Raw genomic sequence first — 115343 nt, forward strand, 5'->3', positions numbered from 1 at the left:
GAGTATTGGAGTCTGACGTACCGCTGGCCGAATACCAAGAGCGCCGCATTCTGTTTAACATGAGCTACACGCCTGGTAGGCAGCGCGCAAGGCAGTTACGACAAAACTCACGAGCCAGCACCACCAATAACGACAACGGCAACAACATAAATAATTTCAATAACTTTTAAGCGTTCATAGAAGCGGCGTATGACGTTAAAAAGCAAAGAACACCGCCACACCAAACAAGCCGCTTGAAACCACTCATATACCAACGCATTTTTAAAAGTGAGCTATTTGGGCTGTTGATCGTCGCTTTTAAGCCTAACGTAGGTTTTAAACTTTTTCTTCATGAGTTTATCGACATATTGAGTCATCTTAACTTTTTGAGATATAGCATCATCTAGCGCGTCGACTAAATCAGCAAGCATATCTAAATAGTATTTGGTGTCTCGAACGACATTACCTTGAGGCGTCATAATGGTTTTGCTTTGAGGACTGTCAGCAAAACCCATGTTCTCTGTTACTTCAGCGTTGTTTTTTTCTGGCTCGAACATTTCCGCTTTAACTTCTTCAATCACCTCGTTCACTGCGTCGGCATTAAAGCTTTCGAGCTCCTCTAAAAAACCGTACAGCATTATACGATCCATAAGGGTATTTATTTTACGAGGGATCCCGCGAGAGAACATGTGGATCCGCTCATATGCTGCCTCTTCAAACAACGCAGCACCACTCCACCCCGCATGCTGTAGTCGATACTCAATATATTCTTTACACTCATCTAGCGTTAACGGCGCTAAGTGGCAAGACGCCACAATTCGCTGACGGAACTGCTCCATATTGGGCGCCCGTAAAATGGGCTGCAGTTCATCTTGGCCAAGAAGAAAACTTTGGATTAGGGGTTTGCCGTTATATTGAAAATTACTTAACATGCGCAGCTCTTCAATCGTCTCAAGAGGCAGATTTTGTGCCTCATCAACAAGCAGTAATGCGCGTCGGCCCGCTTTGTTTAAGTCAAACAGAAAAATTTCTAACGCTTTTAAAATATCGGCCTTGGAACGTCCCTCGGTGGGTATATCAAACTTAGCAGCCACCATTTTAACAAGTTCATCGGGTGAGAGTTTTGGCGTTACTATTTGGGCAGCAGCGATATCGTCTTCAATCTCTTGCAGCAGGCTGTTGGCAACGGTAGTTTTGCCCGTACCTATCCCTCCGGTAATCACAATAAAGCCTTCCGCTTGAGAGAGACCATACTGTAAGTACGACATTGCCCGCTTATGCCATTTACTAGCGAAAAAAAAGTCTGGGTCTGGTGTTAATTGAAACGGCTTCGAGTTAAGTCCGTAATAACTTTCATACATGCAGTTTACCGTTAAAGTTAAACATTAAAAAATAGGTTGCGTGAGTGACTCAAAGCCAAAACCGTACACCTTTGAGTTAGACATCAATGAATAAACGCCATAAAACAGCCCTGCTCACCTTAGCTTATTTTGGGTTATACGCTCTATTATTCCCGTGGTCGACACGCCGTCTTCGAAGGTAAGTACTTTTACATCACCTCCATTTTCCAACACTTCTTTCCCCCCTGCGATTTCATCAACTGTGTAATCGCCACCTTTCACAAGCACGTCAGGCAGAAGCCTGGCAATGATGCGTTGAGGAGTGTCTTCTTCAAATGGCACAACCCAATCCACAGCGCTCAAGCCTGCCAATACAGCCATTCTTCTATCAACGTTATTCACTGGGCGCCCTGGACCTTTAAGTGCGGTAACAGACGCGTCGGTATTAACCGCCACAATAAGTCTATCGCCTAACTGAGCGGCTTCTTCTAGGTAGGCAACATGACCAGAGTGCAGAATGTCAAAACAACCATTTGTCATAACAATTCGTTCACCGCGCGCTTTCGAGGCCTTTAACGCCAACGCTAGCTGATCTTCCGTCATCACACCGCCGTCCAAATGCACTGACTGCTCTCCAATAGCTAAAGCTAGCTCAGTATTCGTAACGGTTGACGTACCTAACTTGCCGACAACTACACTTGCCGCGAGGTTAGCTAATACACATGCAGCTTGTAACGGCAGATTGCACGCTATCGCAACAGCAAGTGTAGACACCACCGTATCGCCTGCACCCGTTACATCGTACACCTCTTTCGCTTTAGCGGGTAAGTGAAACTCACCGCTACCTTGTTCAAACAGAGTCATCCCCTTTTCAGAGCGCGTAACTAAAAGCGCGTCTAATTGCAGCGTGCTTTTTAACTCACGTGCTTTTTGTACCAACTCATCTTCTGAGCCGACAGCGCCAACTATCGCGCACAGTTCATCCATATTTGGAGTGATAAGCGTTGCACCGGCGTACTTTGCAAAATCGCTGCCCTTCGGATCGACAACTACCCGCTTACCCTTGGCGCGAGCTTGTTGAATTAACTTCTCGGGATGACTCAAACATCCTTTTGCATAATCGCTCAAGATAACAACATCCGCATCATCCAGCGCGTCATCAAACCTCGCTTCTAGGCTTGTTTTATCTGCATTTGCGAAGCTTTTTTCAAAATCTAAGCGCAATAACTGTTGATTTCTACTCATTACTCTGAGTTTCGTAATGGTGTCAAAGCCGTCTACTGTGAAGAAATCACATTTTACATTGTAGGACTCTAGTTTTTCGCGAAGGATGGTGGCATTTTCATCATTGCCACACATACCTAACAAGGTCACGTCTGCGCCAAGTGTAGCTACGTTTACAGCAACATTGGCAGCGCCACCCGCTCTATCTTCTGCGCTATTGACATTAACAACGGGAACAGGCGCCTCTGGCGAAATACGCCCCGTACCGCCACTCCAGTAGCGGTCTAACATAAGGTCGCCAACAATAAGCACTTTGGCTTTGCTAAAATCTGGTAATATCATGCTGTTATTAAATTAGAAGAACTGAGAACATTGGCAAAGAGTATAACAGCCAAGGGCGGCAATACCCACCAGCGAAATACAAATAACCACTGGTATCTCTATCTTGTAGAAAACAAGTTAGGCCAGATTTACACCGGAATTACAACTGACCCACTCAGGCGTATTGCTCAACACCGCGGTGAACTTGCAGGTGGCGCCAAGGCCTTAAAAGGTAAAGCGCCGCTGTCGTATCGGGCCATATTTGAGGTAGAAAACAAGTCTCAAGCGGCAAAACTTGAATGCGCCGTGAAACGGCTAAGTCGGCAACAAAAAAACGCCATTATAAGCAAAGGAAAACTGGGCGAACGGCATTGCATTAAAACGCAGTTCCAAAGTAAAACCGCATAAGTAATGCGCGAAAACCAATCGCCTTTAGCCACCGAGTATGGCATTTATTATCATTGCATTGCCGATACTTAATGTGAAACCCAGTGCAGCCACTCCCACGTTGTGTTGTTGGTCAACCTCTTGTCGGAAGTTCATGCCAAAAAGAATAATCTTTTTACTGATTAGCACCAAAATATGCAATGCCACTGCCATACATACGCTTACAATCAGCCACCCAGTAACATTACTCACATAACCAGACGGGTTATAAATGATAATGTTTTTTGCAGCAGACACGATCATTGACGTACCCAACAGGTTACCTGAGTGCTCGATTGCAAGTGCAAGCTGACCTTTTTCCAGTGCCCCTTGAAAAGAATCGTTTTGATTGTCTTTTGCATATCTGAATTCAAGAATGCGGGTCATTACCAATAGCATTGTGAGCACGACCAAAAAGCCTGTAACAATGGCAATTAGGGCGTTCATATCGCTTCCGTCAACCCACAACATGATGTTGTGCAAAACAATTGCACTTGCAACAAGGCTTGCCGCATCAACCAGTGCAACACTTACACTGCGCTCTGCAATCATTTCATGTGTATCAATCTTGTTGAGCACAAGTTTGTCGTGCGCAAAACGGCCGAGTTTTACCAGAAAGATCCCCACTATGCCAAACGACACCATACCAATAGCTGCCTGCTCGTAGCCCTGCCCGACGTGACGACCTACCACTGAACTGAGAACGATGCAAAGCGCTAACATTCCCCCGGCAATACTGATCCCAAACGCAAAATTGTCTTTTACGCCTAACTCTTCTGTTACCGAGTACTTTCGAAAAGCACCGGTGAGCCACTTCATTACCATAAGCAGCACAAGCGCTATACCGATATCCATCGCGAGATAAATTAACAAATCTTGCGTTAACGGTACTAGTTTTACTAAGGCTTCCACGTTATCTTTCCCTTAAAGAGTTTAGCGATATTTCACCGATTATTTATTTCTAGTAACAACACCACCACGTTCTTTTTATTGCCGCTGCCATAAAAAAATGTGGAACGATATACGTTTATTTTGCGTGTAACATGAAGACCGGTTGAATGATGAAATACATGTATTAACAGAGACTAAGCGAATATTATGCCAGTAGACAGCGAAAATATCATGACAAACGAAGAGCAGGCCGAGAAGGTTTGGAACAAAGTGCGCTCTACGTGGGTTAACGACGGCGAAGATGATGTTTTCATAACATCACATCAAAGCGCTTTTTTACTTGCTTTTCGCCGTTCTGCTTTTGTTGCAAAAATTGTTGAGAACAAGCCTTCAATCGCGAAAGTAATCGTAACAGCGCCGCCAATACAAGAGCATTTACCTACTTATCAATCACTGCTTGAGAACGCGCTTTTAAATGTGAAGACGGAAGACGACTTGATGCGTGTGCTTCGGCAACTGCGAAATCAGGAAATGGCTCGAATTGCTTTTCACGATGTATTGAACAACCAAAGTATTAAAACGTCACTTCTACAGGTATCTACTCTCGCTGACGCACTTATTACGCACGCATATCATTGGCTTTATTCACACCTCTGTGAGCGCTACGGGCACCCGCGTAACGATAGTGGTGATATGCATATGTATATTTTAGGAATGGGAAAGCTAGGCGGACGCGAGCTTAATTTCTCATCAGATATCGACCTGATTTTCGCCTATCCTGAAAAAGGCGAAACGCAAGGAGGCCGTAAACGAATTGAAAACCAACAGTTTTTTACAAAACTTGCTCAGAAGCTGATACAAGCACTCAATAAAATCACCAATGACGGACAGGTATATCGGGTTGATATGCGGCTGCGTCCTTTTGGAGAGTCAGGCCCACTGGTTTTACATTTTGCCGCGCTAGAAGACTATTATCAGGAACAGGGACGCCATTGGGAACGTTTCGCCATGATTAAAGCGAGGGTTATCAACGACGATAATTCTTCAAATGTGCAATGGTTGAAGGGTATTCTTCATCCTTTTACATTCAGGCGTTATTTAGATTTCACTACGTTGGACGCCTTGCGCAATATGAAAAAGCTTATTGCCACGGAGATCCGTAGACGGCAACTAAAAAATAACATCAAGCTTGGTGCTGGGGGTATACGTGAGGTCGAGTTTTTTGCTCAAAGCTTTCAGCTTATACACGGAGGACGCGAACCTAAATTACAAAGCAAGTCATTGCTTAACACGCTGGACAGCCTTGCTAATCTCGGCATTGTTGAATTATCAGTAACGGACGAGCTCACCAACGACTATCTCTTCCTTCGTAAGGTTGAACATTCTCTTCAACAGTACGATGATGAGCAGACACAAACACTGCCAGAAAAAACCTCTCAGCAACAAGCGCTTGTTGATATTTTAGGGTTGCCAGACTATGCCACTTTTCTTGCCGAATTGAGTAACGCAATGGAGAGAATTCACGGTTATTTTAATGAACTTGTTGAAGAATCTCACGAAACACATACAGAAGAAGACGCACTATTCACGGCTTGTTCAGACGCATGGAGACTTCAGCTTGAGCACGCTGAATTCGCTCAACTTTTTACTGACTTTTTGTCAAAAAGAGAAATTGAGGGAGCATTTTCAAAGCTAGAAGACTTCAAAAGTAAACAGCGGCATTATCGTATCGGCCAAAAAGGTGAAGACACGTTAAACAAGCTTTTGCCAGAAATTTTGTATGTATTAATTATTCAGCACCCAAATAACACAGTACAGGTACTTTCACGGTTATTAGGGGTAATTGAAGCAATCACAGGTCGCACTACCTATTTAGATTTACTGCTCGAAAATCCTGAAGTACTTAAGCAGCTTGTTCGATTGTGCGAGCGCAGCGATTGGATAGCACAGGAAATTAGACGTTTTCCTCTGTTACTAGACGAACTTCTTACTCCACTATACCTCGGCCAGCAGAACACTGATATTGCAACGTCGAAGCGTGAGTACGAAGAAGAATTAAGGGAAAACATGCTGCGCATAGAGCACGACGACGTTGAGATGCTCATGGATGCGTGGCGTCAGTTCAAACTTTGTCAACAGCTTCGAATAGCAGCCAGCGATATCAGTAATTCTCTACCTATCAATAATGTAAGTGACAAACTAACCGTTTTAGCAGAAGTGCTCTTAGAAGCCGTCATCAACGCTGCTTGGGGACAAATGCAAATGCGCTTTGGCGTTCCCTCACATCTAGAAGGTAACGACAAGGGTTTTGCCGTAATTGGGTATGGCAAGCTTGGGGGGTTCGAACTGGGTTACGGCTCCGATCTAGACCTGGTATTTATTCACAACGCCCCTCGCGGTATTAGTACAGATGGAAAGAAGTCGATTGAAGCACAGCAGTTCTACATTAAATTAGCGCAACGCGTTATGCACCTGCTCAATACAAAAACAATTTTTGGCCAGCTGTATGAAACTGATTTGCGCCTTCGTCCATCAGGCAACGCTGGTTTACTTTGTTGCCATATTGATGGTTTTGAAAAGTATCAACGCGAAGAAGCATGGACATGGGAACATCAAGCGTTAGTCCGGGCGCGCGGTATTTGTGGCGATAGCGCTCTGCTCGATAGTTTTAAACGTGTTCGACACGATATACTTTGCCTGCCTAGGGATAAGTCACAGCTTGCTACCGAAGTGTGCAAGATGCGAGCAAAAATGCGTGAACATTTATTATCCAATTCAACAGAAAAAATTGACTTGAAACAGTGTGCTGGCGGAATTACAGATATCGAGTTTATGGCACAGTACTGGGTGCTAGCGTTTGCACACGATAATGAAAAGATGACGCAATTCCCCGACAATCTGCGCATTTTCGATATCGCCGCCCAAGAAAACATTATCGATAAGACAACGGCTTCTAAACTTCAAGCCGCCTATCTAGCCCTTAGAGAACAATATCACCACCTCACGCTTGCCGACACAAAATACGCTGACGCAAGTGAAGCGCTAGAGGCTATACGTGAAAAAGTTAAAGCGCATTGGAACGCACTTTTTAACTAAACATTTATTGCGTTAGCCCCCGAGCCGTTTGCAGTTGCTGGCAAGAAAATCAGTTTCTCGCTCTGTCACTACTAGCGAGCGTTGCTCGGCACAAAGGTACGTTTTTATGGGCCTTTCGAAGTTACTATCGATGGCACGAGCAATTTGGGTTAACGAACCGGCAACCGTATTTTCAAGTTGAAATTGGTACTTGATAACAAAGTCTTGTTCAAGATTCCAAATAACCTGCATTCCTTCAGCTTGTGCATATTGCGAAATTGCACCGCGCAATGTATTTCCTTCAGAAAAGGTTCTGTATTTATGCTCTCCCGACCAGTTTTTATCTACCGGCCTAGTTCGACTCGACATTTGAGAAAGTGTTTGGTCGAGATTGGGGTCGACACCAGCTACGTCTAGAACAAAGTCACTTTGTTCATCTTCAAGAGGATCGGTAGAAGACTGTCTAAAGTCACGATAAAACTCACTTAATCCACGCGATACTGACTTTTCAGTCTTCTGAGACTCGGCTACTGGACTATCTTCTCGTATTTGCAGTATATAGATTAATACGCCTGCCGCAATAATGATGACAACCGCAATAGCAATTTGCTTTGCCCAAAAAGAAGTACTTGAATAACTCGTTTGACCCATACTTATAAAAACCTAATGCTGATTTATCTACTTCAATATGTCCATTGCCCTACCCCTATTGTAGACGAAACCACCAACTGCGCGCATAAGCAAAGGTTGGCGCTAAACCTACAAGTTTAGACGTGCTAATTATATAGCGAGGCTGGGTTTTCTTTAGGCCTTGTTTTAAAACGTTTGTGCATCCAAAGATAACTTTCAGGCTGCTCTTTTACTGCCGCATCAATATGCTGATTTAGCGTAGTTAACGCAGCTGCATCTTCCATTTCTCCTAACCCTATTAAAGGTGGGAAGATCTTAATTTTATAGCCGCTTTTTGTATACTGCGACGTAATAAGCATCGGTCTAGCTTGGCTTCGTCTTATAAACATAAGTGTCGCCGTAGTGGTAGCCGTGTCTTTAACCCCCCCAAATGGCACAAAAATACTCTGTTTGGGCCCATAATCTTGGTCGGGGAGATATAAACAGAGCTCGTTATCATCTAAAGCGGCCAATAGCGCTTTGGCATTTCGTTTATCAATCATGTACTTGTTCGAACGATTTCGACCATGGTACTGCAGATAATCAACAAGCGGGTTGTTGTGCTTTCTATAAAATGCAATGCTCGGGTGGAAAAAGCCGATACCGCGGCACGCAAACTCAAGGTTCATATTGTGCAGTGCCATACCAAATACACCAGTACCTCGCGCTAGTGCTTCTTCAACGTGTTCTGTACCTTCTATCACAATAGCGCGCTTCACACGCCAGCTAGGCCACCACCAGCCCATAGCCGTTTCAAATAAAGCCATGCCCGTACGGCGAATGTTTTCTCGATAAAGCGTTTCTACTTCTTCATCAGAAAGTGTGGGGTTCCACAGCTGCAGGTTTTTTTTGGCCACTTTTGCGCGCTTAGGAACAATAAGCGCAATCAGCTTACCTGCACCCGCACCAAGCAAGCGGATCACGGGTAGTGGTAACCATGTTATAAGATAAAGAATGAAGACACCCAGCCATACAGGCCAATACTTGGGGCCTAAGAAGGCAAGTTTGAATGCTGGAGCTTTTATTACCGCTGCCAATGTATTTTCCTCTATTTACAATGCCATATAGTGTACCAGAAGAGGAATAGAGTGGCTACGAAGACGCGCTAAGCATGCATGTGCAGCATGCTTATGGTGGGCGCCGATTAATGGGATTTGTCGATTGACTTAAGCTTTTTCTCAAACGCTTGGTATTGCTCGTTGTTGTCATAATCAAAATGGTATTGATTATGAAAACCGAACTGCAATTTTACGTTCGCATCTTCGATATAAAGTGTATAACCGTCATGGTCCGTAAAAGCAGTAATACCATTAAGTTTATACTGCTCGTTTTCTTTCGCACCAAACTGCCTAATTTTATCGAAAACCCGTAATAGAAACTTGCTGTCTAACTCGTTTTTCATAGTTAAAACCTCTTTTCAGTCTTTACACTACATACTGTTAAACAGCCGCTTTGGATTTTATCTGTACTCGCCTTATTTGAAGTTATACCTAAAGCCTATGCTAAAAGTATGTGCAGAAAAGTTGTCTTCACCACCAAAAAACACGTATTCCATACGTACCATTGACGAATGTGTTACGTAGTAGTCAAAACCCAGTCCAGCAAGCCCTGCAGCAATGCTATCATCGTAAGCACAGGTCAATGGCGTTTCAGCGCTTCCACATTGAACATCAGATGATATATCAACTTTCGCCACGCCAAGTTTGTAAAACAACTCGCCAGAGGCATTTGACGCTTTGCCAAGTAGTGCTGCATAGAGTGCGTCTCCAGATGCATCGGCAACATCGTTGGAATAGTCAAACAAACGGTAGTAGCCACCTTCAGCATACCATTGTTCATGTATTTGTCTGCCGTACGCTAAGCTGAAGGATATTTCACCTTCACTGTCATTAGCAAAGTCAGCATCACTGTAACCTATCGTTGCGAGACCATAATTAGCTTGCGCAGCGCAGCTGCCTGACACGCCCATTACCCAAATTACCGCTATCCATAAAAGCTGCTTCATTCTACCCTCAAAAAAAGTATTCCAATGTAAATTGTAAGTGATCATCTCGACGTAAAAAGAAATAAGTATCTTGTTCGTCATCAGATGAAAAAAAATAGCTGTCTAGTTTCCATCTCCATTGCGAGGAAATTCGACTAGAGGCCTCGATAAACCCAGAATAAGTACTCGCTTCGTCCAAGTCTTGAACCATGCCGACAAGTATCTGCGTGCCATCTAAATCATTTAGATTTAATCTAACACCAAACATAACGTCATTTTGACCCACCGCGAAAAAGTTGTTTTTTCGCTCATCGAACTGGTATTCGAGTAAAAGCCCAAGTTCATAACCCGTTCCTAATACGTCGGGCTGAGTGTACTCAAAACCGGCGACCAGAGCACTAAAATCATCAGATTGTCCCTGCCTATATATCGCTTCAAGTTTCAAAAGCCACGCACCGTAAACGCTTAGCGCGTCTATGCCTACCTGCTCAATTTGAGCATAATAAGATACTATTTCAATATTCCCAATGGAATTCAACTTATTAAGTAATTCTGGTTCTCTCGAAGTACCGTCGAAGTAAGATACCCCCAGTTCCCAATTCCCAAGAGAAGACTGCCATCGTATGGCATAATCGACATGCTGATTTTCCTCTGACGATTCATACTCTGCATTACTTATAGGGATAGGAGGTCTAAAACGTCCTTCTGCCCCTTGAAAAGTGCGTTCGCGAAAGTAAGGCAAAACATAAAATGACAGCGCTCCAGCGTTAGAAAAGTATGCATAATTTAGCATAGCTTGACCAAGTTTAATCTCACCATCAATAGACTCTACGGCATCGGTCTGATTGATGATATCAACTAAATGCAGCGATTCTGTTTGCCCCCAAAATACTTTACCAATACCGGCTTTAACTTCCCAAGAGTCACCGTATCGTGTCCACATTAGTTCTCGAATATCGGCATGCGTGCGCTCGCTGTCGTGTTCATCGATACGTAGGAAAGGCTTAAAAACAAGCGTGTCGTTTCCACTTATTTCGCTGAAAAATTCTGGAGAAAGAAACAACGACGTGTAGGCTCGCTCTTGTTGCATATACAATGCATCTTGTAGAAAATATCGTTGTTCTATACCGGCAGAGCCCGAATACTCGATTTCCGCTTGTAAGGAGCAACAGTAGATCCATAAACCCAGCGTTAACAGTCGCGGCTTCATCGCGCTCTCTTCAAACTATTTTTATTAAAATCTTTGCTAGTAAGGTCAGTATCAAACGTGATGCTCTGTGTAATTAAATAGGTCGCTTTTCCCGTTTGTGCGTTTTTCACTTCAGTTCTAAGTGGTCGCCAAAACTTACCTTCATAAAGCGTGTACTCTTTCGCAACAAGGGTTTTCAGCAGCGCTTCTTTTTTGTCGTAAAACTCAATTTTTTGAACCCGAAAATGCGCTTTATCAATCCATACTTTTTGGAAGGAGTAGCCGGAGAATTCGTAAACTGGTGTTTGTTTTAAAACGTAACAGTCCTCTCCATTCACATTGTCTTCACCTAAAAGCGTGTAAGAAAATTTCTCTACTTCATAAGAGGTCATATCTTCGAAAGCGAATTCACTTCCAACGAAAGGACCGCTCTTGTTTTTCGATGAAATCCTTTTAACCCGTTTCAATGCTGGTAGATAAATCCATTGTTCATCGGCAGTAGCTATGTGAGAAAAGCTTAAAAAAGCGGTGCCAGCAACGTCTCTTGGCGAGTTAAATACGGTTAATGCCTTGTCGCCATCATTCGTTACCTCTAATGATTTTATACTCAGCTCTCGTGTTGCTTCCTGACCTTGTGCATTTTTCAAAAGCATAGAAACTTCAGCCTCTGACGCATGCCACCCTGTATCTCTGACTTTGCGCTCTTTAGCGATTGCTAACGCCTCGTCGTCAGCAGCTACCGAAACATGAGCGTTAAGTAACGTACAAAATACAAAACTCAAAATAAACGTCGTTTGGATTATGGCTTTCATATTAAGATTCCTTTTGCAGTTTCGCTTTGGTTCCCATCCACAGCAGAAGCGAAGGTAAAAAGACAAAGTCTACAAGTAGTGCTGCAATAATTATTATAATCGTCATTAAGCCCATGTGCGCATTAAGCATGAAACTAGAAGATGCTAACGCGCTAAAACCAATCACTAACACCGCTGTCGTTGTCGTTAAAGCCATTCCCACAGACTCAAACGCAAACAAAATACTCTGTTCAACGCCTTTCCCCACTTTTTCTGCCATTTGATATTTAGACAAAAAATGCACGGTATCATCAACAATGATCCCCATGGTCATACTGATAACCACAGAAAGTGCCATGTTTATCTCGCCCGATACCAATCCCCATATTCCAAAGCCCACTGCCGCAGGAAGCAGATTTGTCACTAAGCTTATTACGCCTAAACGAAACGACTTTAAGGCGAAAAGAATTAAAACCGATATCAGCACAAGGGCAATTACACTTCCCCACACCATGCTCTTCATATTCCTCTCGCCGATGTGCGCAAACATCAGTGGGGGGCTTGCTGCTTCTATACGATAATCATTTCCTAAGCTTTGAAAATAGTGTTTTGCCTGTTGCTCTAAGCGAGTGAAGTCGTTGCTACCTAGATTTTTTGTTACCGCAATAACGCGCAAAGCAGATTTATCGATATCTATTTGATTGCCAAGGTCAAGCCCAAATGGCAACGACATTTCGTATAGCAATAAGTATTGAGAGGCTAACTCTGCTGTCTCAGGAATGGTAAAGTATTCATCGGCATCATTATTCAAATTTTTATTAAGTCGCTTAAGCGTATCGGTAAACGTAAGAACGTGATTAACCGACTCTTGTTGATTTAACCAGGCAGCGAAATTTTCGATATCTCTCAAAAAGGCGGGCGACGTTATACCATACGGTTCATCGGTATAGATAACGAAGTCGATGTTAGACATTCCCCCTAGTTTTTTTTCATTCACATCAACGGCTTGTCTAAATTCGCTTCTGTCATCAAAATATTCAACGGCAACATCATTTAAATGGTTTTTAAAGGAAAATGCGCTAATCACAATGACGGCGAAAAAACTGATAGGAAGTATTAACCGATAATGTGCTGAAACGGCATTACCCCATCGAGCAAAAATCAGGCTCTGACGAGCGTTCTTTATAGAAAGTGGCGTAAATGTTAAAAAAGAAGGAAGAACCGTCAAAGACAGAAGGCACGCAAGCATCACGCCGAAGGCGGTCATGTTACCAAGATGAGCCAAGACCGGAACCGCTGAAAAGTTTAGCATCATAAAACCAATTGCAGTGGTAACACTGGTAATAAAGATAGGCTTCTTGTTCGTACTTATACTTTTTACAATCGCCTCTTTCCTTGCAAACCCTTTGCTCAGAAAATATTTTACCCCCACGATGATATGGATGCAGTCAGCGACAGCAAGTGTCGTAATCATAGTGGGTGCGTTAACCGTGGCGGTACTTAAATAAATACCATACCACCCAGAAAGGCCTACTGTTATGCCTACAGACGTAAACACAACCACCATTGTCCATACCGCGGCCCAAAAAGAAAAAAGAATAATTGCAACCGACACAAAAATAAGAAGGAACATAAGTGGGACAAGCGTTTCTGCATCTTGTTGCGCCGATTCAGCAAAGGCATTGTTCATAATGACCATGCCGGTTAAATAAATCTGATGGTCTTGGTATTTATTCTCTAACTCGTGTTTCAGTGCTTTGGCAGCATTGGCAATAGCGATCACTTGCTGGGTCTGATCACCATCTGAAAGCTGGATCGTGGTATCAATTACGGCAACATCATGCTTAGACGAGACCAACCGGCCGATGATTTCCGGTGTATTTTTAACTACTCGCTTAATACGTTCAGCATCCGACTGCGACGCAGGGAGTACACCAAGCAAATCCTCCACTACCAAATCGTTATCCTCATCAAACGTATGCTGGAAATTTGCAATCGACTCAACTCTGGTTGACAAAGGAAGCTGCCAAGCGGCATCGGTTAATTCAGTAATGAGGGTTAGCGTTTTGGGTTTATAGACGTTACCGTCTTTAGGTATCACCATAAAGGCAACGTTTTCACTTTTATTGAAAACGTTTTGCATCTCTTCAAACGCAAGACGCTGCGGGTTAGTCGGTTCGAAAAAAACCTTGTAGTCACCTCTGAAGTATAAGTTTTTTGCTCCGATGAGTGATAAAGCGGTAACAATTACAAGCAATATGATCGTGCTCGCGGGATACCTAACTGCTGTCGGCGTTTCTTCAAGTATTCTGCTCATCACAACATCCCATGTCTAAAGTCACTTAACTATTACATGTAATTTAAAAATTAACACGTTGTAAATCAAATAACGTACTTACACCGTAGCAATTATATATAAATTCGGTGGATCGCAATATTCACCACAACACCTAAGGCACTGATAAACAAAAACATTAACACGATTTAATTCTATAGAACGCAATTTTTTTTGATCTTTTGCAAATTTGTTGTAGTATTAATATCACAACTGGTCAGATGAGCGGATGAGTTACTATGAGTATCAGAACTAGCTTAAAAAAAGTGTTACCCCCTATTTCAGTCACAGAACAGGAAGCCCTAGATGCGGGTGATGTTTGGATTGAATCTTCAATTTATCAGGGCAAGCCTGACATGCAGGCGCTTCGAGATATCCCTCAGGCAAAACTGAGCGCTGAAGAGCAAGCATTCATGGACGGTCCAGTAACTGAGTTACTGAACATGGTCGATGATTTTGAATTAGGTAACGGCAAGCATATTCCACAAGAAATTTTAGATTTCTTGGGCAAAAACCGTTTCTTCTCGATGATCATTCCAAAGAAATTTGGCGGTCTTGAGTTTAGCCCTTACGCAAACTCTACAATTGTTGCAACCATTGCAGCGAAAAGTGGTGCAATCGCGGTTACCGTTATGGTACCTAACTCGTTAGGTCCAGGCGAACTTCTTATGCACTACGGTACTACGGACCAACAAGACTATTGGCTACCTCGCCTTGCAGATGGTCGCGATATCCCTTGTTTCGCGTTAACCAGCCCAGAAGCGGGTTCAGACGCAGGCGCTATTCCAGACGCGGCTATTGTAACTAAAGGCGAATACAACGGCGAAGAAGTACTTGGCCTTCGCGTTAGCTGGGACAAGCGATACATTACGCTTGCACCCATTGCGACAGTACTAGGTCTTGCGTTTAAAGTATTCGACCCAGACCAACTTCTTGGTGACAAGCTAGAGCTAGGTATCACCTGTGCTCTTTTACCTAAGTCACACCCAGGAGTTGAGCTTGGTAACCGTCACGACCCAATGGGCGTACGTTTCTACAACGGTACTACTCGTGGCCAAGATGTGTTCATCCCAATGGACTTCATCATTGGTGGTCAGAAGAATATCGGTCGCGGCTGGCAGATGTTGGTTAGCTGTCTGGGTGCAGGTCGTGGTATTTCACTTCCAGCAATGGGCGTAGCTACCGCACAATCTGCTTTCAAAGGCACGGTTGAATATTCATTTGTGCGTGAACAGTTTGGTCTTCCAATTGGTCGCTTTGAAGGTATTCAAGAGAAAATGGCAGACATCGCAGGTAAGACTTTCTTACTTGAAGCGATGCGTGTACTTACCACTGAAGGCCTAGGCCTAGGTGTTAAGCCATCAGTAGTAACCGCTATTGCTAAGTATCACATGACTGAATTAGGTCGTGATGTAATGAATTCTGCTATGGATATTCAAGCGGGTAAAGCGATTCAACGCGGCCCACAGAATACGTTAGCGGGCGGCTATGCAGCGCTTCCAATCGCGATTACGGTTGAAGGTGCAAACATTCTTACACGAAACCTAATGATTTTCGGTCAAGGTGCAATGCGTTGTCACCCTTACCTTAAAGACATGGTTGACCTTATTCACAGCAACGAAAGTTCAGCGGATGCAGAGTTCAATAAAGTTCTTCGTAAGACGGTCGGTTTCAGCGTTAAGAATGCGTTCCGCAGCTTAGGTAAAGGCTATCTTCCTTTCCTACGTGAAAGCGAGTCGGCATTGCCAGAAGTTCGCAAGTACGAGAAGCGTGTAAACAGCATCTCGGCAAAACTAGCGCCACTTGCTGATTTATCGCTTGCGGTACTAGGCGGCGACCTTAAGAAAGCGGAGCTTTTATCTGCACGTCTTGGTGACGTAATGAGCTACCTATATGGTGCAATGGCAGCGATTCGTTTCTACGAGCAGCGCATTGAAGACAGAAAGCTAGCTCTACCGTATTTCGAATACGCAATGCAGTGGTCTTTACAGCAAGCTGATCAGGCAATTGTTAACTTTATCAACAATTTCCCGAACACGGCGACACGTGGTCTAATGCGTCTTCTTACCAACACTTATACCAATAGTGTTGCGGGTATTAGCGACGACCTAGTGCGTGAACTGTCAATTGCATCTATGCAAGACAACAGCGTTAAAGACCAGCTTACACACCTAGTACGTGTTAGCCCTGGTGATGGCAACGACATCAATGAACAAGCGTTTAAAGCGAAGCACGCGGTAGCGCATCTTCTTGGTAAAGTGCAAAAAGCGCTTCGCAAAGAGCCTGTAGTGCCGTTCATTTCTTTTGAGCACGCACTTAACAAGCTTCAAGAAAAAGGCGTAATTACGGCGGATGAAGCAGCTAAACTTCACGACTACAACGAGAAGCGTAAGCTTGCTGTTCGTGTCGACGAATACACGTTTGACCTAGAGCTCCTTCCTGCATCTCAAACGCTTAAGGCGGTTGATGGCGGTCAAAACGCAGCATAAATAAAATGTCACAGCCAAAAAGCCTCGGTTTCCGAGGCTTTTTTTTTGGGGGGGAGTGAAAAACGCACTAAATAACAGAGTCTGGAAGGTTTAATACCCATAAGTAATTATCTGTGTGAACTGGTTATTATTTGGCTATGCTTTAGCTAATGAATAGTTAAGCTAAAACATAACGCGTTTCACTCAATATTATGGCCAAGATATCAATTTTAGAACGGCGTTTTCTGGCTTTCTGCCATGTGTTTATCTTATTAAGTTTTGCTGTATTCATCGGACATGCCTACGCGGATCACGACGACGAGCATTTTATAATTGGTTATGTCAATCATCCTCGCGTTGTAAATCATTACAAGCCGCTGATAGAAAAGGCATATCAAGAAATTGGTATAAACGCGACATTTGAAGTCGTGGGGGGCGAAAGAGGGCTGAGACTGTTAAATCAAGAGATGACAGATGCTGATGTTATTCGTTATGAAATAGTGGCAACCTTGGATAACAACCTTATTGTCGTTGAACCTGCCCTCGCTTATGGCGCTTCACTTCTACTTTGCGCGCGCGGTATGTTGTGCAGCAAAAGTGTATTACACGACCCTGATACCGCAATCGCTGTAACTACACGGTTCTTTTATAACATAGACTCTGATCCTTCCAGTCTGCAAGCCAACATTTCCGAATTTGAAGATTTTAACCAAGTTATTACGTTGTTACGCAGCGGGCGATTTAACTACGCTATCTTGCCTAGCGATTTTTCTGAAAATGAAATATTTGAAAAGGCTGGTATAGAATACCTCCCTTTGGTTACACATAAACTTGTTCATGTTATTAATAAGAAACATGTTGCACTAAAGACCCCCCTGTCGCGAGCTATTGCAAATCAGCTAAAAAACCAATAGCTATATTGTCGTTTTAGCACAAACAAAAACACCCGCCGAAGCGGGTGTTAAATTTAATGGTAAGGCTACCTTGTTATTCAAACATATACTTAAGTGAAAGCACTGTAGTTCTGCCGTTTAAAGGTCGTGCTCGCACATAGCTACCTACTGCCGCACTTCCCTCTTCTGACTCAGTAATAACAAATTCGTCAGTAGCGTTGTTCATGTTAAGTGATACAGAGAACTGGTCATTCACCCAATAAGTAGCGAACAAGTTAACAAGCGTATAGCCCTCTTGCTTGAGATCGTTGTTATCTTGTACGTAGTATTCGGTTGACCCCTGTAGCGATGCCCCTACTGACCATGAATCGGTAACGTATTCTGGCGTAATTGTCCAAATCCAATCGGCCTGGCGACGTGGTGTGTTACCTTCAAGGGCAGCGTTATTCACATCTTTGCTGATTTCGGCATCTGTCCAGGTTAAGTTACCCGACATGACAAAATTATCAGTAGCATTCCAACGACCTTCAAGTTCTAGACCTGTTGCTTCGTACTCACGCATAAAGGTTAAACCGCTGGTAACTTCAGCTTGCGTGTCTTCTGTGACAGTGTCAAACAACGTCGCGTTAACCATCAGGTCTTTAGTACCGTACTTATAACCAATTTCGAACTGTTTAGTCGTGTCATACCCAGACGTTGTGCTCGTCAAGCTGCCGTCGGCATTCAGCGTACCGCCTATTTGCAATAAACGGTCTGCAATAGCTCGGCCACCTTTTGAGTAGCGAGCAAAGAACGTTTGGCTATCACTAAGCAAGTATGAACCACCTAACGAGTACGAAGTATTATTTGCTGAATAATCAACAATTTGTGACGACGCTCCTGCGCGGTTTAAATTAATTACACCACCGCGAATAAAACCACTGTTTGTAGCCGATGCATCCTCGATTTGTTCAATAACGCCGTTACCATTCAAATCAAAGTCAGCGTTGCCACCACAGCATGAACTAATTAGCTCACCAGACGCCTCAGTTGTATCGTGGCGAACAGACGCGTCAATCAAGATATTGTCCGACAGTTCGAAACCAATGTTCATATACGGCGCTTTGGTTACGTAATTTAAGTCCCATTCCCATGATAGGAAGCTTGCCGAAAGCAAACCATTCGATACTAGCTCCACACCATCACCATTGGTAATAGTAAGAAGCTGCGAGTTATCACCGTCAAGTGTCTGAATAAATGTCTGCCAGCTAGACCAGCTTGTCGCAATATCTTGGTTTGAGTAATAGTAACCAACCGTAAGGTCTACGCCATTATCAAATTCTTTTCGCAGACTAAAATCGTTGATCATGTTGCCAAGATCATTGATACGTGTATCAAATTGCAAGTTTGTGAATGCTTGACCAGTGTAAGTGTCACCAGCGTTTGGACCATTCGCTAAAACAACGCTAGTAGTATCGCAATTGAGCGCATTACCGTCGCCATCAGTCGCCCCTGAGCATAGCGCATCAGCAAAATTAGATACGTCGCCAGGTCCTGCTGGGAATCCATCAGTAAATGGCGCTATAAATCCACCAGAGATATCGGCAATTCGGAATTTATTCAATAAGAATAGATTTTCTGCAACTTCTAAATCAACCTCAACACCAAATGCACTTACCTTTGATTCAATGCCATCTCGAACATCTCTGTTCTCTGGGTTGCCAAAGCTGTCAAACGTAGAAATATTTGTGTTATAAGCAGAGTTTAGCGCTTGCGAGCTGGCATCGTACCCTGGAACCGGGCCGTATTCACCATCGCCTTTAACAAGTACTGGAGAAGGAAGATAAGTCGAAACTTTGTCATTCAGGTTTTTGTAATGAAAGCGAATGTGGCCGTTATCCAGCATCTTAGTAATGTTGAATTTGACCTGGCCACCTTGGTCTCCATTATAACCCGTCTCACGCGGCCCTTCACCACCACGTGCAAAGCCTGCAATGTGATAGTACATATCATCGGTCAATTCGCCACCGTAGCGGAAGTCTAGCCTAAACTCTTCATAGTCAACACCAAACGATGTACCAATAGCACCACCACCAACTTCCCCGGTGTTGCTTATTAAGTTGATAACGCCACCAGGTGAGTTGCTCGCAAACGTTGATGCAGAACCACCGCGTATCGCTTCTACGTTTGCTACCGACCAATCGTAACGCAAGAAGTTGTCGGCATTACCAAAGTTTATATCACCGTATTCTAATACCGGTAGGCCGTCTTCATGAAGTTGTAGAAATTTTGAACCACCCGTGGCCAATGGAATACCACGGATTGTTATGTTTGCGTTACCACCACCACCAGACGACTCGGCTCTTATACCTGGCAAGGCTCTGAACACTTCCGCCGTTGAACGCGGCGCCAATTTAATGATGTCTTGTTCGTCAAATGCGCTTACAGAAACGCTCGCTTCCTGCATCGTTGCGCCGCCGGGCGTTGCTGTAACAACAATTTGCTCGAATTTTTCTTTGTTTTGCGACTCTTTTTCAGTTGTCGCTTCTTGTGCTATTGCGCTTGCAGACAAAGCGGTACAAACAGCAATCGCTAAGGTGTTCAGTGTGTGTTGTGTTTTCATTGTTTCTCCGATGATGTGTAGGAGCATTCAAATCCAAGGCAGTATCGAGACGACCAAAAGCAACATCCGATAAGATTACCCCTTAAACTTAATCGATTAAGAATTTATAACATCAAATTAACTTTGTAAACATGCTGTGAATAAAATTATTCGTAAATTTTAGACAAAAACATGCATATTATTGAATTAATGAGTATTTTTAAAATTAATTAATCAATTTTTAATAATACCAAAAATAAAAATCGATTAAGTTAACTGGAAAAAACATAGAACTACGCTACATTTCTGGTTCAGCTTCGTTTACGCATATTTGCTCTCATTAAAAAGAAAATAAGCGATGAACGCGCAAATTCGTCGTTTAACTTAGCATCATCATCATGTTGTGTAGCAAAAACCATTCTGTGCCATTTATGTATAGTTCAAAAAAAAGAAAATGTTGAACTTAAGTTCGATATACAAAGCGGCCAGCACATGAGTAAGATAAAGTTTATATATTTCACTTGCTCTGCTACTGTTCATAAGTCAACAGCGGACGCTGTATGGAAATTACCAAGCGTGCCTATGGAAAAGTCCTTGATACGCACATTAGCTGTAGGTGTTAGATATAATGGAAAATTTAATATCAAAAGCTGAAATTGAGAGAGATACAGCGGAAATGCTCATTGGCAACACTTTCGTTGGCCTGCTCATGACGGTATTCGCATTCTCTGGTTTGGTGTTCTTTTTTGAAAGTACAACTCCCGCTATTCAAACCCAAAAAACCTACGTTTGGGGTTTTGTTCTTGTCGTAGTACTTGCCCGTTTGACAGACGCGCTCTATTGGCGTTTCAAATTACACGGTACACAGTACAACCCTACTTTTCCATTATTTAGGTTTTCAATTGGACTCTATGTTACTGGCAGCTTATGGGCGCTTTACAGCGTTTTATTTTATGCCCATATGACAACCATAGAGCTTGCTGCAACAATGGTTGTGTTATCAGCTATGGCAGGAGGAGCCGGCACCGTTTTATCGCCCAAAAAACCCCTCGTCACGTTTTATTCCACGGCACTTCTGATGCCAATGTCATTATGCGCTATATTTCATCAACAAGGCGACTTTTACATTCTTGGCGTATTGGGAATAATCTTTTGGTTTGGTATTTTCTCAAGTGCATTTCGCTATCATCGTTTTTTTATAAACACACTTCATTTAAAAGCGAGCAACAACCGACTAATGGAACAAATGGAAGTTGAGCGTACGGAAACACAAAAAATTAACCGGTTGCTTGTTAGTACCAACGAAAAATTAGACTCCGCAAACGCAAACTTAGAATCCGAAGTAGAAAGGCGCACTGCAGAACTCTTTCGTTTGTCAAACAAAGATCCTCTCACAAACTTGCTTAATCGTAACGGCTTCTTAAAGCTACTCAACCAACAAATTCAACGCACTTCGACCTCAGACAATTCACTCGCGCTGTTGTTCATAGATTTGGATGGCTTCAAACAGGTCAATGATAGCCTTGGACATAAAGTGGGAGATATTGTTTTAAAAGAAGTTGCTCGTCGACTATGTGCTTACTGCGAAGAGGACCATTTAGGACGTTGGGGAGGAGACGAGTTTGTTGCCACTATTCCTTACGCAACAGTAGAGACGGCGAAAACAATCGCATGTGCCATCAGAAACGGCATAACGGTTCCCATTACGGCGGAAGATAATCATCTTTCGCTTGACGCTACCATTGGCATCGCAATATGCCCAGAACACGCCAATAATGCTTTAGACTTAATACAGCAAGCTGACCTAACCATGTACGACCGAAAGAGAAAGCAACACGGTACAGTCGGCGTTTTCAACGAAGCCCTTCATGACGAAATTAAGCGACAGCAATGGTTAAGTGAAAGCTTAAAAACCGCAGTCACAAACGGCGAGCTTTGTGTTTTTTATCAACCAATCATCAACGTATCAACCAATCAGATATCGAGTGTTGAAGCACTTCTGCGCTGGAAGTGTGGTGATCAATTTATCTCTCCGGCCACGTTTATTCCACTAGCCGAGCGCGGAGGCCTGATGCCTGAGTTAGGCAGCTGGGTACTGAACCGTGCACTGATTGACCTCTCCCATTGGCAGTTTGACAGTAAATTATGCATTTCAGTTAATGTTTCGGTTGCACAGTTACTGGACGATAGTTTTTTCAAGATATTAGATACCGCTTTAGAGACAACCAAAATTGCCCCTGAACGCCTGTTTCTGGAGATTACAGAGAGTGTTTTCGCAAGCGATACTCAATTAGTCGTAAAACAAGTGCAGGCATTGGTAGCGCGTGGCGTTAAAATTTCAATTGACGATTTTGGCACAGGCTATTCGTCACTACACAGACTGCAGTCAATGCCATTTAACTTTATCAAAATAGATCGTTCTTTTGTGCAGAATACGTCGGAAGAGAGTGATACCATAATAAGAGCAACAATATTGATGGCAAAAGAATTTGGCTGTCAGACCGTTGCAGAAGGCATTGAAACTGAGCAGCAAAGGCAACACCTATCTGCTTTAGGCACTGATTTTCTTCAAGGCTTCTACTTCGCTAAGCCTATGCCGGCGTCACACTTATCAACTTGGTATAACGAAAACAAATAAACCCATGGCTCAACTATATTTTTATTATTCTGCGATGAACGCGGGAAAGTCCACCTCTCTGTTGCAATCGGCGTATAACTACCGTGAACGTGGCATGCACTCAATTATCTATACCGCAGCGTTAGACGATAGATATGGTGTGGGGAAAGTTACCTCCCGCATTGGTCTTCAGGCCGATGCAAAACTGTATGCAAACGGCGATAACTTATTTGAATCAATAAAAGAAGATCACTCATCTCGGAAGCTCGACTGTGTTTTTATCGACGAAGCACAGTTTCTAACTAAAGCACAAGTTAGACAGCTTGTTGACGTTGTAGATGAACTAAAGATCCCCGTTTTAGCTTATGGCCTTCGCACTGACTTTTTGGGTGAAACGTTTGAAGGTAGTCATTATTTGCTAGCGTGGGCAGATAAATTGTCGGAACTAAAAACGGTATGTCATTGTGGTAGAAAAGCAAGTTTCGTCGTGCGTCTAGACGAAAGCGGAAACGCCGTTACCAACGGTGACCAAGTGCAGATTGGTGGAAACGACACATATGAGTCTATGTGTAGAAAGCACTTCAAAGCATTAGTGTGGAATTAAACTTTTTTCGCGCTTTGAATGAGAGGAAGGCGCCACTTCGTCTACCTTCCTCTCCACATTATTTGGGGTCTATACAGTTTCTCTGATATTCAATTCGAAGGGTAAAATACGCTTATCTTCAACACCATTGAGCAATGCCTTAGCAGCTTCAGCCCCTTTTGTATCACTGGCTTGACACACGGTGGTGAGTCTAGGTCTTGATCTGTCGGCTTCGTCTATACCATCAAACCCTGTAATACGCAGCTCTTCAGGTACTTTAATACCTAAATCGGTCGCTTGTTGAAGTAACTCCAACGCAATGACATCACTCATGCAAAGCACCACATCTGGTCTCGGTACACTACCGAGTACTTCTTTTGCCGCTTGGCGTGCGAAATGTCGGTCACTTTCGGGCAAGTGCCAAATTTTTTCGTTGCTAATATCAATACCTTTTTCTTGTGCCGCTCGAATATAACCGTCTAGACGTCGATGTGAAATTGAACTCTCGACATCTAATAGTGGATTATCATAAATGCGGCATGTCGAAGGGGAGTCGATTAGACGAAGACCGAATATAGCCACATTATCACCAGTTTTCAGTGCATGAGAGGCCACCTCATACGCGCCCTTTTCATTATCAATGTTGATAGCAGGTTTGCCTTCAATATCGAAATCAACTGTCACCACCGGCTTTGAAGAAGTAGAAAGTTCGCTAATTAAATGCGTATTGCGCGGAGCACCATAGCAAATAAAACCATCTACAAAATCTACAACATCTAAGATTGTTTCGGAGTCTCCTGCGTACAAAAGCAAGTGTTTGCCATGTTTTTGCAGTTTTTCGGAAACACCTTGAATAAACTTACTTGCTACAGGGTCGCGAACCATATAAGAAATGCTATCTGCTAGCACTAATGCCACAATGTTTGATGTGCCTTTGCGTAGAATTTGAGCTGCTTTGTTAGGCCCGGTGTACCCTATTTTCTGACACTGTGAGAGTATTTCTTCTCGTTTTGCTTTCGAGAGCTGGTCGGGACGATTAAACGCGTTTGAAATCGTCGCTGTAGACACACCTAGCTGTAAGGCTACGTCTTTTAATGTTAGCTTTGTTTTTTTCATCAATAATCGCTTTCTAGGCAATGCGCTTGCAACGTTAGCTTAGTGAGTACGGTAAACGCATGAGTAGTTTTACGCCATAATAGCACTATTTCTTAAACGTTTAACCCAATATTGATAATACGTTAACATTCAACGCTTAAAAAATAAGAAAAACAACTTAATTATTAAGCTAAATAACTAGCGCGTGCCGAAAATTTTGTCTCCTGCGTCACCTAACCCCGGAAGAATGTACCCCTTGTCGTCGAGCTTATCATCAATGGCCGCTGTAAGTATTTCTACATCAGGGTGAGCATCTACAACCGCACGGATCCCTTCTGGTGCAGCTACAAGAAAAAGCCCCATAATTTTTCTGCACCCTTTTTTCTTTAAGAGGTCGATTGTGGCTATCAGTGTGCCGCCTGTCGCAAGCATGGGATCGACAATTAGCGCAGTACGCTCATCTATGTTTTTTACTACTTTGTCAAAATAAGCAACCGGCTCGAGTGTTTCTTCATCTCTGTAAAGCCCAACAACGCTGATTTTCGCATTGGGAATAAGTTCAAGCACTCCTTCTAGCATCCCCAACCCTGCGCGTAAGATTGGAACAACGGTTATCTTTTTCCCTTTAATTTGACGAACTTCTACTTCATCACCAGACCAGCTTTTAATTTTTGCTTTTTCAGTAGGTAAAGTTCGCGTTGCCTCGTAGGTAAGCAGATTCCCGACTTCAGAGGCGAGTTCTCTGAAATCTTTACTGCTAATTTTTGAATAGCGCATTAAACCTATCTTATGTGCTATTAGTGGATGAGTGATTTCGTGAACTGCCATAATGAATTTTCCATATTTAAACGAGCATAGGATTGCTACGCTGATGATGCGCAACAACATTTCTATGTTAGTTTACCTTACTGACGTAAATCTGAAAGTCGTAGGCCTCGAAATTCAACACGCTCATCGTTAGCACATCTCGGGCATGTTTGAATGGTTTATCCTACCTGCAAGGTTGCCCCATCAGGCATGGTCACCTCTATTTTAACATTGCCTCCCACCGCAGCTAAATATGCAGCGGCGCGATGTAGTGAGACATCTTGAATACGCTTCGACTCTAATTTACTAACGCCTGAAGCAGTTACTGAAAGCGCCATGGCAACGACTTCTTGTTTAACTCTGTGCTGCTTTCGAATATCACCTAATGTAAGTTCTTTCACTGTTTTTTACCGAAAATAACGGGCAATAAAAAAGCCCAGATGGTGGAAACCTTCTGGGCTTTTGCAAAACGTTCTACTTGCGATGCCCAGAAGCCAATATTTGCCCCTGAACACCGATGGTCAGGTGCAATCAGTAATTAAAATTGTAAAAATAACCAGTTGAAACGTTTTGCATAATAATTCTCTTCTAGCGGATTAGCGCGTTATTTGTGTATTGACTCTTGCACTAACCATAGGGGCTTTGGTGCATGAATCTCTTTCATTAGGGTTAACCATAACATGAGGATTAGCAATAGCAACCACTTTCCAAACTGGAAAGCATAAAACATGGCCGGGACATGGTTAATATAAATTATTTATGTCTTTGCATGGTTGTGACACATCGTGCTCACTAGCGAAAGATTTACCCACCGGCGCATTTTTTAGCGAAGACAAGAAATCTGGCACACATGACGCTCCCTCTTCAGGCGCCCAGCTGGCAAACCCCTTATCTTCTGACTCGTCATAAGGGCCCTGTTTGACCTCCATAAAAACGACGGGGTTTCTGCAAATCGTGGCATGCCAGACATTCGTTGGAATTTCCACACCGCTGTTTTCACCACCGGCTTCAAGATTTAGTCGCTCGGTCAGCACACCATGTTCATCGAAAAATAGTAGCTCTAACTCGCCTTCAAGCACCATGAAGAATTCCCACTTATGTGATTGTTGGTGGCGGTGAGGTCGAACGTAAGAATCAGGCATCATTGCAATAAATAGTCTTTGAACCTGATCTCGATAGCTGCTGTGAATGTTGTGATTTGCTCTACTACGAGGGTTTTGTTCAGCCCGCTTCTTTAAAGCATCAAAAAGCGGTCTATCAAAACGTTTGAGTGTATTCAAAGGAACCTGCCTACCTTACTGTCGACGAAATCAATAAACATGAGCGGTGTAGCATCACGTCAACACCGCTCAACCTCTAGATTACGTTTTTACCAATAAGGGTTCAACTTTAAAGGCGTGCAACCTCTTTCCAGCCTCCCTGTATGTGCTGTACCTCATTTTTTTTATGACAAAAAACAGGAATTTTCCAGCTGTCTGCTCCAGCAGATTCAAGCCTTCTGCCAGGCCATGTATACGCCGCCTGAGGTGACAACTTCACCCACTTTTCAGTTGATTGAACTGGCTCTCTTCCTAATTGTTTCCAGCCAACAGACCGCGTATTCGCTTCTACTCCATGTGGACTAAACCGCAGCATCGGAGTATCTGAAGCGTCTAACACAACCATATGGTGATCGTCGGAGTAGCTTACCCGTATCGCGCTTTGTGCGCCTGGTATCACCATTGCTTTGAGATCTTTTATTGCTGCTTGGTTTTGGTCAAGCGTGACAAGAGTTCGCTTGGTAGGCGGCGCGAGCGATTTAAAGTAACCCGATAGTGCACTGCGCGTTCCATCAACTATTATAGCAATGTCCCAGCGGCTGCTGTGGTCGTCTTCTTTTTCAAGTCGGTGATCATACCAACCATAGAAATTGTTTTTACTCACTTGCGTCCACTTATCTTCAAGAACCCCCTCCTGAACCCAATCGGGTAAAGGACGAGGCCCGGCATTTTGAACCTCAAACCACATTGGGTGATCCCAGTTTGCGAAAACACCAGTGTTGGTAATTTTTAGAAACGCCTCATTGTCATCACCAATGAGTGTTTCTGAATCGTTGCCATCTGGATTAGCACCAGCATCGACTGGAGACGGTGCAATCCAACTCGCGTTGTTGTTTTTCATTGTTAATACGCGAGTTTGGTCGTTAATTATTGCAGAGCCAATTTCCAATAGCGCGTTGTATTCAACATTTTGTGTGCCTTCCAGCGCATTGAAATAGAGAATTCGTCCGTCATTCAGTAATGCTAAGCTTCTTGCAGCCGGTTTGTATTTTAATACGCCATCCTCGTTTTCTTCACATTTGCCGTTATCTGGATAATTATTGAGGGGGTTAGTAATGTTGGTATTGTTTTGGTCGGGAAATTCTCCAGAAACCAATGGCTCCTCAAAAGGATTGGTGAATATGCCTTTTGTTTTACACGATTCGATATCGGCGCGTTGAGGCGTCACTATAGGTACTTTTCCTTTATTGCGTTCGGCTAACGCAAAATGGGATGTGATGCTTTAGGTAAGTAACGTGAGTGCAGGTAGAATAAATGGACGTTTGTGCATTGTGGCATCCTATTTTTGTTGTGAGAACATGCCGTCTCATCTCTGATGTTTACATCAAAAATGTAAACATCATGTTAACTGAAACGAATAAAATGGATACTTGGATGCAGTTTTTTACATTTTATTTTTTATGTTTGTTACTACGCATTCTGCGGCTTTGTTCTTGACGCTTCTCTTCACGTTTTTCTTTGCGATCTTTCTTATCTGGCGTTAAGGAACCCGTTTTGAATTTTGCTTTACGTTTGGCTTTAGCTTCAGCCTTTTTGACCGCTGCTAGCGCCATCTCAGCTTTTTCTATTTCCAGCATTTCAGGTGTTTCTAGCGTAATACGGCCTAACTTGCCAGACTGAAGTTCTTTAAGCAGAATTTCACATATTTTGTGCAGATTTACGCGCCCGCCCGCCTGAATAGCGCCGCGCGTTTTGGCTGCTGCTTCCAAAAATTCTATTTCAGTACTTGGTAGCTCGTCTAACTTATAGCGCTCTTTCATCACCTCTGGGTACGCTTTTATGAGATAGTCTGCGGCAAAAAAGCCAACATCGTCATATTCCATAGCAGTATTTTTCACGGCGCCAGATGAAGCCAGTCGATAGATTGAATGCGGGTTTTCAAGCTTTGGCCACAGTACCCCAGGTGTATCAAACAAGATAATTCCGCTGCCTAAGTTAATGCGCTGCTGACTTTTCGTCACGGCGGGCTCGTTACCTGTTTTAGCAATGATTCGTTCAGCCAATATATTTATCAGCGTTGATTTGCCAACGTTAGGTATACCCGTGATCATCGCTTTAACTGCTTTAGGCTGGCCTTCCTTATAGGAACAAATACTTTTAACAAGCTGCATAATTTGCTTGCTGTTACCGGGGTTATCGCTAGATGTTGTGATTGTTTTTACACCGCGTTCTTTTTCTAAGCTTTCCTGCCAGCGAGCGGTAATCTCTGGATCAGCCAAATCATACTTATTTAGAATTTTGATACAGGGCTTATCGCCGCGTATCTTTGCTATTTCAGGGTTTTCACTGGAATACGGAATACGTGCGTCTAGCACCTCAATAAGAATGTCTACTTGATTAAGTGACTCTTTTATTTCTTTTAGGGCTTTGTGCATGTGCCCTGGGAACCATTGTAATGCCATGGCTATTTCCTATCGTAATCGAGTTGAAGCGCTGTATTTAACGCGTTAATTCATAAGCGCAAATATTTACGGCGCTGGCTAAATTCAACGAGTCAATCTTACCGCTTCCGGCAATGGTGTAAGCCGTTGCGTTTAACTGCGACAGCGCTTGTGCTGGCACTCCACGCGCTTCGTTGCCAAATAAATAACAATGGTAATCGCTGAAAGTGTCCGAGGTAATCCTCTCTCCATCCATATCCAAGAAAGCAAATCGTTCAAACCGTTCGCTCAAGCTTTCGAGCGCGACATTCAATTCCATGTTTACATGGAAAATAGCGCCCATGCTAGCGCGCACTACCTTTGAATTATATGGGTCTACGCTGTTTGGGCTTAACAAAAGCGTGAAATTACCAAACCATGCAAGCGTTCTAAGTATCGTGCCCAAATTCCCTGGATCTTGTACTTCATGTAAATAAATGTACTTCTGCGTAGCAGGTTCATTCGCGAATGTTTGTGGCAGTGCATGATGTGAAGCAGCATCAAGAAGCGGGACACGCGCTATAATCCCCTGTGGAGATTTTGTATCGCTTAGCTGCTGCATTTGCTGAGAAGACACGGTCTCAACGTTCATCTGAACGTTAGCTGTTAAAACATGTTTGTTTACCCATGACTCATAATCTGCCGTGATATAAAGCGTGGGGACGTCACCACTTTTATAGGCGTTGTGCGCAACTTTTAGCAGCTCTAAAACTAAGTGCTCTCCTTCCACCAAATAGAAACCGAATTGGGATCTGTACTTCTTTTGATGAAGCTTTTTCACATCACTTAATTTCATTCTCACGGCCCTTTCGTTATTTTCGGCGCAAGTGTAAGGTAAGTTCAGGAAAAGGCAAGGTCACAATTTACCTTGCCTGAAACGCAATTTTATTATTCTTCAGCAACAACATAAATTTCACCGTCGTAAATACCTTGTACGGTAAGTTTCTGACTTGCCAGCGCCTGAAGGTAATCAGTATGTGCCTGCTCCACTTTCTGTCCAGGAACAATAAGCGGAATACCAGGCGGATACGGTGTAATTAAGCCAGCTGCAGTGCGTCCAACGCTGTTTTGCCACGGAATAGCTTCTCTAGGGCTGAAAAACGCTTTTGACGGCAGTTCGTCCAGCTGAATTGGCGGAATGTCTGCCGGTAAAGCGCTTTTGCTTTTGCGCTTGCTTAAATTAACGGCGCCATCATCCAGACGTTTCAATGCGTTATATAGCCTTACAATTTTAGAGCGCATTCCGCCTAGCGTAAGCAATACTAAAATAGTGCTATGGGTAAACTTCTCGATTTCTAAGCCAACTTCGTCCATCAAGAAACGATGTATTTCTTGATTTGAATAATCTAGCGCCGAAACGTCAATTAAGATTTTTAGCGGGTCGTGCCCAATATTGTCACTTTCAAAATGCGAGAACATTTTTGCAAAGTCGCTGGGCGAGAGTATTTTCAGCCGTTTGAACTTTGCCATTTGCGATTTGAGCTCACCTACGTTACTGAGTAGCTCATTTAAGATTTTATAGCCTTCCATTTCAAGCTGTTGACGGCAAACGTCGAGCGATGCAATTAATTGATACTTAGGTGACGTACTGGTGTGTATTGCGAATACTTCTTTAAAAAAGTCTTTATCGAAGTCTGGATCGTTTACGTGGATGAACGAGGCTTGCGAGAACGCCGACACCACCTTGTGTGCAGAGTGAGTGATATAGTCTGCCCCTGCTGCAATAGCCGAGTAGTCGCGTAATGCCGGGTGAAATAGCGAGTACGCAAACCAGGCTTCGTCGATAAACACTTTTATACCGTGTTCATGAGCTAGCTTTACAACCTGCTTAAGGTCGGTCAGTAACCCGTCATAAGTACACCCTGTCAGCACAATAAGCTTGGCATCAGTGTTTTCTTCAATAAGTTGCGTAATCTGAGTCATTCTGGGCGGCGAAAAAATACCGTACTCTGGATTAAATACGCTGTCTAAATACACTGGCATGGCTCGCGCCTGGATAATGCCGTAGTGCACTGACTTGTGGCAGTTTCTGTCGGCAATAACTTTGTCGCCCTCACGCAACAGCGTCTGCAAAATAATTTTGTTTGATGTAGATGACCCGTTTGTAACGAAATAGGAATGGCGCACCTCGAAGGTATTTGCAACGGCTGCTTGCGCTTTTCCAATTGCGTGCGTGCCATCTGATAATGAGCCAAGCGAGTCTACACTTACAGACAAATCGCTAACGAACACATTGCGGCCAAAGAAGCGGTAAAAGTCGCTGATGTATGGGGAATTTCTGAAACTTGCGCCACCACTATGGCCCGGTGTGTGCCAAGAGTCATTAGATTCGACGACGTAGTCTTTGTATTCAGTCCAAAACGGTGTTTCATTTCTATCATCGAAGTCATTGATGATATAGCCGAGGATCGATTCTGGGTCTGAAATGATATCGTTGCGATAGAAAAACGACTCTATGCCGTTCGCCTGATTTACAATGTCTAACCCTTTTACGGCATCGCCTAGAACATAAACAGGAAGCTCCGGACGAATACGCTTAATCGCGTCGATAACGCTGGCATTATTCTCGATAACGTCGTTATGCGCCGAGGGCACATTGATTATTGCTTTATCATTGCCTGCCGCACTGCTATGTAAAGGTAAGATCTCTGTAAGTTCTTTTACCTTAGCTACCACGTCCCAGCTGAATACGACAGCCTGAATGTCACCGTCTTCGCGCACAAATTGCAGTGCCTTAGCAACAGAATTCGCTTCAAGCAGGCTAATTTCAACATCACTTCGATCAAAATAACTGATGGTGTTACCAATACTAGAAGTAATTTGTTCAAGTAAATCAACAGCATCTTCTATAACGAGAATTTTTAAATGTGGGCGCATTAACCAACCATGTAATTAATAATGAGCACGTAGCTCGAGCTATAAAGTCAAAAAACTAAAAATAGTGTAACGCTGAATTTCACTGGTGTCGTGTACACTTTATTTCAAAGGTAACTGTTGCAATAACAGCACCTGTAATAAAAGTGTCGAAACGTTATAAGACGGTGGGAAAATCGAAACGTGAATGCCTCTTCCCTTCATAATCAATCACCAAATTCTTCGAATTCAACATCAGTGGAACATTCGAAGGACGTTCAACAATTCTTACACTACGCTAAATCCGTGCTCCCTTCTATTGCTGCAGCGAAGAAAAACACTTGGCCAATTAGCCATGACCACTGCTTTATGCGGGTGATTTTAGACAATATATGTGAACGGGCATGGTATGAAATCATCCCGTCTCCGGCCTATAAAAACCTCACCAAAGAGCAGGCCAGTGCTGCCCTGAACCTTGCCAAACAGATTGCGAATGAACATGTTTCACTTAAAACACTAAACGAACGTTCTAAGCAATGGCGACGTAAACAGTTAAAGCTGGAGTGGTAAAATGACAAAACGTACATCGCTTAACGATGCGATATTGATTGAAGAGGGCCAAGATTTAGAACGGCTAGTAAAAGACAAGCGGGAGCAGTGGCGATCAAATAATGCAAAAGCTCGTCGTCGACAGCGACGATATAAGAAAAAGCTCATTTCAGAGCTTCCCAAAATTATCACTGATATTCATGGTGCATATCCTGAAGATGATGCATAAAGCACTATCATAAAAAATATCAATTACCTACAATCACTGCTAAAGAGTTGCACATGACGTAGTGCGACGTATATTTATTGCTACCCAGAAAGTTACAGGACATACCATGGCGTTCAATTTAGCTATTAACAACGATATTGCGGTAATCACTTTTGACGACGGAAAAGTTAACGCCGTGGGCTTTGAACTTATACAACAATTCAACGACGCCCTAGATGAAGCAGAAAAAAACGCAAAAGCAGTTGTATTGCACGGCGGTGATGGAAAATTTTGCGGAGGCTTTGATCTATCCGTAATGAAAGCCGACGACAAAGCTAAACAGCACGAGTTGGTGTCGAAAGGCGCTGACTTGATCGTTCGTCTTTATAGCTACCCGCTACCGGTTGTGGTTGCTGCAGAAGGGCATAGTATTGCAATGGGTGCTATCATGTTGATGGCGGGTGACTTGCGTATTGGTAAAGACGCAGACACAAAATATGGCCTTAACGAAACGGCTATCGGTATGGTTTTACCGCCCTTCGGCATGGAATTAGCCAAAGCCAGGCTTTCCAACACAAGCCAAACCGAAGCCCTGCTTTTCTCTCGTATCTATCAAGGTCAAGAAGCCGTAAAAGCAGGCTTCTTAGATGCCGCTGTGCCTCAAGAGCAGGTATTAGCTACAGCCATGGGCTATGCCGAAAAGCTCAAAATGCTGCCTAAACAGTCTTTTGCTGAATCTAAAATCCAGTTACGTAAAGAAACGCTTGCCAAAATGAAGGCGTAACGTCTATCGGTTTATGAGTAAAAGCGCGCGTTAACGTATGCCTACAGTTCAACGCGCGTTTTAAAGGCAGAACTATTTAATGGGGCCAGCGCGACGTTCAATGTCTTCTTTTAGCGCTTTCCTCAAACCTAACTCAAAACTCAATTCAGCTAACACAAATAACGGCCCTATGGCTAATCCCATTATATCGTCGACGAAGGCGGGCTTTTTGCCCTCAAAATGATGACCGATAAATTGCAACACCCATCCACCAATGAAAATACCTAGCGAAACTGCTAACCATTCGCCCGTGCTAAGTTGTGCAATAGGATGTGCAAGATACACCATTGCTCCTGTAACAAGCGTCATCACAACGCCTAATTTCACGTCTAATTTGATATAAAATGCATTACCTACAATCCAAACGAACATTGCAGCGCTTACAGGCAAAGACCCAAATACAGGTGTGCTAATATAGAACGCAGGCTTGCTGGTTAAACAAAACACCGAAAAAACGATAAGTGGAATACCGATATAATGGGTGTAAATATTCTTCTGATCTCGATGATATTTTGCGTACTCACTTAAGTGTTGTTCTAAATTTTTCATACTACATTTACCGCAAGACTTGACTAATAGTCAGTGTACTCTCTTCACCGTCTTATAAACTGTCGTTTGGACGACAAAGTCTTTGGTATGGGTTTTCAATTCGGTTCGCTTGGATAATTGCCCACTCAGTAGGGTTGAACTTAGCTGCGAAAAGCGACTCCTAGGATTATTGATAAATAATAAGCGCTTTTTCATGACTGATAAAAAATACTCTTGGGCTATGGCAGGCTTGGTACTGCTTTCTTTGACAGCTTGCAGTTCTGGCTCTTCACTGCCCTCTAGTAATAATCAACATGTTTTAACAAGAGAAGTTCAAACACTGTCGAATAGTCGATGGCAGGTCGAAAGCCTCAATCAGGCGGGCATTATTGATTTTAGTCACGTCACATTTGACTTCAATTCAGATGATAATACCACCACAGTTAGCGGCAGTACTGGCTGTAATCATTATACAGGCGCACTCAAAATAAAAGAGGCGAATAAAACACTTAGTGAATATCGCGATGTACAATCTGTGTCAGTCGAAAAAGTTTCACTCACTAAAAAAATGTGCGCACCTGCGCTTATGAAGCAAGAACAGAGCTTCGTTGACGCATTAAATGCGACCCTTTCTTTTGCGGTAATAGACGACACATGGTTGGTACTGTATGACAGCGAAGAAAACGAAGTATTGAGAGCCGTTCTAACAATCCCATCAAGCTCACGCGCGGGTCTAAGCACACCCGAAAGCGGTGAAAAGGCAAACAAAGTGGAGACTCGAATCTTTGAAAAACAGGAAGTGGGCTACGCGAATGAGCAGAAGAACACAACCACGTACAGTTGCGAAACACCTAGCGCCAACACAACTGATTTACAGGTAATCAATGTAAGCTCGAATTTACTGACCTTGTCACTTAATAACACGCATCACATAGTGCGGTTAACGCATTCAGCCTCAGGTGCAAAATTCACTAATAACAAAGGTGTGGTGTTCTGGGATAAGGGAGACGTGGCTACCCTTTCCATAAATTCAGGTTTTTATCATTGTAATATAAGCACTGCAAAATAAACGCTGTAACTTTACGTTTTTGTTCTCAAATAACGAGAATGCTCTCTTCACAAAGCGCTTAGCTGCGTCGTTAGTTTTTTCACTCCAACGTATTTTTAAGTGCTCTTCATGAGATTTAATTTCAATTAAACATTTTTCATATGAAATTGACGCTAAACTCGAAAAATTAAGTAGATGAAACACCTTCACTAAACACCTAAACAGGATTCAAAATTCCTAAAACAAAGCAAACACTTACGTCAAAAAGTGGTGTTATTTTTACATTATGCGCCGCTCTTAAACGCCAAGCCGCCGTTGAAAAAATAGTTAGAACACTATACAATTTATTTTTATTGAACGGTCAATCAATATAAATACACCTTAACGTTACGGCGGTGATTAGCAAAAACCAAACGCACGCTCAATACACAACCGAACGAAATAAGCTGTATTTCATTCATGCGAATACGTTTTTAAAAGTTCGCGCCACGCGCGAAAACCGAATTAGTTTCAATACAATTCATCGTTTTGAAACTCAGGTCGCGTATTAGGCTATATAGTTATTATTAATTCGAAATTTTCGCTTATAAGCGAGCGTTTTTTTAGAGCAGGAGTTTATGCATGTCATTACCGACTTATCAGAATTTTATTCACGGCAAGCCGATGGCAAACAAAAGCAAAGAAACCTTTGCTGTAACCAACCCCGCGACCGGTGAGGTAATTTACCACGTAGAAGTGGCTGATGAGTTTATTCAACAAGAAGCAATCAAAAGCGCTAAAGAAGGGTTTTCAGTGTGGTCAGCAATGATGCCCATTGAAAGAACCCGCATTCTTAATAAGGCGGTTGCATTGCTTCGTGAGCGTAATGACGAACTCGCTAAGCTTGAAGTACTCGATACCGGTAAGCCTATTCAAGAAGCCGACTGTGTTGATATTGAAACTGGCGCTGATGTCATTGAGTACTATGCCGGCCTAGCTCCTACTCAACTAGGTACCCAGCAACCTGTGGGTGGCGATTTCTTCTACACGCGCAAAGAAGCGCTAGGTATCTGTGCCGGTATTGGCGCATGGAACTACCCTATTCAAATTGCGTGCTGGAAATCAGGCCCAGCCCTTGCTGCAGGTAATGCGTTTATATTTAAACCGTCAGAAGAAACCCCAATGGGCGCGCTTAAACTGGCTGAAATTTTCACCGAAGCTGGCGTACCTGATGGCGTATTTAATGTGGTTCAAGGCGCAGCACAAGTTGGTCAATGGCTTACTAACAGCCCTGACATTGAAAAAGTATCGTTTACTGGTGAAGTGGGTACCGGTAAAAAAGTAATGCAAAGCGCGGCTGCGTCGAACTTAAAAGACGTTACGATGGAGCTTGGCGGTAAGTCACCGCTTGTGGTATTCGAAGATGCCGATATTAGCCAAGCTATTAGCGCCGCTATGCTGGGCAATTTCTATACCCAAGGTGAAATCTGTACTAACTGCACCCGTGTTTACGTTCAACGTTCTGTGTATCAAGCCTTCATTGACGAGCTTAAAACCCGTACCGAAAACAATATTGTTATGGGCGACCCGCTCGACCCTGACGTAAACCTAGGCGCACTTATTTCTAAAAAGCACCAAGAGCTGGTACTTGGCTATATTGCCAAAGGAAAAGAAGAAGGCGCTACGCTGTTAACCGGTGGTCACGCTGCCTCTCCAGCTTCTGCTCCTAACGGTTATTTTGTTGAACCGACAATTTTCACAGACTGCACTGACGACATGACTATCGTTAAAGAAGAAATCTTCGGGCCAGTAATGAGCGTGTTGGTTTTCGACGATGAAGACGAAGTGATCGCACGGGCGAATAACACTGAGCTAGGCTTAGCAGCGGGTGTATTTAGTAAGGATATCCAGCGCGCGCACCGCGTTATCCACCAGCTTCAAGCCGGTATTTGCTGGATAAATGCATATGGTAACTCTCCGGCTGAAATGCCTGTAGGCGGCTACAAACAATCTGGCATTGGACGTGAAAACGGCGTTGAAACGCTTAATAGCTACACACAGACCAAATCGGTTTATGTAGGTATGAGCCAAATTGAGAGCCCGTTTTAAGCCGCAGTAGGAGTACATATGCAGACATTTGATTACATTATCGTTGGAGCAGGTTCTGCTGGTTGTGTGCTAGCAAACCGCTTATCAGAAAACCCAAAGCACAACGTGTTGCTACTGGAAACCGGTGGCTCAGATAAAAGCATTTTTATTAAGATGCCAACGGCGCTGTCTATTCCTATGAATACCGACAAATATGCGTGGCAATTCAACACAGAAAAAGAGCCCTATTTAAACAACCGTGAAATGCACTGCCCCCGCGGCAAAGTGTTGGGCGGCTCGTCATCCATTAATGGAATGGTGTATGTACGCGGTCACGCCAAAGACTTCGACGAATGGGAAGCACACGGCGCAAAAGGTTGGAACTACCAAGCCTGCCTACCCTATTTCCAAAAAGCAGAAACCTGGTACAAAGGCAATGACGCTTACCGGGGTGGCAATGGTGAACTCGGCGTTAACAACGGTAACGAAATGAAGAACCCCCTTTATACGGCCTTCATTAAAGCCGGTGAACAAGCGGGTTACGACATCACTAGCGATTATAACGGCAAGCAACAAGAAGGCTTCGGCCCTATGCATATGACCGTGAAAGACGGTGTACGCAGTTCAACAAGCCGTGAATATCTTGACCCGGTAAAGTCGCGTAAGAATTTAAGTATAGTGACGGGCGCGCTGGTTACTAAAGTCGTGCTGGAAGATAAAGTCGCAAAAGGCGTTGAATATGTAGTTAACGGTAAAACTGAAACCGCCAGTACGTCTAATGAAGTGATTTTAAGTGCCGGCTCTATTGGCTCGCCACATATCCTGCAGCTTTCTGGTATTGGCGATAAAGACGTGCTTGAAAGAGCGGGTATTGAAGTTAAACACCATCTGCCGGGTGTAGGCCAAAACCTGCAAGACCACTTAGAGTTTTATTTCCAGTACAAGTGCAAGCAGCCCATTACGCTTAACCGTAAGCTCGGCCTAGTTTCAAAAGGCTTGATAGGCGCTCGCTGGTTGCTTAGCCGTTCTGGCTTAGGCGCTACGAATCACTTCGAATCTTGTGCATTTATTCGTTCGAAAGCAGATGTAGAGTGGCCTGATATACAGTATCACTTCTTACCTGCAGCAATTCGCTATGACGGTAAGTCAGCATTTGATGGCGATGGTTTTCAAGTGCACGTCGGCCACAACAAACCTAAAAGCAGAGGTAGCGTAACCGTTCAGTCGGCTAACCCGACGGTTCCGCCTAAAATTTTGTTTAACTACTTGCAACATCCAGATGATATCGAAGGGTTTAGAGCTTGCGTAAGACTTACACGAGAAATCATCGCACAGTCAGCATTCGACGATTTCAGAGACGGCGAAATTCAGCCCGGCGAGCACATTCAGACGGATGAAGAAATAGACGCTTTTGTACGTGAAGCCGTTGAGAGCGCTTACCATCCGTCGTGTTCATGCAAAATGGGTGAAGACGACATGGCAGTCGTCGATTCGAACACCAGTGTGCATGGTATTGAGGGACTGCGTGTGGTGGACTCGTCTATCTTCCCCACCATTCCGAACGGTAACCTAAATGCGCCAACTATTATGGTGGCTGAAAAGGCAGCAGACATCATTCTGGGTAACCCCGCTTTGCCGATACTCAATGTGCCGGTAGATATTCATCCTCACTGGCAAACAGCGCAACGCTAGACATTTGGATTAATTTGAAATGGTGCGCTTGTTTTAATAAACACGTGCGCCTGCAACGGCGACTGTTTGCCATCGTTTTACCTCGCTTTAGCGTTTGGCGTAGTGGGCGCTGCGGCCGCGGAAAAGGAAGAAACATGTTTATTTTATTATCAATATTGGGAGGGTAATAATGACAGTATGGCTCAGTGCAGGCATTATTTTCACTCTACTTTCAGTAGCCTACATTCTATTTAAATGGGGTAATATGAAAGTGGTAGGCGTCACGCCAGTGAGAACCTTTACCTTTATTGCTATTCTTTTTACCTCAGGTTTGGATGTGGGCCTCATCATGTTTCCACTTACTGAGTTTGCTGGTTATGCTGATATAAGCGCAAGTCCTGAATATGATTTCACCAATCCACTCGCCATTGAGTTTGGATTTTGGGGTTTCTTAATTTGGGGGTTCTACTTTCTTACTTGTTTTTATTTCTGCGTAATTGAGCCGAAAGTAAAGTTCTTCGAAGTTCCTGTTGTTAAATTCGTAAATAATGTAATCATCATCGGAACCTGTGCTTTCACAGCGTTCTTACTTCTGTCTAACCTTCCATGGTATTTACCGTCAATAGGCGACGGTGAATCAGTCGTTCCTGCGTTTTATCTAATTGTATTTGCAGCTATAGCCTTCGCGGTATATTCAAGCACTAGTATTAAATACGTGCGTATTTTAAGCCTTACAACCACATGGGTTTTTATTGCCTTAATTGTTGGCATGTGGGCCGCGGCATTTGTTTTTGGTGAAAGTGAGATAACGGCTTATTTTGCTAACCTCGGCCTTATTGGCGGTTACTTTTCAAACCTCGATAATTTCGTACTTCCCCTTAATGAATATCACGAATTCTATCTGTTCTGGTGGTTTAGCTGGAGTATCATGATAGGCCAGTTTACGTCTCGCTTCGTGGGTGGCCTAAAGACTTACCAAGTTATGCTAGCTATGATGGTTATTCCATCTATTCCTATCGCGGCATGGTTTTCAGTACTGTATCATTATCACAGCGCAGGGATCCCTACAGAAGGAATTACAAATATGGCGATGGTATTTGTAGGAATTGTCTTTGTCATCAATTCCCTTGATTCACTTATAAGGCTTTATACCGACAACCTGAATATGACCGTTGAGCGCATTGGCAAGGGTAATTATGTTGCGTTCAATTTTGTCGCCCTTTCGCTGCTTACGCTTTTATTCAAACTAGATTTCCTGCAGATCCAGTGGGTAGGCGCTCTCGTCATTGGTGTATTTTTTAGCTGCTTTGCGTTCATATTAAGCAACAAATTTAAATCCGTTACCGAAATTCGAACGTCTCCGAAAGAGAACACCATAGACTTCACAAAAATTGAAAACCTAAACTAAACATCGCTGGCTCTAGGTATCTAGAGCCATATTTCTATAATAAGCTGCGATGAGTGACCCAATCACATCAACCCAAAGAAATAAATAGTATGTTTAGAACGCCCATGCAATAAAACGACTTATTTTACTGCCCTGCCCCATATCAACTACCTTGCACTGCGCGGCTTCATAATAGTTAATACTGGTTTTAATGGCTTTTAAATGGGCGCTTTTTGATACCAAACAGGTAAACCACTGAATATTGTCTTTTACCAAAACACTCTCTTTTACCATGCGTTGAATAAACGCGAGTTCTCCGCCTTCACACCACAATTCATTGGCTTTTCCTGCAAAGTTTAAGCGAGCATTGTGCATTTCATTTACAGGCCCCTTATGCGTCGGCTTATTTGGGTGGCGCATTGTGCTTTGCTTCTCTCTATCGGCAACTGTTTTACCGCTTCGTTTTTGTTTATTACGAAGTAGATTTGACGTTTTTCGGCGCGTACCCGACAACGCTTCCTGCGCAGACTTATGAAATGGCGGATTGCACATAGAGAAGGTAAAACGTTCGTTTTCATGAACAACCCCCTTAAAAATATGTGAAGTATTGGCTTGTTTTCGAACGCTGAACTTGTTGGCCAATACACTATTTTTATTGGCTATAGCGCTAGCACTTTTCACTGAAGCATCGTCGATATCACTGCCTACAAACGACCAATCATATGACGTAACCCCAATAATAGGATAAATAGCATTGGCGCCCACGCCGATGTCTAACCCACGTATGCTTTGGTCCTGCGTATTTTTTCCATTGGCGCCCGTTGTCCTAATTAAGTCAGCAATGCCATGAATATAATCTGCTCTACCGGGCACTGGAGGGCACAGGTATCCATCAGGAATATTCCAATAGTCCAGGCGATAATAGTGATGGAGCAAAGCTGCATTAAGCATCTTTACGGCCTGTGGATCAGCAAAATTGATACTTACCGAGCCATTTTTAGTACTGACCAAAAACGGCTCAAGTGCGGGATATGACTGGCACAGGGCATCCATTGGATAGCCGTTCTTGTGGAGATTTTTTGGATGCATGAAGCGCTACTTTTTGTGTGAACTTAAAAACTGAGATTGTACGTTTTCATCGAGCAATTGGGCGCCATTGCCTTGGGCCGCCACTTTGTCGTCGGTATTGTAAAGCTTACAGCGCTCTAATGACAAACATCCGCAACCAATACAGCCTTCTAATGACGTTTTTAGACTGCTCAATGCGGCAATTTTAGCTTCGATATGTTGGTTAAACACTGTGCTTAGCTTTGCCCAATCGGTCTGCGTCGGCGTTCTGTTTTCAGGCAGCGTAGACAGAAGATGCTTTATTTGCGCTAGGGAATACCCCATGTTTTGCGCAATCAAAATAAAAGAAACTCTGCGAATAACAGAACGAGGGAATGCTCTGTTTCCGCCACTCGTTCGCACAGAAGGAATAAGTCCTTCGTTCGCGTAATAACGAATTAATGAGACAGCGTTACCAGTGCGTTTCGCTATAAAACCAATAGTTACCAAGGGTTCTGGTGCCATGTCGACTCTCGTTTTTACTCTCTGACTTACGGTGAAAAAAGCTCTTGATCTAAAGTTAACTTTAGATATTAAGCTGTTTTTCGTTGATTATCTACTTAAGGAAAAATTCATGACAGAGGCTTACTTAGAGCACACAAATATCACCGTTGAAAACCCTGATGCGTTGGCAAGCTTGCTTTGCACATTATTTGGTTGGACCGTTAGGTGGCGCGGTGGCGCGAAAAATGACGGCTATACCGTGCATGTAGGAAACAACAAAGACTACTTAGCACTTTACAGGCCCAAGGTGATTAAAGACATAGAAAGCAACTATGAAACGTTGGCAAACATTAATCATATAGGCATTGTAGTGCCCGACTTAGCTGAGGTGGAAAAACGCGTTCTATCACTTAATTTTGACACCTACAGTCACGGCGATTATGAACCCGGCAGACGTTTTTATTTTATGGCCCAGCGAAACATAGAAATTGAGGTAGTTTCTTACCTTTAGCGGTAATCACCACTTACCTCACTACAATGCCTTTAAACTTAAAATGGCATGGTTAGATCGTACTTATAATACAGTTGCGCGAGAACACCTTGCTCGCGCAATACATCTAGCTGTTGGTCGAACCTATTTTTTAGCGCTAAGCCTTTCGGGTTCTTTGCAAATGACCAATACAGCTCAAACTGACCAATTTCGGAGATTTCGAACTCAGCCTTGTCGTCTCGCGCTTCTAAAGCTTGTTGAACCATACTATCCGCACCAACATAAAAATCGACTTTTTCTTTAGATAACAGAGCGATACCTTTGTGCGAGTCTTGAACTTCAACGCCCATGATGGCACTAGACAAATAGGGGTAAAACACCATGTCTTCATACCCAGACCTGTACGCCCCCAGTTTTTTATTCAGCAACTGAATGTTAAGCGCGTCTTGCTTTCTACTGACCATCACAACTCTGTCAATAATAATAGGCCGGCGAGAATGATAAAGTGTTGAGGTGATGTGTACAGCGCCCGTCATATCGATTGAGGCTTGTGAGATATATTTCAGCGAGCGCTTCCACGGATAATACTGTACGTCCAATATAAAGTCAGGCTCAGGGTAAATGCTTCGCATAAGCTCATTGTAAAAGCCACTTCCATCATAATCGGTGTAACCTGTCCAATGATCTGTTCCCCACTTAATTGTTGTGTGCGCGAGTGAATTCATGCTTAGCATCGCCAAAAGCAACAGAGCAAAATAAACACAACGTTTCATCAAGGTATCCATTCGTTTGATTTATATATACAAAGACTTCATAGCATGTTAACGGTATACAGAATAGTTAAAAATTACACAGATGACGACCTAACCAACGGATTGCAAATGAAAAAAATTATTCTTTTTGTGCTTATGCTTTATTCACTCTCGACACTCGCTACTCCCGTGCTTTCGATGAAAGAAAGAAGCAAGTTAATCGACAACATTCTAGAACAACGTTTTAGTGACGTGTTACCGCGGATAATGGCGCGAGAAGGCATCGACATGTGGGTGCTAATGTCCAGAGAATATAATGAAGATCCTGTTTTAAAAACCATGCTGCCGTCTACATGGGTATCTGCAAGACGTCATACCATGCTCGTTATTTATGATCCTGGAAACGGTCAACCTCTTGAACGCCTTGCGGTAGCAAGGTATGCGGTAGGTGCACTGTTTGAAAAAGCGTGGGATAAGGAAGCACAACCTAATCAATGGAAAGCGTTAAAACAGATTATCGAAACGCGTAACCCCTCAAAAATTGCAATTAATGTATCTGAGGCATTTGCACTTGCTGACGGTATGTCCTCTACCGAATATAAAAAGTTTATGGCCGTACTTTCAGACGACCTAAAAAGTCGTGTTGTGAGTGGCGAAAAACTTGCCGTAGGGTGGCTTGAAACCCGCAGTGAACTTGAAATGAAGCATTATCCAGTGCTTACCCAAATTGGACACTCACTGATTTCCACAGCGTTTTCAAACGAAGTAATTACCCCCAACGTGACCACTACTGACGACGTAGTGTGGTGGCTGCGCGATCAAACTCGCGCACTAGGACTCACCAACTGGTTCCACCCCACTGTTTCAATTCAACGTCAAGACAGTGAAGTATTTAATCAGGTTGCAGCATTTAGCAAACGGCCAGGAGAAAATGTTATTCAGCCAGGCGATTTAATTCACGTTGACTTCGGTATTACCTACCTTCGACTTAACACTGACCAACAGCAACATGCGTATGTATTAAAACCAGGTGAAAATGATGCGCCTTTGTCTCTGAAAAAGGCTTTAAAAAACGGTAACCATTTACAAGACATTTTAACGAGTAACTTTAAAGTAGGAAGAACAGGCAACGCCATTTTAAGCATGTCACGACAGCAGGCTATTGACCAAGGCATTACGCCGGCTATTTATACCCATCCGCTTGGTTTTCACGGGCACGCTGCAGGCCCAACTATCGGAATGTGGGACGCACAAGAAGGCGTGCCAGTTAAAGGTGACTACCCGATGTTCGAAAAAACAGCCTATTCCATAGAACTCAACGCAGCCAGCTATATTGAAGAATGGAATAAAGAGGTACGAATTATGCTGGAAGAAGATGCGTTTTTTGATGGAGAGAAAGTAATTTATCTAGATGGAAGGCAGACCAAATTTCACCTAATTCACCCTGCTGAAAAACAATAAATACATGTAGAGCTTTGTACTTATTTACAGCGGTGAGGGGTATCAATTGGCAAGAATAGCCAGTATTGAAAAAGAGAGTAAATGATAAAGCTCGTAAAGTGTCAGGCCTTTCGCCTTTTCAAGCGAAAGGCCATGAAACTGTACTAAATATTAGCAGTAGGTTGCTATCCTAAATCGTAGCCTTATTCAGCTGACGTGCGAACTACTACGTTTTCTACACTGTATTGACGAACGAAGTCAGACATTTCTTTGTGATTGCAGATGATATTTTCACCTTCCAAACCAAATTTTGCTAGTGCAGCATCTTTACCTACAGAAAGCGCTTCTAAACACGCTTGTGATGCTACGTCTTGGTTCTTAGCAACAAGAGCAACCGTTTTTGCATTTTCAGTGGCCTTGTTGTTTTTATACATATAAGCAAACGTGCGAAGTGATTCGCCGTTACAACGCACAGATGCACTGAACTCTTCAGCATTAAAACCATTTGCACGAATAAGGCGTAACGCAGGGCCGAAACCTTCTTTGGCCGCAGTTAAACACGCTTGTGTTTCGATGTTGTCGTTAATTGGCTTTAGTACTACATCTTTTGCGAAAGTTTGAGTAGCAGCAACAGATAACGTTAAAGCGACAGCGAAAGTAGACAGTTTCATTTTTGAATTCCTATTTTGTAACTAAATTAGATATCACCTAAGTGATGTGTACATTATGAACAACACTTTCAAAAAATAAAGCATTTTTCGTAATTAAATTACAAAAATAGCAAATTAAACAGACAGATTACGACAAAACTGAAAGTTATTTACAAAATTAAACATTTTTTGTATAAAAATTTACATATAAGTCGGTTTAGTTACAGGCTTACAGCACGGTGAAGCTAAAAAGCGCGCATGAATTTACGTTCAGCGCGCTTTGATTTACTCATGGTTTTGATTAACGATGCTTTTCAGCGTAGACATTTCAGCTTATAAAATCAGATCGTGCATCCAATTAAGCGAAGGCAACGGCTGCTCTGGTTGGTAAAAAAGCCGGTTTAATCTACCGAGCAAGTTTACTGAGCGACTCGGATCATGTGCTTTTACCCTGTGCTCACTCTCAGTAAGCATGAATTCCCATGGCTGAAGATTTAACTCATCTATTTCTTTTTGCGTAACGCCAAGCGATTGCAACGTCGACAAAATTCGTTCCGTCTTGCTTTCGGCTATAGGAATTACTGCATTGCCGTATAAATTATTAAGCGGCGCATTAATGGCTTCTAACGTATGATTAATTGCTGCCCACACCTCATCGTGATCAAACAGCCATCCACGAGGCGCATAATAGCCTTCTATTTCCCACTCGAACTCAGCGTTACTTGTGGCAATTGAGCTTTCCGCCTCTGGCGAATAAGATAAATCAGGTTTAGCACCGATGTTGTAAGCGTCTACGCTCATGGCAACACAAATAACCAAGTCGCCACAGTGTTGTTTATTTGTGTAGAGCGCTTCAAAAGCCGCCCGCTTCACGCCCATCCACCCGTGAACTTTAGAGGGCTGTTCAGCAAAGTGTCTTACATCATCGGGTAAATCTTCACCATAGTCATTAATAAGTAGAGGAAGCGGATTTTGATCTGGCGCTTCATCGGGCATCCACACTTCGTATTCTTGGCGGTTGTCTGCTTTTCCGCGACTTTTTATTCCATATGACAAATTAACAGGGCGGCAAATACTTCTATCTTCATCCACTTTGTGAAAATACTCAGAGCGCATGCGTTTGATAAATGGTGCGTCTAGCCCTGCTAGCGCTGCCGTTGGATAGCGATAACCTATTTCGCTATGCTTAACCATGTGCAACATGGGAATAGCCTGCGTTAACTTGCTCTTCAAACCCGATAACGCATTAACTTTGGGCAGTACAATGCTCCTCTCAGGCTCTATGGTAAGCCGACTTCCATCTTCGGTGACGAACTTTGGCGTTTTATAAAACTCATAGCCCGAAAACCCTAGGGTATCCACTGCGACATTTCTATAGTGAGAAAGCTCATTGAATAGCGCAGTATGATTGCGAATGTGTTTAAACAACGGTCTTGATGCGGTCATTTTTGCTTCCATTTCGGTTACTTCCTTTTAAATGCTGAGACTACTAACCTAACTTTGGTCCAAATAGCGATGCCATATTTGTGCGCCAACGTCATCGTACCGTTTCACAAGGTTGCGATAACGTTCACGCATCGTCACATCAACAAGTGGCGCTGGCAACAAAGGGTCAAAAACCAAGTGGTACAATGCCCTATCTCCTATGACATAAGACTCTTTTGTTGCATCTTCAAGAGATAACGACGGTAATCGGGCAAGAGACACCTCTATTTCGTTGCATCCCTCTTCGTAAAGCGTCTCTAAATTCAGGTGACGCCACAGCCCCATCGCCTTACTTTGTGTTTTATTGTCAAAATCGCTAGCACTAAATACTAGCGCTTTGTTCGATAAGCCGAGTGTATGAAGTTTATTCCTGATCTCGACCGTGCCGCCCACAAAATTGTTAGGCCTTATATAGGTATCGTTTACAAGCTTTCTCATACCCACCAGCTTAAGTGCACGTTCATTAGTTCTCAGCTGCTTTTTATCGCTTTTAGGAAACGTGCTGGTTTGGGCCACTACCCAATCGTTTTGCCAAGACACAAGTCCGTTTTCATCTTCTCGCCACTGATGTATTTCCCTGGCAAAACGCATGCCTTTATCGCCCAGCTTGTAATAACCCCGTTCAACCAAAGTGATAAGTTGTGCAGACTGCAAACGGGTGAGCGTTACGCGAATGTTGTTTTCAGAAATACCAAACAGTGCCCCTACTCTAACGGCTGCACCCGCGTTCATTTGAATGTTATCTCGTGAGCCTAGCAGCTTTAACAATAGCTTTCGTGCTGTAGGCTTTGTTTCTTTTTTAAGTTGCAAATTCTGTTTACTTCTTTGTTTAAACACACTCTATTTGGCTAGCAAGGCCGTGACAAAAACCTCACAAACCTTCTTTGAACTGTAATTAAATTCTGACGTGATAAAAGCCAAATATTTTATGTCCATCATTATATAAACACGCGCAAGGCACAAACATTACAAAAATAGGCCATTTGCAACAATCAATGTAATGTTTTATCGTAAAGGTCAGGCAAAACTATGCGCCTATTAATTGACTTAATGGAATTGCGATGACTTCATCAAACCGATTTGTTACTCACGTTGTAGAAAACCAGCCGACTCCCCTTTCCGACTATAACCTGTGGCAAGATGACGCATTACTTCGCGCGTTAGTAAACCAACAATTACCGTTAAATCACCAGCATGATATAGGCCTTTTACACCGTTACGGCCAACTTGCAGGTAAAGCACTTATGGAACACGGAGAGCTCGCTAATAAGAATAAGCCAACTCTCCACACATTCGATCGCTACGGCCGCCGCATTGACGATGTTGAATTTCACCCCAGCTATCACGCGCTTATGGAAAGTGCGATGCAGCACAATGTACATAACTATTCATGGAAACATGAAGGTATCGAAGGCGCACATACCATCCGAGCAGCCCTAATGTATATGCATTACCAGGCTGAGTCTGGCACGTCTTGCCCACTAACTATGACCCACGCAGCAATACCGGCCATGCGGTACGCAAATCACTTACCGCCCTACTACTTAGATAAAGTCATTCACGGTGTTTACGACCCTCGCACATTACCCGCTATTGAGAAACAAGGGATTACAATTGGTATGGGTATGACTGAGAAGCAAGGTGGATCGGATGTAAGGCGTAATACCACTACAGCGGCGAAACAGGCTGATGGAAGTTACCATATTGTCGGGCACAAGTTCTTTTTCTCAGCCCCTATGTGCGACGCGCATCTTATACTTGCGCAAGCCAAAGGCGGGCTAAGCTGCTTTTTGCTACCAAGAGTGTTAGAAAACGGTGAACTGAATAACGTTCGAATTCAGCGTTTGAAGGACAAGTTAGGCGACTGGAGCAACGCGTCCTCTGAGGTTGAATTTCAAGAAGCTACAGCATATCTAATTGGCGAAGAGGGCCGCGGTGTGCCGGTGATCATAGATATGGTGTCGCTTACCCGGTTAGACTGCATGATAGGCTCGTCAGCACTTATGAGGCAGTCGCTGGTACATGCTTTACACCACGTTAGCCATCGCGATGCATTCGGCAAAACCTTGGTCAATCAGCCCCTAATGCAAAATGTGCTGGCTGACCTCACCATTGAGTGCGCAGCAGCTACCGCGCTTACTATGCGTGTAGCCAAAGCGGTTGACAATGCATCGAGCAATAGCCATGAAGCGGCACTTGCTAGGCTGGCTACGGCAATAGGAAAATACTGGATTTGTAAGCGTACACCGATGTTTGTTAACGAAGCACAAGAATGTTTAGGGGGTATTGGTTACGTTGAAGAAAACCCTATGCCCCGCTACTACCGCCAAGCCCCGCTTAATTCCATATGGGAAGGCAGCGGAAACGTGCAATGCTTGGATGTTCTTCGGGCACTGGCCAAAGAGCCTAACATTAAAGCCGCTTTGTTCAACGAACTAAATACACAAACAGGCAAAAATAAGCACTACGATATTCATCTTGGTCAGCTATTTGACACACTTAACGACACGCAGAATATGGAAGTGCGTAGTCGTTATTTGACAGAACAAATGGCGCTAGCGCTGCAAGCATGCTCTCTGCTTGCCAACGACAATGTCTGTATCGACATTGCCCATACGTTCTGTGAATCAAGGCTTGGCAACGTGTGTGGGTTTGCTTTGGGTACATTACCCGACACTGCAGCGTTTGAAAAAATCATCTCGTTGGGGCAGGTTTCGTATGGCTAAATAGTTTACATGCGCTTTTTGTCACTAAGGTTGTGACTTTTGAACTGCTAAGAAATTATGTAGCGATGTGCCACCCAAAACTGAAGCCAAAGCCGAGTGCAAAATAGGGTTGAAATCACAGTTTCAGCGGATTGGTTGGTATCTTTGGAAGTGGTGTTATGATAGGACTTCCAATTGAAATAACTTCTCAAGCCCAATGCTTTGATGAGGTAAATTCAACAACAAACGTACTGCTAGGTAGCTGCATGTTAGATAGTGCGATACGCGACGTTGAGCTTTGCAATGGATTGCCATAATGTCTACTAAATTTTTTTCAATTTTAACTATTTGCTCAGTCTGTACCGCCGGTCTAATCTGGCTCATTGTTTCGAGTGAAAGCATAACTCTGAATACGCCTTTACAAAACAACGCCCGTCAACAAGAAACTCAAGATACAAGCAACGTCTCCATTCAGGCTGAACAAAACACAAAAGAAGAACAAGCAGAAACCTACAGTGAGCTAAAACAGTTTAAGTCAAAGCAAACTAACATCTATGCTTACGAAGATGACTGGTGCTCCATTTATTCTGATTTACACGGACAGGATAAAAAGTTAGCTCAGTTAGAGATGAGAGAGGCGTCTATATTAACTGGCGACATTGCTATGTATGAAGCTTATGACGGTTATATTGAGGTAGGAGACGTTGAATTAATAAAACCCTACAAAGAAATTGCACTGGACCAACTTATGGACCATGTTCAGAATAATGACGTGAATGCGATAATCGCGACATTGAGTCGCAGAGACGTTAGCTTTTCAAGACGAACTGAAGTGGCAAACAAAGCGCTTATGCATGGAATGACGGGTGAGGCGCTTACACTGCTTGTCATGCAAAGCATGATAGAAGCGAAGCGCCAATACAGTACAAATGGAAATGCTTTCAATGACAAAGTAAAACTGCAGGTTCAGCGCGCGCTTGCTTATGCTTTGTATGGAGTTGAAAGATATTCAACTAGAGGGATTGAACAACTCTCAACTATGCTTGAATGGGACAATGGCCGGTATAGTGATATTCGCTTTCACCCAGCTTTATCGTTTACCAGTGACGATTTTGACGAAGTAGATGATATGATTCTCCAAATAAAGCAACAAATCAATGAGCAACGCCTTGAAAGCGCTATGGCGCCTTTAGACGAAGACATTCCGAAGATTATCAAGCATAAGTTTGAACGTGATTTGGCCAGGTTGTATGCATTTTCACCCACGTTTACAAACAGGTATGCTGAAACGCTAGCTGACCGGTACCCACAAATAGCAAAAAACGACTGTGTTGCACAGTATGTCAAATTATTTTCAGGTAAGTGAAAACAGGGAAAATCATGCACAAAATTACTCAGGCACTCGTATGTGGCTTGTTATTAAGTTCTGGTCAAAGTGCTGCAAACGAAACGCAGTTCATGCTTCTTGAAAAACGAATGGATGCAATTGCAGAAAAGACAATTAGCGCAAATGGTCCCGGCTGCTCTATAGGTATAATTCAGAACCAACAGTTTATTTTTAAAAAGAGCTATGGATTAGCGAATGTAGAGTATCACATTCCACTTAATGCTAAATCGGTATTCAGAATGGCGTCTGTATCAAAGCAGTTTACGGCATTTGCCGTTTTACTTTTAGTCGATGATGGCAGCATCAAACTTGACGACGATATACGCCAGTATTTGCCCGAGCTAAAAGATTACAGACAAAAAATCACAATAAATGCGTTGCTTGGTCATTTTTCAGGTTTAGGCGATTTTGAAGATCATTTAGATACGCTACGCAACTCTTCTTTGAGCGGTTTCATGATTGGTAGTGAGCAGTTTGTTTCAAATGCAGAGTATTACGCGGTAATTAAAGACTTTCCCCTTGTACATCAGCCTAACACTTCCATGGAATACAGTAATCACGGTTACATTATTCTGGCGCAGCTGGTTGAGCGAGTAAGCGGAATGACGATACGAGAATTTACTGACAAGCGCATATTTTCGCCACTTGGAATGAATGATACATTTTTCTCAGACAGTGTAGAGGAGATTATCCCTAACAGAGCAACAGGGTATCGTTCATCAGAAACAGGTGAGCCTCTTAATCATTTAGCTGCTTTACACACTATTGGAGATGGCGGCCTATTCACTACTGTTGACGACATGCTTATTTGGGATAATCACTTCTATAACCCAAAACTGGGCAAAGAACCGCAAGCACTCATGGCGCTAATGAACAAGCCAAATATCAACATTCCCGATAGCGACGAACAAAAATGGTATTACGCCAATGGGCAAAATACTGATGGCCGTTACTTTTTTCATAACGGTGGCTGGGTGGGTACAGACACAAGTTATATAAGACGGCCTGATACCAACACCTCGGTTGTTGGAATGTGCAATTCGGTATCATTAAATGTCAATGACTTTACCTATGCAACCTTTGAAATACTGGCTGATCTAAACCTATGGGACGGTGAAGATCCATCGGTTTATTGAAGCAAAACGCACACGTGTCACGCCTTTTTCCTTGCCACCGCTAATACTGAGGACGTTTTCATGAAGGGCGCGCGCAGCTTGTCCAAGCCCGTAAATAAAACCAAGAACAGTAAGCTACCTATCGGATCAAACCATTTGGCCACTCTCGGCATGTTTAGCTTGTATTTAAATAAATGATGAAATGAATACAACCAGAACGAATGGCCAGGCTGGTACTTGATGGCAACTATATCAAAGCCATTGTCTTCAAGCAGCTTTACCAGTGTATCAACCGAAAACACATGCCAGTGACGAGGTATGTGATAGCCACCCCAAAACTGATTTTTAAATAGCTTTGCATCAACACTGTCAAAGTTAGGCGTTTCTAGCACAAGACAACCGTCTTTACTAAGCCATTGGTTAATCTTGGCGACAACTGCCCGGGGGTCTTCTACGTGCTCAATCACATGAAACATAGTAACCAAATCAAGCGACTCGGGCTCAATTTCTTTTACTTCTTCAACACGTGAATTAATACCGTTAAAGCCCAAGTTGTTTAGTTCGTCTACAACGCTTTGAGTCAGCTCTAAACCATAAATATCTTGCTTTTTGAGGCCCATATGATGCATTAGCTTTAGAAAGCGGCCCGAGCCACAACCAACATCTGCATAGGTTTTTGGCGTTTGCTTGAGATGTTTAAAGAAGCTTTTGAATTTTAGCTTATCTAATATTGCTTTGGCTTTCAGAGCAATGGGATGCACTTTAGTTTCAAAGTCGTACGAATAATAGTGCGGTGGATAGATAGTGTTGAGTGTTGCTACCGATGGCCGCGGGTTTAGCCAGACATGAGTGCACTGTGCGCACTGAACAAACTCCCAAATATTGGCACAGGTTTCAAGTTCATAGTCTTGACCTTTTGCAAATGAATGAAAAGATTCACAGTCACAAACTGGACATTGCTTTACTTTGGTAGTTTCGATTACAGGTAAATCGTCAGGATAATGGGTTGTCATTGCTTATTTGAGTATTCTTTGAGTGGTAGTTTTTTAAGGTAACTCACTAAGTAGTGAAAATAAGAATGCCTCCAAACAAGGCTGTCAGACAAGGGGTTATTCTTTATCAACTGGGTTGCTGGCAACAGGTTGTAATAAGGAATAGTGGGCCATAAATGATGAACTGCATGGTAGTTCATATTCATAGGCGCAAATATCATTTGCTCGATTTTATTACATTCAAAAGTGATTAAGCGGTGCTCATCGGCCACAGAGTCATGTTCGGGATGGGAATGTTCAGCAAACGAACGAATAAAATCCGGTACAAAAGTAAACAGGTACACTGGTAACGCCCACATTAAAAAATATCCCCACCAGCCAAAAAATACGGTTGTGGTGGCAAACAAAAACGTCTGAACAGCGATTAACACTAACACATCACGCGTAGTATAGCCTTTAGCCTTATTCGCCGACGCCCTGTCACTCATTTCACCTGGTGCAGGTTTGAAAAAGACATTAACGGCAGATCTGAATAGCGTTGAAATTCCCGTCAAATAAAGTACATAGCTCGTCGCTTCAGCCTTATTCGCACTCTCATACTTGTAACGGTCTGGATCTTGGCTGGTCCCAAAATACTTGTGATGATTAAGGTGATTTCTGTTGTTAAGACGGGTGATAGCAAAAATTGGTGCCAGCACAAAAATATCGGAAATGAGATCATTTTTGTCCTTATTGTTGTGCAGACGTCTGTGCAAGCCATCATGCCCGATGATGAAAAGTGCATAAAAACGATTGCCTACAATAGCGGCGCATATGAAGTATAACCAAATCTGTTGCCCCCATGCCGCCACGGCCCAGGAACCAATTATGACCAGCCAACAAACCGTAATGTCAAACAAGACTTTCGACGAATTGATGGTGTTCAAAGATTTCAACTGTTCGGTTGAGAGAAGCTCGCGCCGAGAGAGGTGATGTAAAGCACTCATTGTATTAGGGCGTTTTTTGTATCCGTACAACGTTTGTTTTGCAAATTAACATATTAGCTTAGATTTAGATAGTAGCAGCCAAAAGGACGCACGAACCTTTTACACCTTTTGACAATCCATTAAAGACCTTCAAATTACATATAAGCAGTTACACCACATTTTCCGCTTATATTAATTAGTTTCATGACACGTAGCGTACCCTGTAGCTCGCTAGTTCTTAAGATGTACACGTAGACAAACGGGTATATCTCACTTTATTCGTTGTAGTTTAAAGAAAGCATTTCCAAGGATAAATCAATCCGACACACATGCTTCGCTCGTTGTGCGGCTAGAACTGGAAATAGCGAAGTTCTCTTAGTAGGAATATTTTAGGCTATAAAGTTGCTTTTATTATTGTTCTTTTAAATAATCAATATTGCACGCTTACCGTTGAGGTCAAATCGGTCGACACATTTTATTACATCTGGAATAACTTACCCTGTAGAATGCACGTTTAACTATTAAGTAATATGGACATTAACAACAATGTTGGATTAAAAAGGAAACCATCATGTTAAGCAATAAATTCAAAAGCGTTCTTTGCATTTCATTTTTATTCTTTAGCTTTTCTGCGGCGGCCACGAATCAAGCCCAAGAAACAGCAGCAAAAAAATCAGAATCGTCTGTGGAAGTCATTGAAGTTAGGGGCGACAACTCGTTGTTAATGTTACGAGCACAAACGCGCGCTAGACAACGCGCATTTTATAACGAGTTGAACTCAATGCTAGAAGACGAACTGTTTCACGTGACATGTGAAAACAAAAGAATTGAGGCCAGAACGGGGTCTCACGTGGTACGTAAACAATGGCAATGCGTACCTAATTTTGCTCAAGCTATCGAAGATGAAATTAATTTTGGTACTGACGAAGGCCTGCTTGGACAAATCAATAACACGCTACGAGCGCAAGAGTTTAAAAAACGATACGCCGAAAAAGAGAAAGAGATGATGCTTTTAGTTAAACAAGCCATCGAAGACTCACCGGAGTTAAGTGAAAAATACGAAAGCTTTATGCAGGCGAAAGAAAACTATAAAACTAAACACTATGAAGCCTATGGTGCTTTAAGCAAACATGCGAAAGATGTTGCTCAACAGCCCGCATCGAATTAGTTTGAAAGGGTGCCGCGTGTGTGCCCCTCTTGCATAGGGGCACATCTTGTACGCGTTTTACGTAACCTAAAAAGGGTTAGTCGAATAGCCTTTTTGTGCCAAGCGAGCGTGCGCTGTCATAGCAGATAAGTCCATTTTTATTCCGTCAATCAACGCGGTATTCTCAACGCCATGCGCGGCGGCAGACTGGCCGCACACAATAACTTCAACGCCTTGTGCAATAAGTGCATTAAGCAGTGTCTCACTGCCATTTGTTTGGCCTGTACGCTGTTTGAAATGAGCGGACTTGAGCATTTCTTCTGTGGCAGAACCATGCACGACAAGCGCAAGCGAGAGGTTGTCATGTTTTACGCCGTTGGCAACATGCATATTAATAAAACGTGCAAGCGACTCGAACTTTCGGTTCACTTCTCCCGGTTCTGCTGCATTTGCAACGTCAAATGCAACTTTGAACGTTTGATTTTCAGGGAAACTGACGCCTTGCACATGCGCATGCTTACCAAACGAATTAAAAACCGGGCCATATTCAAAATCTGATTTGCCTAGGGCCTGTCCAGTCATGCCAAGCAACAGCATTGCGGCGATTGCAGCACAGCTTTTTCTTCTGTCCATACTCATGTTTGTAAATTCCTTATACCTATTCAGTGGGTAGCGCTATTTTGTAAACTTCAAACGTCATGCCACTCACATCGCTGCCCGCATCTTGTATCTTGCTATTGGTATAGTAAAGCGAACCGTCATATATACTAAACGTATCAGCCCAATTAACTACATCGCCTTTTACAAGCGTGCGAAGGTCAAGACTTGGCGTGAGGTACTGCACTTCTTGCTTTTCTAAATCAGCTAAATAAACATTGCCCTTATGATAAATCATCCCATCTGGTGCACCCGTTGTGGCAACTTTACGCACTTTGTTAGCTAACACGTCGTTGGTCGCTTCCTCAATGTCAGACGTGTTAATGGCGTACAGTGAATAGCCAGATAATGCGTGAAAGTACAATGTGTTGTTTATCGTATCTAGCGCTATCCCGTCAGATTGAACGGGCATAGTGAAGGGCTTGCCTTGAATACTTAATGCATCGACTTCCGCTTTGGTGGTTTCGTGGTTATCTAAAATGCGATAACTGGTATCATCATCAAGGTTATACACAACTAATCCCGCGTGCGCAGAGTCAGTCATATACAAGCGATTCGTTTTTTCGTCTACGCGAACATCATTAATATAAGAATCTGAGTGATAGGCTTCTGCACTCAGTATTAAGGTCTTTTCAACGTTGTTTGTCGATAAATTTACAACAAATAAACGAGGTGAATCGACTACGCCTTCAAACTTGGGGTTACGAGTATCCAATACATACAGTTTGTTTTTGTGCGCCACCACAGACTGAACGGCTAAAAAGCAGTCTGCTTTAACTTGGCTTTGCGCGACACAGGCATTTGCTTCACTGTTGGGGTAGGCAACAAAGTCTCCGGCATCGGTTACTTCAGCCACGGAGAAACGCACGCCGTCACGCCAGTTCGGTGCATTTACGAACACGCGCCCCTCATTACTTACCGTTACACCTGTAATTTGTGTACCTTGTATCTTACCAACTTGGTCGACGTGTCTTTCTGGCGCAGACTGCACTGTTACACTGACCGAAAAAAGTGCTGCTATTGCTGTAGCCGTTAACGTGCGTGATACTCGCGTACTGATCATTTCCTTTACCCTTACATGTTTGAATTAAACCTTGCCAAACGTTTTCTTTTTGTTTTAAAAGCCCTTCACTTTAATTTCTGAGAACGACTTTTAAGCATTAACGTAGAGCATACGTTTTAATTCCTTAACAGGAACACCTTTGGGCGACGGTAATGGGCGGATTAACGATTATATCAATCTGCATAGATCATTACCCACTCAGCGAGAGTTAAAATGAGCGTAATCGCGGCGTGTTAGCTAAGTAAAGTGTTCAACGGTAATAACAGCAGATCTAAAGTAGCCCGTTTATCCGTTAAAACTATAATTCAATGAACAATGTTGCTAAGAAAGGTTACTGTCATTAGCCATGATTTACTGTGAGTTTAGTATGCTAGGTTGCTCTTTAAAGAAACGTTATAGCCATTTTTTGAAAAACGTTCGACATATCAAATGTGGTTTATTTTTATCGCTGTGTTTTACAATTGCAGCGGGTTGCAGTAGTCACCCCAAAGTGAACGTAGACGACGGTCAAAATTTTTCAGACATTAAAACTTTCTATATAGAAGCGCCATTAAATTCTACCAATGCTGTGCTAGCACAACATGTGTCATCTACCATAACCAAAAATTTAATTGCTAAAGGATTAACACCGTCAACAGATAACAACGCAGATGTTTCGGTAGGTTACCTTCCATCAACCTCAACAAAAGAAGACGGCACCACCTTGAATTTAGGTTTGGGTACCGGGAGCTTTGGTCGCTCTGGGGGCATTTCGATTGGGAGTATTTTTAGCATTCCAGTTGGAGAGCAAACCACCCTTCAACAATCTCTGCAAATTGATATAGTGAAAGATGGCAACTTTATTTATAGCGCGTCGGGGTCAATAGATTTAAAAGCGAAGGACAGTATTAGCGTCCAAAATGCTTTGGATGAACTTATCGGCACTCTGCTTGAGCAGTATCCACAGCGCAATTCGTTGAATAAATGAGTAAGTCGCTGCGCCGCTCTGCTTCGTTGATAAACATCGCTTTTTGATCTTCTCTGTCGTTAAATACGTTTGGCACATTGATTTACATGATAAACACTTAACGCAAATAATGTGTCTTGAGGTACAATATTGATCAGTGGGTGTTAAATAACGGTATGCTAGGCGCAATGAAGAAGCACAGAATACAGTGATGACTGAGAATCAGCCCCTTTCAGTACAGCAAAACCTTACAATACGACTTTTACGCGTATTGAGGTATAACAAAGCTCGAATAGAGCGGGCGATTACATTGCTGCCCGACAGGAATAAACCGCTGTTTCATCTGCTTCCTTTTTTGGTGCATGTTAATCACGAGCTGCTGCCAGGCTATATTGCGCCCTCTTCAACGAATGATACTGTCCCTTTCGGTATAAACAATTATTCGTTTAGACCTGATATTCAAAAATCTTTTCTAGACTGTTTTCCACAGCACCGCGACCTTATCAGTGATATTAAAAAGATTTGGCCTCGCCAGCGGGCTATTGAGTCTCTGGTATTGATGGGCAGCGTTGGCACTATTGCGCAAACTGAGCATTCTGATTTTGATTACTGGCTGTGCATCGACACAAAGCAATTCTCTGAACAAGCAATTAACTTGCTTCAAGAAAAACTCAACGCAATTGAAGCCTGGGCCGACGAACACTTTGGCGTTGAAGTCCACTTTTTCTTATCTGATATCGAAAAGGTAAAGCAGAATGATTTCGGTGTAGCAGAGGGAGAGAGTGCTGGCTCGGCTCAATCGTTGTTTCTCAAAGCTGAATTTTATACCACGAATATCGTCGTTGCAGGGAAAGCCCCTTTTTGGTGGTTAACACCTGAAAAAACTGCTGAAAAACAATACAACGCAATACTTAATAGTCTTGAGCGAGGTGGTTCGCCAGACGCAGACTGGTTTATGGATTTGGGCAACCTGGAAAAACTGGATGCGAGTGAATTATTTGGCGCTGCCATTTGGCAGCTTGGCAAAGCAATGGATTCTCCCTTTAAATCCGTGCTAAAAATGGCCAAACTTGAGGTGTACCTAGCAAATATTGAAAACGGCACGCCACTTTGTAACTTATTAAAAAAACACGTGCATCAAGGCTCTGAGGCGCCTGGTTTCATTTCAGATATTGACCCCTACGCATTAATGTTTGATGAACTGATAGAACATTATAAAGAATATGGCCAACCGGAAGATATTCTCGTTCTGCAGCAGTGTTTATATTTAAAGTGTCAATGTCCACTAAGCCAACCGCTGTTTGAAGGCGAGCGACCTAATTTCAAACGCAAAATCATTGCCTCTTATGCCAGAAAATGGGGATGGAACAAGAAAACGCTGCATCACTTGGATAACATCCAAGATTGGAATTTTCATGAAAGGGTTCAACTAAGCAGAAGGATCCATCGCTTTTTATTGAAATGCTATCGCAGGATTTCAGGCGAACTCAATCACCACAAACAAGTAATGGATGAAAAAGACATGACCGTGCTTGGCCGCAGATTGAGTACGTTTTATGGCAAAAAAGCCGACAAGGTTGAGTTTTTACGACGCGCCTTTGACGAAAGTTTGTATTGTGAGACCGTCACTATATCAATGAAACTTCTAAAAAATGGCGATGAGATATGGACAGCTTATGCTGGCGACCTTCTCAGTAAATCTGGAATTATAGAGAAATCGCAGAAGATCACCCAAGCATCTGATGCCATCTCACTGATGGTCTGGTGTGTGTCGAGCAGGATCATAGATACAAAAAGCAAGGTACATCTCGACTACAATTACACCGAAGTAAGCGAATTAGATTTGAACGACTTACTTAAACATTTATGCAAATACTTTCCGCCTGTGAAAGTTTCTGCGTTACCTCGCAACGACCTACTCTCTGCAGAGCGCATAACAACATGTATGGCGATAGTGAACTTTTCTACGCTACGGCAAAAACCCACAGTAGAAGAAACAACATTGCTTTATCGTACCTCTTGGGGAGAGACCTTCATCAAAAAAGAGCGAGACGCGCTTGATGAGCTTTGGTACGACTTGCAGGAAGTAACCCCGCCCCCCTCCTGCTTTGTGATGGTGCCAAGAGGTAACCAACAATCTCGTATATTAGGAGAGTTTATTGAAAGTAGTGACGTTAAATTCACCGTATTGTATTAATTATAATCTCCTATTTTTACAAGTTAAATTTAGCCTACGGCATTGAAATTTGTAATAGCTTGTCGAACATTCAGCACCGCCTGTCCAAACACTTTTTTTATGACACTTTCAGCAGCCTTTTCTGCGCACACTATAAAACGTAGCGGCAATAAACCGTCATCTACATCGATGTAATAAAAAACTTGCAGTTTTGAATTACAAGTGTAATCTTAAACAAATAGACTACAACTGTAATCCAAATTTAAGGCGTCATCACTATGAGCAATCACGTCGACAAACCCGACATTTCAAACGCAGAATTTGACGTACTAGACGTACTGTGGGACGACCACCCGGCCACGTCAAGTGAGGTTATTGCACGCCTCAATGACAAAAAAGATTGGCACGAAAAAACCGTGAAAACCTTGTTAGGCCGTTTGGTAAAAAAAGAGGTTTTAGGCTTCGAAAAACAGCAGCGTCAGTACTTGTACTACCCACTTATCGCTCGCGAAGATTACACCAAAAAAGAAACAACAAGTTTTGTTAGTCGATTGTTCAAAGGAAAAATCGCCCCGATGGTTGCCGGTTTTGCCAATCAAAACTCGCTCTCTAAACAGGATGTAAACGAGCTTAAAGCACTTATTCAGGAATGGGAGAAAAACAATGATTGAATGGATCATTGCCCAACAAGGTATCTTATCGTTAACACTGGTTTTGTTAGTTGCTTCAGAGCATTTTTTTACGTCTAAGTTAGGCGTTTCACTGATGTATAAACTGTGGGCTTTGGTGCCTTGTTGTTTGCTAGTTAATAACCTTCCAATGTCACTTGTTAGCATTCCAGCAAACCATATCACTCATTACATTGTGGGCGTGAAACCCATGGTAAACAACGTTGAAATAGAAGCTTGGCTTACCCTCTGGCTAATAGGTGCATGTATGATTGCCAGCTATATTTTGGTGCACCATATTACAACTTGGGCTTCAATTGGAAAACGTCGCGCCCTACACATCAATGCTTACTATTCGAGTAAAGCCACCACGCCAATGCTTTTTGGGTTTATTGCGCCTAAAGTACTTATTCCTTTTTCATTTAAAAGTACGTTTTCAAAGCAGCAACAGGCCATGGTGTTAGAACACGAAAACGTTCACCGCAAGCACTACGATCACGTATGGAATGCGCTCGCGCTAGCTATCGCCATTGTATTTTGGTTTAACCCGTTCGTTTGGCTAGCGCTGAAATCTTTCAGGATAAATCAAGAACTGGCTTGCGACCGCGCAGTACTGAAAAACAAAACTGAAAACGAAAAGCTAATTTATGCAAAAGCACTTGTGCAGTGTGCCGAGCATTGTTCAAACGCCCTGCATTACAAACCAGGGCTTTACCTTTCCTTTGGAGAAAAAAACACTATGATCAAACGGTTAAACGCGATAAAGCAACCTGTACATACCAATAGAATACTGGCCATTACTGCGGTTTCTATTGCCGCACTACTTACCATTAACACCGCACTTGCCAACGTGCCTCCTCCTCCCCCGAAGCCTGAAGCCAAAACGGGCAAAGCAAACATAAATGAAGCTACCCCCATTGTGCACATTTCGCCTATTTATCCTACACAGGCGGCAAAAGAAGATATTGAAGGGTTTGTCGTACTGTCTTTCGACATTACAGAAACAGGCACCACCGATAACCTTTCGATAGTAAAATCAGAGCCGACTGGCGTATTCGATGAAAGTGCTAAAATTGCCTTAGAACAGTGGAAATACAAACCACGTATTCAGGGCGGCAAAGGCGTAAGACAAACCGGACTTTTAGTACAAATGGACTTTAAACTAGACAGTTCAGATAACACTAATGACTAAACGTAAGCAAATAATGTTGCGGTAAATCCCTTTCAATAGTGAGTTTACCCTTCACAGAATACTAAGGGGAGCATAATGCTCCTTTTAGTGTTTTGTCTAATTGACTTAATTGCTGGGTACTTCAAACTATCTATCGTCTACCCAAAGGGGGCGATAATGCGTCTTACGCGTCTTTACATTTCTACTAAAGAAATCAGCGCTTCACTGCGGTAGAATGTGAGTATTCACATACCTTAAAACTTCTAATATATGGAAAGTTTAGATAGTCGATAACACAGTGTTGTCGATTATTTGCATTCGCTTTACACCACGTAAGCGATTTACTTTAGGTGTACTACAAGGAAATTTATTATGTATCGTTTCGCTTTAGCTCCAGCAGTGCTTGCACTTACATTTTTTACGGCAAACGCACAGGCGAATATCGACCAGCTAAAAGGCCTTTTAGGCGATAAAAAAACACCGTCGACGGTAACGTCAACAAGTTTAACTGATATGGCAAGCAATGCCGTGTCTGGCGTCGATTTAGCAAGCTTGGTTGGTGTAGTTTCTGACAATCTCAACATTACTGAAACACAGTCAGAAGGCGGCATTGCATCTATTATGAACTATGTTCAAGGCAATCTCTCCGGTGCTGACTATAAGCAACTGGCAAGTAGTATCCCTGGTATAAATAGCTTGCTTGAGAATGTGCCTGCACTTAGTAGCGATCCTGCCGCAAGCAAGAGCTCGTCACTATCAGGTTTACTGAATAAAGCGTCTGAATATAGTACCACGCTAAAATCTGTGAACGATTTAAAACAACAGTTTGAAGCACTCGGATTATCCACAGATATGATTGCCAGCGTTGCTACTCAAATCAGTAAATACTTGAATGTAAATGCTGATGAAAAAACGCAAGCATTATTTAAGTCTGGCCTAGATAATTTACTAACCGCACTGTAATGTATTGAACGGCGTGTTGATGTTTGTAATATAGTCATCATCGACACGCCGACGTGCTTTTGCTCGGCGCTACATTTTCTAGTAGCAGTCTTGTTCATCTTTTCATACTTTTATACGCATCCTAAACGCCTATGCAAAATGTAATGTCTTGGTTTTCAGCCAAGCCCAAATGGTTTCGGCTTTCTACTTATCTAGTTCTCATCTACCTTATTTACTCACTGCTTATTGGCGTAGTTACCCCTGCGGTGTTAAAGGCGAAGTTACCCAACATAGTAAAAGAAAGCACGGGAAGAGATGCAGCAGTTGAAAATATTGCAATAAACCCTTTTCTTTTAAAAATAGACGTTACTGATTTTGTTATTTTCTCTGATACGCATTATTCAAATAAAGACAGTGACAACGCTGCCCTGCATGCCCAAAAAAATCGGTTTCTTAGCGTAGGCCACATATCGTTAGACGTTGGTTTCTGGCAATCAATTTTTACCTTCACGCCGGCCGTAGAATCACTCGCCATAGACGAGCCTTTTATTTCGGTTGCGCGATTAAATGCAAGTAAAAATGTACAAACATTCAACTTTTCTGACATTCTCACACACGCAGAAAAACGTAGTACGAAAGCCGCCACAGAGCCTGAAAATAGTGATAAAGGACAAATTCCAAGAATTACCTTACAGGATTTTGCACTTAAGCATGGACGAGTAGTTATTGAAGACAAAGTAACCGGTACGTTGCTTGATTACCCAGAGTTAAGCATTCATCTTCAAGATTTAGATACTCACGCCCTGATCAGTGCAAGCAAGTTAGGCAACAAAAACGCCAAACCTGATAACGAAAACAGTGAAAGTGATGAGTCGAAAAGTAAATTGGCGTTCAACCAATATCAGTTTAACTTGCTCACCGCAGAGAAAGGGAATATTGCCATTAATGGCGAATTTCAGTTGTCACCGCTGAAAGTGACCACTGACATTGCAATAAACAATGTTGCGCTTACGCCGCTTTGGTCACTTTCGAAAGACTTCATTGAGGCGGACTTAGTAGACGGTAAGGTGAGTTTGAGCCTACACGCTGAACTTTTTGAACAAGATACCACCTTCCAGTTTATTGTAGCGCGCGGCGAATTAGCCGTGAACAACCTTACGTTTAATGCCGGCTCTTCACATAGCACTCACGACTCCACTAGCCCTTCGCATGAAATACTTACCATACCCGCATTTACCATTCACGACATAAACGTAAACGGATTAGAACAGCGAGTGAGTATTGCTGAAGTTGCCATAGACAACGTTCGAATGTCGGCACAATTTGATAAGTCAGGGCTTGACCTACAGCGTCTGTTTAGCCCGAAAAGTTCGGCGGCGGGCGTAACACCTTCAACGACCACCACAAACGCAGCGCCACATTCTGAAGTAGAGCATGAAGCCCATGTTGTTGTAAACGACACCTCAAACACACCGGCGCAAGACGCCGTGTGGTATGTTGAATTAAACCAGTTTGAATTCAACAACGGTAGTATAAACCTGATAGAGCGCGGCGTAAGTGACGGCATTTATTACAATATCAGCAACATCGATATAAAAAGCGGCAAAGTTACAACAGATTTTTCTCAACCTATTTCCTACGATACCAGTTTACACGTCTCTGCCGATCCACTGGCGTTTAGCGATACACCGAAAGGCCTACTGCGCAGTAGCGGAAGCGTAATAATAGCGGAGCAAAGCGTTACCGGCACAGCAACAATAGAGCAACTGCTGTTAAATCAATTTCAGCATTACGTGTCCCCTTATGCAAACATTACCCTTGAAGGCGGCATATTTAACTTAGATGCTAAGTTTGCTGCGTCATTTAACAACGCGTCACATCAAGGAAACATCGACGCACTAAACGTTAAGGTGAATACCAATGTTACTGACTTAAGCATACTGGATAACGCCGGTACCCCCTTATTACAATGGCAGGCGTTAAGCGCAGATGACATTGAATTTGACCACGCATCGAACCTGCTAAGTGTTGACAATATCCGACTTCAGGCGCCATTCGCACGACTCGTTATCGATGACGCTAAACAAACCAATGTGAGTAAGCTTATAGTCGCGTTACCAAACAGTACCAATGCGGATAAGCAAGCTCAAAATAGTAAAGAAGCACACACCGAAGCTACATCAAAAACTTCAACCACAAACGCGCCTTTAGACACTGGAGCAACGCCTTCACAGGCCAAACCGCTGGCCATTGCAGTTAACGCCATATCAATTGAAAACGGTAAAGCGTATTTTGCTGATCACTCTTTAGCACCTAAGTTCGCATCTACTATAGACAGTTTGAATGGCAAGGTATCAGGTATCGACTCATCCTCAATGTCTCCAGCTATTGTCGACATCACTGGAAAGATAGACAACTATGCGCCAGTCGAACTGGCAGGCACTATTCACCCGCTAAAAAGTGATAGAGATCTGGATTTACGATTTTCCGTAAAAGGGGCCGAGCTCACGTCGGTTAACCCTTACTCTGGCACCTATATGGGCTATTACATAGACAAGGGACTATTGTCGTTGGTTATGCAATATAAACTCAACGGAAATGCGCTAGAAGGTAAGAACAATGTAGTTATCGACCAGCTCACATTGGGCAAAAAATCGGACTCTGATCAGGCGTTAAGTTTACCACTTGGGCTTGCCATAGCGCTGTTAGAAGACAGCAACGGCGTTATTGATTTAGGTTTGGATGTGTCGGGCGATGTAGATAGCCCAGACTTCAGCTTTGGCTCTATTATCCTCAATGCTATTGGTAATATCATCACCAAAGCTGTTACCGCGCCCTTTTCGCTATTGGCAGACCTGGTTGGCAGTGATGATGAGCTCGACAGCGTTGAATTTGCCTTTGGTGAAATAACACTTAACACCAACGCTCAGAATAAACTGAACACCCTTGCAAGGGCCCTTAAAAAACGTCCTGGCTTAAGGGTAAATATAGAAGGTACGGTCAACGCTATGTCTGATGCCATTGCGTTAGCACAACGTCAGTTAAATACTACGCTATTAACAAAAAGCGGGCTTATTCATTCACCTAGTGCATCCACCAATGCTCAGTTAAGTCAAAACAATGCGGTTGATAGTCAAAATAGCAGCACTCAGACAAGTACCATAACCGGCAGCAATATTCCATTAGAAGGCCCGTTAGCTGATGCGCTTCTGTCGTACTATATCGAGATTTTCACACCAGACCTTAACCTTGAATTTGAAAACATGGTGGCGCAGCTTTACCCTGAACTCGCAAATTCGGATAAAGACCAAAGCCCAAATAGTACTCAAGACAGCAAACAACGTATCAACGAAGAAAGCGTAAATCGAGCCTTAAGCGTTGCGCGATACAACAAATTGCGCAATAGCATCGATGTTCCAGAAAGTGAATTAGTTCAACTGGCTGATGCACGTAGTAAAATGGTTAAACGTTATTTAGCGAATGAAGCTGCAATTGAAGCCAATCGTTTATTCTTGATAAACACTCAGCACGACTTACATACAGAATTTAGCGGTGTTGCGTTAACCCTTGAGGCGAATTAACACTCATCTGCATAGTTCATATAAGAGGTAGCTCGTTTTACTGGGCTACCTCTTTTGAACGTTTCATACTTTACTTGGTAGAGCGCAATAATTAACCCACAAGAATGCGTTAACTTCTACCCTATTTCTTCAGATGCGGAGCGCAGGTTGCAGATACATTGGCCGCATTAAAAATTTCAATCCAGTAGCCGTCTGGATCCTTAATAAATGCGATACCCTTCATAGAACCATCGTTAAGTCCTTTCTGAAAAGGGACGTCTAACGATGCAAATCGTGCACATGCGGCGTCGGCATCAGGTACATGAAAACCAATGTGCCCAAACCCCTTAGGCTCGGTATTACCGTTGTGGTAGCTCGCAGTTTCAGGTGTATCATCCCAATTGTGCGTTAACTCTAACATAGCGGGGCGACCAAAAGTTTGCTGAGTACGTGTATCCACATCGTCACAAATATCAGAAAAGTCATCACCTGCAGCTAGAAAATAAAGGCTAAACCTCATGTCTTCAAAGTCTAGACGCTTAATGAGCGTCATCCCCATAACACGTGTGTAGAAATCTAGCGAGCGCTTGGGATCGGCAATGCGCAGCATAGTTTGATTAAACACAAACCCTTGCGTGGCAGCATCTTTTTCTTCATACAGGCCTTCGGCCTTATCGAAATGTCGGCTCATAATCGTCATCCATTGCGGTATTTACTAATGAAGGCAAAATAGTTTTACGTTACCTTGCAGCGAATACATAACATTGAGGGTTGTTTGATTTTAAACAACCGCAGTTGGTCTCCCTTCCTACGCGCTTTACCTCAGATGCGTTTGGCACGACGGCTAATTTTGAAAGCTTTTACTTTTTAGGAAGCTTTCCCCAAACTGAGCCAGTATCACCCTTGTTTGCCGGCGACACTTTGCTATTGGTGCTTTTTCCCGTTGCTTTAGAGTACGCTTCGTTTTGATTGTTAGCACTTTTATGACGTGAACCTGGCTTAGTGCCGCGCGTGCTTGAGCTATTTGACTGTTTAGGAGAGGCTTGTCGCGTAGAGTCTGGTCGATGCTTTTTCACCATGCCTTGCAATAAGTTACGCACCACTTGGTCACCAGCGGGTTTATAATTGCGGTGATCAGGCTTTCTAAAGAACGCAGATAGCTCTCCTTTACTTATTCTGAAGTTTGCCAATTTAAGTACTGCAATCATATCGTCGTCTTTATAGCTCATCGCAATACGGATTTTGCGCAGCACTTCGTTATTACTTAAACGCTCTTTGGGCCCAAGTGTTTGAGGGGGTTGCCCTTCTTGACGCCCACGGTTTTTGATGATTAGCCCATCAAGAAAAAGCGCAATAATTTTATCGCGACACGGTAAATAGCCTTCTTCATCTTCCCGCTTCATTACAGCATGTAGATAGTCAATATCCATATCGTAGTTAACTAATTTAAAAATGCTTATAGCGGCGGTGTCGTTTATCGCTAGCGCATAACGAAGGCGACGTAGAACATCGTTGTGGATCATGAATGTGGGCCTGAAGTGCGGGTGAATATTGGATGCAAAATATGCTGTACATGTATGAAAGTAAAAGGCGTGAACTACGCTTTTTACTTCCACCTACGGCATAGTTTACACCACTTAATCAACGGCATCCAATGCTAGGTGTGTAATAAGCACTTACGCTAAATGCCGTGCAAAGAAGTTAATCGTTCGTTGCCATGCTAATTCTGCATGTTTTGGGCTATAGCGACTGGTAGAGTCATTGTGAAAACCGTGCTGCGCGCTATCGTAAACAAAGGCTTCATAGTTCGCATCATTCTTTTTAAGCACACGTTCGTAGTCTGGCCAGGTCGCGTTTACACGCTTATCGTTTTGTGCAAAATGAATAAGGATCGGTCCTTTTACATTATCTATCACTGATGCATTTGCAGGTGTGCCATAAAATGGTACTGCTGCATCGACTTTGTCAGGTATTACCGCAGCTAAGTAGTTCGTAATGTAACCGCCAAAGCAAAAACCTACCACGCCCAACTTGCCTGACGATATGTCGTGAGTTTTAAGCCAGGTTGCAGCAGCAATCATATCTTGCTCTATCTTATTTCTATCCAAACTTTTCTGCATAGCGCGCCCGTCATCATCATTGCCAGGATAGCCACCTAGAGGAAACAGTGCGTCCGGCGCAAATGCAACGTATCCATTCATAGCGAGACGTCTAGCAACGTCTTTTATATATGGGTTTAGTCCACGATTCTCATGAACCACAAGAACACAGGGCGCAACGCCAGACTTAGGAAGCTTTGTAGGCTGAACAAAGTAACCTCCGCCCTCTCCATGGCCGTCAGGAGACGAAAAAACTTCATAGGTTGCTTTAATTGCTGGGTCGTTGAAAGACACCTGCTCTGCCTTTGCATAATCGGGGATAAGCGCACTACCAATTGCACTTACCGTTAATCCTGCCACTGATAGCGATGCTAAGCGCGTTAAAAAGGTGCGACGGTCTATATCACCGTGTGCATACTCGTCGTACCAATCAAACGCTTCTTGAGGGATATGTACCGCATCATTCACTGTATCGGGCTTCACTGTATAGGGCTCCATAGTATTAGGCTCCATAGACACTGTGGCCTGTAGAGTAGAAATTTGTTAAATAAAAGCGAAATGCACCTTGCTTTTGCTCTAAAGTAACTTTACTTACTCTAGCGCGGTTAACGATTCAGGGAAATGATTTAATGCTAGGTGAAGTCACCCGCGATACGCCCTAGTTATCCCACCATGACGCCGCTACTTGAATAGGTGAAGGATCGTTGGATTGCGACACCCACACCACGAGCGCTTTTCTGGTTGTCTTTATGTGCTTGCTGTCAGGCACAGCTAAATGCCCCTTAACGCTTACCACGGCCTGCTCGTTTCTGGCCTTTGCCGGTTGTTGATTTTCGTAGGCTAATAGGGGCAGTGATACGTGTTCATAACCGATAACAACGAAATCGTGAATAAGCTTTCTCCCTGCGTTTTCACCTCGCTTTATGGAAGTTTCAATGCCGAAGCCTAGCAGGGCCGCGTGTGCTGTAAAATCCGAGCGAATATGACTTTGTGCCAACGTATTTTCAAACGTCACGCTAATCTCGCCATCTGAAATAAGTGCATTTAACTCGCCACTTAAAGGGGCTACACGCTGAGGAATTGCCTGACCACGAAACCAGCCATTCCAACCGCGGCCGTTTAAAGCGAACCCTGGTGTAGCAATGGTGTTCGCCTTACCTACATTCTTGTAGTCTCTCTGCCTTTCGCTAAACGCGTTATTTGCGAAAGGATCTTTCCAACCTAGGTAGTCCCAATAGTCTACATGAAAGTTAATTGGCACGATTTCTGTCCAAAGATTGCTACTTTCTACAAAGCCAGATAGCCATTTTTCAGCCGGTGGACAACTGCTGCAGCCCTGCGATGTATAGAGCTCTATTACGGTGGTGTGGTTAGGCGAACTTTTCAGCTGTATAACACCGTTGCTTTCGCTTACTACGTCGTCCATTGCCTTTTTCTTTTCTCTCTTGCTTGCTGAAAGGTAAATAACATCAGATGTTTCGATAGCCCCACTCACAGCGCCACTGTCTGGCTGTGCATTAATACGCCAATCGTAATCAATAAATCGCAACGCATAATGTTGTGGGATGGGGTCTACTAAATAAGGATTGATGTACTGTAGTAAGTCCTTTGCTTTACCTGAGGCAACAAAGTCTTCGGTGTAAAAGTCGAGTATTTCCGATACGAACACTTGCCCGCGTTTATCATCAACGTAAAAGTGCTTTTTGTTAGCAAAAAATTCTGTGGTGGCTTTTTCAAGGGATTGGCCCAGTGTAGCGGCGTAAAATGGAGTTTGTGGTAGCCTCGGGCAGTCTTTAACCATGCAGTTGAGTACAAAGTGAACTCTAGGCTCGCCAAGGGGCCTTATTATGTCGTTTTCGTAGTCATATAAGTTAGTAACCCGACCGCCAATCACTACATCGCGAAACTTGAAAAAAGCCGCGCGAGAAAAAAAGTTGGTAAATCCGTTAGGAATGCCTTCTTCGATAACTCCGTGCATGGCCAACGCGTTGTACGTGTTAATATGATAAGCCATTTCAGATTGCGGTGAATCGAATAACTCAGGGGTCATGGCTGGGCTCGCGAAACTAATAAACGCCACCATATTTTCCAACGGCTGCCTGTTATCTGACAAAGACTTGAAGTCAGTGCGCCCCTCTTCATCAACATAGTGCTGAAGCACATAAGCCCAGTCTGACATTGCTTTGCGATAAGCCTGCTTAAGCTTAATAAGCTCTTCTGTTTGTAAATTACTTTCTGCCGTTGCATTTTCAAATGCTTTACTGCGCGCGGCAAAGGGTAGCGTATAGAGCAGTAAAAGAGATAACATGAAAACACTAACACTTTTAAGCTGAAGCAAATACCGAATCTTCACTACGGTCTCCTTATACTCTTTTCAATGATGACTGGGGCTGCGTATTTTTATGAGGTGTATTGGTAACAAATAGCGTTTTAGTCTCTAAAGGCGGCGTTGTCTCGCTTGTAATACGTGGGGCGTCATCGACAATATTGCGAATGGAGATCACGTTTTCTTGCTTGTAGCGTTTTGAAAGTGGCTCGTACTGCTTCACTTGCCCACGGCGGTCGGTATAAGTCAGAGGCTTTAAGATATGTTCATCCCTTTCAGCATTGTGCTTACACATTGAAACAGGGCCATCAGCAGTCATGACCATAAAAGAGCACGCATGAATTCGGTCTTGCTGAAGCGCGCTGGCATCCATAAAGTTCTGCACAAAAAACGACAGCTTATGTACTCGGCCTTTGCTTTTCACAAGGCTTTTTCGCATTTCTAATAGTTTTATAACGGATGCCTTAGCAAGCTTTAACAACCAGCTTGGGCGCGCTAACAACGCTTTACTATAATCCCACACAATTTTGGCGCTACCGTGTTGCCGGGTAGTTTGTATATGCTTAAAGTCCTCAATAAACTGTGCAAATAAGTGCTCATCATCAACCACCGAATAAACCTGCCCATTGGCAACGAGAGTAGGCATGTAGCTATGGCAGTCACTGTGTCCAATCCGAACTTTCTCCCACGGTAACGCTTTGCGGATGGTGCTTTCAATAGCAGCTTTTACGGTTACAGGGTCAATTACATCAGCCCGTGCCCCCCACTCGCCACGGCCTGTTTCGGCTTGCAGTTGGAATGATGCGAAACTAACCGCGTCGGCACGCGCCACAAAAAAATCCACCAGCATGGGCAATTCAGCGAAGTTGTGGGTGTGCACCGTCGTATTAAAAATTACCATAAGCCCCAAGCCCCTGGCCCGCTCTATATATTCTTCGCGGACAGCATTCAACGATGCTTCATTATCAAAACCTTCTCGCTCTTGCGTGGTATCAACGTGAAAAGCCACATCGTTCAAACCAACGTTTGCTAAGGCCGTTAGCAACTCACGCGTTGCAGCAATACCATTGGTAAATAATGCTGTGTGTAGCCCTAACTGATTAGCATAAGCAACAATTTCAATCAGCTCGCTGCGTTTTCTTAACATGGGGTCGCCGCCCGTAATCTGCACGCTCGTTCCTGGTCCATAATGATTAAGCACGTTGTCTAAACGTTTAAACACTTCATTTATGGGAATATCACGTACCGCTTGAGAATGTTCAGACAAATAGCATAAGGTGCAATCTAGATTGCATTTTTGCGTAATTTCTATGGCTACACAGCCGATGGTGTGCGTTCTTCCCAAAAGTTGATTGGGGGTGAAGTGTTGCCCCATCCGCTGTTGTGTGTGCGCAAGCTGTTGTTCTCTGGTTGTAACGGAATTGCAAGGCATAGCTAAACGTCTTAATGTAACGACAAGATATTTATCAAGACCTATAACAATGAAAAATTCTTTCACTCTGTGGTGCTTTTTTATTCTTTTTTCACTTCCCCTTATGACAAAAGGTAGCCAACAAACGCATGTGCAACACAGCAACGGAGAAGATGAAAAGCCTCTTCAACCTCGCCTAAGCGCATTGCGCTTTTCCGAAGTAAAAAAGCGCGTTTTCTCAGATCCGTATCCTTTTTTTCCCCACTATAAAGTGAGTAAAAAGTTGTTTGACCAAGCAGGAGAAAACCTGCTGCTAAGACACGCAAAACGAACACTAACTTCAAAGGCTGACTTTGTTGAATTAGCCTCAGGTCAAAAGCTGCTCCAGGCCAACGGTATTTGTTTTGCTGGCACTTGGGAAATGGGTGAGAACAGTCCCTATACAGGTCTGTACGAAAAAAGAGTTCGCATTCCCGCTATTGTAAGAGCGTCGGTAAGCTTAAACGGAACAACACAGTCGGAAAAACGTGCGTTTGCTATTGCGGTAAAGCTTTTCCCTTCTAACCAACATTCGGTCAATTTCTTTTTAATGCATTCTCTTGGCGGAACCCGAACTAAACACGTGCTTAGCTTACCTTTAACCAATGAACCTCAATTAGGTGAGCTTCCGCCCTTTAGCCAGTTACTCACGGCCTATCGATTAGAGCAAGATTTAGAATCTGCTGACAAAATGTTTTCAGGAGATAAGGCAAATGCGCGCTTTCGGCCTGTTTCGCATTTAGCTGACATTAATACAGAAAGTTCAATCTCACCCTACTGGCTGCGCGCTACAGCGAGTTCGCAAACGCCCCTTGTTGATAAAGACGACTTCAGAGAGGAACTTAACGTTGCACATTATCCAAACCGTGAAATTGTATTAGACATTCATGCCGCCCCATTTAATGCTAATGGCGCAGACAACGCTGTATGGCAAGATATTGGTCGCTTAAAATTGACTGAATCTGTTGTCTCGTTAACGTGTGACACCCGTCTCCACTTCGCACACCCCATCATTCATTAACCATTTAGACGCAGGGGCTAATCTTACGCGACATAGACAATGCAACTTACGCTCAAAAACGACGCAGGCGAGAAAATATGCGTTATACGGTACAAGGTGATTTTTACACGCTCTTTAACATGACGTAATATAAATAAATATTGCGTAGTTACACCCTACAAATTCATGTACGCAGCACGCCTATTTTATGAGTAAGTAATGCATGTCAGTCAATCTTCGTAGAACCAGCCGCAATCTTCACTTGTGGATATCGTTGTCTATTTTCATTCCTGTCCTGATTGTTGTTGGAAGTGGTCTACTACTACAGGTTAAAAAAGAGTTTGACTGGATCCAGCCTCCAACGCAAAAAGTAGCGGCAGGTGCGCCTGCTCTGTCCTTTGAGCAAGTGCTAAGTACCGTCAAGCAGATACCCCAGGTAAATCTGCAACAGTGGGACGATATCGACCGATTAGATGTCCGCCCAGACAAAGGAATTATTAAAGTGCGCGGTAAGAACCACTGGGAAGTGCAGATCGATGCAACAACCAGCAATGTGCTTCATATTGCTTATCGGCGCACCGATACCATCGAAGCAATTCATGATGGAAGCTGGTTTTTCGAAGGAGCCAAACTATGGCTATTTTTGCCAGCGGCAGTGCTGCTTTTTGTATTATGGGTTACAGGAATGGTTATGCTGGTTACCACATTAAAAAGTAAATACTTTAAACAACATTATAGAAATAGGCAGCACTAGTAGGCCATTACCCAACTACCAAAGCCCAATGCTACAACAAGTACGTAAGCGCAAATTGAACGCTTCGGCCTTGCGCAAATGCAGCTTTATCGTCTGGGCTGACATAGTATTGTTGATTGGAAAGGTTTTGAATGCTTGCTTCTATACGCATGCTGTTCCAATTCCACGAAGCCCCAATGTCCATAGTAAAGACATCGTCCAAGCGCCTTTCACCATCTGCAGCGTCCGACTTAGCTGCACGATAGGTTAGCACTGTAAATCCACGTATTTCATCTATTGAAACGCCAACATCAACCCGATGTCTATTGGCCGGAATATCGGCAATCGGGATACCTGCGTTGTCTTCTCCTTTTATCCACGCCCCCGAAAATCGTCCATCCCATTTGCTATTTATCGGCTGCCATGCAAACTGATAACTGACACCATCTATCTCGGCCTTTGCAACATTACTATATTGCAAAACCTCACCGGTACCTCCAGACACGTCTACGCGCTCTATATAGTCATCGATGGCTTGATGAAACAGTTCAACGGTTCCTGAGAAGTCTTTGTACTGATAAAGTATGCTAGCCTGAATATTAAACGATTTTTCGGTATTGAGGTTACGACGCCCTAAAACCGCTCCCCTTGGAGTTTCACCTGAAAAGTAGCGCTCAGTTAATGATGGGTTTCTAAATGCACTAGAAAAATACAGGCTCGCACTCCAAGCCGTACTCAGTTCTTGATTAACACCAACAAAAGCACTTATGTTTTCACTTGAAACCGTGTCGTTTTCATTTCGTTGCTGTTGCCAATCTACCCGAGTGCCTACTGCAATTGCAGAACGGCCAAAATGCCTTGATACATCAAACAGCGCGGCCGCATTAACTTCACTGGCATCTAAGGTGTTTATATCGTACGTTAGCTGATCAAAAAGCGAATACTCTTGTTCATTGATAATGACGCCATTTCTGGCTCTACCTTGAATGCGCCAGTTGGCTGACCAATTGCGGTATAACAAGGTTTTTCCTGTATCTATGCCAACGTCAAAGGCTTCGTTCTGACTTGTGTTTATCCGATTCCCAGGCCTTAAAATATGAGTATCAAGCGTAGATTTATGCCACCATACATTGGTATCTAGCCCGTTAATATCGAAGCGTAATTTGCCAAGCCAATGGGTGTTTTTAGGGTACGTTGTGATCCTGCTTTCGGGGAAATCGCTGCTCGATTTACCTATATCTTTATTATGTGAATACAGTGTCCACGCTTCTTTTAAAACGCCACTGTCAAAGCGTTGCCTAACAAATGCCGACGATTGCGTGAATTGGTCAAATAACGTGTTGCCATTTGCATCTGTACCATTATTTGCAGTGCGGTAGGACAAATGCCAATCGGTTGTTCCCATGTTTTCATACTCTAATACGCTGGCGTAACTGTATTCTGATAATCTTTGATTTTCACTAAAAGCAAAGCGCGCATGAGGAGTAAAGTTTTCGGCAAATAGTACATTGACAGCGCCACCAATAGCGCCCGACCCAAGATATGTCGATGTGGCGCCCGGCAATACGCTAACCCGTTCTATAAGACTTGGAGCCACAAAGCTCACGCTAGCACCGGCTCTACGATCGCTGGTAATAGGTACACCGTCAATGAGTGACTGCACTCGCCATCGAGAAAAGCCTCGAATATTGATATTTTGAATTTGCCCCCCTTGCCCATTTAAATTGACCGAAGGAGACTGGACCAGCAGCTCGTTAGCACTCGCAGACAAGGGAGAGTTTCTCTTATTGTATTCGAAATGGGGAAATATTTTGTTTAGTGTCTCATCAAAAAAAGGCCGTTTTACCGTAACAGTGTACGTTTCAACATATTCTGCATTTGCTAAAAAAGAGCACAGAAAAGCACAAAGGCTTGCTGCAAAAAGCGGTTTTTGATGGCATGTTTTGTACGTTAAAAAGGTTTTCATTTATCCACGACAACTAAAGAGTGAACGGTAAGAATTGATATTACGCTTATGGGGCATCAGTCGTTTATAACCAAACTGATAGTGATGAGACGTAGATTTTTTTATACGTCTGAAGCAGCAAAAAAACATGGCAGCGTTGCTGCTGCCATGTCGTTTTTTACGCGCCAATAACTCGCTGTTATTTCGTTATAACCGGAAGGCCTGCTGTCCAAGGTCCTCCCTGTTTTACTACGGCTTGCTGAAGCGCTGGCACCGTTGACGTTTGAAGCGTTTTAATTTGCTCACTGATTTCGGTCAAGCTTTCGCTGGCAAAATTCAACTGCTCTTTATGCTGTTGAGTAGGACCATAAGTAGAGCGTAGCGCTGAGCGTGCATACCCCAATCGGCTCATTATCGTCGCTGGTGTCGCACCTTTACGCTGACGTGATTCTAAACCGAACAGAGTATTGTTAATAGCATTGAGCGCTTGGTCGATTGACGCGTATGACGTCTCTAACGCAGCTATATCAGATGGTGTTCTATCAATAGCAACTCGCAACAGCGTCATCGTTTCATTGAGCTGTTTTAGTACAGCAGATGCTGTCATCGCTTGCTTTTGTACACGTTCAATATTTGCAGTGAAAGCGGCTATTTCATCAGCACTTGGGCCTTCTAGCGCTCCCGTGTAAATAGACTCTAAGACAAAGTCGACAGGCTCGGCAAGCTGCGTAACCACTGCGCCTTCTCGCTTAAACAACGTTGCAGAGTAATTACCAGGTAACGCTGGTAGTCCTCTACCTCTCCCTTTGCTATCCGCAAGTGGCATTGACGCTGCGAAGTCCATGCCCCATGTCACGCGGTGAAGGCCTTTCTTAGTACTACCTTCCACACGGTTCACTATATCGCCTGCGCTATCGCGAATTTCTAGATAAACAGCAGGCTTTGGCTCTTCTATTTCTGCTTCAACCGCTTCCCAAGATGGGTACTTGGGATATTTTTTATCATCAAGGCGTTTTTTCTCTGCCTCTTGACGCTTTTCTTTCGCCGTTAAAATACTGTCTTTAAGGAAATACGTAAGGGTCGCACCGTGCGCTGGATTCTTAGCCGCGTAGCGATCGTCACCATCTGAATCGGTATGATTGTCGTCTAAATTAAACCATTTAACCGGGCGACTTGGCGCAAACAACAAGGCATCTTCTTGCAAGGCCTTTGGACTAAGTTCGCGCAAGGGCGCATAGTCATCTAGGATATAAATACCACGGCCGAACGTACCGGCAACCAGATCGTTTTCGCGTCGTTGAATTTTTACATCCCGAGTAGAAATGGTAGGAATTCCACCGTCCAATTCAACCCACTCTTTACCGCCATCAACCGTAAAAAACACACCGAACTCTGTGCCGATAAACATAAGATTTTTGTTAACGTGATCTTGAACTATACGCCACACCAAATGCTTTTCGGGGAGATCATCGGCAAGCGATGTCCATTTTTTACCCAAATTCGTCGACTTGATTAAATAGGGCTTATAGTCGCCGTATTTGTGATTGTCTAAGGCAACATATACCGTGTTGGGGTCAAATAAATCAGCGCGAATGTCATTAACATAGGCTGTTTCAGGAATGCCTTTGATATCGTCTAATTCGATTTTTTTCCAATTTTTGCCACCGTCTGTGGTCACTTGGATCAAACCGTCGTCCGTCCCTACCCATAATATATTTTCATCAACAGGACTTTCAGCGAAATTAGCTATGGTGTGAAATTCAGACATGGCGTACAAATCCCACCCTGCCTCTACAGACCACGTTCTTCCCATCATTGGCATATGCATGCGATTTTTGTTCATAGTGAGGTCGCCAGAAATTGCTGTCCAGCTATCACCGCGATCATCACTACGCCACACACGCTGAGACGCAAAATAAATACGTTTCGGATCGTGGGCAGATACGTTTATCGGTGCATCCCAGTTAAAACGCTCAGCGGGATCGCCCGGAAGCGGCTGAGGTTTGATATAGACACCTTCTTTTGTAGTCATGTCTACACGGGTAAGGTTTCCCTGTTGCCACTGAGAATAAATGATATCAGGGTTTCCTGGTTCAACCGCTGGCTGGTGACCGTCCCCCCCTAAGGTTAAGAACCAATCTTTGTTTTTTATACCTTCTTTTCGGTTGGTGCGAGACGGACCACCTTGTGTAGAGTTGTCTTGTGCGCCTGCATACACATTATAAAACGGTGTCGCGTCATCAGGGGCAACTTTATAGAACTGCGTAATTGGCAAATTCGCCATGAAACGCCAGTTTGCCATTCTGTCGTGAGACATATAAATCCCACCGTCAGAGCCCATAAGAACAAAGTCAGGATCGGTAGGATGAAACGCCATAGCATGGTCATCTACGTGTTTGCGCTTCGTATTTATTGGTGTCCAGGTTTTACCGCCATCATCGGAAACTTTGCTGTAGTTACTGGCTATGTAGACGCGATCGAATTGATGTTGGTCTGCAAAGATTTCTTGATAATAGTGTGGGCCAGTACCGCCGCCAACTTCATCAGACATCTTCTTCCAGCTTGCCCCTTGGTTGTCAGAGCGATAAAAACCACCGCCGCGATTATCGGTTTCAATAGTGGCATAAAGCACATCAGGGTTCATCGGTGATATTGCCATACCGATTTTACCCATATTGCCACTTGGCAGTCCTGTCTTAAGCTCGGTCCACGTTTCACCACCATCATCAGAAGTATGTATTCCTGCTCCTTCATTCGTGCCAACATAAGCGGCGATCGTGCGCTGACGCGACCACGTGGCAGCGTAGAGCTTATCTGGATTTCTAGGGTCAATAATTAAAGACGTAACGCCCGTCCATTCGTCTGCTGTAGTGAGAACCTGCTTCCACGTTTCACCGCCGTCTGTGGTTTTATACAAGCCGCGTTCACCACCTCCAGTCCACAGTGGCCCTTGTGCCGAAACCCAAACAATATCTGGGTTTGTGGGATGAATGATGATATCGGAAACGTGTTCGGATTTGGTTAATCCCATATTTTTCCACGTTTTACCGCCGTCCATCGACTTATACACACCGTCACCAAAACTAATGTGTCGGCCGCCGTTATTCTCGCCCGTGCCTACCCATACGATATTCGAGTTGCTCGGTGCTATAGTAACGTCCCCCGTTGAATAAACGGCCTGCTTGTCGAATATAGGTTCCCATGTCGTTCCAGCATTGGTTGTTTTCCACACACCACCTGAGCCCACAGCGGTATACCAAGTAGAAGGGTTATTCTGGTCAATAGCAATATCAGCAATACGGCCAGACATATAGGCTGGACCTATACTTCTTAGCTCCATCGCTTCGAAAGTTTTACTATTAAAGGTGGTATTTTTGTCGTCAGATTTGGCTGCCCATGCAGGCGAGTATGACAGCGCTATAGATACAGCAACTGCAGCTTTTAAAAGCTTTTTCATTTTTTGTCCCTGGATTTCGTCGTTATTATTTTTCACGTACTAGCATTACTTAATATTTACACCTGTTACAACAGATAACACGACAAATTGACCAGTTTAAAAGTTAAACATTGTTTAAATTTTCATTTAAATAAAACTTATCCGCACAGGTCATTACCTACTCAGCGAGAGTTTGAATGTTCGCAATCGCGGCGTGTTTCGTGAAAAAACGATGATTTCGGTTGATTGTAAATAAGCCCCCTACCAACAATGCTTATGCATACCTTGCGCAGTAATGCGCAGACTGACAAGCTTCGCTATACTGACGCACTATATTGACTTGATTAGTGGCACGCTTATATCTCTTCCATATAAAATTCTATTTTACTCACACCACAATCTGGACATACCCAAGTATCAGGCACATCGCACCACAGCGTACCGGGCGCTATACCCTCGTCAGGCGCGCCCAATACTTCGTCGTAGATCCAGCCACAGATTTGGCATTTATAGCGCTTCATAAACGTACTCATTTCACGCAATACGTTGCTGCTGTTCACGCCCGTATTCAGGGTGATGTTTATCCTGACAAGGCCGATAAAGCTGCGTTTCCCATTTTTCAATTAGCGCTAACCCTCCAGAGTTCCAAGGATGAAAATCCGGTTTAAAAAACGCTTTATAGGGCTGACGCAACGAGCGCCATAAACCGTTTGCTCCAAACATCCACCGAGAAAAATCACGCCACTCTCGCCAGCTTTTCCATTTACCGGTTTTGAACGCGAGTATCAACATAAAACGTCCTAACCGCAGCGACAGTAAAGCAATGGCAAGCTTCATCACGCGATGAAGATAAGGTTGGTCTCCAACGCACATTTGGTAAACATCAAATGCTACAGCTTTATGCTCTAACTCTTCCACAGCATGCCACATCATTAAGTCTTTAAAGGGCGCTTCCATACCGTCAAAGAGTTCAGGATGCGCTAATGCATGCTCGGCCATAATACCCGTGATGTGCTCAATAGATACCGTGTGCGCAAGCCTGAACTTATCACTATATTTAGACACTCGTTTTTTAATTAATTTCTTTAACGACTTCTGAATACTTGCGGTATCGTAGCCAAGTCTATCTAGCTCTTTATTTATTTTCCCATGCTGATGGCTATGGTGGCCTTCTTGTCCTATGAAGCCTTTTACCTGCCGTTTAAGATCAGGGTCGTGAATGCGGTTGCGATAATTACGGACAGAATTAAGAAACTCTGTCTCTCCATCTGGAAATGACGTTGACATACCTGCAATAAAAGCAGATTTATAAATGTTGTCGTCAAAAAATTTCAGGCTTTGAAGACAGCCAAAAGGAAATTCCATGTGGCGGGGCTTTATCTCTAGTTTTAAATGATCAAACTGATGCTTTTTCATCGCTTTCTCCCTTTATCATTCTGTTCAAAATGATATTTCGCATTCAAGCATGGCGTCTTCTTCACACCTCGCCCATGTGAATACAATGCAAATTTTTTGTTAAATGATGTCAGTTTGCCTGCGATAACGGGCCGCGATCACGAACATGTTAACTCTCGCTGAATGGCTAAGGAGCTATACGGATTGATATTTATACGGCACGCCTGAATTCTCCAGGCGTAGCGCCCACGATTGATTTGAACGATTTGGAAAAGCTTGACGCGTCATTGAAACCTAGGATTTCAGCGATCTCCTCTACGGTGGCCCCCTCTAGGAGAAGCCGCTTTGCTTCCTCAACGATAATGCGGTGCTTAAGCGCTTTAAAGGTAAGCCCCTCATCTTTCAATCGCCGTTGAAGGCTACTGGGCGACATACAAAGTTCGTTTGCCACCGCCTTGATGTTTAACATGTTGGTGGGAGAATGTTTAAGCAAATCAGTAACAATGGTCTTTACATCATTTGAAGTGAGTGACGCAAGCGTTTCCAAACATTGCGTCTCGGCAAGTGTTACAAAGCTATTGTCGATACTGTCGATGGGGAGATTAGACCACGCTAGCGGAACCAGAAGTTCGTCTTGTACTTCGTTAAAAGACACCGACAGTGCTTCTTGCCATTGTTGAGGTACATAACTCGGTTTTTTACTTTTTAAACGGATACGACAACGATCATTCACATGGTGCCGCTTTAATTTTTGGCCAATAAGAATGGTAAAGCTGACCATAACAGCAAGCGTAATATAAGGTGAACGCTCTAGGTAATCACTTTGAGGGATAACGTGTAAAAAACCATCACGCTTTTCCAATACAAGGGCTCTGTTGCTTGCCCTGCTTCGATAATATTTTTGTGCCAGTAACAGCATTTGTTCAAGGTTTTTAGCGCCTTGAATGGTTACGCCCAAAGCGCCATGAAGTGAAAACGTCATGGTTTTCGCGAGCTCAGCAGCCTTTAAAAACGGAAACTCTAGTGCTTCAAATAAGTTGGCGCAAAGTGTATTGAAGTCTGCGTCATCAACAAATAATGGTGGGTTCAATAACTGCTGAGGTGATAAACCAACGTCTTTTAGCAGTACATCCATTGAAACATTCTGTTCCATAGCAAAATTCCGCAGATGTGCCACATAATCACCTGATATTACATGCTTTTTTCCTGCGAAATGTTTACTGAGCATCAGCCTGACCTCAAATGACAAAGATTTTGCGACGTTACCACCTTAAAATTAACAATTCAATAACACATTATTTACATGTGTATTTTAAAGGTGTCCTTACTTTTATTATGAAAACCACTAAAACCATTAGCGATAAGGACCGATTCCATGGTTCAGTTTTCGCGCTTACCGGCGCAGCATCCGGTATTGGAAGAGCATTAGCATTTGAGCTGGCTTCTGCGGGTTGTCACCTTGCACTGTGTGATAAAGATCCAGCGAATTTAAATGCTGTTCGTCTTGAAGTTGTGGAAGAATTTCCTTATTGCGACATTACCACTCATGTATTGGATGTTTCAGATGAACACGACGTTGAACTTTGGGCACATGACTGCAAAGAGCATTTCGGTGAGATAAATGGATTAATAAATAACGCTGGCGTGAGCTTGTCTGCCAGCGTTGAGTCGGTTGATTTAAAAGACTTTCATTGGTTGATGAACATCAACTTCTGGGGCGTGGTTCACTGTACGAAAGCGTTCCTTACGCTGATCAAGTCCGCTTCCTGGGGACACATTGTAAATGTATCTAGTTTGTTTGGCCTGATTGGCACCCCGAACAGCGCTGCTTATAATGCGTCGAAGTTCGCTGTAAGGGGGTTTAGCGACAGTCTGAGCATGGAGTTGCAAATCAGCGCTCCCCACGTATGTGTTACCTGTGTTCATCCTGGTGGTGTGAAAACGTCGATTGTTGACAACGGGCGAGAAGGTTCACAAAGAGTAGGCTCGGCAGCATCAATGACCCTTGAACAGCGCAGAGCACGCTTTAACGACAAGTTAGCGAGAACGTCAGCTCAAGAAGCTGCCGCCACAATTATGCAAGCCATTATACGTAAAAGAACGCGGATACTAGTGGGTACAGATGCCAAATTATTAGACAAATTACAGCGATATGCCCCCTCAAAATATCAAACATTAATTGTGAGATTGTTGGGATAACGCGGGTATCACTTTGTGTTTTAAAGGACAGCACGCTAATGAATAAGCACGTCGATATTGTTGTAGTAGGAGCAGGGCTTTCTGGGATTGGTTTAAGCTATTACTTGAAAACCTTGTGCCCCAATAAATCATTAATGATCTTGGAAGGTCGAGACAGCCTTGGCGGAACTTGGGATTTATTTAAATATCCAGGTGTGCGCTCAGACAGTGACATGTATACGTACGGATACCAATTCAACCCGTGGACAGAACGAGAATCCTTAGCGACTGGCGACCGCATATGCCAGTACTTAAAAGATACTGCGAAAAAATTTGATATTGAAAAGCACATCCATTACCAACACAAAGTGACCCATTTGAACTGGAACACTATGAAGAAGCGATGGGAAGTCAGTGTTAATGGACCGCAGGGAAGTGAGATAATTCACGCGCAATACCTTTTTGCCTGCAGCGGTTATTACGACTACTCACAAGGCCATAGTCCAACGTTTAAAGGCAGCGAACAATTCAAAGGTGAGCTAATTCACCCTCAGTTTTGGCCCGATGACGTAGAATACGAAAACAAAAATGTTGTGGTAATCGGCAGTGGGGCAACCGCCGTTACCCTTGTGCCTAACCTTGCCAAAAAAGCCAAGCATGTGGTTATGCTTCAACGTTCTCCCACTTATATTCTATCTCGGCCCCAGCGCGACTTTATTACCAAAGTGGCACAAGCTATATTGCCGGCGAAGGCAGCCTCTAAACTAGTCCGCAAGAAAAATATATGGTTAGGCAAGTTTTACTTCAACTACATGACAAAGCACCCAGAGAAAGCAAAAAAAATAATTAATAAGAAACGTCGCCAATTATTGAAAAAAGACATTGATGGCAAGCATTTTTCGCCTCGATATAATCCATGGGAGCAAAGGCTTTGCTTAGTACCTGATGCAGACTTATTCAACAGCCTTAATGAAAATAAAGCATCCATCGTTACCGATGAAATTTGTCATTTTACTGAAACCGGGATCCAAACAAAGCAGCATCATTTAGACGCTGATATCGTCATTACCGCAACAGGGTTAAAAATGTTGTTTATGTCGGGTGTGGACATATGCGTAGACGGATGTGTTCAAGATATAGGTAATAAGATGTTTTACCAAGGGGCTTTACTGCAAGATATTCCCAACTTTGGTATGGTATTCGGCTACACCAACGCGTCCTGGACGCTAAAAGTTGAGTTGGTTTCTCAGTATATATGTCGACTCATTAACCATATCGATGCTAATAACGCGCAATATTTTGTGCCAACAGCAGCCCCCGATATCAAGCCAGAGTTGTTTCTCAACCTTTCTTCCGGATATATAAAGCGCTCTGAAGACAGTATTCCTAAGCAAGGTCATAAAGCCCCATGGCGTTTAGATCAAGACTACGACACTGATAAAGCACGTCTTACTACGGCGACATTTCCTGAATCGGGCCTTGAGATACGTTGTTAATGTGTAATTTTATAAAGCGTACTGTGCACTTAGCATTGTGCTTGAAGTGAGGTTATATAGCGGCAACCTCGTATTTTCGAGGCAGGTTAGTACAAACTGCTATTTATCTTCGTGAACTATAATTTTGCGCTGACCAAGTTAGCGAGAAGGCAATATTGGCCCTCTCGCCGCCTGATTAAAACGTCACGATGTCGTCGTTAACTAAATGCCCTACCACATCGCTTTTCTCTGCATCTTCAAAAGCACCATCAATAGCTTTAAATCGGTTTGCAGTAACTTTTCGGTAATTGGGGTGAGTGTAAATATACGTTTGCTTAGAGATAAGGGCTTCAATTACGCGCTTCGCCAGCATGTTTGCTGGGATCCCCGACTCGACAGCTTGTGTTGCTGCTTTCGCTCCGGCCATTAGTTTTTCTTTGTTTATGCGTTTATCTGGCGCTACCGCATATTTTTCCTGTCTATTTCGATAAGACTCGTGAATTCGCGTTTTTACAAACGCTGGACACAATACACTGGTATGAATGTTGAAAGGATGAAGTTCAGCAACCCAACTCTCTGTCATCGACACAACAGCAGCTTTAGATGCACAGTAAGCGCCAGCGTATGGCATGCCCATCATGCCGGCCATTGAAGCCACATTAAGAACCCAACCGCCCTCGCCGTGTTCTTTTATTGAAGGGATACAGGCTTGTGCGCCGAAAAGTACCCCCATAACGTTTACGTCCATCACCCAACGCCATGTTTCGTGTTCAGACTCTTCGACCTTTCCTGGTGTACCACCAACACCTGCATTGTTTACCACCATGTGTATCTTGCCGAACTTTTCTTTGGCGCTAGACACAATCGCTTCCCACTGAGAAAACTCGGTTACATCAAGGGCACACGTTAGTACGTTATAGCCTTTCTCCCTTAACCCATTTGCAGCGTTGTCTAGTGCAATATTGTCGATATCGCCCATTACGATATTCATGCCTTGCTCAGCTAAAGCATAAGACAGGGAAAGCCCAATACCGCCTGCTGCACCAGAAATTATTGCCGTTTTTCCAAAAAATTCACTCGTCATTGTAAGGACCTTTTATTGTTTTCTTGTCACACATTAGCGTTTAACCAACGATGCTTCGTGATGTGGTAGTTAGTTATACTTTCTAGAGTAGAATTTGATGACGAGACTAAAAACTTTATTTAGCGAATTAGCATGACTTCATGAAAATGATATAAAACCAACCTGAATAGATGATTACTTTTTCAGCGAGACTAAACGTGTTCACTGAGTGGGTAATGATCTATGCGGATTGGTATAAACGAGTACAAGCTAACGCTTATACTCGTTGAGCAATGACTTGTTGGAATTTCCCTTAATTCTTTCCGTACTTGCTTCATTACCTAGTTTGCAGGCATTACATATACTTCGCGAACGCACGCAGAGTCATCTGCACTAAGCGCGAAGAATACCGACTTAGCGATATCCTCAGGCTGTAATTTATCGTCCTTTGGCTCATCAAAAAATGGGGTATTAACCATACCGGGGCAAATTGTTGTGCACCGCCCTCCCCATTCGCGCATCTCCTCTGCTAGGTTTTGCCCAAAGCCGTAGGCAAACCACTTGCTTGCGCCATACACCGACCCCTTCAGTGCAATGCGACCAGCGACTGACGAGGTAATAATAAAATGTCCCTTAGTGTTGCGCAGATATGACAAGCCCGCCTTCGCTGTGTAAAGCAGTCCGTTCACATTGGCACCCAGCATACCTTGCCAATCTTTAACATCGCCGTTTTCTATGCCCGCCGCTTTTGCACCACGTCCAGCGTTTGCGAAAATACCGTCGATACGTCCAAAGTGTGTATTAACCTTGCTAAATGCCGCTTCTATATCGCTGAAATCGCTAACATCTGCAGCTACCGCAAACGCTTTTTCTTCACCCAGTTCATTCACTATGGCACGCAGTTTTTCCTCACTTCGTGCTATGAGTGCGACGCGATAGCCCTTGTTCACTAAATATTTGGCGGTTGCTTTACCGATACCGCTTGAGGCCCCGGTTATGGCAATAATCTTTTCTTCACTGGATATGTTTGTCATACATTCTCCTTGTTGGTTTGGCGCTCATCAGCAAACAATTAAGCTAGGGGATGCGCACAAACTTATTCTGCTAAAAATGTGGTTTTAGAGGCATCACGTAAACACCTAGGCAATCATTTCGCTAATTTTGCCTACAAAGGCCGATATATCATCAGGGTTTCTGCTCGTTACTAGCTTGTCATGCACCACAACCTTGTCATCGACCCACGTTGCTCCCGCGTTTTTCAGGTCAGTTCGAATACTCGGAAACGACGTCAACGTGGCGCCTTTTGCTAACCCAGACTCCACGAGTAACCATGGTCCGTGACAAATAGCCCCCACGGCTTTAACACCATTTGCGCTGTTTGCACGTTTAATAAAAGTCACCGCGTCGTCTTTTGTTCTCAGTACATCTGGATTTATCTGGCCACCTGGCAGTACAAGGGCATCATAGTCCTCAGGGCTAACTGTCGAGACCTGTTTATCCACTTTTACCGTTTTACCCCAGTCATCCTCGTCCCACGCTTTGATAGAAGATTGTTCGTCTACGGATAGTATGTCTACCTCTGCCCCTTGCTCAATGAACATGTCTCGAGGTTTTATTAATTCACTTTGCTCAAACCCATGGGTTGCCAAAATAGCGATTTTTTTACCTTTTAACTCGTTGCTATTACTCATTGTTTGTCCTTTTTAACGAAAACATGAGTATCGTTGCAAATTACAAACCATCCCCCTAAGTCACTTAACCCCTTAAAATAAAATAAAAAAACAAACCAAAGCCATTCATTTCAATCACATACTTTGGCGGGTATTTTCAAAACATGGGAATGATTTACACAATAGCTTTACACCTTTACTACTGCCGATAGCGCCATTTACCATCTGCTGGTTGCTTTTTGTGTTTCGAATTAAGCCAACATTGAGTATTTCATGTATTAACAGTTGACGCTGTGTGCATTGGAGAAGGTACAAGAAATATGAGCAAGGAAAGTTTTAATCACGCTAAATCTGCATTCGAGCTTTCGTTAAAAAGCTGGTGGAGCATTTTAAAGCGTATTTTCACCAGCCTGCAAAAAGACAATATTCCACTCATTTCTGCTGGTGTCGCTTTCTACTGTTTGCTCGCTATATTCCCTCTGCTTGGTGCTACCATTGCCCTGTACGGCTTACTTGTCAGCCCTTCAGAACTGCAAAATCACTTGGCTTTATTGGTAAACGTAGTGCCTCGCGATAGCCGCTACATCATTGAAGAACAGCTTACGAATTTAATTGAAGCGTCGAGTAACACATTGGGGTGGAGTTTTTTCTTCACGCTAGTTTTGTCTTTGTGGAGCAGCAGTAAAGGGGCAAACGCCTTAATTAAAGCGTGTAATATCACCTATAGCGAAGCAGAAGGCCGTAGCTTCTTCAAGGGCATCCTGGCACGCATAACCTGTACGGTATTTATGATCTTTACGGTTATTGTCGCTTTAGCATGTATAAGCATATTGCCAGAGACCATTCATTGGCTAACGTCTCGGAAGCTGAGCACTGAGCAAGCCATGTGGCTAACTTGGCCGCTTATGCTAGGTCTTTTTAATATTGCGCTATCAGCGCTATACCGTTACGCACCGCATCGCCGCGAGGCGCAGTGGCGTTGGGTGACCCCAGGCTCAGTGTTCGCCACTGCATTATGGGTCATCGCATCATACAGTTTTTCTGTATACATCAATGAATTTAGTACCTACAACAAAACCTATGGCTCAGTGGGTGGGATAATTATTTTGTTGATGTGGCTTTATCTCACAGCGTACATCATCCTTATTGGCGCAGAAGTAAATTCAGCAATAGAGCTGCAGACTACAGCCGACAGTACCGTAGGAGATGACAAACCCATGGGTGAAAGGAATGCATTTGTTGCCGATCATACACCAGGCGACGTAAAGCACTAATTACTAATCATCGTGCCCTGCAAAGGGCTAGATTTAACTGTTAAAGAACGGCAAAACGCGCTTGCTACATACCGTTCGAGAACCTTGACCCTCCCCTCTTTTTCGTCTGAGAAAAGTCGATAGCGAAATAGCGCGTCGCTTTCGCCATTATTATTCACCAGTTAGCCACATTTCTTGTTCTTAGTTGGCCCTATTTTGCGCGTTTAATGAAGTGTACCGTCACTACACAGAGCACGTTATTATGTTATTTCCCAAATACCCAAAGCGCGACTACCTCGCTTCCCATCGACCCTATAAACCTTGGTTTAACAAACGCGAACCAACCATTCAGCCTCGTAACCATTGGTTACTCTTTATTGTTTCGGTCCTTTGCTTCTTGCTTGGTGTAATAGCTAGCCCACTAAGTCACGCTGAATCTGGCGAACTACTTATGAAAAACAAAGAAGGTGAAACATCTTCTGCTTTGCTGCATAAAACACATGTTGATCTTCAGGTAAATGGCATGATTGCGCATGTGACGTATACGCAAACCTTCTCTAACAACAGTGATGAGTGGCAAAACGCTGTCTATACCTTTCCTTTAAGTGAAGATGCCGCAATAAATCATATGGAAATGATGATTGGCGAACGCGTCATTCGCGGTGCTATAAAACCAAAGCAAGAAGCAAAAAACCTGTATGAAATAGCGAAAAAAGCAGGAAAGAAGGCCAGTTTAACAGCACAACAAAGGCCCAACCTATTTACACAACGTGTAGCTAATATAGCCCCAAAAGAGCAAATCAAAGTTACGCTCCAATTCATTCAACAAGTAGGCTACGAAAATGGCGAGTTTAGTTTTCATCTGCCTACTACACTGACTCCGCGCTATATTCCTGGTATTCCTATTAGCGACCTACATAATACGGCACTTAAACAACGTGCTCTGGCTGGTAGCGCAAGTGAAAGAAAGGCTACTACAGATGCCCCCATTTCTGGGTGGGGCGTACCTACCGATGAGGTAACTGACGCTGATAAGATCACGCCTCTAATGACTCAGGCACGTGAGAGTTTGCATGCCCATCAACTTTCTTTAAACGCCACACTAAACACGGGTATGCCAGTTGCTTCAATTACCAGTGCTGGCCACCCAGTGCACTGGCAAGCCAAAACGACGGAGGATCACACTTACAGTGTGACGTTTAAAGACGGTGCTGTCACTATGGACAGAGACCTTTGGCTGCGCTGGCAACCTGAAACGGCAGCAGTGCCAACAGCAGCATATTTTAAAGAAAAAGTAGGGGCCGATCACTATGCATTGGTTATGCTTACTCCCCCGCAAGTCAATCCTGATGACCTACAGGATTTTCCCCGTGATGTGACATTTATCATTGATACCTCTGGCTCAATGGGAGGTCGCCCCATTGAAGATGCAAAGTCCGCCCTAGCAATGGCAATAAAAAATTTAGACACAAAAGACAGGTTCAACGTCATCGCGTTTAATTCAAAGTATACCAAGTTGTTCAGTCAACCAATGAATACTAAGCCGCACAATATCAGCACTGCTTTGTCTTTCATCTCTGGCCTTAGCGCTGATGGAGGGACCGAAATGGCTAATGCATTAGATGAAGCATTAAAAAGTAAGCCGCAGAAAAATCATATCAAGCAAATAGTATTTATTACCGATGGTGCCATTGGTAATGAAACGGCGCTTTTTGCATTGATAAAAGCGAAATTGGGAGAGGCAAGACTTTTTACCGTTGGTATAGGTAGCGCGCCCAACAGCTATTTTATGACGCGGGCAGCAAAGTTTGGACGAGGCAGCTACGTGTTTATCGATAGTTCCAATAGTATCCAAAAAGAAATGCAGCGCCTTCTAACAAAACTGGAAACGCCGGTATTGAGTAACCTAACCCTAGCGCTTCCTGAAAATATCGAAAAACGAGGAGACATAGAAATTTACCCCAAACGACTTCCTGACTTGTACGCAGGCGAACCTCTGCTCATTAATATAAAGATACCAAACCTTTATCCGTCCACTACCGAAAGCACTGACAAGGTAAGCCCTGCGGCGTTAAATAACGTTGTGCTAACCGGTACGCTAACTGATAAAAACGGTGAAATACATCAGTGGCAGCGGAGTATTCAAGATAGCGGTGACATAGGAGAAGCAGCGCAGCAATACGGTATCGCAACATCTTGGGCGCGAAAAAAAATAGCGGCACTAATGGACGAAAAAGCGCTAGGCAGAAAGGAAGAAGAGGTAAAGAACGATATTTTGCAAGTAGCGATACCGCACAAACTCTTGTCTGACTATACCAGTTTTGTGGCTGTAGAAGAGGCCTCGTCCAAACCTCAGAACGCCGCCTCATCGTCACAGGCCATAAAGAATATATTGCCCCACGGCATGCAGTTGCGCACTGTAAGTTACCCACAAACATCAACAGGTAAAAACCTGTATCTAGCCATAGGGGCGCTGGCCATTGTGCTACTTCTTATGCTCAATGCTAAACACCTTTTCTTCTTTGTATTAAGTACGTTAAAAGGAACAGGCATTCATGGCTAAGATAAAATTAATTGTCAGTTTACTTCTCATTATGACGATAAGTATTACCTTTGGCCGCGTAGCTTGGATATCGATAAAAGCGGAATTAGCCCAAATACTTATTAAACAGGCGTGGGACGAAACCTTACACACAGGTACACACAGTAAACCTTGGTATTGGGCTGACACGTGGCCGGTTGGGCGAATGATCCATCCCAAAAGCGGTACAGACCTGTATATACTTGAGGGCGCACAGGGAAATGCGTTAGCGTTTGGGCCTGGGAGGCACGTCGATGCAGGTAAATTAGGCAGCAACAGTAGCGTTATCGGTGGACACAAAGATACCCACTTTGCTTTTCTGGCTGATGTAAAAATAGGCGACATGCTTCAGCTGCAAACCCAAGACGGACTCTGGCATCCCTATCGTATTTCAGCAAAACGAGTGGTTAACACAACGCAAAGTGATTTAGCTGTTTCGCTAAACCAGGCTACGCTGTATTTAGTCACGTGCTACCCATTTGATGACATTGCATTGAACAACACTTTAAGACTTGTAGTAGAACTTGAACCGTCCTAAACACGTCATATCAATATTGCGGCGCTAGTACTTATAGCGCCATAGATGAAAGCTAACGGTGCCGTTTTAACAGTTCGTTTTTCTCACTTTGGCTTAAAAACGCGATGGCGAGCGCATTTTCTTGGGCCTTTTGAATATGAGCCGGTGTCAATCCGGCTTGCTTAGCAGCAACGGTAAACTCGTGGTCAAGCTCTACCCCCTGTACCGCTGGGTCGTCGGTATTGATACTCGCTAATATACCGTGATCTAAAAAACGCCGCAGTGGATGTTGGGATAAAGACTGGACAGTGTTAGTTAAGATGTTGCTGGTTAAACAACTTTCAATGCCAATGCGGTTATCACGTAAATAGTCCATTAGCTTTTTGTCGTTTATAGCATGAACACCATGTCCTATACGCGTGGCACCCAACCCCTCAATGGCTTGCCAAATACTCTGGGGGCCACTAGCCTCACCGGCGTGTATCGTTATATGAAGTTCGGCCCGCTTTACTTTCTGAAAATGCTCTACGAACAGGTCGCCAGGGAAGTCTTTTTCATTGCCCGCTAGGTCAACAGCAGTAATACTGTGTTTACAAGCTAAAATTGCCGTTAGTTCATTTAGGCAAGATTGAACGCCAAACGAGCGCGATAGAATGCCGATCAAATTCACTTTTATGTCGTTGTTTTTAGTTGCGCTTTTTACGCCATCTACCACCGCTTCTACTACACCTTGCAGGGGCAAGTTGTGCTTTTCAGCCATAAAAGCAGGACTAAAACGCAGTTCTGCGTAATCTATTCCCTGCCCAATAGCATCTTCGACATTTTCAATAGCAATACGTTTGCAAGCGTCAAGATTGCCGAGAACGCTAACACCCCACGTGAGCTTATCTAAAAATGCAACTAAATCAGGGGCTATTGTTGTTACTTGAGCATAGGGTCTCAACCCGTCTATGGAGTAGTGAGGTAAAGTGATATCAAACTGCTGGCCAAGCTCAAGAATGGTGGACAGACGCACATTACCATCTAAATGACGATGCAAATCAAGCAAAGGAAGGCGTGAGTTCATAGAAAAATACACAGATTAAAGCACAAATCCTATTGTACCACTTTACAAACTCAATCTCGCCTTAAACCAGTGAGCACAGATACTTACTGCGCCACAACATTGTCACATGTCTTGTTTCAACGCTTTAGCAACAGCCAACACTAAATCTGCTGATGGGCGAACTTTGTAATCGGGATTGACATAGTTAAACAAGACTTGCCCTTTGTTATTGAGAATAAAAATGCTGGGCGCTGGCAAGACGCTTTTTCCATTATCATCTTTCGTCAAAGCAATGCCATAGGCTTTATATTTAAGCTCGGTGGCCGCATCTAAATAAAAGCCTACGCCAAATTGGCGAATTGTGTTTAGGTCACTGTCTGACAACAGTGTAACTAGAGCGTGTTGATAAGAATATGTACAACAAAGATCAACACTCTCTAGTTTAAGTCGATTCTTTCTTTAACTTTTTTGTAAAAGCCGAGGTCGTTTTGCTTTAAGTCGTTCTCAATCCAAGATGCGGTTTCTTCAGTAACTTCCACACCTCTATCAAGGACTTTCTGGGCGTAAGTAAAATCGTAACTTAACATACTGGAGTAATCTAAAACTTCTTTGAGCACGTTGACCTCCTCTGAATGAACCACACGGTCTATCGAAAGCAAGTAATCAAAAACATCTCTGTTTTTTGAATTAAACAGAGAGCCTACCAAAGCGTTACTGCCAGAGGAAGAGGTGGCAGCCAAATCTATACCATATGATTCAAGTGTTTGTAACTCTTCAACACTAAGCTTTCCGGACAACATCGAGACATGACTTCCGTTGAAAGAGTACCCCCTGTTTAACACTTCAACCAGCGTGTCAAATGAAGGGTTGCTCATAATTAGTTGCGATATTCCCTGACTGACAGCATGGGGTTTTGACCCGGCGATTTGGTTCAATTCCAGAAAAAAAGCATCCATATCATGTATTTCTACGTCGTCGGGCTCAACATCAAACAAACTAATTTCGGAGAAGCCTTGCTCAATAAGTTTTGTTCTCGTTTCTAAATCAATATCCTCAACGCCGTTACTTTTAAGCCATTGATTTAAATCTCCTAGTGACATTTTCTCTAGATCTTCCAACGTCTTACCAAAAAAAGTACTTTTACCTGTGTCACTAAGTAAAGGTTGTTTTGCTGCTTCATTAACGCTTTCATGGGACGAACCGCTGCCGGGTTTAGCAGTCAGGCCTTCTAATTGCTGTGATTCGCTATTACCACTTGCTTGGTTTAATGCGAATATAGGAAAGTGTTTAATAGTCAAAGCAATACACGCGGCTAATGCCAACACCGAAATTATGCTCGTTATCATTACAATACGTTTTTCGAACACAGGCCTCATCCACGCTAGCAAACTCGGTCTTATTACTGTTATAAAGCTTGTAAGGCATAAAATGATAAACGTAAATTTAAAAGCAGACCAGGTGGTATCCACGCGAATCTGTGAAGGCTGGTCGCCAAAAAAGAAAAAGCTGCCTGTAAACATAAAGAAAGTTATCGAGACACTGAAAAGTAAACTATTCCCTACTGCATAACAGATGTACGATGGGAAACCTGATAAACGTACTTTAAAGAGTTTTTCTATGACCCTTACAAAAAAAGACTCGCTTATTGTTTTGTTGTCTGAAAAAAAAGAATGGATCTTTTCCATTATACATTCCCCCTACCTACAAGTCCTTAATGCTTGCCTAAGTTCGCCGCGAAGCCGACTTTTGGTAAGATTAGCAACCTGACCTAAAGTATATGCACCAGCACTCGCGTAAATTCCAATGACAATATCCTTAACTTACTCCTTTATTTTATCAAGTTTTCTTGGCAATTTGACACGTTTGAATGATACACAATGGTTGTTCATTAATGGCAGTATCGTTATAGATCATCAGGACGAAGCTAACATCAGGTCGCAGGCACAATAAGCCATTGGAAAAAGTCGCGAAGAAAAATTAACGAAAATATATTTGGCTGTTGACAGCGGTGGGTTACCTGTCTATTTCGAATTGTCAGGAGGTCAAGCTCATGATGTCAGTATGGCCAAGCTTTGTTTGAGTCGTCACTTTATTCTGAAGTTGTCATTGCCGACAAAGGCTACGACAGTCAAGCTCTACGGGAGATGGTGAACAGCCGTAATACTAAACATGTCATCCCCAGAAAAGGGAATAGTAAAACAGGAAATGACGATATTGTTTAACAGTCAGCGGTGACGAGCGTTAGCGTGCAGTCAGGGTTGCCAAAAGAATCATACAATATATAGCACCCTTGGTTGGTGGGTGTGCCAGAAGGCGGTACATCGAAACCAATGAGTGTGTGTTGATTGGTAAATCGACGCGCTAAATCATCTGGCAATTCCAGAAAATCAATAAATGAAAGAGAATCGCCAAGCTCCGCTCTGCTTTCTGGACATAAATTTCGCCAATCAACCTCAGCAGCGCCGATGCCGAAATCAATAATAAAGATTGACTGCGCGTTATTACCAGGGTTACTGGCTGAGGGCGCTAGACCATTGATTCTGCCCTTAACTTTTACAAGGTCGATACTGCTTTGCATACTACCTTTAAGTTGTTCTAACGTCGCAAGCTTGGCATCGCGATCTAGTGACAAAAACCTAGGTGCAGCCGTAATTGATAATATTGCAAGAATGACGATAACAATAATCAACTCAATTAAGGTGAAACCACTGTTTCGCATATTATGTCCTTCATACCCATCTAACTACGATTAAGAGAGTAACCAATACACAAAATAAAATCTATATAACTTTTATGCAATATATTGATTTAAATATAAAAGTATTAAAAATGGTGACGAGCATTAAAATCTCATAACAATGATAAAAAGACTTCTTCGCCGTGATTAATAAAAGAAATACGTAATGTACAGTGATAAAATCAAGCACTCGAGACTATTCAGCACTGTTAAATTCAAAGCAATAACTAACTGACAGTAACAACAACTTTTGAGATTAATATGGCGCTTAAAGCAACCATTTTTAAAGCTGACATATCGATAACCGATATGGACCGCAACTATTACAACGATCATAACCTAACTATTGCTCGGCACCCTTCTGAGAATGATGAGCGGATGATGCTTCGTCTTGTCGCTTTTATTGCAAATGCCCACGAGCGTTTACAATTCACAAAAGGCCTATCAGACGATGATGTGCCTGATTTATGGCTAAAGAATTTTAGCGATGAAATAGAACTTTGGGTTGAGCTGGGGCAGCCCTCAGAACAGCGTATAAAGAAGGGCTGTAATCAGAGTCAGGCAATGCAGATTTATGCTTACGCTGACAATAGTTTCGATGTTTGGTGGAGAAAGGAACAAAACAAATTACAGGCACGGAAAAACTTATCTGTATTCACACTTCCAGAGTCGCTCGCCTCTGAACTTGCCAACGCTGTGCAACGTTCAATGCAAATTCAAGTTACCATACAAGACGGTCAGATGTGGCTGACTATTGAAGGTGCCGAAATCACGCAAAGTGTTGAAGTTTCAATAACGAGGCAGCAATAATGAAAAAGCTCTCAGCTGTTCAACTAAAACAACAATCACTCATTTTTAGTGTAGCCGATACCTTAGAAGCACAAGGGCTTGCTGAACTTGAAGGAATGCAGCAGTGCTGGTTTGACGTAGAGTATCATAACTTCCCCGGCTCTTTGTTACTTCGCTTTCAATTTGAGAGTGAAGAGGCGGTGAGTGCTGCGCAACCCGAACTTAAAAAGTGGCAACGACGATTAAGCGCTGCGCTGTTAAAGAAAGGGGTAGTTTTAAAATATATGCGCCGACATCTCACTTTCACCACACTTGGTCCTGAGCAATAGCGCAATCCAATAACACAAACACCAGCCGTCGCTGTAGGTTAAGTCGATATTCGTTTTCTCCTCAAAAATACCAGTATAAAGTCTACTTACAAAACCCTGCCCAAGTAGGCTAGACTGGAATTGCCGAATTATTAAACTGTCGAGTTTAAGGCTAAAACGGGTGACTACACACCGTAAATTAGCACATGTTCGCGCATACCATGTTGATTGGCTCACCAGAGCTACCCAAAGAAAAAGGAGCTTTAAAATGAAAACACAAGCACTCGCATTAGCCCTGTTACTGTCTTTAATGGGTTGTACAGAATCTAATGAGGAAACGAAAAGCGAAGTAAAAAAAGAAATGGAAAAAGCTGGCGAAGCGACATCTGAAGCCTATCAAGAGGCAAAAGAGTCAGCTTCAGACTCCTGGGAAAAAACCAAAGACGCCACTGCTGATGCATACGAGGATGGCAAAGAGATGGCATCTGATGCCTACGAAGAAAGCAAGGAAATGGCAGAAAATGCTTATGAAGACGGCAAAGAAATGGCTTCTGACGCTTACGATGCCAGTGCTGAAAAGGCCAAAGAGCTAAAAGATGCAGCCGCCAAAAAAGCGTATGAAACGTGCGTGAAAATGAAAGAAAAAATGGGCGGTGACGTTAGCGACTGCGACGATTAAGTTAACCGCGCTATAAAAATAGAGAGCGAGCCTTTGGGTTCGCTTTTTTGTTAGCGTTTGATAAAACAGGTGTTTTTAATTAAGGCTATTCACACCCCTCTAAAATCACAGAATCGGACGTTATCGTTAAGGGGGCAACCCTTAATAAGGTATTAATGCCTAAAATATTATTGCCCTTCGGGAGCACAGCGACCTCCACCGGTCCTACTTCACAAGTGTTACCAATTCGAACAGAATTTAACTGATACTGAGATATTTTTACGATCTTTCCGTTCGCCATTCTCGCGGCCGAAGTTCGCGTGGCAAGCAGCTTTTGGTTACGTGTTAAAGCATCGAAGGTGTCTTGATTTAGGGTCAGCAGACTTGAACCCGTATCCAATAAAAATGAAGCATTCACATTCGATTCCAAGGTTGCCTCTAAATAAAGCGTGCCGCCTTTGCTTTGTGAAAGTGGAATACTTTGTTCAATCGCCGACACTGTCGATGCAAAAGCGAGTAATAAAGTTGATAGCGCCAAAGACGGCGCCTTGAATGTTAACTTCACCGCAAGTGTACCTTGTGCCGGTTCTAAATAGGTATTAGTTAACAGCAAGATAAAGACCAAAGGGTAACTAATTGATTTAGCGAGCCATCTTTAAAACTACACGTTGCCGCAGCACCATAACGGTGCAACCACTCATTTACCATGCACTATGATCAACCACCCAATGTCTGTCATGGACCGTTATCGTTCTATTTCTCGCGCTCTTCTTGATTGTTGAAACTTTCTATAAGCAGTTAAGTGATAGCAAATGGCTATCACCAATCGCCATTGTTTAGAACATTTTTGGCCATACAATAGACTAAAGTAGCAAGTCAAAGAGAGGACACAACATGAAATTACGCTATGTATTGGGTTCATTAATTACCGCTGTTTCGCTTGGCTTTTCTGTAAATGCAGCACAGGCAATGTCCGCATCAAGCGATGAAACGGTTGATGTGCAAGTTGTTGATTATTCGGGTAAGCCACCATTTAAACGCAAAATCGTAAGCTTGTCGGTTAACGATGTTGCACAACTAGAGTCAGTAGGACAAGACGCCATCGAGTATGTAGAAGTGAAAGACGTCATTATGCGCGGCAAGCCCCCATATCGTAGAGTGACAAAAATGATGCCGGTTTACGACGTAGCTCAACTTGAAATACTCGAAGAACAAACTGACACACAAAAACGAGGCACACGCCCGCCGTTCAAGCGTCACTGATCGTGGCTTTCAACTCCCGTACAGTTGCACCAAAGCGGTTCACTTTTGCCTGAGTGAATCGCTTTTTTATTGTGCATACATAATCACGTAACCTGTTATTTTGCTCTGTACTACAACATTTGTTTTGCCCGTTTTATTTTTAATAACGCGTCAGAAGCGATAAAGTGATAAAAAACAAATAAGAGACAGTAAATGCAGCCTCACGAACATTCTCCACTCAACGATTTTATTGAATACCCTAAAGAGCAAATGCTAGCTCGCAGCGAAGAATTCTTAAGAACCATGCAGCGTCGCCATAGCATTCGACACTTTAGCGACCGCCCCGTTGATAAAGCAGTAATTGAAAACTGTATCTTAACGGCGGGAAGCGCGCCTAGCGGGGCGAATCATCAACCCTGGCATTTTGCCGCTATTCAATCTAGCGAAGTAAAACAACAAATACGCGAGCAGGCTGAAGCTCATGAGCGTGGTTTTTATAATGGGCGTGCTGGGCAGCAGTGGCTAGATGACCTTAAGCCTTTAGGCACGGATGCCAGTAAACCTTATCTAGAGACCGCGCCTTGGCTTATTGCCGTATTCAGTCAGAAGTTTGGTGAAACGGAAGCAGGGGAAAAAAGCCAAAATTACTATGTGCATGAATCGGTTGGAATAGCAGTAGGAATGCTTATTACCTCACTTCACAACGCAGGCTTGGCTACGCTAACGCATACACCTAAACCGATGAACTTTCTGACCAATGTTTGTCAGCGACCAGACAATGAGCGCGCTTACATGCTCATTATTGCCGGCTATCCGGCGGACAATGCCACCATTCCTGCTCACGCAAAAAACAAAAAATCACTTAATGAGATTGCGAGTTTTTTGTAAATTTAAAAAGCGCGCAGGGCTTGCGCGTATAATGTAAACCGAGTCTCTAAAACAGCATAACTAATAAAAGCTTTGTCATAGACATGAGATACGCAGCACTTATAATGCGCCCTCGTTATTAAGGGCTGCGACCTTTTCTTTACGATTTTCGATCAACCTCGTTTAACAGTCCCTCGGAGCTCGTATCCTCATGTTATCGCGTCACGCATTCTCTCCACAACTTCCTTTTCTGCTGTTAAGTCTATTAACAGGGTTAACCTCGTCATTTGTTACGCCACTGATGAGCTACTTTCTTATTGATGAGATCAATGTTGAGCCCATTTATATAAGTATTTATATGGTGTCCGTTACGCTTTCAGGCTTGGTGATCAGTCAATACCTAGGTCACTTGGCAGACAAAGGTTTTAACGCCAACCGTCTTTACGGGCTAACCATGATTTGCGTGGGTATTGCCATGGTCGCCTTTATCTTTAGCAAACAGTTTTGGCACGTATTTCTTGCTGGCGTCTTATTTATGTCGGTTGGCGCTGGAGCCGTGTCTCAAATGTTGACCGTTTCAGGACTTTGGGCAAAAAATCAAGACATCGACCTAGCCGCATTTAATTCTAAAGTTCGCGCCGCCATCTCTCTCGCTTGGGTGGTAGGCCCACCACTGGCATTTACGTTGGTTGCCAACTTTGGCTTCGCCGCGTCTTTTTCAGTGGCAATTGCCTGTGTGATCATTGCAACGCTATTTGTTGTTAACGTAGTACCGCCTCAAAAAGCCAGTCAACAGTCCCTTAACACTTCGCTGAAAGGCTCACTTTCTCTGCCTTTTTGGCTGGTTGGTTTGGCCATACTTGCCGGAATGGCAGGTAACGTTATGTATTTATCTTCAATGCCTTTGTACGTTATGAATGAACTAGGGCTAGCGGAAAATTTACCAGGGCTAATGATGGGCGTGGTAGCCGCGCTTGAAATACCTACTATGTTGCTAGCAGCCAAATTAGCGCGACGCTTTCCTCCTGCTGGGATTATGGCGGTGGCATTTATTTTCGGCTGTTGCTTTTACGTTGGCGTGTACTTTTCTCAGTCAAGCTGGGAGTTGTTAACGCTTCAAGTATTAAATGCCCTGTTTTACGGTTTATATGCTGGTATTGGGTTAACGTTACTGCAACAACAAGCGCCTGATTTAACAGGGTTCACATCAGCGTTTTATTCAAATGCCACCCGCGTGGGTATGATGCTAGGCACGATTGGCGCGGGCACAGTGGCCCAATTTTTTAGCTTTAGAGATGCCACCATCGGTTCGCTCTGTATTGCCATATTTGGCCTAAACGTGATGTTAGTGTTCATGGTTGTAAAGCACCGTGAAGGTCGCTAGAAATCTAGTTCACTTCGCCTGACACTGCCTACACCAATATAAACGTCGCCCGTTATAGGTTTGGCGTGTTATAGGAGTGGCGCAGACTCTACAAGGCTGCTCTTCCCTGTCGAACACCATAAACCGCGTGCCCTCAAAGTTAATGCCCTTTGCTTCAAGCACTTCGCGTAGTTCTGTGTACACGGTATAACCACCAGTTTCATAGCTGCGTTTGCATATGGCTAACGTGTGATGTGCCAAACTGCGTAGCTGCTCATCATCTAACTGAGAGGGTTTAAGTGAGGGGTGGACACCTGCCGCAAATAGGATTTCGCTGCGAAGGTAATTCCCTAGTCCTGCCATAAAGCGCTGATCTAGGCATAAACCGCTAAGCGCCCGGTTATAGAATGCTTTTGAACGTAGTCGTTCAAAAACAAGCTCTTCTGTCACCGCATCGTTGAGTACATCAGGTCCTACCCGTTGTAAAAAAGGGTGTTCATGAACGGTTTGTGTTGGCCAAATGCTAATGTCTGACGCACTATACAAAATAGCGCTGTGTGTTTCGGTATGAAGCCCAACTCTCAACTGACGCGTTGTATCAGGAATTTCGTTGCGTTTACAGGTATGCCACACGCCATATAGTTGATTGTGTGAGTACATGGAGTACCCGTTACTAAAGTGGGTTATCAGCGCTTTACCTCGCGTTTCCATTCGCAATACACTTTCTCCCTCTAATTGCTCTGCATAGGGCATTAAAGGTGCAAGACCAAATTCCACTTTATCAAGTGGAATGTCTTTTATTACTGCTTCTACTTTGTCTGCAGCACGACGAATTTCAGGACCTTCTGGCATAGACTCTTCATAACCTTGTAGCTTGATTAACGCGGCTTAGTTTTTAACGAAATGCTTACCGCAAAAAGGGCCCGTTGCCCTTTAACGTATATTAAAACCGAAGTTTTTACGTTAAAGATCAACGGGCCCTTTCACCTATATAAGTAAGATTCAGGCACTAAGCGGCTGAATATGCGCGTTAATCGCCTTTGTTAGGCACTATCAGGTACTTAGTGCCCGTTTTCTTAGCGTTATATAAGGCAACATTTTCGGGCTGAAGTGCTTCTTTAAGGCTTAATGTTTTGCTGTAAGATGAAGCAAACGTGGTATTTATTTCCGATGCAACTTTTTGATAAAGCTCGCCTACACGCTTTTTATCCAGCTTGCCTAAGAAACGCATTAATAACCAGCCACCAATACTCCACGTCATACCATATGCACGGTTTAAAATAGTCGGCGAGAAGTCTAAGCCGCCGTAGATATACACTTGTTTATTGCTGTCAGAACCGTAGGTGTTGAAGCCTTTTGCATCTTTACTGCCCGACGCTTCCATCATGGTAAGAATGTCACTCACTAATTCACCGCCACCAATAGCATCGAACGCAAGTGTAGCGCCAGTGCTGTCGATAGCCTGATACAGTTCCGCTTTAAAGTTTTCGCTGCTTGAATCAAGCACAATTTTCGCGCCAATGCCTTTAAGAAGGTCCACCTGCGCTTGACTACGCACAATATTCACAAGTTCTACGCCCTGCTCTAAACAAATTTTGTTTAGCATTTGCCCAAGGTTAGATGCCGCTGCGGTGTGCACCAAGGCTTTATGCCCTTCCATACGCATGGTTTCAACCATACCAAGCGCTGTAAGTGGGTTAACAAACGAAGATGCCGCTTGCTCAGGTGTTGTACTGTCCATATGTGGCAGACAAGCCTGCATAGGAACGCAAGCATATTCGGTATAGGCTGCACCAGTTAAAATAGATACGGTTTTACCCATTAACGCTTGTGCTTCTGGGCTGTCTCCTGCGGCAACAACGGTACCTGCGCCTTCATTTCCAATCGGTAGAGTTTGATCTAGCCTTGACTTGATGCGGCTTAACAATGGCTTGTGCACGGGAGCAACTAATGCATTTTGCTCTGCATCAAACGTTGCTTTATCAAGACTTGCCGGACCAAACATAGGCCACATGTCTGAAGGGTTTATCGGCGATGCCTCCATGCGAACGATGACTTCATGTGGCTTTGGTTCAGGAACATCTACCTCTTTTAGCGATACCTGAAGCTCACCGTCTGACGTAATTAGCGTAAATAGTTGTTTAGATTTATTCATATTGACTCTTGTGCCCTAAAGATTAAACGCTCTATGTATCCTTAAGCTAACACGCCGTCACTATCAGTAATATTTATATTTCGAATACATATGCGTTTCGATGGTTTATACACCCGATTATTTAGATGAGTTACACTCAAAAGCGTGTATCGACTTGTAATAGCGAGTAAAAAATGAAAAAACAGTGTATCTATCTTCTTCTAGGGCTTATTGGAATGAGCAATGTGGCGTTTGGTAAAGCTGCACCTTTGGTCTCAATTCCTACCCACGACGCGTTTTTTAATTCTATAAAAGCGCATTGTGGCAAAGCGTTTCAGGGGAAGGTGAGTAAAGATAATGTAGGTAATACTTTCGGTGATGCAGAGCTTGTAATGCATATACGAAAGTGCTCAGATTCAGAAATTCAGATACCTTTCCATGTAGGTGACGACGCATCCCGCACCTGGATATTAACAAAGACTGGCGCTGGTCTTATGTTAAAACACGACCACAGAAACAAAGACGGCAGCTTCCACTTTTCAACCATGTACGGCGGGCACACTGTAGATCAAGGATACGCCCAAGTTCAGTCTTTCCCCGCAGACGCCTATTCAAAAGCATTATTTATAGAATCTGGGATTGCAGCATCCACCGATAACGTGTGGCAAATGATGATTTACCCACACCGCTTTAGCTATCGATTAATTCGCCCTGCGCGCGAAGTACAGGTTGATTTCGATCTAGATAACACAATCCCGGTTCCCAATACGCCCTGGGGCTACACCGATTGATTGAGGCAGAAACTGGACTTGGGTATCGTTGTATTTATTACTTATACACCCTATAACAATTTTTAAATTGCATAATGTATATTGTTCCCACATACAACTAGATAGCGTCAGCTAGACGTTAACCATCAACTACTTGGAAAAAAAATGCCCTCTGCCCCCAATGTTTTACAGAAAGTTTTTGGCTTTTCAGCGTTTCGCAAAGGTCAAAAAGAAGTGGTCGAATCTCTGCTGGATGGGCATTCGACAATGGCTATATTTCCAACAGGCTCGGGGAAGTCGTTATGCTACCAGTTTGTTGCTACTCAATTACCGCACTTGACCTTGGTGGTATCACCTCTACTGGCGCTGATGAAAGATCAGCTGGCGTTTTTGCATTCTAAAGGCATAGCCGCAGCCAGCATTGACTCAACCTTAACAGCAGAGCAAAACAGGCAAGTAATAAACGACGTGCGATCTGGTCAGTGTAAAATTCTTATGGTTTCAGTGGAGCGCTTTAAAAACGAACGTTTCAGGCAGTTAATTGAGTCGGTTCCTGTAAGTATGTTGGTTATAGATGAAGCCCACTGCATATCTGAATGGGGACACAACTTCCGCCCGGACTACCTGAAACTTCCTGCATACCAACAAACGCTTAACATACCTTTAGTGTTATTACTTACTGCTACCGCCACTAAAAAAGTAAAAGATGATATGGCACGTCGCTTTGACATTGATCTCCGCCACATTGTTCAAACGGGGTTTTACCGGTCGAATCTTCATTTAAACGTGCGCCCTGTAATTGAATCACAGAAAAAATCGGTATTGCTCGATGAAGTCAAACGTCAAAACGGTGCAGGTATTGTGTATGTTACACTTCAACAAAGCGCAGAGAGCATTGCGCAGTACTTACAGCAAAAGGGAATAAATGCCAAGGCCTTTCATGCTGGGCTAGATAGTGATATCAAGCAGCATGTTCAAAAAGACTTCATGGATAACCGCATTCAAGTGGTTGTTGCTACCATTGCTTTTGGCATGGGCATTGATAAATCTGATATTCGCTTTGTCATTCATTATGACTTGCCAAAGTCTGTTGAAAATTACAGTCAAGAAATTGGAAGAAGTGGGCGGGACGGTAATACAGCATACTGTACGGTATTGGCAAATTTAGATGGTTTAGTCACCATAGAAAATTTTATTTACGGCGATACGCCTGAAAAGAGTGCTATTGACTGCGTAATAAAAGACATTGGTTCCCAAGCTGCTACACAAACACGTAGCAATCAAGACATGACTGGCCTACCCAACAACAAAAGCGAAAACGTTTATCAATGGGAAACGCAGATTAATAAATTGTCGAGTGCGAGCAATATTCGACAGCTACCACTTAAGACATTACTTGTTCAGCTAGAACTAGCCAATATTATTCACCCTTTGTACGCCTATTTTGCAGAGTATAAATTCCGATTTATCACCGACAAGGCGTCTATTCTGGCACTTTTTTCACAAGAGCGAGCTCAGTTTTTAGAAACGGTGTTTACGCTCTCGAACATTAAAAAAGTATGGGGTGTGGTAGATTTCGACAGTATTTATGAACAATACGGCGCTGAACGCACCAGAGTTGTCGCGGCGCTGGAGTACTTACACGAAAATAAGCATATTGAATTGGCCTCTCGCTTAATTACTGACGTGTACCAAGTTAATGGTAACTTGCTGCAGTCCTCTGATTTATCAGAAAGAATGGCTGCTTACTTTGCTGACAACGAGCGCAAAGAGATAGAACGGATTGCCTCGCTTATCAAATTTTTCGAGTCAAATACTTGTTTAAGTTTTAACTTATCTGCTTACTTTGATGATACGCAAGCGCCACAGGAATGTGGACATTGCAGCGTATGCATGAACAATCTTGCCAAACTGAGCTATTCAGCGCCCGTTTCAATGCCTGACACACAACAAGTGTTACGCGCAATAACAGCATTACAAACGCATTTGCGCGATAAATATAATGGACCTATTACCATTAGCACTTATTGTCGATTTCTCACCGCCATGACCATGCCGATGTTTACGCGTTATAAAATAAGGCAAGTGGCAGGTTTTGGGTGCTGTGAGCACTGTCGCTATGCAGAAGTAAAAGCACTGGTAACGTCGCTGTTGCCGCAATCTGCTGCTTAACAATGCCGTGTCACGTTCGTCACAGTCGTCACAATATGCATTTACCCTCTACACTCACAATCTGCGCCTGCGAGAGAACGAGAGCGTTAAAGAGTAAAACCTCTTGTTGTTAACGAATACTGTCAATTTGTTTGAGCATGCTGCCAAACGCTCGGCTGCCCACTTTTTGTATCTGCTTATCGAAATAGTATGTTCCTAAAATAGGCACCGGAATATGGCCAATAGAGCGCCATGTAACGTGTGTTTTGCCATCCACATCCTTAAGCGTAATTTCTCCTAACTGGTGGTCGTATGGCAACGGCGTTGCCTTTATCACTTTGTAACCCAAGCAATACGGCGGGTCATACTTTACAATTTCTTCATGTAAATTCGAGTTACCTGCGATAATTTCACGAACCGCTCCCACACCGTTTGATTGAGCCGTCCCCTCTTTAAGCAAGGTAGCTTTATCGACGGCTTTAAACTGACCGTAATTAGCGTGATCGCTCAGTACGGAAAAAACCGTTTCTATTGGCTTATCAATGGTGCGTTCAACGTGAATAGAAAACATGGAAAATACCTTACGTTTTATCTTTGTGGCTTCGAGTGCGTGCTGATTCTTTTGGTACGTTTTTTCAGTAAAGCGTAATGCACACCGAGGCCACAATAATATTGTTGGTTTTTTAACACAGAATTAGTTAATAAATACACCGTGTAAAACCCATAGTAAATACTGAATTTCTAATTTATAGTATTGACTGAAATATGGACGACTAGTGGTGAAGGATAGAATGGAAACTGCCCAGAAAGGATCGCTTATCATCGTTGGCACAGGGATCAGTGTTGCAGGTCAAATGACCCTATTAGCCAAAAGCTATATCGAAAACGCCGATATTGTATTCATGGGCATTATGAACAAAGTCGGCGAACACGCAGTACAGACGCTAAACCCCAATACACACACACTTGATGACCTTTATAAAGAAGGTAAATCACGTGCCGTTACCTACGCGGAAATGGCCGACAGAATTGTTCAAGCAGTTATCGATGGCAATAGAGTATGCGCAGCGTTTTATGGACACCCAGGTGTATTTGTATCGCCCTCGCATGAAGCACTAAAAAGGGTGAAGCGTCTTGGATTTGAAGCAAAAATGCTTCCTGGCGTATCAGCAGAAGATTGCCTGATTGCAGATCTTGGAATAGACCCTTCTAAATTTGGATGCCAGTCGTACGAAGCGACTCAGTTTCTTTTTCGAGATTACCGTATAGACCCATACATGACCCAGATCATCTGGCAGATAGGCTTAGTTGGAGAAGCAACGCTTAGCGTATTAAATGCGTCTCACGCTGCACCAGGACTTGCTATGCTAGCTGCTATCTTGCGAGAAAATTATCCAAAAGAACACGAACTCATCCTATACGAAGCTGCAACACTTCCCTTATGTGAACCTAAAATCCAGAAGTTTCCACTCAGTGAGCTAGAGAGTATACAACCTAGTCTCATCTCAACACTCGTCGTGCCAGCGCTAGGTTTGCCTGAATACCGCCACGACCGTTTGACGAAACTGGGCTTAACGCAACAGCAAGTCACGCAATACAGAAGCACAAGCCAAAACAGGAGATAATAATGGCAAAGTCAATAATAGATTTTTTGGTCGCCTTAGACACTGATAGTAAATTGCTAGAAAGCTATAAAAAAGATCCTGTTGGCACCGCTCAATCATATGGCTTAGCGGAAAAAGACATTCAGCTTATTAAAGAACAAAACTGGGATGAGCTATCTCGTCGTTATGATGACACAGGCAGAGCCATTCGCATCATTCATTACTAGTTAATATCGAAACGCGCTAACTAACGCTTTCTATGCGCCAACTTATAAGGTATTGCCTAGCGGTTATATGGAGTGTCATTGTTTTTGCAGTGCCATCGCATGCGCTCGCGCTCCAGTCACCAGCAGAGTTTCAGCAATCTCCTCAGTCGCTGATTAGTGGCTTAAAAAATCGTATTATCGACAATGATCCTTCGGTCGATCAAACCATCTCAGATTTGGACGCTTATTTTGCTAAATATCCCGACGATAACAATGCCGCACGTTTTTTAAATATTAAGTCTTACTATTTTATTTTTCGACAAGATTATGTGTTGGCTTACGCATTCCTGCTCGAAGCCAGAGAAGCGGCAAACGCAAGCAACAACAAACTCGAACTTGCCGAGTCATTCCGATTAGAAGGGATGATTTTAGATTTATCGGGCGAGCACGCTAGTGCGATTGAGGCATTAGATCGCGCGTTAAACCTCTATGCGGAAGAAGGAAGTGATCGCGTGTTGTTAGTTTATAGCACGATGGGAAATTTATATATGTCGCTTCGAAACTACGAAAAAATGCTTGATTTTGGCAATCAATATTTAGTTACTGCGCAGCGTTTGAAAAGCCAAAAGGATGAAGGAGCCGCTTACTTCGTAAAGGGGTACGCACAAAAGGCAATGGGTAATTTTCAAGACGCCAAAATTAGCTTGCTGTTGGCTGAGAATATACTAAGTAAAATTGATTATCCTTTCATCGGCAATATCCACAACGCAGTAGCCGAGCTTCATGTGGTTGAAGGGAATTTAAACGAAGCATTGAAAAGGCTAGATTTAGCCGCAGAAGCAGATAGAAAAATTGGCTTTAAGTACAACCAAGGCTCGTATTTATTGCTGCTGGTTGATATTTACAAACAGCGTGGAGATATCGACTTAGCTATTAGTGAACTAAAAGCAAATCTCAACAAAGATGTCATTCAAAATGACAAAACTGTGCTACTTGATGTATTGGAACAGCTTATTTTCCTATCAGAAGAGTCAGGTAATTTGCGTGCGGCGCTAGACTACTCTAAACAGTATAAAGATGCCTATAAACAAAGTTTCAACGAGCAGCAATCACAACTACTTGCATTAAATCGTGTTCGTCTAGCAGTGTCTGAAAAAGAGGAGACAATAAAGCTGCTAGAAAAAGATAATCAGTTGAAAGAGCAAAGAAACCTTACCCAGCAAAAACAAAATACACTTCAAACCTACTTTATTATCGGCGTAATTTGCTCATTAGGTTTGGTTATCACTCTACTTATGAGAACGCGACAGCAGCGAAAAGTACTTGACCATTTAACCCAGGATTTACAAAAAGCAACCAAGGCGAAGTCTGACTTTCTAGCCCGCATGAGTCACGAAATACGCACGCCATTGAATGCCATAATAGGCCTTACTAAATTATCGCAGCGCGCGGCAGAAAATCTAGAACAGCAAACTAACCTTCGACAAATTGAAGGAGCTTCGCAGACCCTACTCAGAATAATCAATGACTTGTTAGACTTTTCAAAGATTGAAGCGGGTAAACTCGATATTGAATCTACACCTTTCAATTTAGACTCGCTGGTGAATCAGACTATACGTCTACATTTAGCGCAAGCCGATGAAAAGCATATAGAACTTATTCAGCATATTTCAAGAGATGTGCCGTTAAACTTGCTAGGCGACCCGCTTAGGATCCAGCAAGTGCTTAGCAACTTAGTAAGCAACGCATTGAAATTTACAGAAGATGGCTTGATTGCGGTCAGTATAAAGAGCGACCGTATCGACGACAAAGTTCAATTGAAATTTGAGGTAAAAGATACCGGGATAGGATTGAGTCAAACGCAGCAGTCAAAACTGTTCAACCCTTTTAATCAAGGCGATGAGTCAATTTCAAGACGCTACGGCGGAACCGGCTTAGGGCTTGCTATATGCAAGCAATTAACTGCGCTAATGGGGGGAAATATTTGGGTAGAAAGCCAAATAGGTAAAGGCGCTAGCTTTTTCTTTACTGTACTGGTGGAACAGGATCCTGCCTGTAAACTTGTGTCTCCATCAAAACAGTTATCGTCATTGAGAGTGCTTGTAGCAGATGACATAAGCGATTCTCGAGACGCAATTTGTGAAGCGTTATCTTATGCAAACATTCAAGCTGATGTAGCCATAGGGGGTGAAGACGCCGTTACTAAAATACGTGCAGCTAGCGCACAAAACGAGCAATACGATTTGCTTATTTTAGACTGGAATATGCCAGATATAGATGGTTTAGAAGTAGCAGCAATCACCCATCAAGTGATTCATAAAAGGCCACCCAAAATCATCGTTCTGTATTCTTCTGAATCACAAGGCATGCGTGAACAAGGACTTCAATTAGGCATAAACAGTTTTATTAAAAAGCCTTTTGGAACAAGTGAGCTAATTGATAAATTACAAGAAGTGAGCTTGAACATTAATCAAAAATCTGTTGCGAAAGACAGTACAAAAATTCCAAATCTATCGGGCATAAAAATACTTTACGCAGAAGATAATACGTTGAATCAAAAAGTGACGCTGGGGTTGCTTAAAGACACTCACGCTTCAGTAACCGTTGTGAATAATGGTCAAGAAGCCCTTGCAGCACTGGAAAAAGACAACGCCTTCGACCTAGTGTTGATGGATATTCAAATGCCGATCATGGACGGCCTTACTGCGGCAGAAACAATTCGAGATAAATTAAAACTCTCGTTACCTATAATAGCAATGACCGCCCATGCCATGCAGCAAGACATTGAGAAAAGCTTAGCTGCGGGTATGTGCGGCCACATCAATAAGCCAATTGAACCTCACCTCTTTTATGAAGTGATTCAAAACGCATTACAAGAAGAATCTTCAAAAGTGCCTGGCATTGCATTACCCCACTCACCACCTAATGGTTCTCAACCCTTCCTCACTCTAGATGAAAAAACACTTGGTACAATAGATAAAAATCAAGCTATGATTCAATTTGTCAATGACGAAGCACTCTATGCACAAGTAATAAGTGACTTCATGGATTTACGGTGCGAATTAGACAAGTTGCGCGATGCCATCGAGAAAAAGGACTATACGTCAATTATGCGTATTTCTCACATGTACACGACGGCACTCAGGTACATTGGGGCATATGCGTTGGCAGAACTTGCAAGTGCTATAGAATTGGCTATTCAAAATGATACCGATGTTAGCGCTCAGCACTTCCACAAACATTTAGAACTATTTCATGCTGTTCTAGTAACGATTTACAATAAAATTTCCGAACATAAGTAACCAACGTTTCGGCATTAGCTCGCCACTACTAGTTATGTCCCCCTCTTTGTTACAAGCGTCGTTTAGTCTAAACGAAACTTAAAGTCTTAAACTTTGTTATCCGTTAACGAGAGTCTCTGAGTAACAAATTTTTATTTTCTTTGCGACACCTCAGAAAGTTGTTTTGGCAGAATTATTTCAAATTCAGTGCCCGGTAGAAGCTTTATTGTTGGCGCGTGTGGTGCAAACGCTATTCCTATTTTTTGTCCGCTTCCCTGCTCTCGTTCTCCTAACAGTAGGGTAATAGTGCCTTCTAATAGTTCTTCGTTTCGCGAGAGAATAACGTTGTCACCAATATTAAACAGGTGTTGTTGTCCTCGCTCCAACTGTAAGTGGAGTAAATTTGATGGTTGATTATATTTTACAAACCCTAATGTTTGACCTTGCTCAACACCGTCAAAATTCGCATTTACTCCGTAAAACAAGCCTGCTCCTTCGGCTTTAACAAGCGTTTCTAAATTAGTGTTCTGGTTAAATAGTCGAAACAATACGTCTCCTTGTTCTACTCTTTCCCCGTCACTAACTTCTTGGCTTGCAGTCTTTGCATTTATGTTTGCAATTACAGGAATATAATTTTCACCACTTACCTTTCCTTTTATTCCGCTAAAATCAGTCAGGATTAGCAGTAGCAATATGAGAATTAATGCTACGGGTAAAATAATTATTCCTAGGCGAAGCGTTCGTTCCTTGAACCAGCTTCGCTGATGTTTATCGAAATCATTTATCATGACTTATACTTATCGCTCCAAAGAAAACTCGCCATTGCGCACCATTTCATCCACCTCAAACTCATCAACCGTGAAATCGCGCATGCATTCCATACAGTAATACTCTAAATCGCTGAGATCTTTCTCGTGTCTATAAATTTCAAAATTTTCGTTATCTATATTCATTACAATCTCCCAAACCATTTGTTTTGACTTTCTAGGCCGACATTAGATGACCTTGCAGTAAGCATTTGGCAATTGCCTGTTGCCGATTAACACTGCCCGTTTTTTGAATACAGTTAGCAAGGTGAAAGTTTACTGTACGTTCTGATATGTTAAGAATTTTGCTGATTTCCCAAGATGTCTTTCCCTCTGAAGCCCAACTAATACATTCCATTTCGCGTTTTGTAATACTTGCAACTTCGTTTGCGTAGACTCGACAATGTGCCTCGTAAACGTACGGTACAATGATCGACCAAAACCACCCCAACTTCTCCAATCGCTCGCTGTTTCCACCAAATAGCTGTTCATCTAGTGCAAAGATTAAAAAGCCATGCTCAGTGCCAATACTGGAGTACGGCACAAGTAATAAGCCCGCAAAGTTCGGGTCGTTTGATACTCCCTCAAGGTCTTGTTTAGGAATACATTGTGGTACTACGTTTGCCCTGCTTATTCTGCGAAGCTCTATGCTATTTTTTAGCCAATACGAGAAAGCTTCCGGCACTTGCCCTTGCATAGTCACCATGGATTGCGAAGGCGTTTCAATTCTGTAATTAACCATTCCAGCCCAGAGAAACGAATCAGTATTCCCTATCACATTTATAAATCGATTGAACTCTGCTTGTGTTTGAATGTGCTTTAAACGGTTTACAAAAAATTCAATTGTTTTCATTTCTATATCCTTAACGATTGCAGAGTTGAGGTAACAAAATACAAACCGTGTGCGTTGGGCGCTCTACCGGCGGCTTTGGTTTTGCCACCGGCGCTTTCTTTTTCTCCGCTAACGCTGGCGAGCTTAGTAATGACAATGATAAAAGAGCAGATACGACTATTACGCTTGTTGCTAGCTTCTTTTTGTTACCTGTTTGAACATTTGAACTTTTCATTTTTTAATCCTTACTTATTACAGAGTTGAGGTAGCAATATACAAACCGTGTGCGTTGGGCGTTCTACCGGCGGCTTAGGTTTTGCCACCGGCGCTTTCTTTTTGTCTGCTAATGCTGGCGAGCTTAGCAATGACAATGAAAAAAGAGCAGACACGACTATTGCGCTTGTTGTTAGCTTCTTCTTATTACCCACTTCAACATTTGAATTTTTCATTTTTAATCCTTACTTATTACAGAGTTGAGGAAGCAATATGCAAACGGTATGTTTCGGACGCATAACCGGTGGCTTAGGCTTTGTTATAGGAACTTTCTTAGTTTCTTTTTTCTCACTTGCGTGAGCTGGAACGCTCGCTGTGGACGTTGCGACTAAAACTAAAGCGATAGCCATTACAAAATTTAATAACTTGTTGGTGTTGTGTGCGTTCGTACTTTTCATGTTTCTCTCCCGTGTTGTTGATGAATCCAAGTTAGGAAAAGTTTGCGAGAACTAAAAGAACCAACGCGGCACTTTTTTGTAATACTTGTGTGTTGATTGTGAAATCATACGTTGGTTACACATGGTTTCACTTTGGTCACAAATTAAAAACTATTAAATCAACAACTTAACTTAAAACCTTATGAGGTTACTTTTGCAAGAATTAAAGAAAGAAGAGCGAATGAACCTATTTTTTTATTTGGACAAAAGTAAAAAACGTGTTTTTTGATGCGCTAGTCATACCATTGCACATAAATAACTTCTCACTTAGCGCGGCTGAAGATATTGATATTCGCAGCGTGTTAACGCAGGTAGAGCGGTTCTATATCAGTAGGATGCAACAAAGAGCACGGACACGCTTAGCATGCTCTCGAGACCTGGCACGTTTCCTAGTTTTATTATGGGAATTTGAAAGGGAGCGCCAATTCTGCATTATCACGTGTTGCCAACAAACCTACCGGCGCTTTAAAGGTAGGCGACATCGTTTTGCACTGGTATTCGGTATTTTGGAACCGATATGGCGCTATTGACAATTAAAGGTAGACCAACGTGGTAATCAGAAAGAAATAACTAACGTGCTAGGTCAAGCAAGGTAACTTGAGTCTCAGGGAATTTTCGGCCTTTCAATAGCGCTCGTTGCCCACTGGGGTCGATGTCAAAGTCAGTGCTAAATTGAGAACCGTCAAAACTCGAAACGAGTTTTTGCCCATCAATCAAATCAAGATTAGCGAACGAAATAGATTTGCCATTAAACTCGCTCCAAAACAACCTGTCGTTACGCACAAACCATAGTGTTTCGGAATCAAGCGGGACAGCTTGGTTTAGGGGGGAAATGTTGTTAAAGCCCGGGTCACTGGTGTAGAACTCCCCTAGCTCTGTAATTAAAACGAAGCCTTCCGAGTATTCTCTGACCGATTTGAATCCTCCAGCAACCGTTTTTCGCTCGCCCGTATTGGCATTGTAGCGTTTAATTGACCAACCATTTCGAGTTTTCGCTCCATAAAACACAATGCCCGTTTGTGATGACAACATACCGTCAAAAAGTAAGGTTTGACGATCCGGTTCTATGTAAGTTATCGCATTCGTTTTTACGTCTAACAGAGCAAGTAAACCGTCTAAGGCAATTAACACTTCCCTAGCATCGCGAGCTACATCGAATAACTTGAGTTCTAGCGATGTTTTGAGAATTTCGTTCTCTGTCTGATTGGTATGCTTTTTCACGGTTAAACGATAGGTATCGTCTTTCTTTCTTAGGTACAGTTTGTCATTTGCATCACCAAAAAATAAGACTTGCTCCAAGGTTTCATCGTTATGCGCAACAATATTTTGTGTCGAAAGGTTAAAATCTTCGCTGTCTACTTCAAGAAATAGGCTGCCGGCATTCGTTTGAATTAGAGTCACTAAATCACCTGAACGCAGCACGTCGAACGAGCGCATGCGCTTTCTGTCATTCAGCTTAACTAACTCTTTTTTTCCCGTGCCAAAGTCAATAACGTTAATACTGTACTCATCCAAAAGCAGGAGGGCCTCGTCGTCTAACCACTTCATTTCAAAAATGTGTTTATCGTGGTAGTAACGATTAACTATTTTTTGGTTTTCCATGTTATAGACCGTGATCCGCTGCTCCTGGGAATAATTTAGCGCGGTAATTACTGCCAAATACGCCCCGTCATCAGACAACTCGGCTTTATAGTCATGGGCGTTCTCGCTAAAGTCAGTAATGAGTTCACTAACTTTGGCAGTGGCATAATCGTAAAAATAGGTTTGGCTGGACTGTGTTTTATCTTCCATGCCATTAAACACAATGCCTGTACCATCAGGCATGATAGAAAGGTCAGAAAGTATGTAGAAATTGTCAACCAATATTTCGGGCTCGCTTGAACTGGTCACAGGCGAAATAGCTAGTTGCTTAAGCCTTGAATTACCAGGCGTCATATCAATATAGACGAGTTGCTCTTGGTTAGCGGAGAAAGCAACACGTACCACGTTACGTTCATCAAATGTCAGTTGCGTTATAGCTTCTGTTGATAGCTCTTTTACAAAAAGTTGAAACCCTTGATAGCTTACAACTTTTCCTGCAAAGGCAAGCAAAGTCTCATCTTTACTCAACGCTACGTGAGATTTCTCCCCTGGGTAATCAATAATATTTGTTGGCGCTTTCGCTATGTCGAAGATGGGCGGTCTACTATCGGCGTTATGCCACAATATGTAGGAAAGAAGCACTGCCGAAATAAGCGTTGCGCTAAGAATGGCAACATATTGCTTTCTATTCCAATTGCCTTTTCCAACCTTCAAGTGCGAGGCGGACTGACGTATAGGTGGCGGCGTCTGCTCATAAAGAATAGACAGTTCGCAATCTAAAATGTAGCCGCGTTTGTGAGCAGACTTAACGTATTGCTCTATCTCTGTATCAAGCGATAAGATTGAACGCAACTTGCTTACAGACCGACGAACAGCTGCGTCGCTTACAATTCGACCTTCCCAAACATTGTCGTGAAGCTCTTGTATTGACACGTAGTGATTATGATTGGCGCAGAGATAGACGAGTACATCAAAAACCTTTGGCTCTAGGCTGATTTCCTCGCCTCTAAGAGTAAGCATTCTCGGACCGAGATACAGAACGAATGCACCTACTTGATAGCCGGAGACAGGCGATTTAACTTCGACCATACTTTGCGGTTCGGAATTCATTAATTAAGACCCGATCTTCTTAATA

General features: G+C 43.2%; 102 protein-coding genes (1 of these 102 running past the window's edge). 45 read left to right on the top strand and 57 right to left on the bottom strand.

Annotated features, from left to right (window positions below):
- Nucleotides 1-170: the end of a hypothetical protein gene (locus BK026_RS08585; protein WP_071815495.1), read on the top strand. Its footprint begins 1519 nt before the window's first position; 170 of the gene's 1689 nt are visible here — the last part of the coding sequence; the start codon falls outside the window, past its left edge; its stop codon occupies nucleotides 168-170.
- Nucleotides 171-272: 102 nt separating this feature from the next.
- Here the strand turns inward: BK026_RS08585 and BK026_RS08590 are convergent, their stop codons facing one another.
- Together BK026_RS08590 and hldE are read right to left on the bottom strand one after the other, a co-directional pair.
- Nucleotides 273-1340, bottom strand: a complete 1068-nt coding sequence (locus BK026_RS08590) for an XrtA/PEP-CTERM system-associated ATPase (RefSeq protein WP_071815496.1) — start codon at nucleotides 1338-1340, stop codon at nucleotides 273-275.
- Nucleotides 1341-1454: 114 nt separating this feature from the next.
- Nucleotides 1455-2885 (bottom strand): bifunctional D-glycero-beta-D-manno-heptose-7-phosphate kinase/D-glycero-beta-D-manno-heptose 1-phosphate adenylyltransferase HldE, encoded by a 1431-nt coding sequence (gene hldE / locus BK026_RS08595; protein WP_071815497.1) that lies wholly within the window; start codon nucleotides 2883-2885, stop codon nucleotides 1455-1457.
- Between the two features lie 30 nt (nucleotides 2886-2915).
- On the opposite strand from hldE, the gene BK026_RS08600 reads away from it, so the two are divergent.
- A complete protein-coding gene (locus tag BK026_RS08600) occupies nucleotides 2916-3272 on the top strand; it encodes a GIY-YIG nuclease family protein (RefSeq protein WP_071815498.1) in 357 nt (118 codons plus the stop codon).
- 24 nt (nucleotides 3273-3296) lie between these two features.
- Here the strand turns inward: BK026_RS08600 and BK026_RS08605 are convergent, their stop codons facing one another.
- Nucleotides 3297-4202, bottom strand: a complete 906-nt coding sequence (locus BK026_RS08605) for a DUF350 domain-containing protein (RefSeq protein ID WP_071815499.1) — start codon at nucleotides 4200-4202, stop codon at nucleotides 3297-3299.
- 186 nt (nucleotides 4203-4388) lie between these two features.
- Here BK026_RS08605 and glnE point away from each other — a divergent pair, with 186 nt between their 5' ends.
- Nucleotides 4389-7277 (top strand): bifunctional [glutamate--ammonia ligase]-adenylyl-L-tyrosine phosphorylase/[glutamate--ammonia-ligase] adenylyltransferase, encoded by a 2889-nt coding sequence (gene glnE / locus BK026_RS08610; RefSeq protein WP_071815500.1) that lies wholly within the window; start codon nucleotides 4389-4391, stop codon nucleotides 7275-7277.
- 12 nt (nucleotides 7278-7289) lie between these two features.
- Here the strand turns inward: glnE and BK026_RS08615 are convergent, their stop codons facing one another.
- The 7 genes from BK026_RS08615 to BK026_RS08645 all read right to left on the bottom strand — a co-directional run bounded on the left by BK026_RS08615 (nucleotide 7290) and on the right by BK026_RS08645 (nucleotide 14206).
- Complete coding sequence (locus BK026_RS08615) at nucleotides 7290-7907, bottom strand: TcpQ domain-containing protein (protein WP_071815501.1); 618 nt, start codon at nucleotides 7905-7907, stop codon at nucleotides 7290-7292.
- 125 nt (nucleotides 7908-8032) lie between these two features.
- On the bottom strand, nucleotides 8033-8962 hold the full coding sequence (gene lpxL, locus BK026_RS08620) for an LpxL/LpxP family Kdo(2)-lipid IV(A) lauroyl/palmitoleoyl acyltransferase (protein ID WP_071815502.1): 930 nt from the start codon (nucleotides 8960-8962) through the stop codon (nucleotides 8033-8035).
- 107 nt (nucleotides 8963-9069) lie between these two features.
- Nucleotides 9070-9327 carry a DUF3081 domain-containing protein gene (locus BK026_RS08625; RefSeq protein ID WP_071815503.1) on the bottom strand — a complete coding sequence of 86 codons (258 nt, stop codon included), beginning with the start codon at nucleotides 9325-9327 and terminating at the stop codon, nucleotides 9070-9072.
- Nucleotides 9328-9399: 72 nt separating this feature from the next.
- Complete coding sequence (locus BK026_RS08630) at nucleotides 9400-9930, bottom strand: hypothetical protein (protein WP_143142104.1); 531 nt, start codon at nucleotides 9928-9930, stop codon at nucleotides 9400-9402.
- 7 nt (nucleotides 9931-9937) lie between these two features.
- Nucleotides 9938-11119 carry a hypothetical protein gene (locus tag BK026_RS08635; RefSeq protein ID WP_071815505.1) on the bottom strand — a complete coding sequence of 394 codons (1182 nt, stop codon included), beginning with the start codon at nucleotides 11117-11119 and terminating at the stop codon, nucleotides 9938-9940.
- Nucleotides 11116-11910: an outer membrane lipoprotein-sorting protein gene (locus tag BK026_RS08640; protein ID WP_071815506.1), complete on the bottom strand. Its 795-nt coding sequence runs from the start codon at nucleotides 11908-11910 to the stop codon at nucleotides 11116-11118. Before BK026_RS08640 ends, BK026_RS08635 begins: the two co-directional genes overlap by 4 nt.
- Nucleotide 11911: 1 nt before the next feature.
- Complete coding sequence (locus BK026_RS08645; RefSeq protein ID WP_071815507.1) at nucleotides 11912-14206, bottom strand: RND family transporter; 2295 nt, start codon at nucleotides 14204-14206, stop codon at nucleotides 11912-11914.
- Nucleotides 14207-14463: 257 nt separating this feature from the next.
- Here BK026_RS08645 and BK026_RS08650 point away from each other — a divergent pair, with 257 nt between their 5' ends.
- Both BK026_RS08650 and BK026_RS08655 read left to right on the top strand, forming a co-directional pair.
- Nucleotides 14464-16713 carry an acyl-CoA dehydrogenase gene (locus BK026_RS08650; protein WP_071815508.1) on the top strand — a complete coding sequence of 750 codons (2250 nt, stop codon included), beginning with the start codon at nucleotides 14464-14466 and terminating at the stop codon, nucleotides 16711-16713.
- Nucleotides 16714-16952: 239 nt separating this feature from the next.
- Nucleotides 16953-17606, top strand: a complete 654-nt coding sequence (locus BK026_RS08655) for a hypothetical protein (RefSeq protein WP_256253734.1) — start codon at nucleotides 16953-16955, stop codon at nucleotides 17604-17606.
- A gap of 73 nt (nucleotides 17607-17679) precedes the next feature.
- Here the strand turns inward: BK026_RS08655 and BK026_RS08660 are convergent, their stop codons facing one another.
- Nucleotides 17680-20187, bottom strand: a complete 2508-nt coding sequence (locus tag BK026_RS08660; protein WP_071815510.1) for a TonB-dependent receptor — start codon at nucleotides 20185-20187, stop codon at nucleotides 17680-17682.
- A 607-nt stretch (nucleotides 20188-20794) separates the two neighbouring features.
- Here BK026_RS08660 and BK026_RS08665 point away from each other — a divergent pair.
- Together BK026_RS08665 and BK026_RS08670 are read left to right on the top strand one after the other, a co-directional pair.
- Entirely contained in the window at nucleotides 20795-22804 is a 2010-nt protein-coding gene (locus BK026_RS08665) for a bifunctional diguanylate cyclase/phosphodiesterase (RefSeq protein ID WP_071815511.1), read from the top strand.
- A gap of 4 nt (nucleotides 22805-22808) precedes the next feature.
- Nucleotides 22809-23387, top strand: a complete 579-nt coding sequence (locus BK026_RS08670) for a thymidine kinase (protein WP_071815512.1) — start codon at nucleotides 22809-22811, stop codon at nucleotides 23385-23387.
- Between the two features lie 69 nt (nucleotides 23388-23456).
- Here BK026_RS08670 and BK026_RS08675 read toward each other — a convergent pair whose 3' ends face one another.
- The 8 genes from BK026_RS08675 to BK026_RS08710 form a co-directional block, all read right to left on the bottom strand.
- On the bottom strand, nucleotides 23457-24482 hold the full coding sequence (locus BK026_RS08675) for a LacI family DNA-binding transcriptional regulator (RefSeq protein ID WP_071815513.1): 1026 nt from the start codon (nucleotides 24480-24482) through the stop codon (nucleotides 23457-23459).
- Between the two features lie 177 nt (nucleotides 24483-24659).
- Nucleotides 24660-25289 carry a uracil phosphoribosyltransferase gene (gene upp, locus BK026_RS08680; protein WP_071817563.1) on the bottom strand — a complete coding sequence of 210 codons (630 nt, stop codon included), beginning with the start codon at nucleotides 25287-25289 and terminating at the stop codon, nucleotides 24660-24662.
- 158 nt (nucleotides 25290-25447) lie between these two features.
- Nucleotides 25448-25669 (bottom strand): XRE family transcriptional regulator, encoded by a 222-nt coding sequence (locus BK026_RS08685; protein ID WP_071815514.1) that lies wholly within the window; start codon nucleotides 25667-25669, stop codon nucleotides 25448-25450.
- 342 nt (nucleotides 25670-26011) lie between these two features.
- Complete coding sequence (locus BK026_RS08690) at nucleotides 26012-26548, bottom strand: WbuC family cupin fold metalloprotein (protein WP_071815515.1); 537 nt, start codon at nucleotides 26546-26548, stop codon at nucleotides 26012-26014.
- Nucleotides 26549-26657: 109 nt separating this feature from the next.
- Nucleotides 26658-27755, bottom strand: coding sequence for a hypothetical protein (locus tag BK026_RS08695; protein WP_071815516.1), 1098 nt, complete (start codon nucleotides 27753-27755; stop codon nucleotides 26658-26660).
- A gap of 223 nt (nucleotides 27756-27978) precedes the next feature.
- Nucleotides 27979-28989 carry a ribosome biogenesis GTPase YlqF gene (gene ylqF / locus BK026_RS08700; RefSeq protein ID WP_071815517.1) on the bottom strand — a complete coding sequence of 337 codons (1011 nt, stop codon included), beginning with the start codon at nucleotides 28987-28989 and terminating at the stop codon, nucleotides 27979-27981.
- 37 nt (nucleotides 28990-29026) lie between these two features.
- A complete protein-coding gene (locus tag BK026_RS08705) occupies nucleotides 29027-29803 on the bottom strand; it encodes an RNA methyltransferase (protein WP_071815518.1) in 777 nt (258 codons plus the stop codon).
- 92 nt (nucleotides 29804-29895) lie between these two features.
- On the bottom strand, nucleotides 29896-31884 hold the full coding sequence (locus tag BK026_RS08710) for an aminotransferase class V-fold PLP-dependent enzyme (RefSeq protein ID WP_071815519.1): 1989 nt from the start codon (nucleotides 31882-31884) through the stop codon (nucleotides 29896-29898).
- Between the two features lie 180 nt (nucleotides 31885-32064).
- Between BK026_RS08710 and BK026_RS08715 the strand changes: the two genes are divergently transcribed.
- From BK026_RS08715 to BK026_RS08725, 3 genes are all read left to right on the top strand, one after another.
- The gene (locus tag BK026_RS08715) at nucleotides 32065-32430 is read left to right on the top strand and encodes a hypothetical protein (RefSeq protein WP_083575056.1); all 366 of its coding nucleotides are present in this window, start codon (nucleotides 32065-32067) and stop codon (nucleotides 32428-32430) included.
- Between the two features lies 1 nt (nucleotide 32431).
- Entirely contained in the window at nucleotides 32432-32638 is a 207-nt protein-coding gene (locus BK026_RS08720) for a hypothetical protein (RefSeq protein WP_071815520.1), read from the top strand.
- Nucleotides 32639-32744: 106 nt separating this feature from the next.
- Nucleotides 32745-33401 carry a crotonase/enoyl-CoA hydratase family protein gene (locus BK026_RS08725; protein ID WP_071815521.1) on the top strand — a complete coding sequence of 219 codons (657 nt, stop codon included), beginning with the start codon at nucleotides 32745-32747 and terminating at the stop codon, nucleotides 33399-33401.
- A gap of 72 nt (nucleotides 33402-33473) precedes the next feature.
- Here the strand turns inward: BK026_RS08725 and BK026_RS08730 are convergent, their stop codons facing one another.
- Nucleotides 33474-33989, bottom strand: coding sequence for a DUF962 domain-containing protein (locus BK026_RS08730; RefSeq protein WP_071815522.1), 516 nt, complete (start codon nucleotides 33987-33989; stop codon nucleotides 33474-33476).
- 193 nt (nucleotides 33990-34182) lie between these two features.
- Here BK026_RS08730 and BK026_RS08735 point away from each other — a divergent pair, with 193 nt between their 5' ends.
- From BK026_RS08735 to BK026_RS08750, 4 genes are all read left to right on the top strand, one after another.
- Complete coding sequence (locus tag BK026_RS08735; protein ID WP_071815523.1) at nucleotides 34183-35037, top strand: META domain-containing protein; 855 nt, start codon at nucleotides 34183-34185, stop codon at nucleotides 35035-35037.
- Nucleotides 35038-35637: 600 nt separating this feature from the next.
- Nucleotides 35638-37104 carry a betaine-aldehyde dehydrogenase gene (gene betB / locus BK026_RS08740; RefSeq protein WP_071815524.1) on the top strand — a complete coding sequence of 489 codons (1467 nt, stop codon included), beginning with the start codon at nucleotides 35638-35640 and terminating at the stop codon, nucleotides 37102-37104.
- A gap of 18 nt (nucleotides 37105-37122) precedes the next feature.
- Nucleotides 37123-38775 carry a choline dehydrogenase gene (betA, locus tag BK026_RS08745; protein ID WP_071815525.1) on the top strand — a complete coding sequence of 551 codons (1653 nt, stop codon included), beginning with the start codon at nucleotides 37123-37125 and terminating at the stop codon, nucleotides 38773-38775.
- A 169-nt stretch (nucleotides 38776-38944) separates the two neighbouring features.
- Nucleotides 38945-40162 (top strand): choline transporter, encoded by a 1218-nt coding sequence (locus tag BK026_RS08750; RefSeq protein ID WP_071815526.1) that lies wholly within the window; start codon nucleotides 38945-38947, stop codon nucleotides 40160-40162.
- A 93-nt stretch (nucleotides 40163-40255) separates the two neighbouring features.
- Here the strand turns inward: BK026_RS08750 and rlmF are convergent, their stop codons facing one another.
- Nucleotides 40256-41230, bottom strand: coding sequence for a 23S rRNA (adenine(1618)-N(6))-methyltransferase RlmF (gene rlmF / locus BK026_RS08755; protein WP_071815527.1), 975 nt, complete (start codon nucleotides 41228-41230; stop codon nucleotides 40256-40258).
- 6 nt (nucleotides 41231-41236) lie between these two features.
- Entirely contained in the window at nucleotides 41237-41713 is a 477-nt protein-coding gene (gene soxR / locus BK026_RS08760; protein ID WP_071815528.1) for a redox-sensitive transcriptional activator SoxR, read from the bottom strand.
- Nucleotides 41714-41822: 109 nt separating this feature from the next.
- Between soxR and BK026_RS08765 the strand changes: the two genes are divergently transcribed.
- Nucleotides 41823-42203, top strand: a complete 381-nt coding sequence (locus BK026_RS08765; protein ID WP_071815529.1) for a VOC family protein — start codon at nucleotides 41823-41825, stop codon at nucleotides 42201-42203.
- A 38-nt stretch (nucleotides 42204-42241) separates the two neighbouring features.
- Here the strand turns inward: BK026_RS08765 and BK026_RS08770 are convergent, their stop codons facing one another.
- Nucleotides 42242-42955 (bottom strand): ABC transporter substrate-binding protein, encoded by a 714-nt coding sequence (locus BK026_RS08770; protein WP_177247897.1) that lies wholly within the window; start codon nucleotides 42953-42955, stop codon nucleotides 42242-42244.
- A 108-nt stretch (nucleotides 42956-43063) separates the two neighbouring features.
- On the opposite strand from BK026_RS08770, the gene BK026_RS08775 reads away from it, so the two are divergent.
- A complete protein-coding gene (locus BK026_RS08775) occupies nucleotides 43064-44395 on the top strand; it encodes a M24 family metallopeptidase (RefSeq protein ID WP_071817565.1) in 1332 nt (443 codons plus the stop codon).
- A gap of 182 nt (nucleotides 44396-44577) precedes the next feature.
- Here the strand turns inward: BK026_RS08775 and BK026_RS08780 are convergent, their stop codons facing one another.
- The 3 genes from BK026_RS08780 to BK026_RS08790 all read right to left on the bottom strand — a co-directional run bounded on the left by BK026_RS08780 (nucleotide 44578) and on the right by BK026_RS08790 (nucleotide 47319).
- On the bottom strand, nucleotides 44578-45045 hold the full coding sequence (locus tag BK026_RS08780) for a DUF3718 domain-containing protein (RefSeq protein WP_071815531.1): 468 nt from the start codon (nucleotides 45043-45045) through the stop codon (nucleotides 44578-44580).
- Between the two features lie 312 nt (nucleotides 45046-45357).
- Nucleotides 45358-46470: a hypothetical protein gene (locus BK026_RS08785; protein WP_071817566.1), complete on the bottom strand. Its 1113-nt coding sequence runs from the start codon at nucleotides 46468-46470 to the stop codon at nucleotides 45358-45360.
- 48 nt (nucleotides 46471-46518) lie between these two features.
- A complete protein-coding gene (locus BK026_RS08790; protein ID WP_071817567.1) occupies nucleotides 46519-47319 on the bottom strand; it encodes a PaaX family transcriptional regulator in 801 nt (266 codons plus the stop codon).
- A gap of 251 nt (nucleotides 47320-47570) precedes the next feature.
- Here BK026_RS08790 and BK026_RS08795 point away from each other — a divergent pair, with 251 nt between their 5' ends.
- The 3 genes from BK026_RS08795 to BK026_RS08805 all read left to right on the top strand — a co-directional run bounded on the left by BK026_RS08795 (nucleotide 47571) and on the right by BK026_RS08805 (nucleotide 51737).
- Complete coding sequence (locus tag BK026_RS08795) at nucleotides 47571-49235, top strand: acyl-CoA dehydrogenase family protein (protein ID WP_071815532.1); 1665 nt, start codon at nucleotides 47571-47573, stop codon at nucleotides 49233-49235.
- 295 nt (nucleotides 49236-49530) lie between these two features.
- Nucleotides 49531-50580: a hypothetical protein gene (locus BK026_RS08800; RefSeq protein WP_071815533.1), complete on the top strand. Its 1050-nt coding sequence runs from the start codon at nucleotides 49531-49533 to the stop codon at nucleotides 50578-50580.
- Between the two features lie 14 nt (nucleotides 50581-50594).
- A complete protein-coding gene (locus BK026_RS08805) occupies nucleotides 50595-51737 on the top strand; it encodes a serine hydrolase (protein WP_071815534.1) in 1143 nt (380 codons plus the stop codon).
- Between the two features lie 17 nt (nucleotides 51738-51754).
- Here the strand turns inward: BK026_RS08805 and BK026_RS08810 are convergent, their stop codons facing one another.
- Together BK026_RS08810 and BK026_RS08815 are read right to left on the bottom strand one after the other, a co-directional pair.
- Nucleotides 51755-52729 carry a bifunctional 2-polyprenyl-6-hydroxyphenol methylase/3-demethylubiquinol 3-O-methyltransferase UbiG gene (locus BK026_RS08810; RefSeq protein WP_071815535.1) on the bottom strand — a complete coding sequence of 325 codons (975 nt, stop codon included), beginning with the start codon at nucleotides 52727-52729 and terminating at the stop codon, nucleotides 51755-51757.
- Entirely contained in the window at nucleotides 52726-53694 is a 969-nt protein-coding gene (locus tag BK026_RS08815; protein WP_071815536.1) for a fatty acid desaturase, read from the bottom strand. The genes BK026_RS08810 and BK026_RS08815 overlap by 4 nt, the downstream gene beginning before the upstream one ends.
- Before the next feature lie 550 nt (nucleotides 53695-54244).
- On the opposite strand from BK026_RS08815, the gene BK026_RS08820 reads away from it, so the two are divergent.
- Nucleotides 54245-54841 carry a hypothetical protein gene (locus tag BK026_RS08820; protein WP_071815537.1) on the top strand — a complete coding sequence of 199 codons (597 nt, stop codon included), beginning with the start codon at nucleotides 54245-54247 and terminating at the stop codon, nucleotides 54839-54841.
- A 66-nt stretch (nucleotides 54842-54907) separates the two neighbouring features.
- On the opposite strand, the gene BK026_RS08825 is transcribed toward BK026_RS08820, so the two are convergent.
- Nucleotides 54908-55459, bottom strand: coding sequence for a DsrE family protein (locus tag BK026_RS08825; RefSeq protein WP_071815538.1), 552 nt, complete (start codon nucleotides 55457-55459; stop codon nucleotides 54908-54910).
- A gap of 19 nt (nucleotides 55460-55478) precedes the next feature.
- Nucleotides 55479-56540, bottom strand: coding sequence for an L-dopachrome tautomerase-related protein (locus tag BK026_RS08830; protein ID WP_071815539.1), 1062 nt, complete (start codon nucleotides 56538-56540; stop codon nucleotides 55479-55481).
- Nucleotides 56541-57030: 490 nt separating this feature from the next.
- Between BK026_RS08830 and BK026_RS08835 the strand changes: the two genes are divergently transcribed.
- The 6 genes from BK026_RS08835 to BK026_RS08860 all read left to right on the top strand — a co-directional run bounded on the left by BK026_RS08835 (nucleotide 57031) and on the right by BK026_RS08860 (nucleotide 66024).
- Entirely contained in the window at nucleotides 57031-57507 is a 477-nt protein-coding gene (locus tag BK026_RS08835; RefSeq protein WP_256253737.1) for a DUF4136 domain-containing protein, read from the top strand.
- Nucleotides 57508-57697: 190 nt separating this feature from the next.
- Complete coding sequence (locus tag BK026_RS08840; RefSeq protein ID WP_071817569.1) at nucleotides 57698-59683, top strand: class I adenylate cyclase; 1986 nt, start codon at nucleotides 57698-57700, stop codon at nucleotides 59681-59683.
- A gap of 257 nt (nucleotides 59684-59940) precedes the next feature.
- Complete coding sequence (locus tag BK026_RS08845) at nucleotides 59941-60333, top strand: BlaI/MecI/CopY family transcriptional regulator (RefSeq protein ID WP_071815540.1); 393 nt, start codon at nucleotides 59941-59943, stop codon at nucleotides 60331-60333.
- On the top strand, nucleotides 60326-61522 hold the full coding sequence (locus tag BK026_RS08850; RefSeq protein WP_071815541.1) for a TonB family protein: 1197 nt from the start codon (nucleotides 60326-60328) through the stop codon (nucleotides 61520-61522). The genes BK026_RS08845 and BK026_RS08850 overlap by 8 nt, the downstream gene beginning before the upstream one ends.
- Before the next feature lie 351 nt (nucleotides 61523-61873).
- Complete coding sequence (locus BK026_RS08855; protein ID WP_071815542.1) at nucleotides 61874-62464, top strand: DUF2780 domain-containing protein; 591 nt, start codon at nucleotides 61874-61876, stop codon at nucleotides 62462-62464.
- Between the two features lie 143 nt (nucleotides 62465-62607).
- Entirely contained in the window at nucleotides 62608-66024 is a 3417-nt protein-coding gene (locus BK026_RS08860) for a DUF748 domain-containing protein (protein ID WP_256253738.1), read from the top strand.
- 121 nt (nucleotides 66025-66145) lie between these two features.
- Here BK026_RS08860 and gloA read toward each other — a convergent pair whose 3' ends face one another.
- The 5 genes from gloA to BK026_RS08885 form a co-directional block, all read right to left on the bottom strand.
- The gene (gloA, locus tag BK026_RS08865; protein WP_071815544.1) at nucleotides 66146-66694 is read right to left on the bottom strand and encodes a lactoylglutathione lyase; all 549 of its coding nucleotides are present in this window, start codon (nucleotides 66692-66694) and stop codon (nucleotides 66146-66148) included.
- 169 nt (nucleotides 66695-66863) lie between these two features.
- On the bottom strand, nucleotides 66864-67526 hold the full coding sequence (locus BK026_RS08870; RefSeq protein ID WP_071815545.1) for a DUF1456 family protein: 663 nt from the start codon (nucleotides 67524-67526) through the stop codon (nucleotides 66864-66866).
- 153 nt (nucleotides 67527-67679) lie between these two features.
- The gene (locus BK026_RS08875) at nucleotides 67680-68600 is read right to left on the bottom strand and encodes a dienelactone hydrolase family protein (protein ID WP_071817570.1); all 921 of its coding nucleotides are present in this window, start codon (nucleotides 68598-68600) and stop codon (nucleotides 67680-67682) included.
- Between the two features lie 160 nt (nucleotides 68601-68760).
- Complete coding sequence (locus BK026_RS08880; protein ID WP_071815546.1) at nucleotides 68761-70455, bottom strand: DUF1223 domain-containing protein; 1695 nt, start codon at nucleotides 70453-70455, stop codon at nucleotides 68761-68763.
- A gap of 10 nt (nucleotides 70456-70465) precedes the next feature.
- Nucleotides 70466-71926 carry a radical SAM protein gene (locus BK026_RS08885; protein ID WP_256253739.1) on the bottom strand — a complete coding sequence of 487 codons (1461 nt, stop codon included), beginning with the start codon at nucleotides 71924-71926 and terminating at the stop codon, nucleotides 70466-70468.
- Between BK026_RS08885 and BK026_RS08890 the strand changes: the two genes are divergently transcribed.
- Nucleotides 71910-72899, top strand: coding sequence for a hypothetical protein (locus tag BK026_RS08890; protein ID WP_256253740.1), 990 nt, complete (start codon nucleotides 71910-71912; stop codon nucleotides 72897-72899). The two genes, BK026_RS08885 and BK026_RS08890, sit on opposite strands and share 17 nt — an antisense overlap.
- A gap of 202 nt (nucleotides 72900-73101) precedes the next feature.
- Nucleotides 73102-73632 carry a PepSY-associated TM helix domain-containing protein gene (locus BK026_RS08895; RefSeq protein WP_071815547.1) on the top strand — a complete coding sequence of 177 codons (531 nt, stop codon included), beginning with the start codon at nucleotides 73102-73104 and terminating at the stop codon, nucleotides 73630-73632.
- Between the two features lie 31 nt (nucleotides 73633-73663).
- Here BK026_RS08895 and BK026_RS08900 read toward each other — a convergent pair whose 3' ends face one another.
- The 5 genes from BK026_RS08900 to BK026_RS08920 all read right to left on the bottom strand — a co-directional run bounded on the left by BK026_RS08900 (nucleotide 73664) and on the right by BK026_RS08920 (nucleotide 81540).
- Nucleotides 73664-75577 (bottom strand): TonB-dependent siderophore receptor, encoded by a 1914-nt coding sequence (locus BK026_RS08900; protein ID WP_071815548.1) that lies wholly within the window; start codon nucleotides 75575-75577, stop codon nucleotides 73664-73666.
- A 178-nt stretch (nucleotides 75578-75755) separates the two neighbouring features.
- On the bottom strand, nucleotides 75756-79013 hold the full coding sequence (locus BK026_RS08905; protein WP_071815549.1) for a glycosyl hydrolase: 3258 nt from the start codon (nucleotides 79011-79013) through the stop codon (nucleotides 75756-75758).
- Between the two features lie 335 nt (nucleotides 79014-79348).
- Nucleotides 79349-79513, bottom strand: coding sequence for a rubredoxin (locus BK026_RS08910; protein ID WP_071817572.1), 165 nt, complete (start codon nucleotides 79511-79513; stop codon nucleotides 79349-79351).
- A 13-nt stretch (nucleotides 79514-79526) separates the two neighbouring features.
- The gene (locus tag BK026_RS08915; protein ID WP_071815550.1) at nucleotides 79527-80408 is read right to left on the bottom strand and encodes a metal-dependent hydrolase; all 882 of its coding nucleotides are present in this window, start codon (nucleotides 80406-80408) and stop codon (nucleotides 79527-79529) included.
- 190 nt (nucleotides 80409-80598) lie between these two features.
- Nucleotides 80599-81540: an AraC family transcriptional regulator gene (locus BK026_RS08920; RefSeq protein ID WP_177247898.1), complete on the bottom strand. Its 942-nt coding sequence runs from the start codon at nucleotides 81538-81540 to the stop codon at nucleotides 80599-80601.
- Between the two features lie 182 nt (nucleotides 81541-81722).
- On the opposite strand from BK026_RS08920, the gene BK026_RS08925 reads away from it, so the two are divergent.
- The gene (locus BK026_RS08925; protein WP_256253741.1) at nucleotides 81723-82586 is read left to right on the top strand and encodes an SDR family oxidoreductase; all 864 of its coding nucleotides are present in this window, start codon (nucleotides 81723-81725) and stop codon (nucleotides 82584-82586) included.
- 38 nt (nucleotides 82587-82624) lie between these two features.
- The gene (locus BK026_RS08930) at nucleotides 82625-84061 is read left to right on the top strand and encodes an NAD(P)/FAD-dependent oxidoreductase (protein WP_071815552.1); all 1437 of its coding nucleotides are present in this window, start codon (nucleotides 82625-82627) and stop codon (nucleotides 84059-84061) included.
- A gap of 175 nt (nucleotides 84062-84236) precedes the next feature.
- Here BK026_RS08930 and BK026_RS08935 read toward each other — a convergent pair whose 3' ends face one another.
- The 3 genes from BK026_RS08935 to BK026_RS08945 form a co-directional block, all read right to left on the bottom strand.
- Nucleotides 84237-85124 (bottom strand): SDR family NAD(P)-dependent oxidoreductase, encoded by an 888-nt coding sequence (locus tag BK026_RS08935; RefSeq protein ID WP_071815553.1) that lies wholly within the window; start codon nucleotides 85122-85124, stop codon nucleotides 84237-84239.
- A gap of 320 nt (nucleotides 85125-85444) precedes the next feature.
- Nucleotides 85445-86137 carry an SDR family oxidoreductase gene (locus tag BK026_RS08940; RefSeq protein WP_071815554.1) on the bottom strand — a complete coding sequence of 231 codons (693 nt, stop codon included), beginning with the start codon at nucleotides 86135-86137 and terminating at the stop codon, nucleotides 85445-85447.
- 105 nt (nucleotides 86138-86242) lie between these two features.
- On the bottom strand, nucleotides 86243-86794 hold the full coding sequence (locus BK026_RS08945) for a type 1 glutamine amidotransferase domain-containing protein (protein ID WP_071815555.1): 552 nt from the start codon (nucleotides 86792-86794) through the stop codon (nucleotides 86243-86245).
- 299 nt (nucleotides 86795-87093) lie between these two features.
- Here BK026_RS08945 and BK026_RS08950 point away from each other — a divergent pair, with 299 nt between their 5' ends.
- The 3 genes from BK026_RS08950 (at nucleotide 87094) to BK026_RS08960 (ending at nucleotide 91145) form a co-directional block, all read left to right on the top strand.
- Nucleotides 87094-88047, top strand: coding sequence for a YihY/virulence factor BrkB family protein (locus tag BK026_RS08950; protein WP_071815556.1), 954 nt, complete (start codon nucleotides 87094-87096; stop codon nucleotides 88045-88047).
- A 241-nt stretch (nucleotides 88048-88288) separates the two neighbouring features.
- The gene (locus BK026_RS08955; RefSeq protein ID WP_071815557.1) at nucleotides 88289-90589 is read left to right on the top strand and encodes a marine proteobacterial sortase target protein; all 2301 of its coding nucleotides are present in this window, start codon (nucleotides 88289-88291) and stop codon (nucleotides 90587-90589) included.
- Complete coding sequence (locus BK026_RS08960) at nucleotides 90582-91145, top strand: class GN sortase (RefSeq protein ID WP_071815558.1); 564 nt, start codon at nucleotides 90582-90584, stop codon at nucleotides 91143-91145. The genes BK026_RS08955 and BK026_RS08960 overlap by 8 nt, the downstream gene beginning before the upstream one ends.
- A gap of 52 nt (nucleotides 91146-91197) precedes the next feature.
- Here the strand turns inward: BK026_RS08960 and add are convergent, their stop codons facing one another.
- The 3 genes from add to BK026_RS08975 form a co-directional block, all read right to left on the bottom strand.
- Complete coding sequence (add, locus tag BK026_RS08965; protein WP_071815559.1) at nucleotides 91198-92190, bottom strand: adenosine deaminase; 993 nt, start codon at nucleotides 92188-92190, stop codon at nucleotides 91198-91200.
- A gap of 102 nt (nucleotides 92191-92292) precedes the next feature.
- The gene (locus BK026_RS08970) at nucleotides 92293-92553 is read right to left on the bottom strand and encodes a hypothetical protein (RefSeq protein ID WP_256253742.1); all 261 of its coding nucleotides are present in this window, start codon (nucleotides 92551-92553) and stop codon (nucleotides 92293-92295) included.
- Nucleotides 92554-92606: 53 nt separating this feature from the next.
- Entirely contained in the window at nucleotides 92607-93515 is a 909-nt protein-coding gene (locus BK026_RS08975) for a hypothetical protein (protein WP_143142105.1), read from the bottom strand.
- 726 nt (nucleotides 93516-94241) lie between these two features.
- Here BK026_RS08975 and BK026_RS19955 point away from each other — a divergent pair.
- The gene (locus BK026_RS19955) at nucleotides 94242-94391 is read left to right on the top strand and encodes a transposase (RefSeq protein ID WP_143142106.1); all 150 of its coding nucleotides are present in this window, start codon (nucleotides 94242-94244) and stop codon (nucleotides 94389-94391) included.
- On the opposite strand, the gene BK026_RS08985 is transcribed toward BK026_RS19955, so the two are convergent.
- The gene (locus tag BK026_RS08985) at nucleotides 94388-94888 is read right to left on the bottom strand and encodes a prepilin-type N-terminal cleavage/methylation domain-containing protein (RefSeq protein WP_071815561.1); all 501 of its coding nucleotides are present in this window, start codon (nucleotides 94886-94888) and stop codon (nucleotides 94388-94390) included. The two genes, BK026_RS19955 and BK026_RS08985, sit on opposite strands and share 4 nt — an antisense overlap.
- Nucleotides 94889-95167: 279 nt before the next feature.
- On the opposite strand from BK026_RS08985, the gene BK026_RS08990 reads away from it, so the two are divergent.
- From BK026_RS08990 to BK026_RS09000, 3 genes are all read left to right on the top strand, one after another.
- On the top strand, nucleotides 95168-95716 hold the full coding sequence (locus tag BK026_RS08990) for a YaeQ family protein (RefSeq protein ID WP_071815562.1): 549 nt from the start codon (nucleotides 95168-95170) through the stop codon (nucleotides 95714-95716).
- A complete protein-coding gene (locus tag BK026_RS08995) occupies nucleotides 95716-96024 on the top strand; it encodes a hypothetical protein (protein WP_071815563.1) in 309 nt (102 codons plus the stop codon). Before BK026_RS08990 ends, BK026_RS08995 begins: the two co-directional genes overlap by 1 nt.
- A 247-nt stretch (nucleotides 96025-96271) precedes the next feature.
- A complete protein-coding gene (locus tag BK026_RS09000; protein WP_071815564.1) occupies nucleotides 96272-96682 on the top strand; it encodes a hypothetical protein in 411 nt (136 codons plus the stop codon).
- Nucleotides 96683-96767: 85 nt separating this feature from the next.
- Here the strand turns inward: BK026_RS09000 and BK026_RS09005 are convergent, their stop codons facing one another.
- A complete protein-coding gene (locus tag BK026_RS09005) occupies nucleotides 96768-97226 on the bottom strand; it encodes a TIGR02281 family clan AA aspartic protease (protein ID WP_071817574.1) in 459 nt (152 codons plus the stop codon).
- Nucleotides 97227-97555: 329 nt separating this feature from the next.
- On the opposite strand from BK026_RS09005, the gene BK026_RS09010 reads away from it, so the two are divergent.
- The 3 genes from BK026_RS09010 to BK026_RS09020 all read left to right on the top strand — a co-directional run bounded on the left by BK026_RS09010 (nucleotide 97556) and on the right by BK026_RS09020 (nucleotide 100154).
- Nucleotides 97556-97924 carry a hypothetical protein gene (locus BK026_RS09010; protein ID WP_071815565.1) on the top strand — a complete coding sequence of 123 codons (369 nt, stop codon included), beginning with the start codon at nucleotides 97556-97558 and terminating at the stop codon, nucleotides 97922-97924.
- A gap of 192 nt (nucleotides 97925-98116) precedes the next feature.
- Nucleotides 98117-98791, top strand: a complete 675-nt coding sequence (locus BK026_RS09015) for a nitroreductase family protein (protein WP_071815566.1) — start codon at nucleotides 98117-98119, stop codon at nucleotides 98789-98791.
- Between the two features lie 190 nt (nucleotides 98792-98981).
- On the top strand, nucleotides 98982-100154 hold the full coding sequence (locus BK026_RS09020) for a sugar efflux transporter (protein WP_071815567.1): 1173 nt from the start codon (nucleotides 98982-98984) through the stop codon (nucleotides 100152-100154).
- Between the two features lie 9 nt (nucleotides 100155-100163).
- On the opposite strand, the gene nei is transcribed toward BK026_RS09020, so the two are convergent.
- Nucleotides 100164-100985 carry an endonuclease VIII gene (nei, locus tag BK026_RS09025; protein ID WP_071815568.1) on the bottom strand — a complete coding sequence of 274 codons (822 nt, stop codon included), beginning with the start codon at nucleotides 100983-100985 and terminating at the stop codon, nucleotides 100164-100166.
- 178 nt (nucleotides 100986-101163) lie between these two features.
- Nucleotides 101164-102288 carry a zinc-binding dehydrogenase gene (locus tag BK026_RS09030; RefSeq protein ID WP_071815569.1) on the bottom strand — a complete coding sequence of 375 codons (1125 nt, stop codon included), beginning with the start codon at nucleotides 102286-102288 and terminating at the stop codon, nucleotides 101164-101166.
- A gap of 173 nt (nucleotides 102289-102461) precedes the next feature.
- Between BK026_RS09030 and BK026_RS09035 the strand changes: the two genes are divergently transcribed.
- Together BK026_RS09035 and BK026_RS09040 are read left to right on the top strand one after the other, a co-directional pair.
- Nucleotides 102462-103058, top strand: a complete 597-nt coding sequence (locus BK026_RS09035; RefSeq protein ID WP_071815570.1) for a hypothetical protein — start codon at nucleotides 102462-102464, stop codon at nucleotides 103056-103058.
- Nucleotides 103059-103202: 144 nt separating this feature from the next.
- A complete protein-coding gene (locus BK026_RS09040; RefSeq protein WP_071815571.1) occupies nucleotides 103203-105209 on the top strand; it encodes an ATP-dependent DNA helicase RecQ in 2007 nt (668 codons plus the stop codon).
- A gap of 109 nt (nucleotides 105210-105318) precedes the next feature.
- On the opposite strand, the gene BK026_RS09045 is transcribed toward BK026_RS09040, so the two are convergent.
- On the bottom strand, nucleotides 105319-105759 hold the full coding sequence (locus tag BK026_RS09045; protein ID WP_071815572.1) for an SRPBCC family protein: 441 nt from the start codon (nucleotides 105757-105759) through the stop codon (nucleotides 105319-105321).
- A gap of 220 nt (nucleotides 105760-105979) precedes the next feature.
- Between BK026_RS09045 and BK026_RS09050 the strand changes: the two genes are divergently transcribed.
- Genes BK026_RS09050 through BK026_RS09060 form a run of 3 tightly spaced genes read left to right on the top strand, consistent with a single transcriptional unit; the run spans nucleotide 105980 to nucleotide 110300 of the window.
- Nucleotides 105980-106813 (top strand): SAM-dependent methyltransferase, encoded by an 834-nt coding sequence (locus BK026_RS09050; protein ID WP_071815573.1) that lies wholly within the window; start codon nucleotides 105980-105982, stop codon nucleotides 106811-106813.
- Nucleotides 106814-106815: 2 nt separating this feature from the next.
- Nucleotides 106816-107019, top strand: a complete 204-nt coding sequence (locus tag BK026_RS09055; protein ID WP_071815574.1) for a hypothetical protein — start codon at nucleotides 106816-106818, stop codon at nucleotides 107017-107019.
- Between the two features lie 32 nt (nucleotides 107020-107051).
- The gene (locus BK026_RS09060) at nucleotides 107052-110300 is read left to right on the top strand and encodes a response regulator (protein WP_071815575.1); all 3249 of its coding nucleotides are present in this window, start codon (nucleotides 107052-107054) and stop codon (nucleotides 110298-110300) included.
- Nucleotides 110301-110431: 131 nt separating this feature from the next.
- Here the strand turns inward: BK026_RS09060 and BK026_RS09065 are convergent, their stop codons facing one another.
- The 6 genes from BK026_RS09065 to BK026_RS09085 all read right to left on the bottom strand — a co-directional run bounded on the left by BK026_RS09065 (nucleotide 110432) and on the right by BK026_RS09085 (nucleotide 115318).
- Complete coding sequence (locus BK026_RS09065) at nucleotides 110432-111067, bottom strand: hypothetical protein (RefSeq protein WP_071815576.1); 636 nt, start codon at nucleotides 111065-111067, stop codon at nucleotides 110432-110434.
- A gap of 9 nt (nucleotides 111068-111076) precedes the next feature.
- Nucleotides 111077-111232 carry a hypothetical protein gene (locus BK026_RS19650; RefSeq protein ID WP_177247899.1) on the bottom strand — a complete coding sequence of 52 codons (156 nt, stop codon included), beginning with the start codon at nucleotides 111230-111232 and terminating at the stop codon, nucleotides 111077-111079.
- 31 nt (nucleotides 111233-111263) lie between these two features.
- Entirely contained in the window at nucleotides 111264-111938 is a 675-nt protein-coding gene (locus BK026_RS19910; RefSeq protein WP_071815577.1) for a helix-turn-helix transcriptional regulator, read from the bottom strand.
- Nucleotides 111939-111948: 10 nt separating this feature from the next.
- The gene (locus tag BK026_RS19500; protein WP_143142108.1) at nucleotides 111949-112152 is read right to left on the bottom strand and encodes a hypothetical protein; all 204 of its coding nucleotides are present in this window, start codon (nucleotides 112150-112152) and stop codon (nucleotides 111949-111951) included.
- Nucleotides 112153-112162: 10 nt separating this feature from the next.
- The gene (locus tag BK026_RS19505; RefSeq protein ID WP_143142109.1) at nucleotides 112163-112366 is read right to left on the bottom strand and encodes a hypothetical protein; all 204 of its coding nucleotides are present in this window, start codon (nucleotides 112364-112366) and stop codon (nucleotides 112163-112165) included.
- An 831-nt stretch (nucleotides 112367-113197) separates the two neighbouring features.
- Complete coding sequence (locus tag BK026_RS09085) at nucleotides 113198-115318, bottom strand: winged helix-turn-helix domain-containing protein (protein WP_071815580.1); 2121 nt, start codon at nucleotides 115316-115318, stop codon at nucleotides 113198-113200.
- Nucleotides 115319-115343: the final 25 nt, after the last annotated feature.

The sequence above is a fragment of the Alteromonas sp. V450 genome, assembly GCF_001885075.1.
In the GTDB taxonomy this organism is placed as follows: Bacteria; Pseudomonadota; Gammaproteobacteria; order Enterobacterales; family Alteromonadaceae; genus Alteromonas.

Excerpts from the sequence above, each read along its gene's own strand:
- BK026_RS08990 (WP_071815562.1), top strand. The coding sequence starts at position 95,168 with ATGGCGCTTAAAGCAACCATTTTTAAAGCTGACATATCGATAACCGAT.
- BK026_RS08735 (WP_071815523.1), top strand. The coding sequence starts at position 34,183 with ATGACTGATAAAAAATACTCTTGGGCTATGGCAGGCTTGGTACTGCTT.
- BK026_RS08895 (WP_071815547.1), top strand. The coding sequence starts at position 73,102 with ATGTCAGTCAATCTTCGTAGAACCAGCCGCAATCTTCACTTGTGGATA.
- BK026_RS08855 (WP_071815542.1), top strand. The coding sequence starts at position 61,874 with ATGTATCGTTTCGCTTTAGCTCCAGCAGTGCTTGCACTTACATTTTTT.
- BK026_RS08785 (WP_071817566.1), bottom strand. The coding sequence starts at position 46,470 with ATGACCGCATCAAGACCGTTGTTTAAACACATTCGCAATCATACTGCG.
- BK026_RS08675 (WP_071815513.1), bottom strand. The coding sequence starts at position 24,482 with ATGAAAAAAACAAAGCTAACATTAAAAGACGTAGCCTTACAGCTAGGT.
- BK026_RS09045 (WP_071815572.1), bottom strand. The coding sequence starts at position 105,759 with ATGTTTTCTATTCACGTTGAACGCACCATTGATAAGCCAATAGAAACG.
- BK026_RS08905 (WP_071815549.1), bottom strand. The coding sequence starts at position 79,013 with ATGAAAAAGCTTTTAAAAGCTGCAGTTGCTGTATCTATAGCGCTGTCA.
- BK026_RS08640 (WP_071815506.1), bottom strand. The coding sequence starts at position 11,910 with ATGAAAGCCATAATCCAAACGACGTTTATTTTGAGTTTTGTATTTTGT.
- BK026_RS08910 (WP_071817572.1), bottom strand. The coding sequence starts at position 79,513 with ATGAAGCGCTATAAATGCCAAATCTGTGGCTGGATCTACGACGAAGTA.
- BK026_RS08625 (WP_071815503.1), bottom strand. The coding sequence starts at position 9,327 with ATGAAAAACGAGTTAGACAGCAAGTTTCTATTACGGGTTTTCGATAAA.
- BK026_RS19650 (WP_177247899.1), bottom strand. The coding sequence starts at position 111,232 with ATGAATATAGATAACGAAAATTTTGAAATTTATAGACACGAGAAAGAT.
- BK026_RS08710 (WP_071815519.1), bottom strand. The coding sequence starts at position 31,884 with ATGCGCCCACATTTAAAAATTCTCGTTATAGAAGATGCTGTTGATTTA.
- BK026_RS08955 (WP_071815557.1), top strand. The coding sequence starts at position 88,289 with ATGTTATTTCCCAAATACCCAAAGCGCGACTACCTCGCTTCCCATCGA.
- BK026_RS08875 (WP_071817570.1), bottom strand. The coding sequence starts at position 68,600 with ATGGAGCCCTATACAGTGAAGCCCGATACAGTGAATGATGCGGTACAT.
- BK026_RS08985 (WP_071815561.1), bottom strand. The coding sequence starts at position 94,888 with ATGCGAAACAGTGGTTTCACCTTAATTGAGTTGATTATTGTTATCGTC.
- BK026_RS08860 (WP_256253738.1), top strand. The coding sequence starts at position 62,608 with ATGTCTTGGTTTTCAGCCAAGCCCAAATGGTTTCGGCTTTCTACTTAT.
- nei (WP_071815568.1), bottom strand. The coding sequence starts at position 100,985 with ATGCCAGAAGGTCCTGAAATTCGTCGTGCTGCAGACAAAGTAGAAGCA.
- BK026_RS09040 (WP_071815571.1), top strand. The coding sequence starts at position 103,203 with ATGCCCTCTGCCCCCAATGTTTTACAGAAAGTTTTTGGCTTTTCAGCG.
- BK026_RS08915 (WP_071815550.1), bottom strand. The coding sequence starts at position 80,408 with ATGAAAAAGCATCAGTTTGATCATTTAAAACTAGAGATAAAGCCCCGC.
- BK026_RS08945 (WP_071815555.1), bottom strand. The coding sequence starts at position 86,794 with ATGAGTAATAGCAACGAGTTAAAAGGTAAAAAAATCGCTATTTTGGCA.
- BK026_RS09035 (WP_071815570.1), top strand. The coding sequence starts at position 102,462 with ATGAAAAAACAGTGTATCTATCTTCTTCTAGGGCTTATTGGAATGAGC.
- BK026_RS09060 (WP_071815575.1), top strand. The coding sequence starts at position 107,052 with ATGCGCCAACTTATAAGGTATTGCCTAGCGGTTATATGGAGTGTCATT.
- BK026_RS08900 (WP_071815548.1), bottom strand. The coding sequence starts at position 75,577 with ATGAAAACCTTTTTAACGTACAAAACATGCCATCAAAAACCGCTTTTT.
- BK026_RS09065 (WP_071815576.1), bottom strand. The coding sequence starts at position 111,067 with ATGATAAATGATTTCGATAAACATCAGCGAAGCTGGTTCAAGGAACGA.
- BK026_RS08750 (WP_071815526.1), top strand. The coding sequence starts at position 38,945 with ATGACAGTATGGCTCAGTGCAGGCATTATTTTCACTCTACTTTCAGTA.
- BK026_RS08725 (WP_071815521.1), top strand. The coding sequence starts at position 32,745 with ATGGCGTTCAATTTAGCTATTAACAACGATATTGCGGTAATCACTTTT.
- BK026_RS08935 (WP_071815553.1), bottom strand. The coding sequence starts at position 85,124 with ATGACGAGTGAATTTTTTGGAAAAACGGCAATAATTTCTGGTGCAGCA.
- BK026_RS08850 (WP_071815541.1), top strand. The coding sequence starts at position 60,326 with ATGATTGAATGGATCATTGCCCAACAAGGTATCTTATCGTTAACACTG.
- BK026_RS08645 (WP_071815507.1), bottom strand. The coding sequence starts at position 14,206 with ATGAGCAGAATACTTGAAGAAACGCCGACAGCAGTTAGGTATCCCGCG.
- hldE (WP_071815497.1), bottom strand. The coding sequence starts at position 2,885 with ATGATATTACCAGATTTTAGCAAAGCCAAAGTGCTTATTGTTGGCGAC.
- BK026_RS19505 (WP_143142109.1), bottom strand. The coding sequence starts at position 112,366 with ATGAAAAATTCAAATGTTGAAGTGGGTAATAAGAAGAAGCTAACAACA.
- BK026_RS09010 (WP_071815565.1), top strand. The coding sequence starts at position 97,556 with ATGAAATTACGCTATGTATTGGGTTCATTAATTACCGCTGTTTCGCTT.
- BK026_RS08705 (WP_071815518.1), bottom strand. The coding sequence starts at position 29,803 with ATGAAATTAAGTGATGTGAAAAAGCTTCATCAAAAGAAGTACAGATCC.
- BK026_RS08930 (WP_071815552.1), top strand. The coding sequence starts at position 82,625 with ATGAATAAGCACGTCGATATTGTTGTAGTAGGAGCAGGGCTTTCTGGG.
- BK026_RS08815 (WP_071815536.1), bottom strand. The coding sequence starts at position 53,694 with ATGAGTGCTTTACATCACCTCTCTCGGCGCGAGCTTCTCTCAACCGAA.
- BK026_RS08830 (WP_071815539.1), bottom strand. The coding sequence starts at position 56,540 with ATGATCAGTACGCGAGTATCACGCACGTTAACGGCTACAGCAATAGCA.
- BK026_RS08720 (WP_071815520.1), top strand. The coding sequence starts at position 32,432 with ATGACAAAACGTACATCGCTTAACGATGCGATATTGATTGAAGAGGGC.
- BK026_RS08870 (WP_071815545.1), bottom strand. The coding sequence starts at position 67,526 with ATGATCCACAACGATGTTCTACGTCGCCTTCGTTATGCGCTAGCGATA.
- upp (WP_071817563.1), bottom strand. The coding sequence starts at position 25,289 with ATGGCAGTTCACGAAATCACTCATCCACTAATAGCACATAAGATAGGT.
- BK026_RS08765 (WP_071815529.1), top strand. The coding sequence starts at position 41,823 with ATGACAGAGGCTTACTTAGAGCACACAAATATCACCGTTGAAAACCCT.
- BK026_RS08810 (WP_071815535.1), bottom strand. The coding sequence starts at position 52,729 with ATGACAACCCATTATCCTGACGATTTACCTGTAATCGAAACTACCAAA.
- BK026_RS08635 (WP_071815505.1), bottom strand. The coding sequence starts at position 11,119 with ATGAAGCCGCGACTGTTAACGCTGGGTTTATGGATCTACTGTTGCTCC.
- BK026_RS08820 (WP_071815537.1), top strand. The coding sequence starts at position 54,245 with ATGTTAAGCAATAAATTCAAAAGCGTTCTTTGCATTTCATTTTTATTC.
- rlmF (WP_071815527.1), bottom strand. The coding sequence starts at position 41,230 with ATGCATCCAAAAAATCTCCACAAGAACGGCTATCCAATGGATGCCCTG.
- BK026_RS08730 (WP_071815522.1), bottom strand. The coding sequence starts at position 33,989 with ATGAAAAATTTAGAACAACACTTAAGTGAGTACGCAAAATATCATCGA.
- BK026_RS08995 (WP_071815563.1), top strand. The coding sequence starts at position 95,716 with ATGAAAAAGCTCTCAGCTGTTCAACTAAAACAACAATCACTCATTTTT.
- BK026_RS09050 (WP_071815573.1), top strand. The coding sequence starts at position 105,980 with ATGGAAACTGCCCAGAAAGGATCGCTTATCATCGTTGGCACAGGGATC.
- BK026_RS08950 (WP_071815556.1), top strand. The coding sequence starts at position 87,094 with ATGAGCAAGGAAAGTTTTAATCACGCTAAATCTGCATTCGAGCTTTCG.
- add (WP_071815559.1), bottom strand. The coding sequence starts at position 92,190 with ATGAACTCACGCCTTCCTTTGCTTGATTTGCATCGTCATTTAGATGGT.
- BK026_RS08940 (WP_071815554.1), bottom strand. The coding sequence starts at position 86,137 with ATGACAAACATATCCAGTGAAGAAAAGATTATTGCCATAACCGGGGCC.
- BK026_RS08770 (WP_177247897.1), bottom strand. The coding sequence starts at position 42,955 with ATGAAACGTTGTGTTTATTTTGCTCTGTTGCTTTTGGCGATGCTAAGC.
- BK026_RS08650 (WP_071815508.1), top strand. The coding sequence starts at position 14,464 with ATGAGTATCAGAACTAGCTTAAAAAAAGTGTTACCCCCTATTTCAGTC.
- BK026_RS08630 (WP_143142104.1), bottom strand. The coding sequence starts at position 9,930 with ATGAAGCAGCTTTTATGGATAGCGGTAATTTGGGTAATGGGCGTGTCA.
- betB (WP_071815524.1), top strand. The coding sequence starts at position 35,638 with ATGTCATTACCGACTTATCAGAATTTTATTCACGGCAAGCCGATGGCA.
- BK026_RS08925 (WP_256253741.1), top strand. The coding sequence starts at position 81,723 with ATGAAAACCACTAAAACCATTAGCGATAAGGACCGATTCCATGGTTCA.
- BK026_RS08845 (WP_071815540.1), top strand. The coding sequence starts at position 59,941 with ATGAGCAATCACGTCGACAAACCCGACATTTCAAACGCAGAATTTGAC.
- BK026_RS08780 (WP_071815531.1), bottom strand. The coding sequence starts at position 45,045 with ATGAAACTGTCTACTTTCGCTGTCGCTTTAACGTTATCTGTTGCTGCT.
- BK026_RS09085 (WP_071815580.1), bottom strand. The coding sequence starts at position 115,318 with ATGAATTCCGAACCGCAAAGTATGGTCGAAGTTAAATCGCCTGTCTCC.
- BK026_RS09030 (WP_071815569.1), bottom strand. The coding sequence starts at position 102,288 with ATGAATAAATCTAAACAACTATTTACGCTAATTACGTCAGACGGTGAG.
- BK026_RS08775 (WP_071817565.1), top strand. The coding sequence starts at position 43,064 with ATGAAAAAAATTATTCTTTTTGTGCTTATGCTTTATTCACTCTCGACA.
- BK026_RS08920 (WP_177247898.1), bottom strand. The coding sequence starts at position 81,540 with ATGGAACAGAATGTTTCAATGGATGTACTGCTAAAAGACGTTGGTTTA.
- BK026_RS08660 (WP_071815510.1), bottom strand. The coding sequence starts at position 20,187 with ATGAAAACACAACACACACTGAACACCTTAGCGATTGCTGTTTGTACC.
- BK026_RS09020 (WP_071815567.1), top strand. The coding sequence starts at position 98,982 with ATGTTATCGCGTCACGCATTCTCTCCACAACTTCCTTTTCTGCTGTTA.
- BK026_RS08805 (WP_071815534.1), top strand. The coding sequence starts at position 50,595 with ATGCACAAAATTACTCAGGCACTCGTATGTGGCTTGTTATTAAGTTCT.
- BK026_RS08975 (WP_143142105.1), bottom strand. The coding sequence starts at position 93,515 with ATGATAACGAGCATAATTTCGGTGTTGGCATTAGCCGCGTGTATTGCT.
- BK026_RS08590 (WP_071815496.1), bottom strand. The coding sequence starts at position 1,340 with ATGTATGAAAGTTATTACGGACTTAACTCGAAGCCGTTTCAATTAACA.
- BK026_RS08615 (WP_071815501.1), bottom strand. The coding sequence starts at position 7,907 with ATGGGTCAAACGAGTTATTCAAGTACTTCTTTTTGGGCAAAGCAAATT.
- BK026_RS09015 (WP_071815566.1), top strand. The coding sequence starts at position 98,117 with ATGCAGCCTCACGAACATTCTCCACTCAACGATTTTATTGAATACCCT.
- BK026_RS19910 (WP_071815577.1), bottom strand. The coding sequence starts at position 111,938 with ATGAAAACAATTGAATTTTTTGTAAACCGTTTAAAGCACATTCAAACA.
- BK026_RS08670 (WP_071815512.1), top strand. The coding sequence starts at position 22,809 with ATGGCTCAACTATATTTTTATTATTCTGCGATGAACGCGGGAAAGTCC.
- BK026_RS09055 (WP_071815574.1), top strand. The coding sequence starts at position 106,816 with ATGGCAAAGTCAATAATAGATTTTTTGGTCGCCTTAGACACTGATAGT.
- ylqF (WP_071815517.1), bottom strand. The coding sequence starts at position 28,989 with ATGGCATTACAATGGTTCCCAGGGCACATGCACAAAGCCCTAAAAGAA.
- betA (WP_071815525.1), top strand. The coding sequence starts at position 37,123 with ATGCAGACATTTGATTACATTATCGTTGGAGCAGGTTCTGCTGGTTGT.
- BK026_RS08960 (WP_071815558.1), top strand. The coding sequence starts at position 90,582 with ATGGCTAAGATAAAATTAATTGTCAGTTTACTTCTCATTATGACGATA.
- BK026_RS08665 (WP_071815511.1), top strand. The coding sequence starts at position 20,795 with ATGGAAAATTTAATATCAAAAGCTGAAATTGAGAGAGATACAGCGGAA.
- BK026_RS08840 (WP_071817569.1), top strand. The coding sequence starts at position 57,698 with ATGACTGAGAATCAGCCCCTTTCAGTACAGCAAAACCTTACAATACGA.
- BK026_RS09000 (WP_071815564.1), top strand. The coding sequence starts at position 96,272 with ATGAAAACACAAGCACTCGCATTAGCCCTGTTACTGTCTTTAATGGGT.
- soxR (WP_071815528.1), bottom strand. The coding sequence starts at position 41,713 with ATGGCACCAGAACCCTTGGTAACTATTGGTTTTATAGCGAAACGCACT.
- BK026_RS19500 (WP_143142108.1), bottom strand. The coding sequence starts at position 112,152 with ATGAAAAGTTCAAATGTTCAAACAGGTAACAAAAAGAAGCTAGCAACA.
- BK026_RS08890 (WP_256253740.1), top strand. The coding sequence starts at position 71,910 with ATGAAAAATTCTTTCACTCTGTGGTGCTTTTTTATTCTTTTTTCACTT.
- BK026_RS08825 (WP_071815538.1), bottom strand. The coding sequence starts at position 55,459 with ATGAGTATGGACAGAAGAAAAAGCTGTGCTGCAATCGCCGCAATGCTG.
- BK026_RS08800 (WP_071815533.1), top strand. The coding sequence starts at position 49,531 with ATGTCTACTAAATTTTTTTCAATTTTAACTATTTGCTCAGTCTGTACC.
- glnE (WP_071815500.1), top strand. The coding sequence starts at position 4,389 with ATGCCAGTAGACAGCGAAAATATCATGACAAACGAAGAGCAGGCCGAG.
- gloA (WP_071815544.1), bottom strand. The coding sequence starts at position 66,694 with ATGAGCCGACATTTCGATAAGGCCGAAGGCCTGTATGAAGAAAAAGAT.
- BK026_RS08795 (WP_071815532.1), top strand. The coding sequence starts at position 47,571 with ATGACTTCATCAAACCGATTTGTTACTCACGTTGTAGAAAACCAGCCG.